We start from the raw sequence: 113378 nt of genomic DNA, 5'->3' as shown, positions 1-113378 counted from the left end.
TTGATCGCGCCTGCCGCGGCGCCGAGCTTCACCGCGTCTTCCAGCGACCGGCCTTGCGCCAGGCCGACCGCGAGCCCCGCGGTCATCGAGTCCCCGCCACCGCGGGTGTCGACCGGCGTCAGATCGGGCGACTCCACCAGGACGAACCGCCCTTCCAGACAGGCGAGTGTCTCCTCGGCCGCACGGGACACGACGACCGCCCGGGCACCACCCGACGCCAGCTCACGGCAACCGTCCGCAAGGTCGGCCAGCGAATCCGACTCCGCCAGCCCGTCCTCGACCATCTCCTCGTGGCTGACCTTGATCACCGCCGGCTCCCCCGCGAGCGCCCTGGCGAGCCGTTCCCCGGAGAGATCCACCACGACCGGCGTGCCGTGCGTGCCCAGGTCGCGGGCGAGCCGTTCGTAAGTCGAATGCGGCACCGGGACGTCGTCACCGTCCGGCCCGCTGAGTACGGCCACGTCCGCGCGCAAGGCCTGGACCAGGGTCAGCTCGTACAGATCGTCGAGTTCGTGCCGGGTCAGCGCGTCGGCGGGCATCCGCACCATCTCGTCCCGTCGGCCGTCGCGCCGGTCGTGCACGTAGGCGCCGTTGCGTGCCGCGACCTCGCGGACTTCCGCGTCGACGCCGATCAGATGCCGCAGCACCCGCCCGGTCTCCCCGCCGAGCGCGCAGCACACCACCGCCCGCGCGCCGAGGGCGTCGATCATCCGCGACTGCCACACTCCCTGCCCACCCGCGTGGACGTGGACGTCGGGAGCCCCGTCCAGTTCCTCCACCGTCACCGTCAGCTGCGGAGACGGCGCGAACACCGCCACTCGACCCTCAGTCATACCGGCCTTTTACCCGTTTTGCCGGATTCCATGCGTGGCGGCAGCGCGTATGGGCGATCGGCAAGTCCGTGAAGGCCTCCTTGAGGGACTCTGGGTCCCTCAAGGAGGCCTTCATTTGTGTACTTACGTCCGATCTGCGTGGGAGTGAGAGTCCGGTTGTCGTCGAGGGATGACGATGAAGGAATTGGGACGTTGAGTGTCCCGATTCCTTCATCGTCGCGGTGGCCGTCCTGGTCTTGAACCCTTGATCGTGCCGGTCGCGCCTCGGGGTGGACGACCGAGCGGGGAAGATCCTGGACGTTGGACGGCTGGAATCTTCCCCGCTCGCCCAAGACGGCAGCCGGCATGAGCTTCACTGCCCGCCTGCCTCACCGACGGGGTCGACCGTGGAGGATTCAGGACGCACAACGTCCCGAATCCTCCACACTCGGCCCCGGCCACGCCAGCGGGTCAGCAAATACGGGTTCACCAAGGAGGCCTTCACGGACAGGGGCGCCCTGTCAGAACCGCCGGATCGGCGCTAGGCCGACTGTTCGCGACGATAGTGGCGGGCGGCTTTCGCCCGGTTGCCACAGGTTTCCATCGAGCACCATCGCCGGGTGCCGTTCCGCGTCGTGTCGTCGAAGTACAGCGTGCACGCCGGATACGCCGAACATCGCTTGATCCGGTCCGGACGCGTGCGAAGCAGGCTCAAGTAGCCGTACGCCGCGAGCCACGCGGGCCGCCAGGCCGCGTCGTCGACCTCGATCACCTCTTCGACGCCACCCTCCCGCAGTTCCGGCTGTAGACGCCCGCGCGCCAGCACCTCGTTCAGCGCGCGCTCGGCGGCCTCACCGGGGTTTTCGAGCACTTCACGCAGGACGGAACGCGTGTGGCGCAAGGGGTCCTCCGCGCCCGGCGTATCCGGCAGGCCTCGCTCGGCCAGCCAGGCATCGACGCCCCCCGGCTCGTCGAAGGCGTCGCGCCACTCACCACGGTCGGGCCACGTGGTGTTCAGCAGATCCAGCGCGAGGGGTTCACCGGTCAGAGGACGTTGCAGCACGAGAGTCATTCTACCCTCCGTCGACCGCTTGACAGGTTAGTTCGCAGCATGCTTGAGTCTAACCGTTCAAACATACTTAGAAGGTTAGAACCGAGGAGCGCCTGTCATGTCCGAAGTCACCCGATCCGCCGGCGAGGTCTTCCACCGCACCGCGACCATCGACGGCCGGAGCGTCTTCTACCGGGAGGCCGGCGACCCCACCGCGCCGACGGTGGTCCTGCTGCACGGTTTCCCCACGTCGTCACAGATGTTCCGCACGCTGATCCCCGCGCTGGCCGACCGCTATCACGTCATCGCCCCCGACCACATCGGCTTCGGCCACTCCGACGCCCCGCCCGTAGACCGGTTCGAGTACTCGTTCGAGAACCTGACCGCGATCACCCTCGGCCTCCTCGACGCACTCGGCCTGGACCGCTTCGCCCTCTACATCCAGGATTACGGCGCGCCCATCGGGCTCCGCATCGCGAGCAGACACCCGGAGCGGGTCAGCGCGCTGCTGGTGCAGTCCGGCAACGCCTATGTCGACGGCTTCACGCCGTTCTGGGACGTCCTGTTCGCCCATGCCAAGGACCGCGAAACCCACGAGGAGGCCGTGCGCGAACTCCTGGAGCCCGCGGCGACCCGCTGGCAGTACACCCACGGCGTCCCCGCCGACCGGCTGGACCGCCTCTCCCCGGACACCTGGACCCTCGACCAGGCCCTGCTCGACCGTCCCGGGAACAAGGAGGTGCAGCTGCAGTTGTTCTGGGACTACCAGTTCAACCTCGACGTCTACCCGGCCGTCCAGGAGTACTTCCGCGAGCACCGGCCGCCGACGCTCATCGCCTGGGGCGAGCACGACGAGATCTTCGGCCCCGACGGCGCCCGTGCCTTCCTCCGCGACCTGCCTGACGCCGAGCTGCACCTCCTCGACGCCGGGCACTTCGCCCTCGAGACGCACGGCCCGGAGATCGCCGCCCTCATCCGGGACTTCCTCGGACGCGTCCTGTCCTGATCACGGCCGCCGTATCCTCTGTATGAGGCGGAGGTGCGGAATGACGGACGAGCAACTGCTCATCGAGTTCGCGCTGACCCGGATGGACAATCCCGGCCTCGACCTCGAGGAAGTGGCCACGCTGACCGTCCGGCGGCTCGGTGAGGACCGGATGCTGGACTTCGCCGGGCTCACCCTCGCGAGCCGGGGCGAGCTACGCGGAGCCGTGTTCCCCGCCGCGGTGGAACACGTGCTCCGCGTCGTCCTGACCTTGCGCGGTCCGGACGACTGAGCGTGGTGGCGACGTCAAAACGGGGCCGTTCGGCATGCGAAGGCCGTAAGCGGCTCTTCAGCCGGCGTCCAAGACAGGCTCGGCTATCGGGATGCACACCGCACGCCGGACCACCGTCTCCGCCTCGATCAGCTATCCCCTGGGTTTCGCAGGTGCTCCAGCCGCGGCTTTCCTCGCACGAGCGGGCGGCTCACCACAGCCGCTCGTTTCGGTGTTGCTCATGGTCGCGGTGATCGACGCCATCGCCTTGCTCGGCACCGCACGGGCCGCCTTCGTCACCGCGACGATCTGCTGGCTCCTGCATTCCTGGCTGGTGCTGGGGCATCCATCCGGGCGCGACGCCCTTGTGTTCGCGCTGAATTCCCTTGGCGCCACCGGTTTCGCGGCCCTGTCGAGGAACGCCAGGTGACCACGACCCTCGCCCGCCCCGAGAGCGGAACCGACCGCTCCGAACGTCACCGCCTTTCCGTCATCGGCGGGCTCGCCGCGCTGTCCTTGGACGCGATGGCGTCGGTCGCCTATGGACCCGAGGCCATCGTCATCGTGCTGGCCGTCGCCGGTGGTGCGGGGCTGGGCTTCACCGTTCCGGTCACGCTCGCGATCGCGGTCCTGCTGGGCGTGCTGACGTTGTCCTACCGTCAGGTGATCGCCGCGTTCCCCGACGGCGGCGGCGCCTACGGGGTCAGCCGGGCCTACCTCGGGCGCCGAGCCTCGCTGGTGGCGGCGGCATCGCTGATCGTCGACTACGTGCTCAACGTCGCGGTTTCGGTGGCGGCCGGGGTGGCCGCGCTGACATCGGCGTTTCCCGGGCTGCTGCCGTACACGCTGTGGTTGTGCCTCGGCGTGCTGGCGCTGGTCACCGGCGTGAACCTGCGCGGCATCGCCGAGAGCGCCCGGATGTTCGTCGTGCCCACCGTGATCTACGTCGGCGCGATCCTGACCGTGATCGCCGCCGGCCTGTTCCGTTCCGGCCCCGCCGCGGCGGTCGTCGCGCCGGACCACGCGCAGAACCTGCAGACGGTCGGCATTCTGTTGCTGCTCAAGGCCTTCGCGAACGGCTGCGCGGCGCTGACCGGAGTCGAGGCGATCGCCAACGCCGTACCGTCGTTCCGCAAGCCTCGAGTCCGGCGCGCGCAACACGCGGAGATCGCACTGGGCGGCCTTCTCGGCGTGATGCTCCTCGGGATCGCCGTGCTGATCGGGAAATTCGCCATCCATCCGGTGGACGGCGTCACCGTGCTCTCGCAGGTGACGACCGCGGCGCTGGGCGACGGCTTCGGTTTCTACCTGGTCCAGTTCTCGACCGTGGTCCTGCTCGCCTTGGCCGCGAACACGTCGTTCGGCGGGCTTCCCGTGCTGGCCCAGTTGCTCGCCAAGCACAACAAGCTGCCGCATGTGTTCGCCTTGCGCGCGGAACGCCAGGTGTACCGCTACGGCGTCGGTTTCCTCGCGATCACCGCGGCCCTGCTGCTCGTCATCACCGACGGCGACATGAACACCCTGGTCCCGCTGTTCGCGATCGGGGTGTTCGCCGGGTTCACCCTCTCCCAGGTCGGGATGGTCCGGCACTGGCGGCGGAACCGCCCATCCGGCTGGCGGGGCAAGGCCACGCTCAACGGCCTCGGCGCGCTGCTCACCGGAGCCGCGGCGATCGTGGTGACGACGACCAAATTCGGCGAAGGCGGCTGGTTGATCGTCGTCGCGCTGCCGCTGCTGGTGGCGGCCATGGAATGGGTGGAACGCGGCTACCGCCGGATCGGCGAGCGGCTCGGACTCGGCCTGACCCCCGCTCCCCCGCGACCACACCGCTCACTCGTCGTCGTCCCCGTCCACACCGTCTCCCGCCTGACCCGTGACGCGCTCGCCGCCGCATTGTCACTCGGCGACCACGTCGAGGCCGTGCACGTCATCCACCCCGAAGACGAACAGTCGGCACGGGACTTCGTCGCTGCCTGGGAGAAGTGGCACCCCGAAGTGGCACTGGTCCTACTCCACGACGAACGACGCCGTCTCGGCGAGCCGCTGGTGGAGCACCTCCGCACGGTCGGCGACCGGCACGTCTTCGTGCTGATCGCCGAGGTCGAACCGGAGCATTGGTGGCAGCGGGTCCTGCAGAACCAGCGCGGCGGCGTGCTCGCTCGCGCCCTGCGCCGCCATTCGGACGCCGTCGTCTGCCGGATGCGCTTCCGGTTGGCCGCCCGGTGAGTGTTGCCACGGAAGGAATCCGTAAAACCGGAACGACCGATCTTGCTCCTCGGACACGGCCACGGTTGGCTGGAGTCATGGGCAGAGGGCACGCGTGGGCCGTGCGCCACGACGACCGTCCACCTCATCCGGCGCCGGTCGGCGATACCTCCGATACCGGCGATTCCCCGGCCGGCCGTTGACCTTCCGGCCCCCAGGCGCGATCGAACGCGCCCACGAGTCCTTTGTGGATGGACCAATGAACGAAAGCCCCACCGTCCTGCTCACCGGAGCATCCGACGGTATCGGTTTCGAAACCGCCCGCCTGCTCCTCGCTCAAGGATGCACGGTGCTCGCCCATGCCCGCACCCGCGAGGAAAGCGGCGCATCCTACGACCGGCTGGTGAAATCCGGCGTCGACGTGCGAAGGCTTCAGCCGGTCGTCGCCGATTTCACCGATCTGCGCCAGGTCATCGACCTCGCCGTCGCCGTCGCCGTCGACGAGAGCTGTCCCCGCCTCGACGTCCTGGTCAACAACGCCGGGATCACCGGGCCGCACGGGCGGGTACTCACCAAGGACGGTCACGAACAGACCGTCCAGGTCAACTACCTCGCCCCGTACCTCCTGACCCGGCTACTCGAGGACGCGCTCGATCGCTCCGAGGTGAGCCGTGTGGTCAACGTGTCCTCCTCGCTGCACCGCGGCGGGCGGATCAACTGGAACGACCTCAACTGGAAGCGCCGCTACAACCGCGGTGCCGCCTACGCGCAGTCCAAACTCGCTCTCACCATGATGACCACCGCGCTGACCGAGTTCCGGCCGAAGGTCCGGGAAGCCGTCAGCGTGCACCCGGGCATCATCGCCACCGCGATGCTTCCCGGATACAGCTACCGCGGCCGTCCGGTCGCCGAAGGAGCCGAACCTGTCGCCCGGCTGGCGGCCCCCTGGGCCAAGGTGCTCAACGGCGGCTACTACGACGGCCGGCTGCCCTCGAAAGCCGCGGCCGCCGCCGTCGATCCCGGCGACGTTCGGAAACTGTGGTCACTCAGCGAACGCCTGACCCTCTTCGACAAGCGACGGCTCTGAACGGGGTGCCCGGGGACGCCGGTCCCCGGGCACCCCGGTACTAGGCGATCCGCGCACCGCCCTGTTCAGGCACGACATCAGTCCGCCCGGGACGATCGACGACGAACGTGGTCCGCTCCGCCAGCGAGACCGCGTGATCGGCGAACCGTTCGTAGTACCGGCTCACCAAGGCCGCGTCGACCGCTTGCGCGGTGCCGTAGGCCCAGTCCTGGTAGTCGATCACCGCGAAGAGCGTCCGGTGCAGGTCGTCCATGTCGTCGTCGACACTGATCAGCGTCCGGGCCAGTACGGCGTCACGGTTCTGGACGGCCTGCCCGGCCATCACCGCCAGCCACACCGCGATGCGGCCCATTTCGACGAACCGCGGCACGAGCACCTGCGGCACCACCCGGGCCGGGTACCTGCGCTGGACGGCCTCGGCGACATGAATCGCCAGCCGTCCCATCCGGTCGAGGTCGCCGACGGCGTGGATCGCCGCCGGCACGACCCGCGGATCGGTCGTCACCGGCGACTGCGACACCAGGATCGCGTGTGCGTCTTCCTCCGCCTCGACCTTGGCCCGTCCCAGGGTCGCGCCGTCGGCGATGACCTCGCGCGCCAGCTCGCCGTCGGCTTCGACCAACGCCGTGCCTGCCCGGTCCATCATGTCGGCGACCAGCCGCGACGTCCGCAGCAGCCGGGCGACGAGCCGGTCGAATCGTTCGTGCATGGACCCGATCCTCGTGCGACGGGAATCCCTTCTCGGTGACACGAGACCGAATTTCACGGGAACAGTACGCCGATCGCCCTGGCCTCGACCTCTTGTTGACGCCTGTCGTCAGCCGACGTGGATTCCCGGCCGCAGTGCCGGATCGCGTTCGCTGGTACGGATGATCTCGCGGACCACCGGTGCGGTGTCGCCGCGGCCGAGGATCAGATAGCGGAACAGGTGCCCGAGCGGATTGCCCTCACTCCATTCGAAATGGCACTGCGGCCGCACACCGGTGGCGTCGCGCAACGCGAGCAGGACGGCCGCGATCGCGTTCGGCGCGGCCGGGCTTTCCACCCGCAGGACACGGAAACCTTCGATCTCGACACCGCGGACCTTCAGCACGTCGCTGAACCCGGACGGGTCGATGACGTCGATCTCGAGGAACAGGACGTCGGCGGCACCCGGCACCGGGTTCAGGCCGCGCTGCTCGGCCTCCTTCGCCCGGTACTCGTCGGCGTCCCCGGCCTGGCGGCGGTTCGCGATGATGGTCAGCGCGCCGTCGTGGGCGATGGAATCGGTGACGAACCGGCGGGCGGGCTCGTCGAATTCGATGTGCTCCACCCGTAGTTCCGTGGTGCGCGTGACCCGCGAGATCAGCGACACCACGATGATCCCGAGAATGAAGAACGCGGAGATCGTGAGACCGTCGGGCTTCTCGATGACGTTCTCCACCAACGCGTAGATCAGGATCAGCGTCAGCACGGCGAACGCGATCGCGGCCTTGCGCTGCCGCTTCTTCGCCGCCGAGATCGCCACCGCGACCGACGCGGACACCATCATCGCGAGGATCCCGGTGGCGTACGCGCCGGCCTGGGCGTTGACGTCGGCGTTGAAGATGATCGTCACCAGGACGCAGATCGCGGTGTAGACCAGCACCACCGGACGGACCGCGCGAGCCCAGTCCGGCGCCATCCCGTACGCGGGCAGATAACGCGGCACGATGTTGATCAGACCGGCCATCGCCGACGCCCCGGCGAACCACAGGATCAGGATGCTGCTGATGTCGTAGGCGGTACCGACCCATTCGCCCAGCAGCTCGTGCGCGAGGTACGCCAGCGCCCGGCCGTTCGCCTCACCACCCGGTTTGAACGCGTCGGCCGGGATCAGGACCGTGGTGACGAAACTCGTCGCGATCAGGTACACCGACATGATCAGCGCGGCGGCGGTGAGCAGCTTGCGGGTGTTGCGGATCCGGTTCGCCAGTTTCTGTTCGGCGTTCTCCCCCTTGGCCGCCACCAGTGGCATCATGCTCACGCCGGTCTCGAAACCGGACAATCCGAGCACCAGCAACGGGAACGCCAGGATCGCCGGGCCGACCACACCGCCGAACCCGCCTCCCCCGGAGGTGAGCGCGTCGATCCAGCGGTCGAACGCGCCGGGTTCGGTGAACACCTCGCCGATCCCGGCGACCACGACGACGGCGTTGAGCACCAGGAAGATCGCGACCAGCGGGATCGCGACCCCGACCGCCTCGCTGAACCCGAGCAAGAACACCCCGCCCAGGATGAGCAGCAGGATCACCGTGATCAGCACCTCGTGCCCGTGCAGGAACGACGGGGTGATGGGGTTCTCCAGCGCGTGCACCGTGGCATCCGCCGACGAGAGCGTGATCGTGATGATCCACGATGTCGCGACGAAACCCAGCAGTACCAACACGAAGATCTTGCCGCGCCAGAACGGCAGCAGGTTCTCCAGCATCGCGACCGACCCCTGACCGTGCGGGCTCTCCTTCGCCACCCGCCGGTACATCGGCAACATCCCCAGCAGGGTCAGCGCGACGATCAGCAACGTCGCCAGCGGGGACAGCGCCCCCGCCGCCAGCGCCGCGATACCGGGCAAATACGACAACGTGGAGAAATAGTCCACGCCGGTGAGGCACATGACCTTCCACCACGACTGCGGTGTCGTGTGTTCCTCGTGGCTCTCCGGCCCCACCGGCTGGACCCGGTGCTCCATCAGCCACCGGCCGACCTTGCCCGTGGGCGCCACCTGCCGATCCGGACTGTCCACCCGATCCGGAACAACGTAGTCCGGCACCTCGGTCATACCCCTGTCCTCCCCGCGTACCTGCACGCCATCTCCCCCGGACGGGGCGGCCGCACACCGACGCGGACACTAACGACCCGGCGCCAAGAAACGCCGATCCGGCCGTAAAGAAAACATCAATGTCGCGCGACAGAAAGACGTGCCGTTCGCGACGAGGTGATCTCGGGTCACTTCCCGGCCGTGCCGGGCCGGCCGCCGATGGACTCCTGGTAGGCGGCGGGCTTGTGAGGACGCTCAGCTTTCGGTCGGCGCGTGTCCGGGTTCCGGTCGCCGGAAGCGTGGATGGGTCGCCAGCGCCAATGCGAGGAACGTGATCACGATGCCGGCGAACGTGGCCACCGACGGCTCTCGGCCCGGCGTGAACGCGTCGAGCACGACCGCGCCGAGCAGCTGCCCTGCAACGCCGGCCAAGCCGAACACCAGCACACCGAGATGCCGGACGGCGATCGTGGCCACCGCGATGACCCCGACGCCGATCACCCCGGCGAGGTAGAGCAGCGGCTCCGCGGGCAGGCGCACCGGTGAGCTCCAGCCGGACACGGCCCGCACGGTCAGCACGCCGGCCAGCGACGTGGCCGCGACGGCGAAGTTGACCAAAGTGGCCGGCCACGGCGATCCGGCGATCACCCCGAGCCGCCCGTTCAACGCCGACTGGACCGCGACCGCGGCACCGGCGAGCACCGGCAACACCACCACCACTGTCCCGGATCCACCCCATGCGCCGTGCCCGGCCACCGCGACCGCCACCACGCAGGCCACCGCACCCGCTGCCCGCGCCACCGTGATGCAGCGCCGCCCACCGGGCCCGATCGCGAACCGATCGACGACCAGACCACCGACAGCCGAGCCACCCACCACGGCCACGGTGAACACCGCCACCCCGACAGCGCCGACGCTGATTCCTTGCCCGGCCACGAACAACGCACCACAGACGCCGCCGGCCAGGTGCCACCACCGCAGATCGCCGTCGCGCACCGCCGCGCGCATCAGCCGCAGCCCGCGCCGTCCGGCCGGGTGCAGCGGAACAACCAGCAGTAACAGGACAAGGCCGACGACCGTGGACGCCAGCGTCGCCGCGATCCCGTCCCCTACCCGTGAACCGAGCTCTCCGTTCAACCGGGCCTGAACCGCCAACCCCACGCCGGCGGTCACCGCCCCCGCCACCGGAATCACACCACGCCCCGTCACTGGCCGAACAGTGGCAGCCCCGACTTCCGTCCGGGCGCAAAAGTCGCCAAGGCCACAGACACCGGAATTCGGCGACGCCCGCGCCCGTCTCGGATGAGTGGACGGTTCAGTGTCCTCGGGCGATCCATTCGGCCAGGTGCGGGGCTTCGGCGCCGATCGTGGTGGGGTCACCGTGTCCGGTGTGGACCTTGGTGTCCTCGGGCAAGGCGAAAAGCCGTTCCCTGATCGAGGAAATGATCGTCGGGAAGTCGGAGAACGAACGTCCCGTCGCGCCGGGTCCGCCCGAGAAGAGCGTGTCGCCGGAGAAGAGCGCCTTGGCCTCGGGAAGATGCAGGCAAACCGATCCGGGCGAGTGTCCCGGCGTGTGGATGACTTCGAGCTCCGTACCGGCGACGGCGATCCGTTCACCGTCCTCCGCGCTCCGGAAACGGACGCCGGGATGGGTCATCTCCCACAGCTCCCGATCCCCCGGATGCAGAACGGCGGGCGCGTGCAGGTGTTCGCTGAGCTGCGGAGCGACGGTGACATGGTCGTTGTGCCCGTGGGTGCAGACGACGGCGACGACGGCGCGGCCGCCCACGGCCTCGGCGATGGTCTTCTCGTCGTGCGCGGCGTCCACGATCACGACCTCGTCGTCGTCCCCGACGAGCCAGACGTTGTTGTCGACGTCCCAGCTCCCGCCGTCGAGCTCGAAGACCCCGGCGGTGACGACGCGCTCGATCCGCAGGTTCCCGCTCACAGGATCACCACCGAACGCAGCACTTCACCGGCGTGCATGGCGTGGAAGGCCTTCTCGACACCGTCGAGCGCGATCCGCTCGGTCACGAACCGCTCCAGCGGCAACCGGCCCTGGAGGTACAGGTCGATCAGCATCGGGAAGTCCCGCTCCGGCAGGCAATCGCCGTACCAGGACGACTTCAGCGAGCCACCGCGCGAGAAGAAGTCGATCAGCGGCATCTCCAGCCGCATGTCCGGGGTCGGGACTCCGACCAGGACCACGGTGCCCGCCAGGTCGCGGGCGTAGAAGGCCGCTTTCCACGTCTCCGGGCGGCCGACCGCGTCGATGACGACGTCGGCGCCGAAACCGCCGGTCAGTTCCTGGATCGCGGCGACCGTGTCGGTGGCACTCGCGTCGACGGTGTGGGTCGCGCCGAGTTCACGGGCCCACGTGAGCTTCCGCTCGTCCCGGTCGACCGCGATGATCGTGCCCGCGCCCGCCAGTCGGGCCCCCGCGATGGCGGCGTCACCGACGCCCCCGCAGCCGATGACCGCGACCGAGTCGCCACGGCCGACTGCGCCGGTGTTGACCGCCGCGCCGAGCCCGGCCATCACACCGCAGCCGAGCAGGCCCGCGACGGCCGGGTCCGCGGCGGGATCGACCTTGGTGCATTGTCCGGCGTGGACGAGTGTCTTGTCCGCGAACGCGCCGACGCCCAGGGCCGGCGTCAGTTCGGTGCCGTCGGTCAGCGTCATCTTCTGTGTCGCGTTGAAGGTGTCGAAGCAGTACTGCGGACGTCCGCGTTTGCAGGCCCGGCACTGTCCGCAGACCGCGCGCCAGTTGAGGACGACGAAATCCCCCGGCCGCACGGAATCCACGCCCTCGCCAACGCTTTCCACGGTGCCCGCGGCCTCGTGCCCCAGCAGGAACGGGAACTCGTCGTTGATGCCGCCCTCGCGGTAGGTCAGATCCGTGTGGCAGACCCCGCAGGCCGCGATCGACACGACGACCTCGCCCGGGCCGGGGTCCGGGATCACGATCTCCGTCAGCTCCACCGGAGCGTTCTCGGACCGGGCGATCACCCCGCGCACCTGCTGTGGCATTCCCTGTTTCCTCCACCGTTCGACGACACAGGCATGCGCCTGAGCGCATGCTTCACGTGAGGCTAGGCCGGAAGCAGGCGGGAGCGACCTGGCCATCGGTCCAGTGGATCCTGTCCTTTCGACCAGGCGAGCCGGCGGATAGGCTCATCCGATGCCCGACTCCGCCGACCTGACCGCACTGCGCGACGTCATCGAGGGCCCGCTGCGCGAAATCGCCGACCGGTTCTCGCGTTTCCTCGCCGACGGCTGGCCGCACCAGGCCCTGGTCATCTTCACCCGGGAGTGCACCGGGCGGCCTCGCAAGGTCACCGGCGCCCGGGAGATCACCGACAAGGTCACCATCGCCGAACTCGAAGCACTCAAGGCGAGTGTGCCCGCCGGCCATCAGCTGACCACGACGGCCGCCCTCGGCGGTACCACCCGGACGGTCTGGGCCGTGCAGGATCCGATCGGCACTCTGCTCGTCCTCGTCCCCCGGTCGAGCCGGACCCGCTTCCCGCGACCCGCTCCACTGGCCGAGGTCTTCGGCATCGTCGCGACCTCGATCCGCCAGCAGGTGACCCAGGCCAGCCCCGACTACCTCGCCGAATCCCGCGCGGCCTCCAGCGAACGCGCCAGGACGATCACCGAAATGGCCGCGGCACACGAAACCGCGCTCGTCACGATCCTCACCACCCTGCGGTCCGCCCGGCTGGACGACCACCGCGCCCGGCTCGCCGCGACCGACTCCGCCTCGGCCGCGCTGGTCGCGCTCCGATCCGCCCGGGAAACCGATCTCGCGCAATCCGAAGAGCCCGCGCACGCCGCGTTCGGCAGGCTACGGCGGGAAATCCGGCAGATGCTGCGCCATCACGACGCGGAACTGGAGTTCACGGCCCCGGCGAAGAACGGGCAGCCGGTACCGGGCGAGGTCGCCCATGCCGCCAGGGCGATGACTTGTGCGGCGGTCCTGGCCTTCACGGGCCAGCCGGATCTGACCCGCCTCCGGATCGCCTGGTCGAGCGACAGCACCGCGCTGCATCTCGATGTCCGGGACCGGGAATCCGGGAACCTCGACGTCCAGGGTCTGCGAGCGCAGCTCGACGGACGCGCGAAAACGCTGGGCGCCACCGTCGAGATCGACGCCGTCCCCGGCTGGGGCAGTCGCGTCACCATCGACCTTCCGTTCGAGCCTGCCTCGGGCCGGGTCGACGAGACTCAGCTGGCGGACCTCAATCCCCGCGAACTCGAAGTGCTCCGGCTCGTGGCACAAGGACAACGCAACAAGTCCATCGCCGCCGCGCTCGGCATCACCGAAAGCACGGTCAAATTCCACGTCGCGGGCCTCTTGAAGAAGCTGAACGTCACTTCACGCGGTGAGGCCGCGGCCTTGGCCTTGAGTGCCGGAGTCCCCGGAACTCAGCCCGCCGTACCGTAGCCACCGTCTCCGTCACGCTGGCCACGCTCTCGCTGGCCGCATGCGGTGGCAGCTCGCCGTCGGCGATCGGATCCGCCACGGTCACCGCTCCGAGGACCGCCGAAGACGACCCGAACCACCTCCTCGGCCGCCCGAACGGCTACACATCGAAGACCGCGTTCGGCGATTCCCGGGTCAAGCCGGCCGATGTCGAGTATCTCGGCGCGGATTCGGTGGAACGGGGCGGTTCGGTAGAGGTGTTCCCAGACGAGGCCGGTGCGAAAGCGCGGATGGACTTCATCCAGTCGGTAGCCAAGAATCTGCCCGCGGTCGGCGAATACGACTATCTGAAAGGTCCCGTCTTGGTGCGGGTGTCGCGATTCCTGACGCCGAATCAGGCGAAGGACTACGAGGCTGCGCTGAACGGGTGACGGGGTCGAGCATCTTCTGGTTCACACTGTGCTCTGATCGAACGGCCCGCGAAGCCACTGATCGACCTGTCGTTGGCCACGCAGCCGGACGACGACGAGATCGGGGTGGCGATTCTCGTCGATCACCTTGCGGACCCGCGCGCGCATGATCGGGTGGTAGCGCCACGCGATCTTGACGATGTGCTGCGGGTCGGTGAAGAACGTGTGCAGCGGGCCCTCGACGTTATCCCCGGCGATCTTCGAACCGCGCCCGACTCGACGTTCAAGCGTGCGAACGATGACGCGAGTCGTGGCCAAGGCACGCGGATGATCGAGCCACACCAACACGTCGAGCCGCGCCGTCATCTGCTCCCGGACCTGTTCTCCTTGCCACTCGATCGCCCAGACATCCCCGTCGAGGAACCGCAAAACGTCGGACTGCCACGTCTCCCGGACCGTCCATCCGGGACCGTGGAAGAAGGGCTCGAACTCGACATACGGCACGCCCATGCGCTCGCACAGCGTTCGCGCGAGGGTCGATTTGCCCGATCCCGCAGGACCTGCCACCGCGACCCGTCGGACCGGCCGCCGCGGAAGAGGATCGGTCGGCCCGAGAACATGCATGCGGCGATCATAGATCGACTGACCTGCCACCGGCCGGGCCAGGACATAGGGTCGGCTCATGGCGCGTCTGATCCACCTCAATGGTCTCTCACGTGTGGGAAAGTCGACCCTCGCCCGCCGCTACGCCGACGAGCATCCAGGAACGCTCGCCCTCGACCTGGATGTGCTCACGGGATTGATCGGCGGTTGGCAGGAGAACTTCTTCGGAGCCTTGGAAATCGCCCGCGGCCACGGACGGGACATGGCCGCACGGCATCTTCGCGACGGACTCGATGTGATCCTCCCGCAACTCGTGACCGTTCACGACCGCGACCCGGACCCGGCCTTCGAAGCGGTAGCCGTCGCCGCTGGAGCCACTTACGTCGAGGTCGCCCTCCTCGTCGACGACCACGAACATCTGCGACGCCTTCGCGGGAAACGTCCGGCCAACGCTGTCGAGGCACGACTCCAGATGATGCTGGAAGATCCCGATTCCGACATGGTCGACAGGATTCGCGGTCACTTCGTCGAGTACCTGGCTGAACGTCCGCGCGCGACCCGCCTCGATACGACCGGCTTCAGGGTGGACGAGTCGTACGCGCGCTTACTGAACGCACTCGACGTGACGCAGCAAAGGACCTAGTGAACGGAAGCGGCTAACATCGTCTTCCGATGAGCTATCACCTCGCGGTCTGGGAAGGACCACGCCCCGTCGACGACAACGCGGCACAAGCGGCGTTCGCGCGCCTCCGCACCGAGTACCTGGGAGGACGGCGGCGGATTCGAGCGTCCCCCTTGATCGAGCAGTACATCAGCCAGCTGCTGGCACGCTGGCCCGATCTCGGCTCGGACGCCGAGGACGACGAAGACGACATCCCTTGGTCGGACGGACCATTGATCGACAACGCCAGCGGCCCGCTGTTCTACTTCGGCGTTGTCTACAGCAAGTACGAGGAAGCCACGGAGTTCGCCGTCGACCACGCTCGGGCGCTGGGACTGGTCTGCTTCGATCCTCAGACCGGCCGGCTTGCGCCCTAACGCGCGGAACGCGAACCCGGACACTTTGTCGAACCTCACCCACCCCCGGCTCGCCGTGCACCCATCCCTTGCCGATAAAAGGGGATCGGCGTCGGCGAGCCATGCGCCGGCGCTCCGCGGCTTCGAATCAGCTCCGCAGCTTCGTCACGGTCCACAGCGCTGTTCCCGCGCGGCAGACCCGGAGCCCGACGGCCTCCGCCTGGCCGCCGCTGTTGTGCAGGCAGAGCCCGGTCGACACGTTGGTGAAGTACTTGTTCGTCGTGGACGACGTCCGCCAATCGCTGGCATTGGCCTCACAGGACCCGGCGAAAACCGATGACGTTCCCGCGGCGAGACATAGTCCGGACGCCTTGTTCTTGAACTTTCCGGGAGCGTAGTTGTTCCACTTCTGGTGATTGTTCCCATCCTGACAAACATGCGTGTACACGCTGCCCGCGGAATTGGAATCCAGGCAGCGCTGGACGCCTGCCGCGAACCTGATCCAGAACAGCGACTCGGCCTGCGTCGCCGCGGTGGCGATGCCGGGTGCCGCGGTGAACGCCAATGCCGTGGTCGCGGCGGCCGCCGCGATTCGCACGAGAATTCCCTTGCGTGTCATGATGATTCTCCTCATGGCCGACTGATACGAATTTCCGGATATCCAACGATCACCCATGAAATGGACAAATTTCGAAATCCCCACGCCCCCCGAACGGAAATCGACGTTAGCGTCTACAGGACCCGATTTCGTGGATCGATCACCGAAAGCACTCCAATGGAGGAATACGTGATCACGCGACACGTCGATTCGCCACCCGCACACTCCACGTTCAGGGCAGCACGGTCACCCATCCGGACGCCGCTGACCCCGCGTGCGTCGTCGAGCAGGCGCCTCCATGCGGCCAAAAGCGTGAACCGGGCACCAAACCAGAAGTTGGGTGTTACATTGCCTAGGCGAAGTGTCACACGGTCGGGGAGGGCGTGCTGTGGGTTTCGAGGTCGATGTCGCGGACATCAGCAGCGCGGCGGGCAAGCTCGCCGCGGGGAAGCCGCCGGCGCTCGCCCCCGGCGGCGCGCCGAACGTCGGTGCCACCCATCGGGCCGCCGGGTTCGCGGGAGACTACGACGTCTGGCTGTCGACCCGGCAGGAGGATTTGGTGGCCTCGCAGCAGCAGGTCACCAGCCTGGTCGAAGCCATCCAGGCCGCCGCGAAGAGCTACGACGGCACAGAGTCGGCCGCGCGCGACACTTTCCTGAAGGCGCTGGACAAGGGCTTCGCGGGGATCGATCGGTGAGCTCGGTCTTCGACAAGATCCGCCGGCTCCACGACCAGGTCGCCAAAGGCAGCACGACCGACCTCGACGACCGGGCGCGGGCGTGCCGGGCCACCAAGGAAGCCGTGCTGGACGCCAAATCGCTGGTCGAAGCAGTCCGCGTTCAGCTGGCCGAAGGATGGCAAGGCGGAGCCGGTGAGTCGGCGCTCGCCTCGCTCGCGGACTTCAAGAAGAACCGTGACGACCAGGCCCAGGATCTCGAAGAGTCCGCGAAGTCGTTCGAGGTGGTCCGCGACGCGCTGGCCAAGGCACAGGGCGACGCCCGCAGTCACCTCGCGGACGCCGAATCCCTGCGGCAGAAGCTGGACGGCGTCTGGAACGACCTCTCGCACGGAAAGGGCAACATCGTCTTCGCCTGGGCACAGGACAAGGCGATCAAAGCGCGGGCACTCGTCGTACTCGCCGACTTGGAGAGGGTCATCCTCGGCTACGACGCGGTCCTGCTCGCCGAAGGCCTGAAGCTGCGGAACAAAACGGGCCAGATATGGGAACTCGCGGGCTCGGGAAAGCGGAACCTCGCCGAGATCGCCGCGATCATGCTGCGTGAGATCCCGGGTTTCGCCGAGCTGGTGAAGAACGATCCGAGACTCAAGGCCGCCCTGCTGACCGGTAACTGGGAACTGCTCCTGCAGAACCGCGAGATCGCGCAGAAGATCTACGACTACCTCGGCTTCAAATACGTCGCGGACGGCGACTACTACACCACCGGCGAACACTCGGTACAGAGTTTCCTCGGCTGGCACGACTTGTACGACAAGCTCGAAAAGCTCATCGGCGCGAACCTCGACAAGACCGGCGACGACGGCGACAACATGGAGTTCACCGACCCGAAGACCGGAAAGCAATACCGGCTGGAGCTGTGGAAGGGCGGTTACGGATTCGGCGGCGCGTTCGGCGGCGAAGTCGGGTTCTACACCCGCGAACCGGGCTCCTCGGACCCGTCCGGCTACTTCAACGCCGCCCAGGGCGACGACCAGATCAAGGTGACCCAGACGATCTACGACAAGACCACCGACGAGGTCTACTTCACCAACGACGGCCAAGGCGCCGACGGCAGCGACAAGAAGCACTTCTGGAACCTGGGGATCCGCACCGACCCGAACGTCGATCCGAGCCAACTGGCCCAGCGCGCCACGATCGAGGTGCGGGACGCAGGCCTGCGCGACCAGCTCTACGACGAGATGACCCGGTGGGCCGCCGCGCACCCCGACCAGCACCTCACCGTCACCAAGACGACCGACGTCCCACCGGCCCTGAGCTACACCTGGGAAAAGTGACCCCGCTCAGGTCAAGGACTCCCGTTTGAACTCCCACGGCTCGTCGTCATCGCTTCGCCGCGGGATCTCGGTTTCCCGCAGCCCGGTGAAAACGCCGTCGACGTCGATCAGGCCGGCGACGTCGTCGGCGACGCGCCGGCTGTGGCGCTCTTCGATGTCTTCGAGCCCCTCGCGCAGGGCGGTGGTCGCGGCGTTCCTGGCCGTGGTCCGCAACGCACGGGCCAGCTGCTCCGGGTCACTCATGAACCCACTCTAGGCGGTGACCGGGCCGCGGCGTTCCAGGAAGACGGCGTCCTGCCAAGCGCCGTCGCGTCGGACGATGCGCTCGCGGATGCCGACGGTGCGATAGCCGGCACTCTGATGCAGGGCGATGGAGGCGCGGTCATCGGTGAAGACCGAGGTCTGCAGTGTCCAGAGCCCGGCCGCGTCGGCCTCCGTGACTTGCTTGTGCATCAAGGCTTTACCCACGCCGCGGCCACGGTGACTTTCAGCGACATGGACGGATGTCTCGGCGACTCCCCGATAGCACTCGTGTTCCGAAACCGGAACTGCGACCGCCCAGCCGACGACCTCGCCGCCGATCTCGGCGACCCATCGGTGGCCAAAGGTTTCGCGACTGGGAACCTCGGCTTTGAAGGTGGCGATTCCTTCACCATGGATCCGGCGGACCGAGTCCCGGTCGCCGTCGCGCAGCGCGCGGACGACGACGTCTTCCGGCAGGTTCTCCGGACAGCACGGACGCGGGGCGAGGAGGCCCATCACGGCGTCGGCGGCGTGCGGCAGCCCGCTGCAGCAGGCCTGGTTGATCGTCACGACCGTGGCCGTGCCTTCCTTGCGCAGGTGCAGGAAGCCGACCTCGGCCAGTTTTCGGACGTGGTGGGAGCACGTCGACTGGCTGGTTCCGAGGATCTCCGTGAGCGCGCCGACGGTCAGGCCACGTGGCGAGGTCGCGACCGCGTGCAGGAGTTTGACCCGCATGGGCTCGGCGAGACAGGCGAACCAGCCGGCGTAAGTCGTGGCTTCACGCTCGGGCAGGAGGACGGGCACAACCGTGGTCATGCCGCCCAGTATCGACCGGAATCGATGGTTGCGTCAATCGATCGCGGTCGATAGAGTCCCCGCATCGCTTCAATCGAGACAGATCGATGAAAGGTGCATGGGGATGAACGAGCTGCCTGTCGTGGTGATCGGCGCGGGACCGGTGGGGTTGGCGGCGGCCGCCGAGCTGGTGGAGCGGGGTTTCGAGCCACTGGTGCTGGAACGCGGCGCGGGGGCGGGCGCGGGAGTCGCCGAGTGGAATCACGTGCGGTTGTTCTCGGCCTGGTCCGAGCTCGTGGCTCCGGCGGCCGGGCGGTTGCTGGAGGACACCGGCTGGGCGCGACCCGATGATGAGGCGTATCCGACGGGCTCGGAGTGGGCCGAGCGTTATCTGCGACCCCTGGCGACGGCGCTCGGCCATCGGGTGCGGTTCGATGCCGAGGTGGTCGGTGTCGCGCGGCGAGGCCGGGATCGGGTCGTGGACGGCGGCCGCGACACGGAGCCGTTCACCGTGCATGTCCGCGCCGGGGACGGCTCGGAAGAGCGGATCGCGGCACGGGCGGTCATCGACGCTTCGGGGACCTGGTCGACGCCGAATCCCCTTGGCGGGGAAGGACTTCCCGCCATCGGCGAACGAGCGGCGGCGGACCGGATCGCCTACCGCGTACCGGATCTGGGCGACCCGGCGGTGCGGAACCGGTACGCGGGCGGACACGTGGTGGTCGCGGGGAGCGGACACTCGGCGCTGACCGCACTGGTCGCGTTGTCCGGGCTCACGAAAGACGCGCCCGGTACGCGGATCAGCTGGGTGTTGCGCCGCGGGTCGGTCGGCAACACCTTCGGCGGCGGCGATGCCGACCAGCTCCCGGCGCGGGGAGCGCTCGGCCTGCGGGCTCAGGAGGCCGTGAAGTCCGGGCTGATCGACGTCGTGACCGGATTCCGCACAGAAGCGCTCGAACGCGACGACGCGGGGAGGCTCGCGCTGATCTCCTCCGCGGGCCAGCGGATCGAGCACGTCGACGAAGTGGTGACGCTGTCCGGGTTCCGGCCGGACCTGACCTGGTTGTCGGAGCTCCGGCTGGAGCTGGACCCGACCCTGCAGGCGCCGGTCGCCCTCGCGCCGCTGATCGATCCGAACGTGCATTCCTGCGGAACCGTCTACCCGCACGGCGCGAAGGAACTCGCCCACCCGGAGAAGGACTTCTACCTGGCCGGGATGAAGAGCTACGGCCGAGCGCCGACTTTCCTCGCCATGACCGGTTACGAACAGGTCCGCAGCATCGCCGCCGAACTCGCCGGTGACCACGAAGCGGCGACGCGCATCGAATTGCACATGGCCGAAACCGGCGTATGCGGCGGCGCCGGGCTGTTCGACGAGCCTGACGACGCGGCGTCCGGTGGATGCTGCGTCACGCCGGAGACGGAGGTCCTGACACGGTCGTGACCCTCGCCCGCGCGGTTCCGATCACCCCACCGGGGCTTTCGTGGTCCAGCGTTTCCGCAGCCGGAGACTCACGTACACCAGGGCGACCAGCACCGGGACCTCGATCAGCGGTCCGACGACCCCGGCGAGCGCCTGGCCCGACGTCACGCCGAAAACGCCGATGGCGACGGCGATCGCGAGTTCGAAGTTGTTGCCCGCGGCGGTGAACGCCAGTGTCGTGGTGCGTTCGTAGGACAGCCCGGACGCCTTGCCCAGCAGATATCCGCTGGTCCACATGACGGCGAAGTAGGCAAGCAGCGGCAAGGCGATCCGGGCGACGTCGAGAGGCCGGGACGTGATGGTCTCCCCTTGCAGGGCGAACAGGATCACGATGGTGAACAACAGGCCGTACAACGCGACCGGGCCGATCTTCGGCAGGAACGTGCCCTCGTACCACTCACGGCCCTTGTTCCGCTCCCCCGCGCGGCGGGACAGATAGCCCGCGGCGAGCGGGATGCCGAGGAAAACGACGACGCTGAGCGCGATTTCCCACGGTGAGAAGTCGACGCTCGAGGTGTCCAGACCGAGCCAGCCGGGCAGCAGGTCCAGGTAGAACCAGCCGAGCACCCCGAACATCAGCACCTGGAAGACCGAGTTCACCGCGACCAGCACCGCCGCGGCCTCGCGATCACCGCAGGCGAGGTCGTTCCAGATGATCACCATCGCGATGCACCGGGCGAGACCGACGATGATCAGGCCGGTCCGGTATTCGGGAAGGTCCGGCAGCATCAGCCAGGCGAGCGCGAACATCAGCGCCGGGCCGAGAATCCAGTTCAACACCAAGGAAAGCACCATCGTGCGCCGGTCCTTGGTCACCGCGCCGAGCCGGTCGTAGCGGACCTTCGCCAGCACCGGGTACATCATCAGCAACAGCCCGAGCGCGATCGGCAGCGACACCTGCCCGATCTTCACCGCGTCCAGCACTTCCCGCAGACCGGGGATCACGCTGCCCAGCAGCAGCCCGGCACCCATCGCGACGATGATCCAAGCCGGCAGATAACGGTCCAAAAAGGACAGTTTGCGCAGGACGTCGGGCTCGTCGGCGGCAAGCGTCACGTTGGGGCCTCCTGGCTCCGGGAAGTCGTTCAGGCGTCGAGGATTTCGGCGACCAGGCCGCGGACGCGGCGGTCGATCTCGTCCCGGATCGGACGGACGGCGTCCAAGCCCTGCCCCGCCGGGTCTTCAAGGGGCCAGTCCAGGTACCGCTTTCCGGGGAACACCGGACAGGTGTCCCCACAGCCCATGGTGATCACCACGTCGGATGCCTCGACGTCCTCGGTGGACAGCTTGCTCGGCACCTCGGCGGTGATATCCAAGCCCCACTCCGCGAGCGCCGCGGCCGCGGCCGGGTTCACCATCGCGGCGGGCTCCGAACCAGCGGACCGGACAATGATCCGGCCGAGCGAGTAGTGCTGCAGCAACGCCGCGGCCATCTGTGAACGACCGGCGTTGTGCACGCAGACGAACAACACCTCGGGTGTGCGGGTCATCGGCGGAGTCCTCTCGGCGTTCGACTGGATCGAAGTCCACGAATCCAGATTCAAGGACTTGCATCGATATTTGTCAATCCACCGGGTACGCTCGCCGTCGAAGGTCACTCCGACCGAGGAGGACACATGGCGACGGAGCACGGGCGCGGCCGGAAGCCGGTGCCCATCACCCTGCTGATGGCCGAGCCCGCGGCGGTCATCGCCCAGGACGAGGCCGAGCAGGCGGCGAAGTTGTTCAAGGCCCTCTCGGATCCGATCCGGATCAGGCTGCTGTCGCTGGTCCGTCATTCACCCGGCGGCGAAGCCTGCTTCTGCGATCTCGCCGAAGAGTTCGACATGCCGCAGCCGTCACTGAGTCATCATCTCCGCGTTCTGGTCGCGGCAGGCATCCTCGATCGGGAACGACGCGGCACCTGGAGCTGGTACACCGTCCTTCCCGAGCCGCTCCGATCGCTGGAGACACTTCTGCACGCCGGTGGCCCGCTGGCCGACCGGGCCGCGCCGCTGTCGAAGACGTGACCGTCCGGCTGACGATAGGCCGCGGCACCTGACGGTTCCGCGGGCCACCACAACATGTCCACAACAGTCTCGTGTCGTGCCGCCGGTCAGGATTCCCTCTCGATCTCTTCGACGCAGGGAGGGAACTTGCGCGCATTGAGGAAGCTTTCCGCGATGGTCGCCGTAGTGGCCGCCACCATGCTGTGCCCGGCGATGGCGAACGCCGCCGTCGGGTGCGCCGAACTCAGCCGGGGCGGCAACATCGATCCAGGTCTGGCCTCGATGCCGAACGGGCCGCTGGACATCTTCCAGGTCAGCTCGTCCGGCAACGTCTTCCGCACTCAGGTGGATCCGCGCACGAACGGGGTGATCAGCGCCGAGAACCTCGGCGGGGTGTCCCGCTCCGAGCCGGGCGCCGTCTCGTGGGGCCCTGGACATTCGGCGGTATTCGTCCGTGGCGCCGACGACGCGCTGTACTTCATGCAATTCGAGAACGGGGTGTCGTCCGGCTGGCAGAACCTCGGCGGGGTCATCACCTGGAACCCGCACGCGGTTTCGGCCGGGCCCGGGCATCTCATCGTCTTCTATCGAGGCTCCAACAAACAACTGTGGTACCGCGAATACGTGAACGGCGTGTGGGGCCCGCACACCAGCCTCGGCGGCGTGCTGACGTCCAGCCCGATCGGGGTCTCCTCGCGGCCGGGCCATGTCGCGGTCGTCACCAGGGGCCAGGCGAACGACCTGTACTACCTGGAACGGGTCGGGGCCGGCTGGAGCAACTGGGTCGGGCTCGGCGGCAGGTTCGCCGTCGACCCGATCGCCGTCTCGCGGGGGCCGGGACTGGTCGACGTGTTCGTGCGGACGACCAACTCGCGAGTCGCGGGGATCAGCTACAACGGCTCGTCCTGGGGCTCGTGGTTCGACCTCGGGGCGCCACGGGGCGGCGCGGTGTCCGAACCGGGCGCGGCCGCGACGAGTTCGGGCGAACTGGTCGTGTTCGCCCGCGGTGACGAGGCTCCCGCGCAGTTCCGCCCCATCACGCGCAACTCCTCGTTCGACGGCGGGGTGACCTGGTCGGGCTGGATCATGGTCGACGCGGGCTATGGCCCTCCGTCGTCCAACAACCCCGAGGCGACCGCGAACGCGTTCGGCGGTTGGAACTTCGCCGCGACGAACTTCCCTGCCGGTGCTCGTGTCGGACCGCTACGGGTTTGCTCGTCCTCGTTGTGACCGTGAAACCGCCGCCGGGCGCAGTTCCCGGCGGCGGTTCGTGACCTCACTTCTCCCTCAGCCACTGCTCCGCTTTTCGCCAGATGGCCCGCGAATCGAGGTCGGCGGTGCGCCAGGTGGTGGCGCGGGTGGTGCCGAGGTCGCGGTACTTCCGCATGATCGCCACGTGGGCGGGCAAGCCGACGAACCCACGCAAGCCCTCGTGGTCGCGCCACACCGAAACCGATCCCAGCCGCCGGCGCAACGGTTCCACCCACAGCCATTGGCCGACCGCGCCGGGCAGCCGGGGCCACTCGCGGCTGAGCACGTAGCCCGCCCGGTAGGCACCCGGAGTGCTCCGGAAGTCGTCGAGCGTCAACGCGGTGACGCTGACCAGCACGTCTCCGGAGAAGTCCGCGGCATGGCCGGGCATCCACTTACCTCTGATCATGCTCGCTCCTCACGTCGCTTCAGTCCGAAATGGCTGCGCCACGCTTATGATACGCACATGCTTACTAATGAGTGGTCGTACCTTCGCGCTAGCGTCGCTTCATGACCCCCGCCGATGCCCGCGAAGCCCTCCTGTTCCACTCATGCACACACCCGGATGTGGACGATCCGCGCTGGCGGACGGGTTTCATCGGGTCATTGCGTCCCTTCTCCGGCTTGCGCGAGGAGAACTACCACGAAGTGATGTCGGCGTTGCGGGCTCTCGCCGAACCACTACAGGCCGACTTCGTTCCCCGCGAGGTGGTCTCGGCCGTGGTCGGAATGTGTCATTTCGCGCGAGCTTGGGGTGTCGCACCCGATGGCATGCTGGGCCAGAACGGGCTGATCAGCGCCGCGGACGCTGCCCGTCTCGACGAATGGATCTGGACCATTTCCTACGCGCTGGCCATGATCCTGGACGGCGCCGTGGCGGAGGCCTTCGACGACTACGACCGTCGCCGAACCTGAGCGGCAAGAAACTGACTTCGTCGGGCGTTGCGCCTACGCTGGCGGATCACCGGGCCACGCCAGGAGGCAGCGATGCGCAACGAAGCCATGGAACGGCTGGACGTCCTGGTGGGATCGTGGCGGACGACGCTGAGCGACGCGTGGTTCCTGGAACCGCCCGATCGAAAGGTGCCGGGTTCGGCGACGATCGAGTGGCTCGGTGAGGCGTTCGTGGTCCTTCGCTGGACGATGGACGGCGAGGACGGGCAAGCCGCGAGCGAGATGGTCCTGGTTCTCGGTCGCAGCGACACCCGCGACGCGTATACGGCTCTGTACCACGACGAACGAGGTGTGTGCCGGGTCTTCGCCATGACCTTCGACGGAACGAACTGGAGCCTGAGCCGGGAAGACCCCGACATGTTCCAACGGTTCGTCGCGGAGGTCGAGCCGGATCGGATCACGGGCCGCTGGGAGGCGTCCGAGGATCAGGGATCCACCTGGCGCAAGGATTTCGACCTCGTTTTCGAGAAGTAGGCGTCAGGTCTTCCGGACGGCGCCGGTGAAACCCGCGATGAACAGGGTCGCCGACGCCCACGCCGCCAGCTGCAGGGCCCAGCCCGCGACGGTGAGGGCCTGCCCGGTGGCGGTGCCGGTGGGGGCGCACAGCTCCCGCGCTCCCGTCTTGACCAGTGGCAGCCCGAGATCCAGCCCCACCCCTATCCGTTCCACGACAGCGCATGGCGTCGCCGGTGCGCTCGCGCGCGCGGTGTGCGCCAGGCCGCCCTGCCCGCCGAGGACGAGGGCCAGCACGACCGAACCGGCGAGGACGGTGAACAACAGCAGCAGTGCCCGCCAGGGTTGATAGCCGAAGCCGAGGGCCAGCCCGGTGAACCGGGCCCACATCCGGTCGTGCCACCGAAGCCCGCCGCGGCGGATCTGATCACGCCGTTGCGCCATCAGGATGTCCCGCACTTCGGCGTCGTGGCCCGCCGCGCGGTGGACGGCGGCCAACTGCTGATAGGGCTGGGCGGCGTAGCCGGGCGTACGGGCACGCAACAGCTCCAGCCACCGGGACAAACCGAACTGCTCCGGAAGGTCTCCGTAGGTCGTCTCGGCGATATCGATCAGAGCCCCCGACGCCTGATCCGACCGGGTCACCTCGCTGGTGTCCAACCACAGCGAGCCCTCGATCGACGCCCCGTTCAACCGGATCACGGCGGGTTCGGTGCCGGTGGCCCGGAACCCGGCGCGCAGGAACACGGCCCGGTCGACCTTCAGACCGTCGGCGTACAAGGCGGGCCCGTCCGGGTTCTCCAGCCACGCGCCATCGCAATCGAGCAAGCCGACGTGGGCGTCGACCAGTTGGACCGCGCCGGTGGCCCGGAATCCGGCGCGCAGGAACACGCCGTGATCGACGTGCAGCCGGTCGGCCTGCAGGGCGGGCCCGGACGTGTTCTCCAGCCGCGCCCCATCGCATTCCAGCACCCCGAGATGGGCCCCGCGCAACCGGACCGCACCGGCCGGAGTGCGGGCGTTCACGACCACACCCTTCATCGTCATCGCCGAAGTGGTGAACCTTTCGGCGTCCACCGGCGGATCCTGCGCGGAATGCCCGAAGCGGGACCGGTCCAGCACCAGCCCCGGCAGGCGGCCGTCGCGCAGGTCCAGGCCGTCGGGGAGAAAGCAGTCGACCAGCTCGACCCGCCTCTCGCCGGCGATGTTCGCCAGATCGAGGCGGCCGGTGATCCGCGCCCCGCGCAGCCGCAGCCCGTGTGGGTCCATTTCGACGTCCCGGCGGCCCCGGACCAGGTCACGGATCAGCGCCGCGGAGACGGTGCGGCTGCTTCCCCACGACGGCATCTCGGCCGGGTCGACCCTTCTGCCACCGGTCAGGTCGAGCACCTCGCCTTCGCGGACCGCGTCGAGCAGGCGCTGCTCCATCCCCTCGTCTGACACCCGATCATGCTGGACCGCCCACGGCACGACGGCAAGCGCGAAACTTGAGTGCGATCGGCCTGATCTGCCACTACGGTCCCGACCATGCCCGCGGATGCTTTCGTACCAGCCGGTTTCGTCCCGCCGACCGCGCTCGTCACCGACGAGTTCCGCCTCGAACCCTTGGGACCGGAACACAATTCGGCCGACCATGCCGCCTGGACGTCGAGTATCGAGCACATCCGCTCCACTCCCGGCTATCCCGACGGCGACTGGCCGCCGCGCGACGGCATGACCCTCGACGAGAACCTCGCCGACCTGCGCCGCCACGCCGAAGACTTCGCGCGACACAAAGGCTTCACGTTCACCGTCCTCAGCCCGGCCGACGGCGACGTCATCGGTTGCGTCTACCTGTATCCCACGGCCTCCGAGGACTGGGACGTCACGGTGCAGTCCTGGGTCCGGGCCGACGAAGCGGAGCTGGATGCCGTGCTCGCCGACGCCGTCGCACGCTGGCTCGTCTCGGATTGGCCGTGGGAACGGGTGGATCGCTGCGGTCGCTGAGGTGACGGCTGTACGTGAAGGTCCCCTTCCTTGCGCTAGACGCAGTGAAGGGGGCCTTCACGTACTTGGGAAGGCCTTCACGGACCTGATCGTCAACGTCCGGCGACCCGAAATCGCAGGTGAGTCGCGACCCCCGCGACAGGTTCACCCTTCGGCACCAACTCGCCGGCGCGCCCGCCGAACAGCCCGGTCCCCTGCCCCAGCAGCACCGGGGCGATGTGGAGATGGACCTCGTCGAGCAGGCCCGCGCCGAGCAGTTGCCCGGCGACGTCCGCGCCCATTACCAGGACATCCTTGTCTCCCGCGGCTTCCGTGGCCCGCCGGACCGCGGCCTCCAGTCCGTCGAAGGAGAACGTCCCGCCGTTGTCGCCGCGGAAGTCTTCCTCGATCCGGTGGGTCACCACGAAACTCGGCACGCCGGGCCACGGCGTACCGCCCCACGGACGCAGGCCGAGGTCGAAGGTGCGCCGCCCGATGACGGTGGCCCCGACGATCGCGTTCACCTCCTCGACGGCACGGGCGTCGGCTCCCTCGCCCGCCATCCACTCGTGCAGCCGTTCGCCGCCGTCCCCCATCGGCTCGTCGGCCCGCACGTTCGGCCCGGCGGTGAAACCGTCCAGCGACATCGATACGTCCAGCACCACCTTGCTCATCGCAAGGCCTCCTTCGTCTCCGTGGCGCCGCGATCCGGGCGCGTTCATCGAAGAGTCGGAGCCGGCCCGGCCATCTCGACATCGGCGATTGCGCGATCCAGCCGACGCGGTCTATGTTCCTACGTGTCCGGATAGCGTCTCAGGCTGTCCGATTATCGGACGCCTCGGCGGAATCGGCCGAAGACGAGGAGCGAAAGTGACGAACGTGCCCGCCTCGCGCGCGACGGCCGATTCGAGTGTCAGCCGGTCGGCGTTCCGGCGGGTCCTGGCGGGCAGTACCGCGGGCGCCGTGCTCGAGTGGTACGACTTCGCGCTCTACGGGATCTTGGCGGCCACCGTGCTCGGCCCGCTGTTCTTCCCCGGTGGCAACGGATTCGCCCAGTTGCTGCTCGCGCTGGCGACGCAGGGGCTCGGCTTCGTCGCCCGCCCGATCGGCGGCATCGTCTTCGGGCATCTCGGCGACCGCCTCGGGCGCAAACCCATGCTGGTGACCACTTTCCTGCTACTCGGGCTGTCGACCTCCGCGATCGGGCTGCTCCCCACCTATTCGCAGGTCGGGATCGGGGCGACGATCTCGCTCGTCGTGCTGCGGCTGATCCAGGGATTCGCCCTCGGCGGCGAGTTCGGCGCGGCGGTGCTGATGGTCAGCGAATACGGGAGTCCGAAACGGCGTGGGTTCTGGTCGGCGTGGCCGCAGGCGGGAGCGCCTCTGGGCACGGTGCTGGCCACGGCCGTGGTCGGCGGGATCGCCTTGATCCTCCCCGACAACGCCTTCGACCAGTGGGGCTGGCGAGTCGGGTTCCTGTTCGCTATCCCGCTCCTGGCCATCGGCTTCTGGATCCGGCGCCGCATCGACGAATCCCCGGTGTTCCAGGAAGCGCAGGCACGGGCCTCGGCTTCCGCGGAGACCGTCCGCGAGCGGTCGAGCATCCTCGAAACGCTCGCCCACCCCGGTCCCGTCCTGCGCGGTCTCGGCGTGCGGCTGGGCGAAAACGTGGCCTTCTACGTCTACACCGTCTTCGTGGTCGCTTACGCCACAAAGACTTTCGGCTACGACAAAGCCGACGTGCTCCTCGCCGTCGCCATCGGGTCGCTGCTGCAATTCGCGGGGATGCTCGCCGGCGGCCATTGGTCCGACCGCGTCGGGCGGCGCACCGCGATGCTGGTCCCCGCGCTCGGTCTCGCGGCCTGGGCGCCGGTCTTCTTCGCGATCGTCCAGGCCGACGCGCTGCCTCTGCTGTATCTCGGTGTCGGCGTCGGCGCCGCGCTGCACGGGCTCCTCGCCGGGCCGGAAGCGGCTTGGATCGCCGAACTCTTCCCGACGCGCCGCCGTTTCGCCGGCGCTTCCCTGGTCTTCCAAGGATCTTCGATCATCGCCGGTGCGCCGGCGCCGCTCATCGCGGTGTGGCTGGCCGAAAAGCAGGGCCCCACGGCGGTCGTGCTGTACCTCGTGGGGACGATCGCCGTCACCGTCGTCGCCCTGCTCCTCAGCGCCGAAACCCGTGGAGCCGACCTGCACTAGGCGTCGATGGGCACGAGTAACCCGAACACCCGCGTCGCGACCCGTCCCTCGGCGACCAGCGCCGGATGATCCGCCACCACCGCTTCACCGCCGGACCACGGTCGGCTGTCCAGCAGGACTTCGTTGTTCAGCAACGCGCCCTCGTTGTGCGCGACGAACAACCGGAGCCCGTGCACCTTCCGGCTGAGCTTCTCCGCGCGCAACGCTTCCAGCAACCGGTCGAGCAACGGTTCGACGGAAGGCACGTTCTCGGCGAACAGGGTGATCTGCGCACCCAGCACCAGTTCGAACGGACCGTCCGGATGGTCGTACCGCTCGCGGTCGACCTGATCGGCCGCGGCGCCGGGCGACAGCAACCCGTTGACCATCGGATGCAACGACCCGAGGCTGAACTTGTTCACCGCCTGGCCGATCGCTTCACGCCAAGTGGTGCCGAACCCGGCGAAGCTCTCGACGAGCCACGGCTCGGCCAGCGCGGGATGCGACACGGCGAAGTCGACCTGAGCCATCACCTTGCCTTCCGAGGTGGGGTGCACGACGAGTTTCGTATCGACACGAGCGTCATCGCCCAGCAGGACGCCGTGCTCGCTGAGCAAAGACTCGTATACCGCTTGTGGTGAAGGCACACCGCCGTCGCCCTCGACGACCGGTTCCAGATCCTTGAACAACACGGGTTCGCCGAGTTCCAGGTCCGCGAGCTGCGATCCGGCGTTCAGCGCCTCGTTGATCACGGCGAACGTGCTGCTGCGGAACGCGATCCGCTCGAATTCCGCACGGGTCGCGTACTGGGCACGCTCGTACGCCGCCACGAAGACCGGCTCCTGTGCGAGGAAGACCTGCCCGCGGGAGTCGCGCACGGTGTCCGGATACGTGACGTCCGGCAGCAATCGCCGGACGTAGGCCATCGGCAAAAAGACGAGCAGCCGCTCGGCCAGCCACGGCTCCACTCCCGCGCCGGTCAGCCGTTCCCAGAACACGTCGTCGCTCGGCGGTTCTTCGCCCGCGCAGAACGCGGCGATCCCGATTTCGAGCGCGCCGTCGAGCCCCCATGATGCGATCACCGCCGAAGTCTAGGGGAGGCACGCGGGACCCGGTGCACTCCAGCCCTCGACGATGGCCGCGATGATCTTGGTGGTCGCCTCCCCCGCGTCCGCGCTGACGACGTGCCCGGCACCGGGGATGACGTGTTCGGCCACGCCTTCGGCCTTCGCCCAGCGGGGCATCGCGGTCGCGATGTTGCCGGTGCGGTCGTCTTCACCACGAACGAGGGCGAGCGGAACGGGCGTGCGGTAGCCCGGATCCGGGTCGACGAGCGACACCGTGGCCCGCCAGACGTCGAGGAAGACGCGTTTGGGCATCCGCGCGAACGTCGCCTCGCATTCGGCGATCCCCGCCGGGGTCACGGCGGACGCGCGGGCCATGAGTCCCGGCAAACGCCCGGCGGGGATGAGCGCCAGTGAGGGCGCGGCGAGTTTCAGCAGAAGCCGTTCGGCGGCGGTCAGCGGGCCTTCGTTCCACGTCGAATCCACGACGATGAGGCCCGAAGCGCGGTCCGGGAAACGGCGGACGAGCGCTTGGGAGAGATTCCCGCCGAGTGAGTGTCCGATCAGGACCGGGCGTTCGAGCCCGAGGTGGTCGAGGAGCGAGTGGAGGGAGTCGAGCGCGAGAGCCGCGCTGAACCGCGTGCCCGGCAGGAGGCTCGACTCCCCATGAGCGGGTTGATCCCAGCTGATCACCCGATGACCGGCGTCGTGCAGGGCGTGCGCCTGCGCGTCGAACATCCGGTGATCCATCCCGGCGCCGTGGGTGAAGACGACGGGCCGCCGCTCCCCCGCCAGATCGCCGTACCGCAGCTCGTAGCCGTCCTTTCGGAGCACCTCGCTCATTTTCACCATGTTCTGAACATACTGTAAGTAGGTCAGGAACCGGTTTCGAGCCACTCCTGGAAGGTGGGGCCGGCCAGCTTGGCGTGCGGGCCGGGCAGGAACCCGCCCTTGGCGGCGATCTCGCCGTCGGGCACGTCCGCCGCGTCGATGCCGACGACTTTGATCCCCCGGGCGTCACCGGCGAGCCGGGCCGCCTCCGCCATGATCTCCTCGCGTGGCCCGGCGATCTCCGGAATCGGAGCTCCCGATGCGGCCGGAGCGGCCGCAAGATCGGCCAGCTCCTCGGCCACCGCGCGGCAAGCCACGAGCTGAGTGGGCACAGCCGGCACATAAGCGACGTCGTCTCGCCGCCAGTCGAGCAGCTGGAGCACGAACTCGTGGAACTGAGCCGCCCGCAGAAGACGGACCGGCAGCGGCCCGGCCGAGAGGAACTCCTCGTGCTCCTTCTTGGCGGCGAGGAAACCGGTGGTGGCGTTGTCGACGCCGATGATGGACGCCGCGGCGATCAGGCCGACTCCGGCCCGCCTGCCTTCCTCGTGCAGCTTGCGGGCCGAGGTACGGAAGAACTCCGTCGCCGCCTCCTGGTCGGAAGCGTGCCAAGAAGCGACGTCGATGATGACGTCCACCCCGGTGAGCGCCTCGGCGAGCCCTTCACCGGTGATGATGTCCACGCCGGTGGCCCGGGACATCGGGACGACTTCGTGCGCGCGTTCGGTGAGGACGTCGACGACGTGGCGTCCCAGCCGCCCGGTCGCTCCCGCCACTGCGAATTTGCTCATTTTTCAGGCCTTTCGTGAAGGTGGAAGGTCAGTCGGTGTAGTTGCGGCCGGGCGGCATCCCCGGGATCGGCTTCGCGATGAGCGCGGCGGGGGCGAAGAACCCGATGTGGGCGATGACCATGACGAGCGTCCAGAGCGCCTTGTCGTCGTAGTGCGCGGACGCCCTGGCGTACAGCTCGTCGGGAACGCGCTCCCCCGACGGACTGGCGGTGAACACGGCTTCCCCCAGCTCCAGCGCGACCCGTTCGGCATCGGTGAAGCAGGTCGCGTCGCGCCAGGTGACCACGGAGGCGATCCGCTCCTCGGATTCACCGAGCTCTCGCAGCACGCGCGTTTCACGGACGACGAAATACGTGCTGCCGAGCAGCTGCCCGGCACGCAGTTGCACCAGGCTGACCGTGGTCGCGGGAATGGTGCCGTTCTTGATGACCTTGTGCAGGCCCGCGCCGACTTCCGCCAGCTCGGGCACGAACGGGAGCGGATTGGGCATCCGCGACCGCGGACCCTTCGCCGAAGTTGTGGACATGATCGGGACTTCCTCACTCGTCTGTCGCTTGGTGACGAGCAAGAGATCCCGGCGGCAGGCCCGGTGTGACAAGTCCGCCGTGTGGCGCAGGCCACCACTCCCGGGTGTCACAAACCGGCGGCGGCCGGGATCGTAGGGACAAACACGAACGGGGGAAACCAGCGATGAGCGAACAGCACGAGACACCCGGCGTCCTGGATCCGGCGACCGAAACGTTCGTGGCCCATCGCAATCTGCTGTTCACCGTGGCCTACGAGATGCTCGGTTCGGCCACCGACGCCGAGGACGTCCTGCAGGAGACCTGGCTGCGCTGGTCTGGCGTCGAACTCGACACGGTGCTGGACCGGCGCGCGTTCCTGGTCCGGATCACGACGCGGCAGGCGCTCAAACGCCTGCGGACGCTCGGCCGCCGCAAGGAGTCCTACGTCGGGCCGTGGCTGCCCGAACCGCTGCTGACCACACCGGACGTGGCCGAGGACGTCGAATTGGCCGCGAGCGTTTCGATGGCGATGCTGCTCGTGCTGGAGACCCTCGCGCCGACCGAGCGGGCGGTCTTCGTGCTACGAGAGGTTTTCGCCGTCGACTACGACGAAATCGCCCAGGCCGTCGACAAGACTCCCGCCGCCGTGCGGCAGATCGCTCATCGGGCGCGGGCCCACGTCGCCGCGCGCAAACCGCGCGGCACCGGCTCCCCGGCCGAGCACCGGGCCGCGCTCCAGGCGTTCCAGGCCGCGGTGGAAACCGGTGATCTGCAGGGGCTGCTCGACATCCTCGCGCCGGACGTCGTCGCCCTCAGCGACGGTGGCGGGATCAAGCACGCCCTGCCGCGGCCGGTCGTCGGCGCGGACGAAGTGGCGCGGCTGCTGGCCGTCGGGTGGTGGAAACGCGGGGCGGAACGGACCGTCGAACCGGTCCAGGTCAACGGCGGACCCGGCCTGCTCATCCGGATCGGCGGCGAGATCGACGGTGTGCTGGCGGTGCGGGTCGAAAACGGCTACGTCACCGGCGCCTACCACGTCCGCAATCCCGAGAAACTCTCAAGTGTGACAAGGGAAATCGCCGTGAGCCGATGACAAAGCGTCCCTCGCCGCATCAGACGCGGCGAAGGACGCTTTCAGCCCGTCCAGGGTCACTCCCGGACGGTGGCCGGGGCACGCTGGGGTTCGTCCGGGACCGGATCGACGGGCGCGGCCGGAACCGCCGGCTTGCCGCGCCGCCTGCGGATTTCGAACCCGACGAGGATCAGCGCGAGCGTCACGGCGCTCAGCCAGAACTGCGACCGGGTCGACGGCAGCAGCGCCATCGCCAGGATCACGCCGCCCATCAGCGCGATGGTCGCGTAGCTCAGCCACGGGAACAGCCACATCTTGAGCGTGAGCTTGTCCGGATCCTCCCGCTCCAGCCGACGGCGGAGCCGCACCTGCGCGAGCGCGATAGACAGGTACACGAACAGCGCGACGGCGCCGTAGGAGTTGACCAGGAACTGGAAGATCAGGTCCGGCGAGGTGTAGGCGGCGATGACGGAGACGTATCCGATGACCGTCCCGGCCAGGATCGCGCGCCTCGGCACGCCGCTGCCGGAAAGGCGGGTGAACGCCTTCGGCGCGTCGCCGTTGCTGGTCAGCGCGAACAACATCCGCGACGAGGTGTACAGGGCCGAGTTCAGGCACGAGAGCACCGCGGTCAGGACGATCGCGTTCATGATCGTCGCCACGGCCGGGATGCCGAGCACCTCCAGCACCGCCGCGTACGGGCTGACCGCCGTCGCCGGATCGTCCCAGGACTTGATCGCGACGACGAGGAACACGGAACCGACGTAGAACAGCACCACGCGGAAGATGATCGAGCGCATGGCCTTCGCGACCGCCTTCTGCGGCTCCGCGGATTCGGCGGCGGCGATGGTGACGATCTCCGCGCCGGTGTAGAACCCGATGCACGGCACCACCGCCGCGAGTACCGCGCCGATCCCGAGTGGCGCGAACCCGCCGTGGGACACCAGGTTCGTCAGGCCGCCGTTGGCACCCGGCCAGAAACCGAACAGGTACAGGGCGCCGACGACCAGGAACACGACGATCGCGACGACCTTGATCGACGAGAACCAGTACTCGAACTCGCCGTAGGACCGCGCCGAGACCATATTGGTACCGGTGAGGATCAGCAGCAGGCCGAGACTGAGCACCCACAGTGGCACGTCGGGTACCCACAGCTGCAGGATCCGGCCGCCCGCGACGGCTTCGACCGCCACGACGATGACGAAGAAGTACCAGTACATCCAGCCGACGGCGAAGCCCGCTCGATTGCCGAGCGCCTCCCTGGCGTAGACGTAGAACGACCCGAGCGCGGGTTTGGCGATCGTCATCTCCGCGAGCATGCGCATGATGAGCACGGTGATCAGACCGGCGATGAGGAACGAGACCACCGCCGCCGGGCCCGCCGATTGGATGACCACGCCACTGCCGACGAACAGCCCGGCGCCGATGACGCCGCCGAGGGCGATCAGGTTCATATGTCGCTGTTTGAGCCCTGGTTTCAGGCCGCTGCTCTGTGCGGGACCGGACGTTGAAGTCACGTCTCCTCCTTCTCGCACGCACCGCCGGAGCGGTGGCGCTGGGAGCTCCATTGTGGTTCCGGTCACCGTAGGAACAAGTCGGGCCAGGGGCGAGTGCCAGTTACGATGTGGGAAAGGGGTCCAGATCACTCTCGGGACGAGCGTCGCCCGGCCAAGGCCAGCAGTTCCGCCGCCGGACCGGTGAGGCGCCGTCCCTCCGGCCAGACCGCGTGCAGCACCCGTCCGAAGTCGACACCGTTCACCGCGACGGGCACGAGATCGTGGTCCGCGACGTCCAGGGCGCTGATCACCGCGGGACCAGCGCCCGCCACCACGGCGCTGCGGACGGCGGAGGCGGAACCCAGTTCCAGCAACGGTTTCACCGGTCCCACGCCGGCCACGCGCAACGCGAGGTCGACGGTCTCCCTGGTTCCGGAGCCGCGTTCCCGCACCACGAGCGGCGTGGCCGCCAGCTCCGCCGGGGTCAGGGGACGGCGTTCGCGCGCCCAAGGATGGGTGCGGTCGACCACGACCACGAGATGGTCCACGGCGACCTTCCGCGACGTGAGCCCGGTGAAGGGGCCCGGTGATTCGACGAAGCCGATGTCGGCCTTGCCCTCGCGGGCAAGTCCGGCGACCCGATCCGAGTTCGTGACCTCCAGGCCGAGGTGGAGCCCGGGGTGAGCGCGGTTGAGTTCGCCGATCCAGCGTGGGACCAGATGCTCGGCCGGCGTCATGCTCGCCGCGATCCGGAGCCCGTTCTCGTGCCGGTTCCGCAGGGCTTCGGCGCCATCGAGCAGTCCGTCGAGTTCGGCGAGCACGCGCCGCGCCCAGCTCGCGATCACCCGGCCGTCCGGGGTGAGCGCGGAACCGCGACGGGTCCGGTCCACCAGCACCAGACCCAGCCTTCGTTCCACAAAGGACAGTCGTTTGCCCGCCGACGGCCGCGTCATCCCGAGTGCGACGGCGGCCTGACCGATACTGCCCAATTCGCCGACGAGGACCAGCAGGCGCAAGGAGTCCAGCTCCGGGGCTGTCATAGCCAAAGTGCATGACCTATCCGTCGTTCTCCCGGCTACCGGCGCTGTCCTTTCCGGACGACGCTCGTCGGTATGAGCACCACGTCTGCGCGGCGAACGAAGCCGCACCTCACCGGTCTGGCCGTCACCGCCCTCGGTGTGGTCGTCGCGTACCTGCTGAGCACCGCCGTTCCCGTGCTGAGCGCGCTCACGCTCGCGGTCGTGCTCGGGGTGCTCGCCGGCTCGCTGCCGGTGCTCTCGGACGGCACCCGGCAAGCGATCGCGAAGGTGACGAAGAAGCTCCTGCGTGCCGGTGTCGTCCTTCTCGGTCTGCAACTCGCGCTCCCTTCGGTGCTTTCCCTCGGCCCCGGCACGCTGCTCGCGGTGGTGCTGACGGTCGGCCTCACGTTCCTCGGCACGATCGGGCTCGGCAGGCTGATCGGTGTTCCGCGGGGACTCGCGATGCTGGTCGCGACCGGTTTCTCGATCTGTGGCGCGTCGGCGATCGCGGCGATGGAAGGGGTCGTCGAACGCGAGGACTCCGACGTCGCGACCGCGGTCGCACTGGTCACCTTCTACGGCGGCCTGGCGATCGCGGCGGTCCCGCTCATCGGCGGATGGCTGGGGATGGACGCGCTGCGGATCGGCGGCTGGGCCGGATTGGGCGTGCACGAGGTCGCCCAGGTCGTCGCGGCCGCCACCCCGGCCGGGACCGCCGCCGTCGCGGTCGCCGTGGTGGTGAAGCTGAGCCGTGTCGTCCTGCTGGCGCCGATGGTCGCCGCGGTCAGCGTGCACGAACGGCGGCGCCGCCCGTCCGCCGCCGGGAAGCGCGCCCCGCTGGTCCCGCTGTTCGTCCTCGGTTTCCTGGCGATGGTGGTGGTGCGGAGCACCGGGATCCTGCCCGGCGTGGCGCTCGACGTCGCCAAGGTCGTCTGCACGCTGCTGCTGGCCGGAGCGCTCTTCGGGCTGGGCTGCGCGGTCCGGATCGGCACGCTGGTCCGCACCGGTGGCCGGGCGCTGCTGCTCGGCCTGCTCTCCACGCTGCTCGTCGGCACCATCGCCTACGTCACCCTCGCGCTGCTCGGCTAGCTTGGACGGCGGTCAAGAGGGCGAGCGTCTCGATGTCGGACGCCGAGCAGCCGCGCGAGAGATCGTTGAGCGGCGCCGCGAGGCCCTGGAGGATCGGGCCGAGCGCGACGGCGCCGCCGAGCCGTTCGGCGATCTTGTAGCCGATGTTGCCCGCGTCCAGATTCGGGAACACGAGGACGTTCGCGCGGCCGGCGACCGCGGAACCGGGCGCCTTGGCCGCCGCGATCGACGCCACCAGCGCGGCGTCGAACTGCAGTTCACCGTCCACCGGAAGACCGGGTTCCCGCTGCCGCACCAGCGAAGTCGCCTCGCGGACGACCTCGACCCGCTGATGGTCGGCACTCCCCTGCGTGCTGAACGACAGCATGGCGACGACGGGGTCCTCCCCGGTCAGACCGCGGTGGGTCGCCGCGGCGGCGAGGGCGATGTCCGCCAGCTGCGCCGCGCCCGGCTCGGGCACCACCGCGCAGTCCGAAAAGGTCAGCCGTCGCCCGTCCGGCAGCAGCAACAGGAAGCAACTGCTCAAAGTGGACACACCCGGGGCGAGCCCCACGACCCGCAAACCCGCGCGCAGGACGTCGGCGGTCGGCCGTGTCGCCCCGGCGACGCAAGCGTCCACCTTGCCTGTTCGCAGGGCGGCGGCCGCCACGAACACCGGATCGCGCCGGGCGGCGGCGAGCTTTTCCGGGTGCCGCGCGAATCCCGCCGCCAGCGCGGCCTCGGTCCGGTCGTCGGCAAGGGTTTCCGCGACGTCCACGATCAAGTCGTCCGTGGCTCCCGCCGCGCGCAGGCGCGCCCCGTCGCCGAACAGCAACGGCCGTACGACACCTTCGTCCCGGAGCGCCAGCGCGGCCCGGACGGCGCGGTCGTCGTCGCCGTCCGGCAAGGCGACGCGGAGATTCCGGCCGCGCAAGGCCTTCCGCCATCTGTCGAGCGTCGCGTCCGGCGTGACCACGGTGGTCAAGCTCATCGAAGTACCTCCACGTACGAAGCGGGGGCCGCCGCAGGACGGCGACCCCCACCGGGTGAAAAGGGCTGGTTCAGGGCTGGACGGCCTTCTCGACGTCGTTGAGCATCGCGTCGACGCCGTGCAGCAGTTCGGTGAGCACCTCGCGGTCGGCGACCAGCGGCGGGGAGATCATCAGCATCGTCGCGCCGCGATCGTCGCCGCGGAGGATGACGCCCGTGCGCCGGAACGCCTCCGGAAGCACCTCGCGAAGTACCTTCAGCGATTCGGCCTCGGTCAGCTCCCGGCCGCTGTCACGGTCGGCCATCAGTTCGATGGCGTAGAAGAACCCGGTGCCGCGGACGTCCTTGACGCAGCGGTGCGCGGACTTGAGGGAGTTCAGCGCGGCGAACAGTTCCGGGCCCTCGGTGAGGACGTTGCCGAGCACGTTCTCGTCCCGCATCGCGGTGAGGTTCGCGACCGCGACGGCGGTGGCGACGGGATGCCCGCCCCAGGTGGCGCCGTGAGTGAAGACGCCGCCCTTCGGCGAGTCGTACAGCTCGGTGACCAGCTTCTCGCGCACGATCACCCCGCCGAGCGGCGCGTACCCCGACGTCGATCCCTTGGCGAAGGTGATCAGATCCGGCACGACGCCGGTGATCCCGTGCCCGAACCAGTGCCCGAGCCTGCCGAACGAGCAGATGACCTCGTCCGAGACGAGCAGGATGCCGTACTTGTCGCACAGGGCGCGCAAAGCGGGCCAGTACCCCTTCGGCGGGACCAGAGCGCCGCGCCCGTTCTGCACCGGCTCGGCGAACAGCGCCGCGATGGTCTCCGGCCCTTCTTCGAGGATGACCCGCTCGATCGCCGCGACACAGTCCAATTCGGACGCTGGACCGCAGTCTCCCCGCAGCCCCAACGTGTTCGGTACGTGGCGGACGCCGGGCATGAGCGGGCCGAACGGTTCCTTGATCTTCGCGAGCCCGGTCACCGAAAGGGCGCCGATGGTGGTGCCGTGATAGGCCATGTCGCGGCTGATGATCTTCGTCCGCTCGGGCTGTCCCTGGCTGCGGTGATACTGCCGGGCGAATTTGAGCGCCGTTTCGACCGCCTCCGAGCCGGAGTTGACGAAGAACGTCGTCCCGAGGTCGCCCGGCGCCAGTTCGGCCAGCAACGTGGCGGCCTCGATCGCGGGCGTATGTGCCGAGCCCCAGTTGCTCGCGTAGGCCAGGGTGCCGACCTGGTCGGCGGCGGCCGCGGCGATGTCGGCCCGCCCGTGGCCCATGTTGACGCAGAAGAGCCCGGCGAGCCCGTCGAGATGACGGCGTCCTTCGGTGTCGATCAGGTAGCTTCCCTCGCCGCGTACGAACACCGGGAAATCCGAGGCCCAGGTGTCCTTGCGGGTGAAGTGCGGGCCGAGATGCCGTCGAGCCTGCGCTCGCAGCTGGGTGACGTCCACCGGAGACCTCCTTCGAGACACGAGTCTGTGCTTTGACTTTCGCAACCCGGCTGGCACCGGCCCAGCACCAGAGCGGCGACGTTCGATGGGTCCAGTTGGTCGTGAGTGGAGACCCGCAAGTCCGTGAAGGCCTCCTTGGTGAACCCGTATTCGCTGACCCGCTGGTGTGGCCGGGGCCGAGCGGGGAGGATTCCGGCCGTCCAACGTCCAGGATCTTCCCCACTCGGTCGTCCGCCCCGGGGCGTGACCGGCACGATCAAGGTTCACGACCAGGACGGCCACCGCGACGATGAAGGAATCGGGACACTCAACGTCCCAATTCCTTCATCGTCATCCCTCGACGACAACCGGACTCTCGCTCCCACGCAGGTCGGACGTAAGTACACAACTGAAGGCCCCCTTGAGGGACCCAGAGTCCCTCAAGGAGGCCTTCACGGACGAGAGACTCGGCACCGCACTCACGTGATCGAAGGCGGATCTCGCGTGATCAGAGACGGAACTCCCCGAGTGCGGCCCCCAATCACGCGAGTCACGTCCCTGATCACGCGAGTCACGCTTTTGCACACACCGCCGCGCCTGTGTTCCCCGACGCGCGTGAAGGCCCCCTTCCCCCGGCTCAGCCGAGGAAAGGCGGCCTTCACGCGCAAAACGAGCCCTACACGTAGTCCTTGTACTTCTCCAGGAACCGCACCGGCTTCGACAGCGCGTCGCGGCGGAACGGGTCGCCCAGCTCGCGGGTGCACATGATCTCGACGACGGTGGTCTTGCCCTCGTTCATCTGCGCCTCGACGGCGCGTTGTAACGCGGGGCCGACCTCGTCGAGCTTCTCCACGACGATGCCTTCCGCGCCCATCGCCTTGGCGATGCCCGCGAAGCTCTCGCTCTCCAGCTCGCCCGCGACGAACCGGCGGTTGTAGAAGTCGACCTGGTTCTTCTTCTCCGCGCCCCACTGCCGGTTGTGGAACACCACCGCGGTGACCGGGATGTCGTGGCGGACCGCGGTCATGATCTCGCCCATGCTCATCCCCCACGCGCCGTCGCCGGCGTAGGAGATCGCGGGCCGGTCGGGGGCCGCGGCCTTGGCGCCGATGATGGTCGGCAGCGCGTATCCGCAGTTACCGAAACTCATCGGCGCGAAGAAGCTGCGCGGTTCCTCGAAGCGCAGATAGCTGTTCGCGACCGAGTTGATGTTGCCGATGTCGGTCGACACCATCACCCGCGGCGGCATGGCCTTCTCCAGTTCCCGCAACACTTCCCGCGGGTGCAGCCAGTTGCCCTCCTCGCCGTCCTGCTCCGCGATCATGTCGAGGCTGAACGGGTCGGTCTCGTGCGTCCAGGCGTCGAGCTCGGCCTCCCACGCGTCCTTCTCCGCCTTGATCTTCGCCGCGCGAGCGTCCTTTGTGGAATCACAGGCCAGCGTCCGGTCCGCCAGCCGCTTGGTCAGCGCGACCGCCGCGTCCTTGGCGTCACCGCAGATGCCGACGGTGATCTTCTTGACCAGGCCGAGCATCTTGTGGTCGGCGTCGATCTGGATGATCTTCGCGTCCTTGGGCCAGTAGTCCATGCCGTGCTGCGGCAGGGTGCCGAACGGGCCGAGCCGCGAACCGAGCGCGATCACGACGTCCGCCTGCGAGATGAGCTTCATCGCGGCCTTGGAACCCTGGTATCCCAGCGGCCCGCACCACTGCGGGTGGCTCGCCGGGAACGAGTCGTTGTGCAGGTAGCTGTTCACCACCGGCGCGCCGAGGCGTTCGGCGAGCGCCTTGCACTCTTCGACGCCGTCGGCCATCACGACGCCGCCGCCGGAGATGATCACCGGGAACTCCGCCGTGGCCAGCAGCGCGGCGGCCTCGTCGAGGCTCCGTTCGCCGCCGGGGCCGCGGTCGAGCCGGGCGGGTTCCGGGATCTCAGCCTCGATCTCGCCGTAGAAGAAGTCGCGCGGGATGTTGAGCTGCGTCGGGCCGAGTTCCGAATGGGCGCGGTCGAAGCAGCGGCCGGTGTACTCGGCCATCCGCTTCGGGTTGTTGACATGCCCCTGGTACTTGGTGAACTCCTGGAACATCGGCAGCTGGTTGGCCTCCTGGAAGCCACCGAGGCCGGTGCCCATGGTGCCCGCTTCCGGCGTCACGATGACGACCGGGCTGTGCGCCCAGTACGCGGCCGCGATCGCGGTCACGCAGTTGCTGATACCCGGGCCGTTCTGCCCGATGACGACGCCGTGCCTGCCGCTCACCCGGGCGTAGCCGTCGGCCATGTGCCCGGCGCCCTGCTCGTGCACCACCGGTACCAGCCGGATGCCCGCCGGCGCGAAGATGTCCATCGCGTCCATGAACGCCGACCCCATGATGCCGAAGATGTCGGTGACGCCGTTCGCCACGAGCGTCTCGACGAAGGCCTCGGACGGGGTCATCTTCTTCCGGCCGCTGACGACCACGCGGCCGTCACCCGTCTTCCGTTCCGTCATGTTCCGCTCCTTCGACAGGCGAGATTTACAAAAATCGGTACGTGGCGTTCCTGAAATCAGGATGCGACCGACGATAGGACGCCAACCGTCCAGCGTCAACGTCGGATTCTGGAAACCGAGACGCCGTGTGCTACTTTTCGGAACATGGAGCTGCTTCGCGAACCCGATCCGATCAACGGGGACACGCCGACCATGCGGCTGTTCTCCCTGCTCGAACTGATCGCCGCCAAGGACCAGCTGGTCTCCCTGCAGGGTCTCGTCGAGGAGACAGGCCTGCCGAAACCGACCCTGCACCGCATGCTGCAGCAGCTGGAAGGAGCCGGCTTGCTGATCCGGCAGGCCGACGGACGCCACTACGGCACCGGCCACCGGCTGCGACGGCTCGCGGAGAACCTGCTCCTCAACGCCACCCACCACGGCGCCCGGCACGCCGTCCTGCGTCACCTCGTCGACGAACTCGGCGAGAGCTGCAACGTGACCACCTTGTCCGGCAACGAGATCGTGTACCTCGACCGAGTCGAAACCCCGGAGCCGCTGCGGTTCTACCTCCGGCCGGGCTCGCGGGTGCCGATCCACTGTTCGGCCAGCGGCAAGATGATCCTCGCGCAGATGAGCCCGTCGCAGCGGCGGAAGCTGCTCGCGCACGCGCCGCTCAAGCGGTACACCGACAAGACCATCACCGACCTCGACGCGCTCGAGGCCGAGTTCACCCGCATCCGCCGGGACGGGTTCGCCCTCGACGACGAGGAGTTCCTGCCCGGCCTGGTGTGCGTCGCGGTCCTCGTGCCGGGGCGCGCCAACCTCTGCGTCGCCGTGCAGGCGCCGGTCATGCGGCTGACGCCGGACAAGGCCCTGCAGACGCTCCCTGCGCTTCAGCGCGCGGCCGAGGCGATCAGCCGCGTCGACGTCGAGGGCGGGTCCGAACCGGAAAGTGTTCCGTCGTAAGGAGTTCTCATGATCCCCGAGCTTCGGCTCCCGGTACGTGACGTCTTCGGCATCGATTCGGATCTCGTCGTCGGCGCGTTCCGCGAACGCACCGAGCACGTCCCCGAGGTCGACGAGGCGTACCGCTTCAACCCGGACGTGACGCTGGCGCTGCTCGCCGGGTTCACCCGCGACCGCCGCGTGCTGGTGCAGGGGCTGCACGGCACCGGGAAGTCGACCCATATCGAACAGGTCGCCGCGCGGCTCAATTGGCCGTGCGTGCGGGTCAACCTGGACGGTCACCTCAACCGACTCGACCTCGTCGGCCGCGACGCGGTCGTGCTGCGCGAGGGCAAGCAGGTCACCGAGTTCCAGGAGGGCATCCTCCCGTGGGCGTTGCAGCGGCCGGTCGCGCTGGTGCTCGACGAGTACGACGCGGGACGCCCGGACGTGATGTTCGTGCTGCAACGGGTCCTCGAACGCGACGGCAAGTTCACCCTCACCGATCAGAACCGGGTGCTGCGGCCGCATCCGTCGTTCCGGTTGTTCGCCACCGCCAACACGGTCGGGCTGGGCAATCTCAACGGGCTCTACCACGGCGCGCAGCGGCTGAACCACGCGCAGATCGACCGCTGGAACATCGTGGCGTCGCTGAACTACCTGCCCGCAGCCGAAGAGATCGCGATCGTGCGGGCCAGGGTGCCCGGCATCCCGGAATCCCTGGCGGCGTCCCTGGTCGCGGTGGCCGCCTTGACCCGCAAGGGTTTCCAGGCCGGTGATCTGTCCACTTTGATGTCCCCGCGCACGGTGATCACCTGGGCGGAGAACATCGAGATCTTCGGTGATCCGGCGACGGCCTTCCGGCTGTCCTTCGTGAACAAATGCGACGAAGCCGAGCTCGACCTGGTGGCGGAGTACTTCCAGCGCTGCTTCGACGACGAGCTCCACCTGCTCTCGGCATGACCGCCGGGCAGGCGGAAATCCGGCGCCGCAACCAGGTCGAGGAACTGTGCGCGGCCGCGGTCCGGGCGCTCAGCGGCGACCCGGCCCTGCATTTCCGGGCGCGGCGGCTGCATCGGGGACGCGAGCCGCTCCCCCTGCACGCGCCGCATCTGCGTCAGTCCGCCGACGACGATCTGGTGTCGTCCCGCGGGATCGCGGACGGGATGGCCTTGCGTCTCACCGTCTCGGACGCCGCGCTGCACCGTGGCCTGAGCCCGAGCGATCCGGCCGAGCGCGGGATTTTCGAGCTACTGGAACAGTTCCGCGTCGAGTCGCTCCCGCCCGCGGACATGCCGGGCATGCGACGGAACCTGCGACTGCGTCATCTGCGCTGGTCACTGGAGTTCCACCGGTCCGGGCTGACGGAGACCGCCCGCGGGCTGCTCCTGTACACCGTCGCGCAGATCTGCCGGTCGCGGATCACCGGCGAGCCGGTGGTCGAGGAGACCGAGGATCTCATCGAAGCGACCAGATTCGCGCTGGCGCCTTCGCTCGGTCACGACCTCGCCGGGCTTCGACGGCACCGGACGGACCAGAAGGCGTTCGCCGAACACGCGCTGGCGATCGCCCGGACGGCCGGCGGGCTGCTCGCCGGGACCGAGCAGGACGCCGAGAACGAGAGTGACCCCACCGACCCGCGGTTCAGCCTCGTGATCGACTTCGACAAGAGTCACGGCGAACAGATTCCCGTCGCGACCGCGGGCACCAGCCGGACGTTGGGTGAATCCGGTGCGGCGTACCGGATTCACACCACCGCGTACGACCGTGAACAACGGGTGTCGGACCTGGTGCGCCCCGCGATGCTCGCCGAACTCCGCGAGCGGCTCGACCGGCGTGTCGGCAGGCAGGGCGTCGGGCCGGGCCGGCTGGCACGCGACCTCAAGGCGGTGCTCGCCGAACCGGCGCGCGACGGCTGGGACGGCGCGCAGGAGGAAGGCCTCCTCGACGGCCGGACCCTGGCGCAGCTGATCAGTTCCCCCACGGAGCGGAGGATCTTCCGCACCGAGCGGATCGAACCGGTGGCGGACACACTCGTGACGTTCCTGATCGACTGCTCGGGTTCCATGACCGCGCACGCGGAACCCGTCGCCGCGCTGGTCGACCTCTTCGCGCGCTCGATCGAACTCGCCGGGGCGACCTGCGAAGTGCTCGGGTTCACCACCGGCGGCTGGAACGGGGGCAGGCCACGGCGGGACTGGATCCGGGCCGGACGGCCACGGCATCCCGGCAGGCTCAACGAACGACTCCACCTCGTGTTCAAGGCCGCCGAGACGCCGTGGCGCCGGGCACGGCCCGATCTCGCCGCGCTGCTGAAAGCCGATCTGTTCCGCGAAGGGATCGACGGCGAGGCGGTGGCCTGGGCCTGCGCCCGGATGCGCGCGCGACCCGAAGCACGCCGGATCCTGCTCGTCCTCTCCGACGGCAGCCCCATGGACAGCGCGACGAGCCTGGCGAACGATCCGCATTACCTGGACGAGCATCTGCGGGAAACGGTGCTGCGGGAGGAAAGCACCGTCGAGATCCGTGGGGTCGGCGTCGGTCTCGACCTCAGCCCCTTCTACCGCCGCTCGCGAGTGCTCGACACTTCGGTCACGTCCGGGTACGCGCCGTTCCGGGACGTCCTCGGATTACTGGCCCTGCGGTGAATCCTGCTGGCCTTCGTTCTGCTGCTCGCCGCCGGACTCACCGAGGTAGTCCTTCGCCTTGTCGGCGGCCGAGTCGATCTTGTCGGAGTGTTCACCGAAGCGGGATTTCGCGAAGTCGGCGGCCTTGTCGACGTGCTCCCCGCTCACCTTGTCCTTCATACCTTCGAAGTCGATACCCATGAGAACTCCTCACTTTTCGGTACGCCGTCGATCCGGCGCCTGACTTCCATCAAAGTGCATTCGCGTCGCGGGGCAACTCGGGGACGACGGGTGGGTGAGTCCGGCGCGATTTCCTTCGACCAGGTAAGGAAAATCCGCCTCGACCGGGAAGAGACGACACTCACGGTCGCTCACTCGGGTGGACTTGCCGATCTCTTCATCGGTCCATGACTGTAACGAGTTTCCTGGTCGAAGCGATTTATCCGCGCTTCGGCCACGGAGGGCGACCGAGGAGCACACTCGCTCGCGGTTGGCGCTTTTAGTCCTTTCGTGTTCGTATCCCTGGCGTCAGCCAATGCGGAGACGGCCAAAGGGAGTTCGAACTTCATGCGCAGGACAATTGCCCGAACGGTAACGGGCGTGGCGATCGTGGCCGGCCTCGTGGCCGCGTGCGGCTCCGAAGGCGAAAACGGTGCGGCTGGGTCTTCTGGCACGAATGGAACCGCTTCAAGTGCGGCGGGCGCGCCGTCCTCCGGCGCCGACGCCTCGGCCTCGTCGGGAGCGGGAACCGGAGACGCGGGCCAGGCCGGCGGCGAGGCGGCCCAGAAGGTAACCGCCGCGATCCAGCAGGCGCTGCAGCAGTCACCGATCACCTTTACCACGGAAAGTGCGGAACTGTCCGAAAAGAGCAAATCGGCCCTCGGTGAAATCGCCAAGGCCATGCAGGGCAACGACGTCAAGATCGCCATTGCCACGCACGCGGGTTACCCCGACGCGGAAAAGTCCAAGGCTCTTTCCGAAAAGCGGGCGGAAGCGATCGCCGCCGCGCTCGAAGGAGCGGGCGTGGCCAAGGACCGCGTCAAGACCGAGGCGACCGGCAACGAAAAGGCGCAGGGCGACAAGGCGTTGGACACGCAGATCACCGTCGCGCAGTGACCTTCGACGGAAGCGCGGGCGGGGGAAGCGAATCCCCCGCCCGCGCGCCGCGTCCCCGCCGTTGTCACTATCTGATCGGCCCGAGCGGTTTTCCGAATTTCGGCGACGAGCTGATCGCGGCGACCTGGCTCCGGTATCTGGCACGGACCGAGCCGGAGGCGGACGTCTGGCTCGACACCCACTCACCGGGGCCCGCGCAACTGCTGCTGAACGATCTGCACCCGCGCCTCCGATGCACGGACACCTTGTGGCGGCTGTGCGGCGAAGCGCCGTCGGACGATCCGTGGGAGGTCGCGAACTGGGTGCAGTCGGCGGTGAACGACCCCGGGCTCGCGCCACGCTGGGACGCGGGCATCGACCTGCTCGGCCGGACCGACGTGCTGCACCTGATCGGCGGCGGTTACCTCAACGCGTTGTGGCCGCGGCACATCGGGCTGCTCGCGGGCGCCGCGGCCGCCGCCCGGCGGTCGGGGGCCCGCACCGCCATGACCGGGCAGGGCCTGACGCCGTTCCCGCCCGGAGCCACCGATCTCCTCCGCTCGCTCGCCGACCGTTTCGACGTCGTCGACGTCCGCGACGATCCGTCGGCCGCACTGCTGCCCGGGGTCGTCCGCACGTGCGACGACGTCTTCCTGGAACCACCCGAGCAGAGACCCACCGCGCAGGCGCGCGAATTCGTGCTGTGCGTCCAATCCGACATCGGTGCCTTCGAGCCGTCCGTGCTGGCCGCCCAGGTGCTGGGTTTGTTGCGGGCTTGGGAAGTCCACCCGGAGCAACTCGCCGTCGTCGAAGGGATTCCCCGCGTCGACCGCGCCGTTCCGGCACTGCTGGAACACGAACTCGCCGGTGCCGAATTCCACCCGTTCCGCGACATCTGGCGCCACGGCCTGCCGCTGGCGCCCGGGCAGACCTGGATCTCCAGCCGCTACCACCTGCATCTCGTCGCCGCCGCGGCCGGCGCGAGCGGTCTCGCGTTCAGCGTGTCGCGCGGGTACTACACGACCAAGCACCGCAGCCTCATCGACCTCGGCTCGGGCTGGACGTCGTTCGACGCCGAGGAGGGCGGAACTCCGGACCGGCCGACCGGTACCGGGTTCCCGCCCCACGTCCTCAGGCGGTGCCGCGACCTGAAACGCTCGGTCGCGACGGCGGTGTACGGGAGTCAAGTGATCGAGGAGGTCCGGCCCGCGACGCGGCGCCTCGCCCTGCGCTCATGGCGCACCCGGTCAAGCTAGCCGGATCTCGCGTGACTGGACCCGGATCTCGCGTGATTCCGGGCGGATGACCCGCGAGTTCCGCCTCCAATCACGCGAGTTCCATCCTCGATCACGCGAGTTCCGTCTCTGGTCACGTGCTGAGTGACGGGACCGCCTCGGCGGCCGGGGCACTCTCGGCCGATCGCGCCACCGGCGTCCGCGCCACGTCCGGTTTCACCAGGCTCCAGGCCACCACCACGGCCAGGTTCACCCCGAGCGACACCAGACCCGCGTTGAAGCCGCCGAAAGTCGCGCCGGTGACGTACAGGGCGATCGCGGTCAACACTCCGGCGACCATCCCGGCGGCGACCGCGGCCGTTCGCACCCGGCGCACGAAGAGGATCGCGAGCCAGCCGGGGACGACCTGGGCCAGCAGGTTGTAGGTCAGGTTCAGGATCGTGAGCATCAACGTCGACGCGACGAGGGTCAGGACCGCCGCCAGCACCAGGAAGCTCGCCACCGCGACGACCGTCCACCGCCGTTGCGCCGCGGCCGGGACGTTCGGCGCGAGGTTGCGGCAGACCATGCCGCCGATGGTGAGCGCGGTCGCCGCGAGCACCAGCACACCGGAGAGCGCGGCGCCGGCGGCGACGAGTCCGAGCAGCCAGTCGGGCAGCAAACCCTTGGCGGTCACCATGAACACCGTGTTCGGGTTCTTCAGGTCCGGATGTGCGCGCACGCCGTAGTACGCGGCCAGCACCAGGAACGGGTAGATCAGCATGTACATCGGCATCCACACGGTCGAACTCTTCACCGCGCGTTCGGAGCGGGCCGGGAACACGTACGCGCCACCGAAGCCGAGATAGAACACGATGCTCTGGAACAGGATCGTCGTCATCGCGAACGTCAGTTCCGAGCCGCCCATCGTGGTCTGCGCCGCGCTGAGCACCTCGGGTCCGCTGACCTTCGCGGTACCGCCGGCGGCGATCACGACCGCCACCCCGACGAGCACGACGCCGAGCAGCATGAAGAAATCCTTGAGGATCGAGACGAACGCGGGCGACCGCACGCCGGAGACGGCGATGTAGATGAACGCCACGATGCCCGCCAGCACCACGCTTCGCACCGGATCCAGCCGCAGCCCCAGATTGCTCAGCACCACCTGGAGCCCGATGAACTGGTACTGCCCCCACGGGACCAGCGCGATCAGCATCGTCACGCAGGTGATCAGCTCGAGCCGCCTGCTGCCGAAATGCCGTCCGAACACGTCGGGCACGGTCATCGCGTCGTACCGTTTCGCCGCCCGCCACACCAGCGGGGCCAGGAAGTAGCCCAGCGAGTACGCGAGCAGGATGTACCCGAGGAACCAGATCCCGTAGCTCGCGCCGTGCGCGTAGATCCCGCTCGGGAACCCGATCATCGTCCCGATGCTGTACACCTCGCCGACCGCGAGAAAGTACACCAGCCACGCCGGGAAGGACCGGCCGCCGACGAGGAATTCCGAGATCCCGCCGCCGCGCGTGGACCGTCCGGCCCACACCGCGAGCCCGATCGAGCCCGCCATCACCACCGCCACGATCGCGATCAGCATCAGTCGTCCTCCGGGTAGTGGGCGCGGTCGAAGAAACGCCAGCTGATCCACAGGCACAGGGTGGTCAGCGGGCAGCAGCAGAACACCCAGAAGAACAGCACCGGGATGCCCAGCACCGACGCCGTCGATCCGGACAGGAGCAGAATTCCCGCCAGCAGGGCGAAAGCGGGGACGAATAGTCCTATGAGGACACTCGGCCAGCTGCGGATCATCGTCGTGCTCCCGTCGTCTCGCGCCGCCAGACGATCTCGCCGCCGCTGACGGTGGCGTCCACGGTCAGCTCGCGGATCCGGTCGGGGTCGACCGCGGTGGGATCGCCGGACAGCACCGCGAGATCGGCGAGTTTCCCGATCTCCAGGCTGCCTTTGACGTCTTCCTCGCCTGCGAGGTAGGCGGCGTCGATCGTGTAGCCGCGCAACGCGGCGTCGACGTCCACTGCCTGTTCGGGGCCGAGTACCTTGCCCTGCCTGGTGATCCGGCGAACCGCGCACCAGATCCCCTCCAGCGGCGGCACCGGTGTCACCGGGGTGTCCGAATGCAGTCCGAAATGGATTCCACGCGAGCGAGCCGAGACCAGCGGGCTGATCCGTCGCGCCCGCTCGGGCCCGAGGAAGACGTCGCGATGCCGGTCTCCCCAGTAGTAGACGTGCTTGATGAAGAACGACGCGAGGACATCGTGGGCGGCCATCCGGTCCAGCTGGTCTTCGCGCACCGTCTGGCAATGCTCGATCCGGTGCCGCCTGCCGGTCCCCCGCGGCGAGCCCAGCCGTGAGTAGCCGTCGATGATCGCGTCGATCGCCGCGTCCCCGTTGCCGTGCACGGCGACCTGCCAGCCCGCCGCGTCGAGCGCGGCGATCCGGCGGCCGAGGTCGGCGGATTCGAGCAGCATCATGCCGTGCTCGTCCGGAGCACAGGTGTAGCCCTCCGCGAGACAGCCGGTCTTGCCCTGGATCGAGCCGTCCGCGACGATCTTCACCCCCGTCATCGCGAACTTGTCGTCCGCAGAGGCTTCCGGCGGTTCCGGGTGGCCTTCGTCGAGGCCGGGCAGCAGACCGTCGAACAGGTAGCCGCGCACCCGGACCCGCAGCTTCCCGGCGCGCCTCAGCAGCGCGTACGCCTCCAGTTCCGCCGCTCCGCCGATGAGCCCGATCCCGGTGTCGTGCACGGAGGTCACGCCGTTGGCGAGATACTCCTCGTCCGCCAGGAGGAGGGCGTTGGCCAGTTCGTCCGCGCTCTGCCCGGGCAGCCGGGACGTGACGAGGAAGGCCGCCGTCTCCACGAGCACACCGGTCGGCTCCCCACGGGCGTCACGCACGATGAGCCCGCCGGGCGGGTCCGGGGTCTCGGCGGTGATCCCGACCTCGCGCAGGGCGAGCGAGTTCGCGGTGCAGAAATGACCGGAAACATGGGTCAGCACCACGGGATTGCGACCGGAGACGGGGTCGAGGTCCGCGCGGGTCGGATGACGGCCGTCCGCGAGCAACGTGTCGTCGTACCGGAAACCCCGGATCCACTCCCCCGGGCCCAGCTCCTTCGCCGCCTGCGCGACCCGGCCCCCGATGTCGGCGATGGTGTCGTTGGGCGGGCTGCCGGCGTCGACCGGCGCGGCCAGCGTCATCCCGAAGAACGCCGGATGGTTGTGGGATTCGACGAAACCGGGGATAACCGTGCGCTCGGCAAGGTCGAGCACGGTGGTCTCCGGGCCGATCAGCCGGGAGATGTCCCGTTCGGAACCCAGCGCGGTGATCCGGCCGCCGCTCGCGGCCAGCGCGCGCACCCGTCTCCCCGCCGCGTCCAGGGTGAGGACGGTGCCACCGAGCGCGACGAAATCGGCTTCTCGAACGAACTCCACCACACGGACCTCCTGGCGACGTGTCCTGGCTCACGAGCGATCCCCAGACACTGCGGCACGTCTGGCCGCCTGAACAGGTCCAGAACGGTCCGGCGCGGTGGTACCAGTTACCCGATCAGGTCGCGGCAGGCCTCACCGAGCAGACGGATGCCGGGGTCGATGTCGCGCAAGGGGACGGCCGCGAACCCGATCCGGAAATGGTTCTTCGGCGGGTCGTCCCCGACGAAGAAGATGTCGCCGGGCTCGATCAGGACGCCGTCGCGCTCGGCTCGTTCCATCAGCGCCCGGCAGTCCAGTTCGGACGGTCCGGTCATCCAGAGGCTGACCCCGCCCGGCGGATACGCCGTCTGCGTCCACGGCAGGTGTTCGGTGACCGCGGCGCAGGTCGCCTCCCATTTCCGCATCAGTTTCGTGCGGTACCGGCGGAGGGAACGGTGGTACTCGCCGCTGTCGATGAGCAACGCCAGCGCCCGCTGGAGGTGACCAGGCGGATGCCGCAGCACGTATCGCCGGATCTCCCGCAGCTCCCGCACCAGTTCGCGCGGGCCGACCAGGTATCCCAGACGCAGGCCCGGCGAGAGGAATTTGGAGAAGGTGCCGAGGTAGATCGCGTCTCCGGTGCCGTCAAGCGCCTTGAGCGCGGGTGTGGGGCTGCCGTGATACCGGAACTCGCTGTCGTAGTCGTCCTCGACGAGCACCGTGCCCGCACTCGCGGCGAGGCTGAGCAGCCGTCGGCGGCGGCCGATGCTCAACGTCGCGTTCGTCGGGTGATGGTGGCTCGGGGTGAGGTAGAGCAGGTCGACGCCGTCGAGCGTGTCCGGCGGGCGCAGGCCGCTCTGATCGACGTCGACGCCGCGCAGCCCGGCGCCGGTGCGCAGGAAGATGTGCCGGGCGTCGAGATAGCCCGGGTTCTCCATCGCCACGACGCTGTCCGGCCCGAGCAGCGCGCGGCCGAGCAGGTCGAGCCCCTGCTGCGAGCCGACGGTGATCAGGACCTCGGACGGGTCGGCCTCGATCCCCCGCGCGGTGAGCAGCTGACGGCAGATCAGATCGACCAGCATCGGATCGTCGGAGCCGACGCTGTCCTGCAGGCTCGGGAACACGTGCGGCCGGTACAGCGCGTCACGCAGGCAGCGGGTCCACGACCGCGCGGGAAAGGCGGTGACGTCCACCTGACCGGCGAGGAACGGGTACGGATAGGTGTGCCAGTCCGGGCGTTTCTCGATATGCGGCACCCCGGCGTCCGGGTACCGGCGCACCCGCGCGCTCCAGTCGATGGCCGGGCTGGTGCCGCGCTCCTGCACCGCGCAATGCGGCCGCATCTCGGCGTTGATGAACAGCCCGCTGCGCTCGCGGCTCTCCACGAACCCCTCGGCGACCAGCTCCTGGTAGGCGAGGTTGATGGTGTTGCGGGAAACGCTGAGTTCGGCGGCCAGCTCACGCGAACTCGGCAGCCGGTGCGCCGGGTCGAACGTGCCGATCGCGATGCCGTGCTCGATGGCGCGCCGCACCTGCCGGTAGAGCGGCTCGGTGGACGTCCGGTCGATTTCGATCAACGTTCGCGGCAACGGCACCTCCCTTTCGGCGACGGGCCGGGATCTGAACCTAACTCCGGATCCCGGCCCGCACCACCTAGCCGAGCACGTCGTCGAGCGAAACGGAGCCGATTCCGAGCGCCTCGCCGACCGGCGCGGACGTCAGCCTGCCGTCGACCGTGCTGACCCCGCCGCGCAGCTCCGGGCACCGCGCGACGGCGCCGGACAGACCGTGGTTCGCCAGCTCCAGCGCGTACGGCAGCGTGACGTTCGTCAACGCGTACGTCGAGGTGTGCGGGACGGCGCCGGGCATGTTGGCGACGCAGTAGAACACCGAGTTGTGCACCTGGAACGTCGGCTCGGCGTGCGTCGTCGGCCTCGTGTCCTCGAAGCAGCCACCCTGGTCGACAGAGATGTCGACGAGCACGCTGCCCGGCTTCATGCGGGAAACGAGATCGTTCGACACCAGGCTCGGCGCCTTGGCACCGGGCACGAGTACCGCGCCGATCACGAGGTCGGCTTCGAGCACGGCCTCTTCGATCGAGTACGCGTTGGCCGCGGCGGTGCGGATCCGGCCCTGGTACATCCGGTCGGCGGCACGGAGCTTGTCGACGTTCTTGTCGAACAGGACGACGTCGGCCCAGGTCCCGGCCGCGCCGGCGACCGCGTTTATCCCCGCGACACCGGCGCCGAGTACGACCACCCGCGCAGGGGCCACCCCGGAGACACCGCCGATGAGCACCCCGCGCCCGCCGTTGGCGCGCATGAGCGTCTGCGCGCCGACCTGCGGGGCCAGCCGTCCGGCGACCTCGCTCATCGGGAACAGCAGGGGCAGCGATCCGTTCGGCAGCTGCACCGTCTCGTACGCCACCGACGTCGTGCCCGCGTCCAGCAGCGCCCGCGTGCACGGCTCGCTCGCGGCGAGGTGCAGGTAGGTGAACAGCAGCTGATCGCGGCGCAGGCGGTGGTACTCCTCGGCGATCGGCTCCTTGACCTTGAGCACGAGGTCTCCGGTCGCCCAGACGTCGTCGGCGCTGTCGAGCACCTTCGCCCCGGCGGCGGCGTAGTCCTCGTCGCGCACGGAGGATCCTTCGCCCGCTCCGCGCTCGACGAACACCTCGTGCCCGGCCGAAGTGAACTCGTGCACGCCCGCGGGCGTCACCGCGACCCGGTACTCGTGGTTCTTGACTTCACGAGGGACACCGATCTTCATCTCACGCTCCCGTCTGTTCCAAAGGCAGTGACGCTGAGCGTGCGGCACGGCTGGAACGGCCAGAAGGGCCAGAACCCGCGCGTTCGACGGGTCCAGTTCGCGAGGCGGCGGTCCGTGAAGGTCTCACCACTTGCCGTCGTAGAGCATGACCTGCTCGCGGTCATAGCGTGTCGCGAAAGCCACTTTCGCGACGTCTGATGTCCCGAAAGTGGCTTTCGCGACACGCCCTTGGCGCAGACTCACAGAGCCCGGGCCGAAGGGGACTTTCCCCACATCCGACGCGACGAAAGCCACCTTCACAACACCCGACCTCCTTCGCCGCTCATAGCGCTGGGCTATGACGTCTTCGCCAAGCGACGGCTACCGCCACCCCGCGCCCGGCTCCACAATGGACTCGTGGGAACCCTGGCCATGACCTCGCTCGCGGCGGCGGCCGGGGTCGTCGCCCAGCGCCTTTCCGGGATGGGGCTTTCCCTGCTGTGCGTACCGTTCCTGGCGCTGGCCCTGGGCCCGCTCGACGCCGTCCGGCTCACCCTGCTGCTCGGCTTCCCGGTCTATCTCGCGGTCGCGATCACCCATTGGCGGGCGATCAGGTGGACGCAGGTCGCGTGGCTGACGGTGCCCGCGGTGGTGTTCACCCCGGTCGTCGCGCTCGCGGTCCGCGATGTCCCGCCACGGCCGCTGTTGCTCGCCGCGGGCGGCTGCTGTGTCCTCGCCGTCGGTGTGCTGGCGAGCGGCATCACCAGCAGACGGCTGGCGGGCAGAACGGCCGCCGTCGGCGCGGGCGTGCTGAGCGCGGCGATGAACTCCGTCGCCGGGCTTTCCGGTCCCGCCGTGGCGGTGTACGGGGCGAGCGCGGGCTGGGGCGCGGACGAGACCCGCGGGACGCTGTCGATCTATTTCTTCCTCCTCGGCCTGGTCGCGTTGCCCAGTCTCGGCTGGGTGGAGGTGCCCGTGAGCGTGCTCCTCGCGGTCGCGGTCGCCGCACTCGCGGGCGATCTGCTGGGGCGGGCGCTGAGCCGCCGGGTCGGCGAACGGTCCGTCCGCTGGTCCGTCCTGCTGCTTTCGGCGGCGGGTGGTGCGTTGACGCTGGCGCACGCGGCCTGAGCACCGCCGGTAATACGATGGCCGGTGATGACACCGCCGGACCGCCCCGAATGGCGATCGCGTGCGTGGCTGGTCGCCTCGGCGGTGCTGGTCGTGGCCGCGGTCGCGCTGCTGGCCGTCGGCGCGAACGGGCCCGGCGCGGTCGTCGTGCCGATTCTGGTCGTGGCCACGGCCATCGGCGTGACGACGTGGACGGTGGTCCGCGCGCGCAAGCGGCGCCTCGACTACGAAGCACGCCTCACCGGCTGGGCGGCCGAGCACGCCACGCAGCATGAGCGGCTCCGGATCGCCCGGGAACTCCACGACATCGTTTCCCACGGCCTCGGCGTGATCACGTTGCGAGCCAGCGCGGCACGGCGGGTTCAAGGAGAAGTCCGGGAAGCGGAGCGCGAACAGGCGCTCGTCGACATCGAGCGGACGAGCCGGGACGCGGTCACCGAACTCCGGCGCATGCTGGCCGTGCTTCGCGACCCTGACGAGCGCGGTGCGCCGTTGCGGCCCGTGCTGAACCTGTCGGATCTTCCCGCCATCGTCGAGGCCGTCCGCCCGCTGGGCCTCGAACCACGACTGGACGTCGGCGAACTCGGGGACGTTTCCCCTGGGGTACAAGCGACTGTCTGCGAAATCGTCCGCGAAGCCGTCGCGAACACCGCGCGCTACGCCGGACCGACGGTCGCCCGCGTCGAGCTACGGCGCGACGGCGACACGATCGTCGTGACCGTCGAGGACGACGGGCCGCGAAGCACCTGGTCCCCCGCCGCCGGGGCCGGCCACGGTCTGGCCGGACTTCGGGAACGTGCCGAGGTCCTCGGCGGCGAACTGCACGCGGCACCGGTCGGAACCGGATTCCGCCTCACCGCTCGACTTCCGGACGGAGCACACCGGTGACCGAACAGCCACCGATCCGGGTCCTGCTCGCCGACGACCAGCGACTGTTGCGGCACAGCCTGGCGATCATCATCGACGCCACACCGGACATGGTCGTCGTCGGACAGGCCGAGGACGGGCTCCAAGCGGTGGAAATGGCGCGGCGGCTGAGCCCGGACGTCGTGCTGATGGACATCCGCATGCCCGGCCAGGACGGGATCGTGGCCACCCAGGAGATCGGCGCCTGCCCCGGCCTGGCCGGGACCAGGATCCTCGTGCTGAGCATGTTCGAACTGGACGAGTACGTCTACGGCGCGCTCCGCGCGGGAGCGAGCGGTTTCCTGCTCAAGGACACCGAACCGGACGAGCTTCTCACCGCCGTCCGCCGGACGCACACCGGCGAGTCCCTGTTCGCGCCCGCCATCCTCACCCGGCTGATAGAGCACTACGTCACGGCGCCGCCGCACCGCAGCCCGCCCCCGCCTGCCGGGCTGACCCAGCGGGAGATCGAGATCCTCACCTTCGTCGGTCGCGGGCTGTCCAACACCGAAATCGCCGAGACGCTGATCATCTCCGTCAAGACGGTCAAGACGCATATCAGCCGGCTCCTGAGCAAGCTTGCGGCCCGCGACCGCGCTCAGCTGGTGATCACGGCGTACGACCTGGGCCTGGTGGCCCCGCGCGCGGTCAAGCGTCCCGCCGGTGGAACGTGATCGCGGAGATCCCCACCGCGACGAGCGCCCAGCCCAGCACGACGGCCGAGCCGCCGAGTGAGCGCACGTCGTGGCTCGCGGCGTCCGGCAGGTAGTCCGCGAAAGCGGCCCGGTCACGGAGAAGCGGACCCGCGATGAAGTAGTACCCGAGCAGCCCGGCCACCGCCGGGACGCTCCACCGCACGACCGTCGCGACGGCGGCGGAGAAGACCGTGGTGAGTGCGAGGTAGGCGCTCGCTCCCACCACGTCGGACCACGGTCCACCGGCCAGCGCGGTCAGGACGGCCGCCGGAACGGCCACGATCAGGAGTGCGGTCATTTTGGCCAGCTGCAAGGTGATCCGGCGGGGCATGGCGGTCAGGGTCCGGTGGATCTGACCCCCGCTGTACTCCGATGTCACCGCGACGACGCCGAGGACGAGGAACCCGGCCTGGGTGTAGCCGACGGGTGAGACGCCTTGTCGCGCGAACGCGGTCGCGAGGATCGCCGAAACCGCCAAGGTGCTTAACAGGGTGAAGTACGTGGCCGGCAGGCTGAGCAGTTTGAGGATCTCGGCCCGGATCGCCCGGCCGCCCGTCACGCGTCCCTCCCGCGGAACACCAGGAAGCCCGCAGTGAGCAGCGCCGCGACCCAGGCCGTCATCACCAGGCCACCGGTGACCGGCGAGAGCCGGACGGGCAGCTCCACCCGCTCGATGAACATCCGGAATCCGGCCAGGTCGGGGAAGAACGCGGCCAGCGGCGTGAGTTTCGTGAGCAGGTAGGTGACCGTGACCACCGACGTGTTCAGGATCAGCACGGTGAGCGGCAGGATTCCGTTGCGTGTCAACAACGTCAGGCCGGACGCGAGCAAGGCCGTCAGCACCCAGTAGAGGACGACTCCCGGCAGGCGCCCGAAATCGCTCACGCCCAGCGCTTCGACGATCGTGAGGGTGACGGCCGAGGAAACCGTCGCGAGCGCCGCGACCACGGTGATCATCGCCGCCAGCTTCGTGATCAGCAAGCGCCACCGGGACGGCACGACCGTGAGGCTCGTGGTGATCTGGCGTCCGCCACCGGCGTTCTCCCCTTCGGTGGTGTATTCGCTGCTCACCGCGACGACGCCCAGGATGATCGCGCCCACCACGCCGAACGCGAGTTCCTGGAACCCGAGGTCCACGTTGCCGTCGCGCCTGGCCGCCGCCCTCGCGTTGAGGAACGTCAGGACCGCCGGAAGCAGTACACCTATCGCGACCGCGGTCCAGACCGACGGCAGCGAGGTGAGCTTGCGCAGTTCTCCCCGATAGGCCCTCATCGCGCTGCCCCCGTGGTGAGCGCGAAGAAGGCGTCCTCCAGGCTTCGGTGCCCGCCGACGACTTCCGCGAGTGTTCCCCGCGCGACGATCCTGCCGCGGTCGATGACCACGACGTCGTCGACCGTCTCCGACAGTTCTCCCATGAGATGACTCGAAAGCAGGACGGTCCGCCCGGCCGCGGCCCGCGCACGGAGGAAACCGCGGATCCAGCGGATGCCTTCCGGATCGAGGCCGTTGACCGGTTCGTCGAGCACCAGTACCTCGGGATCGCCCAGCAGCGCCGCCGCCAGGGCCAACCGCCGCCCCATCCCCAGCGAGTAGCCGCGGACGCGTTTGCCCGCGGCGGCGGACAGTCCGACCTCCGCGAGGACCTCGTCCACCCTGCCGCGCGGGATGCCGCCCGCCGCGGCGACCCAGTTCAGATGCGCCCGGCCGGTGCGCGAGCGATGTGCTCCCGAGCCGTCGAGTACGGCGCCGACCTTGCGCAGGGGATCCCGCAGCCCGGCGAACGGAACGCCGTCGACCAGCGCGGTCCCCGACGTCGGCCGGTCCAGCCCGAGCAGGATCCGCAGGGTCGACGATTTCCCGGCACCGTTGGGCCCGAGGAAGCCGGTCACGCGGCCCGGGCGCGCTTCGAAACCGACGTCGGAAAGGATCGTCGCCGATCCTCGTCGTTTGGTGAGCCGGTCGAACTGGATCATCAGGTCTTCTTTCCGTCGAGCGTGATCACTTCGCTCGCCAGTCCATCCCGGCCGGGCATCCGCTCGCGTCGAACCGGGGACCGATCCTGCCCGGTGCCAGTCGGCCCTGGGGCCTACGTCATGACCTGAATTGCCTGGTCAGAGATCGGGATCGATTCAGGGATTCTCTGCTAGCCTCGCGGACGTCCCGCTGCTCACCGGGGGCGGCGCGACCAGGCAAGGAGTGCACATGACCGCGATCATCCGCGTCCACGGTCGTCAGATCCTCGACAGCCGGGGCAACCCGACCGTCGAGGTCGACGTCGAACTCGCGGACGGCTCGCTCGGACGGGCCGCCGTGCCGTCGGGCGCCTCCACCGGCACCAAGGAAGCCGTCGAACTGCGCGACGGCGACAAGACCCGTTTCCACGGCAAGGGTGTCCGCAAAGCCGTCGACGCCGTCAACACCGAGATCGCCGAGGCCGTCGTCGGGCTCGACGCCGAAGCCCAGGCCGACGTCGACCGCGCGCTGATCGCACTGGACGGCACCGCGAACAAGGCTCGGCTCGGCGCCAACGCCACCCTCGGCGTCTCGCTGGCCGTGGCGAAGGCCGCCGCGGCCGCCAAGCGACTTCCGTTGTACCGCTACGTCGGTGGCGTGTTCGCGCATCTGCTTCCGATGCCGATGATGAACATCATCAACGGCGGAGCGCACGCGGACAACCCGATCGACTTCCAGGAGTTCATGATCGGCCCGCTCGGCGCGGAGACCTTCGCCGACGCCGTCCGCATGGGCTCGGAGGTTTTCCACACCCTGCGCGCGTCGCTGCGCGAAGCCGGGCACGGCACCAACGTCGGCGACGAAGGCGGCTTCGCGCCGAACCTCAGCTCCGCGGACGAAGCACTCGAGTTCGTGCTGCGCGCCATCGAGCAGTCCGGCTACACCCCCGGCGAGGACATCGCCCTGCTGCTCGACCCGGCCGCGTCCGAGTTCTACACCGACGGCGTCTACGACTACACCGGCGAGGGACGCAAACGCAGCGTCGAGGAGCACGTGGCCTACCTCGCCGATCTGACGTCGCGCTACCCCATCGTGTCCATTGAGGACGGTGTCGCCCAGGACGACTTCACCGGTTGGAAGCAGCTCACCGACACCATCGGCGACCGTGTCCAGCTCGTCGGCGACGATGTCTTCTGCACCAACGTGAATCTGCTCAACGACGGTATCGAGCGAGGCATCGGGAACTCGATCCTGGTGAAGGTGAACCAGATCGGGACGCTCACCGAAACGCTCACCACGGTCGAGACCGCGCACAAGGCCGGCTACTCCGTGGTGATGTCGCACCGCTCCGGCGAGACCGAGGACACCACCATCGCCGACCTCGCCGTCGCCACCAACTGCGGTCAGATCAAGACCGGCTCGCTGTCGCGCTCCGACCGCACGGCCAAGTACAACCAGCTCATCCGCATCGAAGAGGAACTCGGCGCCGAGGCCCGCTACGCCGGTTCCACCACGCTCAGCGGCCGCCGCTGACGAACCGGCCGGGTGCCGGCTCCGCCCGGAGCGGAACCGGCACCCGCGTCGACCAGATCATCCCGAGCCCCTCCCCGAAGCCCAGATTCTCTGGACGTTCATCGCCCCCTCAGTAATGGCTGCTCCGGTAGTAGAACCCGCTTCCGGCGTCCTTGCCGGTGCCCGGATCGGACGCGTAATAGCCACACGGCACCATCGGTGGGTGGCCGAGCTTCACCTCCTCGTTGGTCCAATACCCGCACTCGCCGATATTCGGATACGGACCGTGCCAGCCACCGATGAGACCTTCCGCAGTGGACGCGCCCGGCGCTATCACGAGTGCCGCCGCACCGGCGGCGATCAGCAGACCGAACCTTCGCATGATCATGGATCTCCCCCTTGGTTTCACCATTCGCCGAAGTGGTGCGACTTCGACGGTAGTCATTCCCGCCGCCTTTCGACGGCTCGTTCGGCCTCGACGGACAAAGTCCGGACGATCACCTCGACCACCTGCGACGTAAGGTTGTCCGGCGACGGGCTGGTCGGGGCTTTCGAACGGTGCGATGATCGATCCGGATACGGATTCGAGGGGTGAAGCCATGCCGAGGCCGGAGCGGCCATTGGAAAGCGACGGCGGCGTTGTCTGCGAGTTCGCGGCGGCGCTACGGCGACTACGCCAGGAGGCGGGTACTCCGCCCTACCGACAATTGGCGACGCGCGCGCACTATTCGGCCAGCACCCTTGCGGCCGCGGCTGCCGGAAAACAACTACCGACGCTGCCGGTCACGCGTGCCTTCGCCGCCGCCTGTGGTGCCGACCCCGACGAGTGGGAACAGCGCTGGCGCGACGCCTACGTCGCGTCGTCCGCCGAATCTCCGGCGCCCACAGGCGGCGACAGGATCGAGTCCGCACGGTTCCCGCCCACCGTCCCGGCCCGGGCGGTCCGGCGCACCGAGATCCTCGCCGCGGCCGCCTGCCTCGCCGTCTTGGCCGTACTCACCACCGCCGCGTCGGACGACCGGGTCCCAGCGACCGCACCGGTTCCGTTGTCCGCTCAGCACACGGCGACCCACATCCGGGGCGACCTTCGAGTCAGCAGTACCGATGGCCGACGGGCCGCGCTCACCGAAGGCGACGGCGTGATTCGCCTGTGGGATACACAGGACATCACCGCTCCCCGCCCCGCGGCGACGATAACCACCGAGGTCCCGCCTTCCGCCCTCCGACTGGCGGACGACGGCGCCACCTTGATCGCCACGGTTCCCCACCGGCCGCTTTCCAAGCCCGCCGAGCACGAGCGCCGCTGGAACATCGCCGATCTGGACCACCCGCGTGAGATCTCCACCGGCTCGCCGGTGGCGAGCATTTAGGGCGCTTCGAGCGCGCGAGGCAGGTTCCTGCTAGCGCCTTGACCGTGTGTAGCGGCGTCTACATGCTGTGATCATGACGCGGAGGGCGGAACCCGGTCGGGTGGTCGGCGATCGCTACCGACTTTTGGCGGAGCTGGGATCCGGAGGGTTCGGGCGGGTCTGGCGGGCGCGGGACGAAACGCTGGAAGTGGACGTCGCGGTCAAGGAGATCTGGCTGCCGGACGCCGCCGCCGAAACCGAACGAACCGCGCGGCTCAAGCGCGCGACGCGCGAAGCCCGCAACGCCGCCCGGCTACGGGACCACCCGAACATCGTCGCCGTGCACGATGTGCTGGTGGAGGGCGACCTGCCCTGGATCGTGATGCGCCTTGTCGACGGCGCCTCGCTGGAAGAGCGCATCAGTGCCGATGGACGGCTGCCTGTCGACAAGGTCCGGCGGGTGGCCGCGGACTTGCTGCGGGCACTGAGCGCGGCCGAGCAGGCCGGGATAGCGCACCGGGATGTCAAGCCTGCCAACGTACTGTTCGCCGGCGACGAAGGGGCGCTGCTCACCGATTTCGGTATCGCCGTCCACCGGACCGACACCGTGCTGACCGCCACGGGAATGGTCATCGGAACCATCGAGTACACCGCTCCCGAGCGACTGAACGGCACTGGCGATCAGGGCACCACCAGCGACTTGTTCTCACTCGGCGCCACTCTGTACGCGGCCGTCGAGGGGCATTCCCCCTTCCATCGCGACACCGTCGCGGCTTCGATGGCCGCGGTCCTGTTCGAACCGGTCCCGGAGCCTGAGCACGCGGGCGAGCTCAGCACTCTGATCACCGGCCTGCTGGACAAGGACCCGGCACAACGTCTGACGACTCGCGAAGCACTCGCGCTGGCGGGCCAGCTACCGAAGCCACCGGAAAAGACCCGCCACTTCACGAAACACGAGACGATCACCGGGCCGACCCCGGGCAAGGTACCCGCTTACCACTGCGTGTGGGCCCGTGCCGCCCCAGGGAACTGGATATGCCCCGGAGTGGAAGCGCTCGCGTTCAGCCCGGACGGACGACTGTTGGCCAGCGGCGGGGGCGACAAGACCGTGCGGTTGTGGAACCCGGAGACCGGGCAGCCCATCGGCGAGCCGCTTGTCGGACACACCAAGCAGGTGCTGACAGTGGCGTTCAGCCCCGACGGCCGGCTGCTCGCCAGCGCGGGCCCGGACAAGACCATCCGGTTGTGGAATCCGGCGACCGGACAGCCGGTCGGTGAACCCCTCAAAGAACACCCGGGCAACGGGATCCACCCTGGGGTGTGCGTAGTTGCGTTCAGCCCAGACGGGCGTCTCCTCGCCACCGGCTGCACCGACAAGACCATCCGATTGTGGAACCCGGCAACCGGGCAACCGGTCGGCCGACGACTCACCGGACACACCGGCCCGGTGCTGTCGCTGGCATTCAGCCCCGACGGCCGTCTCCTCGCCAGTGGCAGCACTGACAAGAGCGTCCGATTGTGGGATCCCGAAACCGGACAACCCGTCGACCACCCCCTCATCGCCCATCTCGGTGCGGTGCAGGCCGTGGCGTTCAGGTCGGACGGGCGGCTCCTTGCCAGCGGAAGCGAAGACGCCATCGTCCGACTGTGGTGGGATCCGGCGGCAGGGCGGCCCGTCAGCCATCCCCTCAGTGGGCACACCGGTCCGGTGACGGCACTGGCCTTCGATCCCGTCGGCGGTCTGCTCGCCACCGGTGGCCAAGACAACAGCGTCCGGTTCTGGTGGGATCCGGCGACCGGCCGACCGCTCGGTGACCCGCTCACCGACCACACACGCCCCGTGACGGCGATGGCGTTCAGCCCCGACGGGAAGCTGCTCGCCACCGGCGGCCACGACAAGACCATCCGTATGTGGAGCAACGCCCCGCTCCCCTAGGTTCGCCGACTGGCGAGATACATCGTTTTAGATGTATCGTTTCCGATATAAAAGCCGGTGAGCTGTACCTGCTCGGCAAGCACCTGATGGAGCTCGCGTCCCGGGGCATGCGCGACGACGCCGATCCCAAAGTGCCGGAGATCTATCTGGTGCTGATCTCGGTGGTCGTCGAAGCGCCGGGTCTGTCGATCAGCGAGCTGACCGCGCGCACCGGTTTCGCGCAGAGCCATGTCTCCGCCGCCGTTGCCAAGCTGCGTGAGCGGGGCGCCCTGCGCACGCATCCGGATCCGGCCGACCGCCGTCGCACCCTGGTCTCCCCGGTCGACGGCCTGGTCACGGCGGTCGCGCAGCGCCAGCAGCGTGACGCCGAGCAGGTTCTCGCGGCGGCGCTCACCGAACTCGATCCGGACGAGGATTCGGCCGCGGAACGCGCGGCGCGTCTGGTCGAGGCCGCCGACGAGCTGTACCGCCTGCTCACCGCCCGCGCCCTCAAAGTGGGCGGCGACCCCGCCGCGCTGATGCCGCTGCACTCACTGGCCGAAGAGGTGACCGGCAAACCGAAGAAATAAGGGGAAGCACATGGACCACCCGTTCACGGCGACCGAACTCGAGGAGCCCGTGAGCCGCGTGCGTCTCGCGACCGGCGAAGACGCCTGGCTCGTCACCCGCTATGACGACATCCGCGCCCTGCTTACCGATCCGCGATTCCGCGTCTGGCTGCCCGGGGTTCCCGAGACCGGCGCCGACGCTCTGCTCTTCACCATGAACGGCCCCGAGCACGCGCGACTCAGGCGCATCGCGGGCAAGGCACTCACCCCACGCCGGGTGGAGTTCCTGCGGCCGCGCGTCGAAGCGATCGCGGAAGACCTGGTCGCGAAGCTGCTCGCACCGGGTCCGCCCGCGGAAGTCCTTGAGGGATATGCGATCCCGTTCGCCCTCTCGGTGCTGAACGAACTCCTCGGTGTTCCGCCGTCGGCTCGTGACGCGCTGCGAAGCTGGGCGGACGGCATGCTCGCGGTGTTCACCGCGCCGAGCTACGAGGAGATGACCGAGGCCTCCCGGAAGCTGGGTGACTACCTCACGGAACTGGTCGAGGCGAAGCACCGCGCGCCCGGCGAGGACCTCCTGACCGGCCTGTTGCAGGCCAGGGACGACGACGGCGACGCGCTGCGGCCGGACGAGGTCACCCAACTCGCCTTCGCCATCCTTCTCGGCGGATATGTCCCGCCCGCGAACGCCCTGGCCCAGATCGTGCTGCGGCTGGCGGCCGACCCCGAACTGCCCCGCGATCCCGCACCGATCGAGGAATTCCTTCGCCAGGATCAAGGTTCCGCCGCCGACCAGGGGCGGGTCGCGGTCGAAGACGCCGACGTCGGCGGGGTGCCGATCCGCGCGGGCGAGTTCGTCCTCGCCTCCCTGCAGGCGGGCAACCACGACCCCCGGCGGTTTCCCGAACCGGAGCGAGTCGATCCCCTTCGCACGCAAGGACATCTGACCTTCGGCCACGGACCGCACCACTGCCTCGGCGCGGCACTGGCCCGCCTGCAACTGCGGACCGGTGTCACCGCACTTCTGGCCGCCGCACCGGGACTGCGCCTCGCGGTACCGCTCGAAGAAGTCGCCTGGCGGCGGATGTTCCTGACGCTCCGAGGTCCGGTCGCGGTGCCGATCGACTGGTGATCACCTGTACAGCGCCGACACCTCGCGTGATCAGACGGACGACACGCGTGACTGGATGGACGCCACCCGCGCGAAGGGGTAGGGGTTCAAGTGGGGTCGTGAGTGGCAACAATCGTTCTAACCCTCTTTACCACTCACGACCCCCACGGGAACCGGACATCATGACATCAATCGGGTACATGTCCGTCGCAAGGTGTCCCTTGTGGACACATCGTGCAGGGGCCATCCCCGCGAGTCATCCTGGAACCCCGCGCGGCAGGGGTTCGATCACGCCACGACGACCCTTTCCTGAACTACTCAGACCAGCCTAATCGGGGTCGTGCAGCCGGAGCGTGTCGCGAAAGCCACTTTCGGGACATCAGACGTCCCGAAAGTGGCTTTCGCGACCTGCCCGAATCACTCACGACGGCGGCTACAACAGTTTCCGCAACGCCTCCCTCAGCGCGGAAAGAGCGGCCTCGGGCTCATCCCAGAAGATCATGTGCCCCGCATCCGGGATCTCGACGAACTCCGCCGACGGATTGCGCTCCGCCGCTTCGGCCGCACCGGCGGCGGTGACGACCGGACTCGCACCGCCGTAAAGGAAGTACGTCGGCGCGGGCACCTTCGGCCAGTCGTCGAAGAAGTCCTCGGATTCGAACCCGGCGTGCGTGGCGACGATCGCGTCGCGGGCGCACGACGACAGCCAGCGGGCGCGTAATTCCTGTTCCCGGCGCGGCCATCGCGGCCAGGATCGGGCCACTTCGTCGGCGTCGGTCCCCCGGCGGGCCTGGCCGAGTTGCCCGAGGAACGCGTCGAGAGTGGTCGGATACGGTGCCCGTCCGGGACCGCTCAGCGGCGGATCGGCCAGCACCGTGCCCCGAAGCGGGCGGGTGGTGGCGGCACGGGCCGCGATCCGCGCGCCCATCGAGTGTCCGAAAAGGATCGGATCGCGCAGCCCGAGCCCGTCCACGACAGCGTCGACGTCCGCGGCGTAGCTCGCCAGGTCGTACTCGGTGCCGTCGTCGGACAGCCCGCGACCGCGGACGTCGAGCACGAGCGGGCGCACGAGATCGGTGAGTTCCCGTGCCACGAAGTCCATCGTGACCGCGGGGCTGGTGATCCCCGGCAGCACGAGCACCGGGACGCCGTCGGCGGGACCGTAGTCGAGCACGTGCAGGCGGACCGAACCCGAAGTCACCCAGCGGCTGGTCGCCGGAACGTCGCCGAGATCCGCCAAGGCGGGTTGGCCGAGCGTGCGGCGATCCAGCTCCGCGAGATACGTCAGCGCCTCGTCGAGGCCGACGACGTCCGCGTATTTCGCTTGCAGGTCGAACAAAGCGGCATCGTGAGGCCCGGCGGCACGGTCACCACAGGCGTCCCGGACGACGAGGGTGTCGAAGCCGGACTGGACGGCGTCGACGGCGGTCGCGCGGACACATCCCGAAGTCGTCGCACCGCAAACGACGATGGTGTCCGTGCCCAGGCTCGTAAGGAGCGCGGCCAGCGACGTCCCGTGGAACGCCGACGCGCCCTTCTTCAGGATGAGATGGTCGCCCTCACGCTGTTCGAGCCGTGGATCGAGGGCGACCGCGTCGCTTCCTTCGCGGAGTGCCCGCATCCCGGGCGCTTTCCGCAGCCACGCGACGGCATCGCCGTCCGCCTCGGCCGGTGTGTAACTGATCGCGGTGTAGATCACCGGCACACCTCGTCGCCGGGCTTCGGCGACGAGGGCAGTGGTCGCGGTGACTTCGGCGGTGAGGTCCGCGCCGGACGGGAACGCGGGTTCGGTGAATCCCCGGGTCAGGTCGACAACGACCAGCGCCGGACGCGATCCGCGTGGCACGCTCGCCCCGAAACCGGCCCGGTCGTACACGCTGTCGAGACTTTCATCGACGGCCACGCTGCAACTCCTTGATCAGTTTGTCCTGGGTGCGGATCCGGCCCAGCAGCCAGCCCTGGAACAGCCCGAGCGCCGCGGCGGCCGCGATCACGCCGTAGCGTTTGACGCCCTCCGGAAGCACCATCGCGAGCCCATCGACGGCTTCCGGCGCGGGAGCGGCGCTCGTGGCCGCGACGGGCCCCGCCCGAAGCTGATCCGCGAGATTCCTCGCGAACTGATCGAGCAGCCGGGTGGAGACGGCACCGATCGCGCCCTTGCCGAATTGGGCGAGCTTGCCGCGGATCGACAGGTCGGTGCGCAACTCGATGGTGGCGCCGCCGGGCGCCTCGCGCACGGTCAGCGTCACGTCGGCTTCGGCGTCGCCGTTGCCGTGGGCGTCCGCTCCCCTGGCCAGCAACCGCAGGCTGCGATCGGCCTCGGTGACGTCGGTGAACCGCACGGTGCCCGAGTAGGCGGCGGTGATCGGGCCGACCTTGACCTTGACGCGGCCGAGATAGGCGTCGTCCTGCCGTCCGTCGAGGGTCGCGCCTGGCAGGCAGCCCGCCACCCGTTCGACGTCGTTGATCAAGGCGAAGACCTCGTCGGGTCCCGCCGGTACGGACAGCTGGTTCTCCAGGATCACGCTGTCGCCTCCTTCTCCTTGGCGTGGCATCGACGGGTCGCGGTCGCCTCGATCGCGTCCACGATCGTCTGATAACCGGTGCAGCGGCACAGATTCGCCGAGACGGCCTCGCGGATCTCCTCGCGCCCGGCGTCGGGCCGCTGGGCCAGAAATCCTTCGGCCAGCATGAGGAATCCGGGGGTGCAGAAGCCGCACTGCAGGCCGTGGTGCTCGCTGAAAGACCGCTGCAGATCGGAAAGTTCGCCGTCGCGCCCCAGTGATTCGACCGTGCGGATCTCGGCCGACTCCGCCTGCACGGCGAACATCAGGCACGCCCGCACCGGTTCGCCGTCGACGAGGACGGTGCACGCGCCGCACACGCCGTGCTCGCAGCCGACATGGGTACCGGTCAGCCCGAGGTCGTGCCGCAGCACGTCGAGCAGGGTCTTGCGCGGCTCGACGAGGGCCTCGTGCGTCTCGCCGTTGACGTTCAGGTCGATCAGGTGCCGGTCGCTCATGATGGAACGCTCATTTCCTTGTGGACCCCCGCGTCGAGCGCGGCGAGCACGGTCTGCGGATGCACCGGGGTCACGTCGAGTTCGACTCCCGTGTGGCGCAACGCGTCGTTGATCGCGTTCAGCACCGCGGCGGGCGCGCCGATGGTGCCGCCCTCTCCCGCCCCCTTCGCGCCGTTTTCCGTGAAAGCGCAAGGGGTTTCGAGATGGGTGACGGTGATGTCGGGGATCTCCGTCGCGGTCGGGACCAGGTAGTCGATGAAGCTCGCTGCCGACGGTTCCCCGTTGCCCGCATAGGTGATCTCCTCGAACAACGCGCCGGCGATACCCTGCGCGATCCCGCCGCGGCACTGGCCGTCGACGACCTGCGGGTGGATCACCACCCCGCAGTCCTCGACGCACGCGTAGCGCAGGATCTTGATCTGGCCGGTGCCCGGATCGGCTTCGACGACCACGGCGTGCGTGGCGTTCGAGAAGGTGCCGTCACCGGGAACGTCGAAGCTCGCCGTGGCCGTCAGCGTCGGCTCGACGTCCTTGGGCAGCAGGTGACTGCGCAGGTACGCCACGTCGGCGATCTCCTCGAACGACGCGCGGCGCTGCGGATCGTCGATCTGGACGACGCCGCCGTCACCGTCGAGGCGGACGTTGTCCGGACTCGTCTCGAGCAGATGCGCGGCGATCTTGCACAGCAGTTCGCCGAGTTTCCCGGCAGCGAGAGAAACCGCCGAGCCGCCGATCGTCACCGACCGGGAAGCGAACGTCCCCCAGCCGTAGGCGATGCGCTCGGTGTCGCCCTGACGCAGTTTGACCTGGTCGAGGTGCAGCCCGAGCCGGTCGGCCACGATCTGCGCCAGCGTCGTCTCGTGCGACTGGCCGTGGTTCATGGTGCCGCTGGTGACCACGACGGAGCCGGTGGTGTCCATCCGGATCTCGGAGATGTCGAAACCGGGGACCACGGCCATCTTCCGTTTGGCGAAGGCGCCCGAGCCGTATCCGGTCCGCTCGGAGAAACAGCAGTAGCCGATGCCGATGTGCCTGCCCTCGGCGGCGGCGCGCTCCCGGATCTCGTACCAGCCCTCGTCCCGGATCGCCGCCTCGGCGAGTTCGAGCGATTCGCGGTAGGTGCCGGGGTCGTAGGTGATGGCGTTGACCCCGGTGTACGGGAACTGCGTGATCACGTTGCGCCGCCGGATCTCGACCGGATCGAGGCCGAGTTCCCGCGCCGCGCGTTCCATGATCCGTTCGATCGCCATCACGTACTGCGGACGGCTGACCCCGCGATACGGCGCCGTCGGTGCCTTGTTGCTCGCGATGGCGCGGGCACGGACGCGGTATTCGGGCACCTGGTACACGCTCGGCATCTCGGCCGACGCCATCAGTGGCTCGATCCCCGCCGTGAACGGGTAGCAGGAGTAGGCACCCATGTCGCAGACGACGTCGACGTCCAGCGCGGTGATCCGCCCGTCCTCGTCGAACGCCGCAAGCGTGCGGTAACGCTGTTCCCTGGCAAGGAATCCGGCCGTGAGCGCCTCGCGCCGGTCTTCGATCCACTTCACCGGCCGATTCAGCCGCCGGGCCGCCGCCGCGACCGCGATCTCCTCACGGCCGACGACGCATTTCTGGCCGAAGCCGCCGCCCATGTCCGGGACGGTGACCCGCACGGTGCGTTCGGGGACCCGCAGCGAGCGGGCCATCGCCGTGCGCACCTGATGCGGCACCTGGGTGCACATCTGGACGAGCAACTGGTCGTCGTGGTCGTCCCAGGACGCCACGACTCCCCGTGTTTCGAGCGGGAGCGCGTTCTGCCGCCCGCTCTTCGTGACGACCTCGACCACGCGGCCGCCGCCTGCGCGGGCCGCCTCGAACGCCGCGTCGACACCGGGCGTGTCGAACATCGACACGTCGACGAGCACGTTGCCCGGCGCCTCGTCGTGCACGAGTGGAGCGCCCTCGGCGAACGCCGACTCCTCCGAAACGATCGCCCCGAGCGGCTCGTAGTCCACCACCGCGGCCTCGACACCATCTTCGGCGCTGTACGGATCGCGGGCGACGACCAGCGCCACCGGCTCTCCGGTGAACCGCACCTTCTCCCTGGCCAGAATCGGCATCGCGGTCGGCGAGAACTCCTCCAGCGGACGGTCGAGCAAGGCGACGATGTCCCCGAGCCCCAGATCTTCCGCCGTATACGCGGCGACGACTCCTTCGACCGCCAAGGTGGCCGACAGGTCGATCCCGGCCAACTTGCCGTGCGCGACCGTCGAACGGACGAAGGCCGCGTGCAGCATTCCCGGCAGTTGGATGTCGTCGACGAACCGGCCGCGGCCGGTGAGCAGGCGAGGATCCTCACGCCGGGGCACGGACGCGCCGACCCAGCGGCCTTGGCGTCCGTCGAACCGTGCGGTCATCGCGTTCCTCCTTTCTCCCACGCCTCGTGCAGCGCCTGGGTGACGAGCGTGCGCGCCAGCCGGCGGCGGTAAGCCGCGCTGCCCGCCGCGTCGTCGGGCGGATCGATCGCCGCCGCGGCAGCCGCCCCGCAGGCGGCGAACAGCTCCGGGCCGGGAACGCCGCCGTCGAGCAGCGCTTCGGCCTCGGGCACCCGGACGGGCGCGGGGGCGACGCCGCCGAGCACGACGCGGCCCCCGCGCTCCGCGTCGATGCTCACAGCGGCGTCGACGATCGCGAAATCGCCGTGACGGCGGGCGAATTCGGTCAGCGCGGCCCGGGGCGACGGCCTCGTGAAGCGCACCGCGGTCACGACCTCGTCCGGTTCGACGGCGGTGGTGTAGAAGCCGTGGAACATCTCCGCGGCCGGGATCTCCCTGGGGCCGCGCGGGCCCTCGGCGACGACGACCGCGTCGAGCAGCAGGGCCAGCAGGCACCATTCCGCGGTCGCGTCGCCGTGGACGACGCTGCCCGCCACCGTGCCGCGGGACCGGATCGGCAGATGCCCCACCCACCGCATCGCGCGGGAAAGCACGTCGAAATCCGGTCCCAGCTCGGCGAGCTCGACCGCCCGATGGGTGACCAGCGCGCCGATGGTGAGGCTGGAACCGGTGCGACGGAAGGAGTTCAGCGCCGGGTCCCGGCGCAACGGTCCCAGATCCACCAGCGCCGTGGGGCGGGCGAGCCGGAAGTTCATCATCGGCATCAGGCTCTGACCACCGGCGATGAGCTTCGGATCCTCACCCGCCGCGGCGAGCTCGCCGAGCAGGCCGACGGCGTCGGTGACGTCGTGGGCCCGGTGGTACCGGAACGCGGCGGGCTTCACAGAGCCGTCCTGGTCTCGGCGGGTGCCTCGACCGGGTCGACGATCCGGTCGAGTTCGCGGCCGCGGGTCTCCGGCGCGCCCACCTTCATGAACACGACCGCGGCCACCACGAGCACACCCAGCACGGTGAAGGTGAGCGGCAGCCCGAGCACCGGCCACAGCACGCTTCCGAACAGCAGCGGTGCGAAACCAGTGATCGCCCGGCTCGACGACGACGCCCAGCCGAACCCCGAGGCCCGCAATTCCGTCGGGTAGAGCTCGGAGACGTAGGCGTACATCACCGGGATGACCACCAGCGCGAACAGGCCGAACGCGCCGATCGCCACCACCGCCGCGGCAGGCGTGTCGAGCAGCAGGGAGAACACGACGAGCGACAGTGCGGTGAGCGGACCGGCGACCATGATGATCCGCTTGCGGCCGACCTTGTCGACCAGGAGCACGGCCACCGCGACACCGACGATGCCGGTCGCGTTCATGAGCGCGGTCGACGCGAAGGCGGCGATCTCGCCGAATCCCTGCGCCCGCAGGATGGACGGCATCCAGCTCAGCGCGGCGTAGTAGACCAGCATGACGCTGATGAACAGCGACCACGCCACCGCCGTGATCCGCGGGTTGAACGCCCACACCCGGCGCAGCTGATCGAACGCGGCCGCGACCGCGCCGCCGCGGGTGTCCTCGACCACCGCGGGCGGGACCGAGTACGGCTCCGGTGTCGCTCCCGTGCGGCGCACGAGGTCGTCGATCACGGCCCGCGCCTCCGCCTCACGGCCCTTGCGCACCAGGTACAGCGGCGATTCCGGGACGCCACGCCGCACCCAGAACAGCAGCAGCGCGGGCAGGATCATCAAGACCAGCATCCAGCGCCAGTTCCCTTGGACCGGGAGCAGCAGCGTCGCGGTGACGGCGGCCAGTGTGGTCCCGATCGGCCACCAGCCGTCCATCGCGGACAAGACCCGGCCGCGATGTTTGCGCGGGGAGAACTCGCTGACGATCGCGTAGTCGACCGGGATACAGCCGCCCAGTCCGATCCCCGCCAGGAAACGCAGCGCCAGGAACGTCTCCACGTTCGGCGCGAGCGCGCCCAGCACGGAGAACAGCGCGAACAGCAGCAACGTGACACTGAACGCCCGTTTACGGCCGATCCGGTCCGCGATCGTGCCCCAGACGACCGCGCCGACGGCCATGCCGATCAGGTTCGCGGTGGCCACCAGGCCCTTCCCACCGGCGGACAAGCCGAATTCCGTCCCGACGAGCGGGGTGAGGAATCCGTTCAGCGCGACGTCCCAGGCATCGAACATGTAGCCCAGCCCGCCGATGAGGAAGATCTTTCCCTGCACGCTCCAACGCCAGGGCAGGTCCTGGACGATCTGATCACCAGTACGCATGAACCACTCCGATGCGATTGCCGGCCAGCGCGCCTCAGCGGGCGAACTGGTAGTGGATGGACTCGGTGTCGGGGTCGGTGAGCGGGCTGCCGTTCCACAGCCAGTCGTAGGACACGTCGGATTCGCCGTCGAAGCGCCGTAGCTTCTCGTCCCGTTCGCGCTGTTCGGGACCGTCGGGCAGGTGGTAGAAGTCCATGTTCTGCAGCGAGGCGTCCTGGACCATGCCCGCGTGCTTGGCGCGCCGGTCCACGTAGCGGACCAGGGCACCGTCGATCCCGTCGCGCGTGACGCGGCCCAGCTCTTCGGCCAGCACCGCGGCGTCTTCCATCGCCTGGGACGCGCCTTGTGCCTGGTACGGCAGCATCGCGTGGCAGGCGTCGCCGAGCAGGGCGACCCGGCCGTCGACCCAGACCGGGTCACGGCGACGGCGGTACATCGCCCACACCGAGACGTCCTCGTCCTTCGCCTTCGCCAGCATCGTCGGAACCCGATCGTCCCAGTCGTGGTACTCCGCGGCGAGTTCGGCGGCGGTCGCCGGACCACTCCAGTCCTTCTCCACCGTTTCGGTGCACGGCACGATCGCGACCACGTTGAGGTACTCCCCGCCGCGGATCATGTAGTGCACCAGGTGTTTGTTGGGGCCGTACCAGATCGTGGAGTGGTAGCGGTCGGACAGGAAGCGCGTGGCGGGATCCTGCGCGATCAGGTCGCCGGAGATCAGCGCCCGGTACGCCATCTCGCCGGAGAACGCGAGGGTGTCGTCGAAGCCGGCGAGATCGCGCACCGAAGACCGGATGCCGTCCGCCCCGATCACGAGGTCGCCGGTGAACCGGCGTCCGTCGGCGGCGATCACGGCGGGCCGGTCCGGCACCGTCCGGTCGAGGTCGACCACCCGCGCGCCGGTCGCCACCCGCACCACCGGACCGATCCCGTCGGGATCCAGGCAGGCGTCGAGCAGCACTCCGTGCAGGTCGGCGCGGTGGTAGTGCCAGTAGGGCGCGCCGTACTGGTCGGTCACCCGCCCGCCGAGCTCCAGCTGGGCGATGATGCTGCCGTCGGCCCAGCGACGGCGCACCTGGTCCTGCGGCTCGGTCCGCACCTGCTCCAGCCGGGCGCGCAGCCCGAGGCCGATGAGGATCCGGCTGGCGTTCGGCGCGGTCTGGATCCCCGCGCCGATCTCGCCCAGTGCCGGGGCGGCCTCGACCACGGTGACGCGCAACCCCCGCTGCCGCAGGGACAACGCGGCGCAGAGCCCACCGAGCCCGCCACCGACGACAACGACCTCAAACGACTGACTCGCGGCCATGCCCGCCTCCCGTCTTCGTCAACGCTTCCGCGCCACTGAGCAACCTCCCGGCGCCGGGCACCGTGGGGTCGACGCCGAGTTCCGTCAGGATCCGGAACGTCGTGGCCGTCGCCGCCGACAGGACCGGGATCCCGATCTCGTCCTCCACCGGCTGGATCGCGGGCAGCGACGGCATCTGCACACAGGCGGACAGCACCAGGGTGTCCACATCGGACAGATTCAGCTTGCGATGGTGCTCGCGCAGCCCGGCGGGATCCAGCCGGGCCACGGCGAGGTTGTCCGGCACTTCCAGCGAAAGGGCGTCGGCGACCTCGAATCCGGCGTCCTCGATGTAGTCCGCCACCGCCTTGGTCAGCGGCTTCATGTACGGCGTGATGATCGCGACCTTGCGGGCGCCGAGCGCTTCGAGCCCGGACAGCAGCGCACCGGCACTGGAGACGACCGGCGCGTCGCAACCCTCTTCACGCAGCACGCGCGTGATGTCGTCTTCGGCGGTGCAGTGGTAGCCGGGACCCTGGGCCATGATCGCCACGAGACACGCGGTTGCGACGACATCGGGCTTGGCGTCGGCGAGTTCGGCCGCCGCCCGTCCGGCCTGGGCGTTCATCGCCCGCAGCTGTTCGGGTTCGACGTGCCGCATCCTGGCCCGCGCGGAATGGAAGACGAACCGGTCCCCCGGCTCGGCCTCCTCCCTGGCACGCAGCATCCGCGGCAGCTCGGTCTCCATCGTGAGGTTCGAGCTGGGGACGATCATCCCGATGTGGTGGTCGGTCATCGGCGGGCCGCCGGACGCATCTCGGCGACGGTCAGCTCGCCGTTGTCGACGATCAGTTCGTCGTCCAGGTAAAGGGAATTGCCGCGCATGGGGATGTCGAAGTGGCAAGGCGTGTCGTTCGGGCCGCCGAGCTCGTTGTTGGGGCCGATGGAGAACATGACGTTGCCGTAGAAACTCCGCAGCTCCATGCCCATCCCGCCGGGGAACTGGGTCAGGCCGTGCCAGTGCGCGCGCTCGTCGAGGCCCCAGCCCACATGGCTCATGCCGTAGCCGCGGGGATCGTCGAAACTCTCGATGTAGGAACGCAGCAGATCCGCGTCGAGCCCGGACGATCCGGCTCCGCCGCGGATGTCCCGGATGAAGCCCTGCTCGATGGTGATCTCGACCGGGGTCTGTACGTAGCTGTTGAACGGCAACAGAACGTCGCCCGGTGACAGCACGATCTTCCCGTCGACGCCGTCGTCGGCACCGCCGGTGAACACGAACGCCGCCGGCCAGTGGTCCCAGCGGCCGGGCGTGTCGGTGTAGCCGTATTCGGACAGCGTCGGGTACACGCCGAGCTGATACGTGACATCGGTACCCGCCGGGCTGGTGATCCGCATCGTGCCTGCCTTGGCCAGGAGTTCCGCGCCGATCTCCACGCGCTCGCGCAGTTCCTTCGTCGGCATGAGCCTGGCCAGCAGCTCGGGCGGTTCGACGGCGGTGAGGATCCGGGTGCCCGCGTCCTGGATGGCGAACTGTTCCTTGCTGAACAACAGGAACGTGCAGTCGACCACCATGTCGACGCTCTTGAGCGCCTCCACCGCCAACGGGATGTTCCCGAGCCCCGAGTCGCCCACCGCCCACGCGCCCGCCGCGCTGACCGGCGAGGGCAGCCGCATGTGGTAGGCCGAAGCGCCGAGCTGCTGCGCGGCCCACAAGAAGGCGTCGGCGTACTCCGCCCGCTCACCGCCGCGGGTCAGCACCACCACGGTCTCGCCCTCGTGCACCCCCGAGAACGTCAGCTGGCGCAAACAGATGTCGTTGAACAGGTTCCGGTCCATCGCCGACCACCTCCATATTGATCCGAGCACGTACTATCCGGGTACGCAAGACCGGGCTTCATACGAACACGTACTATCCGGATACGCAAGAGGTGACGGCGGACAGATCTCGGCGGCCTTCCCGTGAGCGACCGTCCGGACACGTAGGATCACCGCGGGGGCCCGGGCAGCGGGTTGGAGCCGACAAGGAGTAGCGATGGGTGAAGCGGCGCGTACGGGCAGGCTCAAGGGCGACACGCCGGCCGTCACTCCCGCGCCACCCTCCGACCTGCTGGCGGCCCCCGGCTACGGCGCCCGGCGGCTGTACCAGGCCTACCTCGCCGCGTGGAACCGTCACGTGGACCCGGTACTGACCGGCCCGCAGTTCGCGGTCCTGTCCGCGGTCCGCGCCTACCCCGGAAGCGACCAGAGTTCGCTGGCCGGCGCGGTCGCCCTCGACACCTCGACGATGGCCGACCTGTGCCGCAGGCTGGAGCGGCGAGGGCTCATCCGCCGCGTCGAATCCCCGCACGACGCGCGGCGCAAACTGCTTTCGCTCACCGACGAGGGCAAGTCGGTCCTGAGCCAGGTCAACCGCCGCGCCCGGCGGCTGGACAAGGCGCTCCTCGACGGCGACGACGACATCGACATGGCCGCGCTGCTCAACGCCCTCGGCGCGCGCTGGGAGCGGATCGCCGAGGTCGACAAGCTGCGCTGACCGCGGCCGCCGCTTGCGTGCCGAGCCGTTGCCTCGCTGCGCCCAATGTGGCATTGGGGACGCCCACCGTCTCCAATGCCACATTGGGCGCACACCAACGCCGCATCAGACGCAGCGAAAGCCCCTTTCGGTCCAGCCGTAGAGCACGCCACTTTGCCCCATCTTTCGAAATTGAGGGGTTTGGCCGTCCACAAGGGACACTTTCCGAGGGTGAATGCCCGATTTGACCGCTTTGAGCTCGGGGTGTGAGTGATTTTTTTTTGGGGGGGGCGGACGGGTCGGCCGTGGGGTGAAGGCTCCCTTCGCCGCGTCTGATGCGATGAAGGGAGCCTTCACCCCCGGTCACTCATCCGCATCGCCAGTCCGGACTCACGCCGCAGAGCTCACTTGCCTTACTTCGAGTACTGGTCGTAGTGCAGCACCGCGTCGAGCGGAAGACGTTCCCGCCAGCCATGCCGTTCCAGATCGGGCACCGTCGGCAGATCGCGCACCGGGCCGACGCACAGCCACGCCACCGGGCGCACGTGTTCGGGCAACGCCACCAGTTCGCGCAAGTACTCTTCGCGGTAGAAGCTGACCCAGCCGACGCCGAGCCCTTCGGCGGTCGCCGCCAGCCAGAGGTTCTGGATGGCCAGGCACACCGAGTACAGACCGGCGTCGGCGATCGCGTGCCGCCCCAGGACATCCGGCGCACCGCGCGACGGGTCGTAGCCGACCACGATGCCCGCGGAAGACGCCACGATCCCTTCGATCTTGATCGGCGCGAAGACACGGGCCCTCTCGGCATCCAGCCCGCCTTCGAACACTTCGCGTTCGGCGAGCACGTGTTCACGGAACTTCTTGCGAAGGTCCATATCGGACACGACGACGAAATCCCATGGCTGGGAGAGGCCGACGCTCGGTGCCGCGTGCGCCGCGCTCAGTACGCGACGCAGTACCTCCGCCGGAATCGGCTCTCCGGTGAACTCACCCCTCGTGTCCCGGCGGCGGAAGATGGTCTCGTACAACGAACGGTCGTCTGCGTCACGCTTCATGAGCCCGATCGTGCCTGACCGGCTCCCGCGGGGATCGAGCGGTCGATCTCCCCACCGGACGTCCACCTCGTACCCACCCGCCGCCCACCGGTGCGCCGCACGGTGTTGTTCAGGCCGGTCACCCCCGGCCTGGATCACAACATCAAGGGAGACAACACATGTCCGAATACGACATCGTCCGCTACTGGAAGGACGAGGGCTACCGGGCCGCGGTCGGCGGCAACATCCTGCCCGCGAACCCGGCCGGGATCGTCGAGCTCACCGACGAGGCGCTCGACTCGCTCGTCGCCGGTGCGGGCGCCGAGATGGTGCTGGGCTCGTGCCTGTTCGTCAGCTGCTTCAACCAGCCGAAGCCGGACGCCGAACAGGCCTGATCGAGAACCGGCCTCGGGCGGCGTACGGGCCGGAGCATCGAACCCCGTACGCCGCCCGAGGCCGACCGACTTCCGGGGAGGACGTCATGGCCGAGTCGATCGACCAACGGGAGCAGCCGCCGATCTTCCGGGCCCAGGCGGTGGCCCACCACCGGCGGGGCCGGGACGAGAAGGGCGAACCACCCGAACTCCCGGCTCCGGCCCTGCGACGGCTGTGGGTCCTGCTCGCCGCGTTGGCCGCGGCCCTGCTGACCGGCGCCGCGACGGTACCCGTCACGGTGTACCGGCAAGGCGACGCGATCGCGGTGACCGGCGTCGAGGAGCCGGTCGTGCTCGTGGTCGTGCTGCCGATGTCCGGCGCGGCAGAGCCGGCGGAGAACGCGGAGGTCGTGCTCCGGGAAGGCACCGTGCGCGGGCGGGTGGTCGAGCGGTTCAGCGGACTTTCCCGTGCCGGCCTCACGGCCCGGTTCGGGATACCGGCGGCCGATGACCTGCCGGAGCCCGCGGTCGCGGCCGTGGTGCGGCTCGACGGCGGGACCGTCCGGCCCGGCGGCCGTTATCCCGCCTGGATCGAGGTGGGCACCGCCCCGTTGCTCGCACGGCTCACCGGGCGAACCGATGAGTGAACCGAAACGGCGCCGGCTCCGCCGCCGGGTACCGGTCGTCCGGCAGTTGACCACCACGGAGTGCGGGGCCGCCTGCCTCGCCATGATGCTCGGCTTCTTCGGCCGGTCCACCCGGGTTTCCGAATGCCGCGAGCTGTTCGGCGTGACACGGGACGGGATCACCGCGCGGTCGCTGGTGCGGGCCGCGCGGGCCTTCGGGCTGAGCGTCAAGGCATTCTCCGTCGAGCTCACCGGATTCGCCCGGCTCGATCTGCCGGTGGTCGCGCATTGGTCGTTCAACCATTTCGTCGTGGTCGAGAAGCGGCGGAGGAACGGCTACCTGATCATCGATCCCGCGAGCGGCAGACGTCTGATCGACGACGCCGAGTTCGCCCGCGAGTTCACCGGGGTGGCGCTGGCGATGACGCCGGGGCCGTCGTTCTCCCGGCGCCGTCGTGACCGGTCCGCGGTTTCGGTGTACCTGCGGCAGGTGCTGCGGCTGCCGGGCTGGCGGCCCCTGCTCGCCCAGGTTTTGGTGGTGTCACTGGTCGTCCAGCTGCTGGTCCTCGCGATCCCCGCGGTGACCAAGGTGCTCGTCGACCATGTGATCCCCCTGCACGTCACCGATGTGCTGCAGGTCGTCGTCGCCGGGATCGTGCTCGTGGTGGTGACCGACCTCGTCGCGGGATACCTGCGGGCGTCCATCCTGATCCACCTGCAAAGCCGGTTCGACACCCGGATCATGCTCGGGCTCTTCGGCCATCTGCTGAGTCTCCCCTACGGTTTCTTCGCGCAGCGGACCAGCGGCGACCTCCTGCTCCGGTTGAGCAGTTCGGGGATGATCAGGGAAATGCTCACCAGTCAGACCCTGTCGGTCCTGCTCGACGGCGGCTTCGTGCTGGTCTTCCTGGCGGTGCTCTTCACCGCGAGCCCGCTGTTCGGCTCGCTGGCGCTGGCGATCGGCGCCGTCCAGGTGCTCACGCTGCTGCTCGCCGCGCGGCCGTTGCGTGAGCTGACCCAGCGATATCTGGTCGCGCAGGCCGATTCGCAGAGTTTCGGCGTCCAGGTGATCAGGGGTATCGGCTCGCTCAAGGCCTCCGGCTCCGAGGGCCAGATCCTCGACTACTGGTCCTCGCTCTTCCTCGAAGAACTGCGAGCCTCGCTTCGCCGGAACCGGCTCACGGCGGTCGTGAACACCGTGCTGCACGCGTTGCGGACCTTCGCTCCCTTGGTGCTGCTCAGTGTCGGGGCGGTGAGCGTGCTCGACGGCTCGATGCGCTTGGGCACCATGCTGGCGTTGAACGGCGTCGCCGTCGCCTTCCTGTCCCCACTGGCGTCCTTGGTGACGACGGGGCAACAGCTCCACCTGGCCGGCGTGCACTTCCGCCGGATCGTCGACGTGATCGAAGCGACGCCCGAACCCGACGACGCGCCCGTCTCGGACACGGCGTTGACGGGCAGGCTGGAGTTGTCCGGGGTTTCGTTCTCCTACGACCCGCACGGGCCACGGGTGCTGGAAGACCTGTCGTTCGCCGTCGAACCGGGACAGAAGGTCGCGCTGGTGGGCCGGACCGGTGCCAGCAAGAGCACCTTGGCGATGCTGATGCTCGGGCTGTACCGGCCCACCAGTGGCGTGGTCCGCTACGACGGACGTTCGCTGGAGGAGCTCAACCTGCGGCAGGTGCGCAGCCAGTTCGGGGTCGTACTGCAGGAACCGTTCCTGTTCAACGGTTCCATCAAGGCGAACATCTCGCTCAACGATCCGGGGATGAGCCTGGAACGTGTCGTCGAAGCGGCCTCGCTCGCCGGGATCCGGGACGACATCGAACGGATGCCGATGCGGTACGACACGCTGCTCGGCGAGGGTGGCGGTGGGCTTTCCGGCGGGCAGCGGCAGCGGCTGGCACTGGCCCGCGCGCTGGCCACCTCGCCGGCGTTCCTGTTGCTGGACGAGGCGACCAGCCATCTGGACCTGGCGACCGAAGCCCTCGTCGACGCCAACCTGAGCGCGTTGCCGTGCACGCGGATCGTCATCGCGCACCGCCTCAGCACGGTGCGGAACGCCGATCTGATCCTGGTGCTGGAGCACGGGCGGATCGTCGAACGCGGGCGGCACGAGGAACTGCTGGAACTCGGCGGGCGCTACGCGGATCTCGTCCGCACTCAGCTCGCGCCCACGGCTTGAGCCTCGGAGAGCAGGCCGAGGCTCCGGACGGCCGCTTCGCCGCGGGTCACCGGGGCCACGAGAAACTCGTCGGCCCCGGTCGCGTCCGCCAGTTCCGCCAGCCCCTCGGCAGCGGTGGCGGGCGCGCCGGCGATCACGGTCAGGGGAAGACGACGGGCCCTGCCGAGATGCGGGTGCGCCGCGGCCGCTTCGGGCGACCGCAGCAGCAACGGCGGCACGCCCGCCAGCATCTCCAGCATCCGGAGGCGGTGCGGATCGGCCAGCCAGTCCGCCTCGTCGTCGGTGTCCGCGACGAGCACGTTGACCGAGACGAGGACGTACGGCGCGGTCAACCCGGCCGAGGGGACGAAGGAGTCGCGGTACACCCGCAGCGGCTCGAACGAACCCCCGGACGTGCGGAGGTGGTACGCGAACGCGAACGGGACACCGAGTTCGCCCGCCAGCCGCGCCCCCCGCTCCCCCGAGCCGAGCAGCACGACACCGGGCATGCTGGTCGGCACCGGAGTCGCCGCGAAGTGGTCCCAAATCCCTTCGCGGGATCGCGGATCGCCGAGCAGGCCGAGCACGTCCCGCACCTGGCGGGGGAAATCGGCGTCGTCCGGTCGCCGTAACGCGGCCGCCGTGGCCGGGTCGGTGCCCGGCGCGCGGCCGATGCCCAGGTCGATCCGGCCGGGGTGCAACGCTTCGAGCATGGCGAACTGTTCGGCGACGACGAGCGGTGAGTGGTTGGGCAGCATCACGCCACCCGAACCGACCCTGATCCGCCGGGTGACGGCGGCGAGATGGGCGATCAGCACCGGCGGCGAGGTGGCCGCGACACTGCGCATGTTGTGGTGTTCGGCCACCCAGAAACGCCGGTAGCCGAACTCGTCGGCGCACCGCGCGAGAGCGGTGGTCTCGGCCAGCACGCCGGCACTGGTGGACTCGGTGCCGAGGACGGCGAGATCGAGTACGGACAACGGGATCGTCATGACGGTGGCTCCAGGGTGAGGATCGACGGCACCCGCGCGGGGTCCGCGGCTCGCAGCAGGCCGTGGCCGATGCCGGCGAGCCCGGTCAGCAGGCCGGGTGTCTCGGCGTGATTCGGGACGCCGCACAGCCAGCCGGTGGTTTCGATGTCCTTCAGCACGGCGGCCCTCCGCTCCCCCGCCGTGGCGTGCCCGGCGGCCGTCAGCAGTTCGAGGGCGCCGAGATCGCCGTGGCACAGCGAATGGTTCGCGCCCGTGCCCGCGGCGGCCGTGGTGTCCGCGGCCTGGGCGATCTCGACCCTGGTCTCGGGTCCGCGCAACGCGACGGGCAACGCCAGCCGTCCCAGGCCGATCCCGACCGCGCCGTGACACCACGCGGTCATGGGCGCTCGTCCGCCGTCCTCACGCAGATCCGGCCAGTTCCCGGAAGCGGGGTGGTACAAGGCGCGTTCGTACGCAAGGGCCGCGGACGCGGCGTCGGCGAACCGGACGTCGCCGGTCGTCTCGGCGACGACGGCCAAGGCCCAGCCGATCCCGGCGGAGCCGTGCGCGAAGCCGGTGAGCGGCCGGGGCCCGAGCGGGGTCACCCAGCCCAGGGTCCGCCTGGCGTCGTCCGCCTGCGCGGTCGCCAGCAGATGGTCGCCGCAGTGCCGCATGATCGCGAGCAGCCCGGGGTCCGGCCGATGCCGATACAACCCGCCGAGCACACCCGCCAGACCGGCGGAGCCACCGAGCACGTCCAGCTGGTCGTCTTCGTCGATCGATCCGTCCAGCCGCAAGGCCAGCTCGACGGCTTCGTCGAGCAGATCCGGCCGTCGCCAGAGGACGCCGAGGTGGGTGAGCAGGTGGATCGTGCCGCCCCAACCCGAGTACGCCCCGACCTGCCGGGACGGCAGCTCCGGGCGGCCGAGCCGGAACCGCACCGACGCGAGCGCTCCTTCCGCCAGCCTGGTGTGGCGGTCTTGGCCGGTGACGTCGCCGAGATACGCGAGGAACAGCGCGATCCCGGAGAGTCCGCCGTACAGATCCGCCCCGAGCGGGGTCAGATCCCAATACCGTTCTTGGAAGGCGGTCAGCCCGAGCCAGGAAACACCGTGGTCGTGCCGGATCGCGAGCTTCTCCAGCCGGTCGCCGACGGCCTGGGCGGCCGCCCGGTGATTCCCGGTCTCCCTGGGACGCGGGCGGCCGCCGTGCGGTGGCCGGACCGGCCCGGTGGCGGGATCCCCGACGCTCAGCGCACTGAGCGAGCCTCGGATGATCCAGCTCTGCCATTCGAGGTCCGCCTCGGAGAGCCTCGCGATCCGCGCCCTGACCCGGTCGAGTCCGGAACGATCGAGCAGGCCCGGAATCCGCCCTCCCTCGCTGTCGTAGACGTCGCGCGACGACGGCCGGGTCACGAACATCGGGACGTCACCGCGCCACAGATCCGCCCGTTCGGCCGCGATCACCGCGCCCGGGAGGCCGGAGTGTTCGGCGGACACCCAGAGTTTGTCGAAGAACCGGTCGCGGTCCAGGCCGTCCCGCAGCAGATCGGGATGAGTGCTTTCGCGCAGCAGCAGGCTGTAGACATGGGTCGGGCGCAGGATCACCCGGATCTCGTCGACGGCGAACCGGTCCAGCCTCCCGCCCGCGGTCACCAACGCGCCGCGTTCGGCGGCGAGCGCGCGATAGACGTCGCGGAATCCGCCGAGCAGATCCTCGACGTGGTCGAGCACCGAGATTTCGGCTCCACGCAACGTCGGGCGGTTGTGCCCGCCGCCGACCTTCATCCGCTTGCGCTCGACGTGCATCTCGTCGGTCCCCGCGGCCGCCCAGTACGGCGAAGCGCGAGGCGTCAGCTGATCTTCTCGATTGCCGAGACCGGAGATGTCGACACCGGGTGCCCCGTCGTGTCCCCATGCGCGTTGCGGCAGCAGGCCGACCCGCAGTACCGAGTCCAGCGCCACCTGCTTGGCGGCGTCCTCGGGCTCCGCCGTGACCAGCCGCGAAAGATCCGGCTGGAACAGCGATTCGAGGTCGACCACCACCGGCTGCCCGCCCGCGGCGATGAGGTTCTCGTGGTGCAGATCCGTGCCGCCCAGCGCGTACATCAGGGCCAGCTGCCCGCCGAGGCGCCGGTAGAACATCGCCACCTCACGCTCGTGGAGGCAGGGCCTCTGCTCGACGAACTCGGTCCAGCCGTACTCGCCCCGGTCGAGTACCGCGAAGGTGGGCAGATCCAGCCCGGCGACCCTGGCGTTCAGCCAGTCGACCAGCTGGTGGAAATGCCGGTCGATCGCCAGTGACTTCGGCTTGTAGACCAGCCGGTGCCCGCCGGTGAACGAGGCGATGAGCACCGCCCGCCCGCCTCGGTGCCGATCGCCGACGTGGCCCTCCACCCGGCTCAAGAGCCCCGGCTCGGCCGACGGGAAGAGCAATTCCTTGAGCAGAGACCAATCCGCGGTGAGCCTGCGCAGGAATTCGAGCAGTACCGCGGTCCGTCGTTCGACATGTTCGCTGAGGAGCCTGCCGAGCACCGGGTACTCGGTGAACAGCGCGTCGATCGTGGCCGGTTCACGCAGGTCCCGGAGGAACGCGCGATAACGGTCTGCCGGGCTCTCGCCGTCCAAGTCTCCGCCCAGCCGGGCGACGTTGAGTTCGAGGACCGACGTCCGCTCGACGAGGGCGGCGACACCGAGTTCGACATTGGTACGCACCAGATGGGCGGCGCTGCCCGGATCCACCGGACCACCCTCCGCGGACAGCCGGGTCAGCTCTGCCGTGACCTGTACTCGGGCCTTGCGCAGCAACGGTTCCGCGAGCACCACGAAGCCGCGCGGTTCCGTGTCGTCGCGGTGACTCTCGTCGGCGTACACCCCCAGATCCGCCAGCCACGACGGACTCGGGGAGCGATCGCGCAGGGCGGACTCGTCTTCGCCGAGCAACGCTTCCAGTCCCGCTTCGGTGATCCCGTCCAGTTCCAGCCGACGGCCGAACCAGTCTCCCCGGTCGAACGGCCGCTGCTCCCGCCAGCGGACGAGCCTGCGCCGCGCCTGCTCGCCGCCGTTCCCGGCGCCGTCCACCGGCAGCCTCTCGGCGAGGGAAAGCGCGCGATACCAAGAGGAATCGTCGAGTCTCACCGGTCAGTCTCCGTTCTTCTCGGTGGTTGCGGTGACCACGCTGAGGCCAGGCGGTCGGCATCGGGTGTGCGGCCGGTCGGCACCGGGTGTGCGGACACGGCCGGGCAGGACGCGCAGTGCGGCGGGCGACCGGTCGTCCGGCAGACAGACGGCGTAATCGCGCAGCAGGTCGTGCATCGCGTACCGGCCGGGGGCGACGACGTCGAGCATGTTCGCCGCGGTGAGCTGGGAGAGGGCGCGCCGCGCCGCGCGGAGTCCGAGCCCGGCGATCGCGACGGTCTTCCCGACGTCGAGCTCCGTCCCGGCTCGCCCGGCCGCCCGGAACACCCGGGCCGCGTCGAACGGAAGCCGTCGATAGGACCAGGAAAGACCTTCGCGCACCGACGCGTACGGATCACCCGCCACCTCAAGAAATTCGAGCCGGTCCTCCGGTTCGGCGAGGGCGCCGACGAGTTCGCGCAGCGCGGTGTCCGGCTCGGCGGTGGCGACTTCCGCGGCGATCCGGAGCGCCAGCGGAAGCCGGGCGCACAGTTCGGCCAACGCGGACACCGAACGCGGATCCGCGTCGGCCCGGTCGCCGATCAGGACGCGCAGGAGTGCGATCGCGTCGGTGAGTGGCAGACGGCCGACGCCGACGCGGCGCGCACCGTGCAGGGCGACCAGGCCGGCCAGCGAGTCCCTGCTCGTCGTCACCACCGTGCACGACGGGGTGCCCGGCAGCAGCGGCCGGACCTGCCCGGCCCAACCCGCGTTGTCCAGCACGAGGAGGAGACGACGGCCGGCGACCTCGGTACGGAAGCGGGCGGCCTGGTCGTCGAGACCGACGGGGATCTCCCGTTCGCTCAACCCCAGTGCGCCGAGGAACCCGGACAGCGCGGCTCCCGGCGGCACCGGGCGGCCGGGGCCGTGGCCGCCGAGGTCCACGTACAGCTGCCCGTCCGGAAAGCGTTCCCGGGCGAGGTGGGCCCAGCGGAGGGCCAACGCGGTCTTGCCGACGCCGGCGGTCCCCGAAACCACGGCCGTCCCCGCGGCGGCGGTGACCCGGCCGAGTTCGGAGAGTTCGGCTTCGCGCCCCTGGAAATCGCGGATCTCGGCGGGCAGCTGAGCGGGTACCGGCGCGCGGGTGATCGCCGGAGGATCCTTTTTCGGTGCCGGAGCCGGTCCGGCGAGGACGAGACGATGCGCCCGCCGAAGACTCGAGCTCGGTTCGACACCGAGCTCCGTCACCAGCGCACGCCGGATCCGTTGGTACACCGCGAGAGCGTCGGCCTGCCGGTCGCAGCCGTGCAGTGCCAGCATCAGCTGCGCCCACAACCTTTCCCGCAAAGGATGTCTGCGCACCAAGGGTTGCAGCTCGGTGACGAGTTCCGGGGTGGCGCCCCTCCGCAGTTCGGCGTCGACCCGGTCTTCGAGCAGGGCGAGCCGTAGTTCCTCGAGGCGGGCCGCCTCCGCACGGCAGGTCTCCCCTTCGAGGCCGTCGAGAGCCGGCCCGCGCCAGCAGGACAACGCCTCGCGCAACAGGGCCGCCGCCCGGCTCGCGTCCGTTTTCGCGATCCCCGCCAGCTCCTCGACCCGGTCCAGATCGCGTTCACCGGGCCGGACCTGCAGCAGGTATCCCGGCGCCCTGGTCAACAGCCGCTCGTCGCGCCCGACCCCCAGTGTCCGGCGCAGCATGGCGACGCAGCCCTTCAACAGACCGCGGGCGGACGAGGGCGCACCGGCGCCCCACAGCTCGTCGATCAACCGGTCGGCCGACACGACCGAGTTGGCGTTGAGCAGGAGGAGCGCGAGCAAGGTCCGCTGCTGTGGTCCCCCGAGGGGCAGCCGCGCGCCGTCGTCCCAGACCTCCAATGGCCCCAGAATCCTGAATATCATCCCGTTCTCAGCTCGTTCCCCGTGTCCCCCGCCGGGTTACCCGCCAACCGGATACCGGCTCTTTCCGTTCCTTTCCCTTGCGATAAAAGGAATTCTTACCGACCGACTATTGGAAAATGTTGTGATTGTGTTGTGGCGACCGAAATACCGGCTCTACCATTCTTCCGGGCGGGAGGATTGTGAGGGGATCACGTGGATTTCCGGTTACTGGGGCCGGTCCGGCTGCAGGTGCGCGGGCAGAACGTCGCCATCGGCGAGCCGCGCAGGCAGGCCGTGCTCGCCGTGCTGTTGCTCGAAGCGGGCCGAACCGTCGGCGTCGATCTGCTGATAGACCGGGTCTGGGGAGAGTCACCGCCCGGACAGGTGCGCCGTTCCCTGCAGGCGCACATCACGCGGATCCGGCGCGCGCTGGAACAGGCCGATCCCGGTGGCGCGCGGGTGGCCAGGGATCCCGGTGGCTACCGCCTCGTCGCCCGGCCCGAACAGGTCGACGTCTTCCGGTTCCGGCGCCTGCTCCGCGAGCACCCGACCGACGTCAGCAGGCTGAGCGCGGCACTCGAACTCTGGGAGGGCGAACCACTGGCCGGGCTGCGCGGCGATTGGGCCGAACGCACCCGCCGCACGCTCCGTCAGGAGTACACGGCGGCGATCGTCGCGTGGGCCGACGCCAAGATCCGTGACGGCGACGCGGCGGCGACGCTCACCCGCCTGACCGAACTCACCGACGAGAATCCGTTGCAGGAGCCCGCCGCGGCGGCGTTGATGCGGGCGCTGTACGCCGTGGGCCGCGGCGCCGACGCGCTCACCCACTACGAACGGATTCTTCGCGCACTGCGTGAAGAACTGGGCGCGGATCCCGGGCCGGAACTCGCCGCCGTGCACGAGGCCGTACTCCGTCATGACCTGCCGACGGCGAGCGCGGCGCCTGCTCCCGTGCCCGCCCAGCTGCCCGCCGACGTCGCGTCGTTCACCGGCCGGGCCGACGTGCTGGCCGAGCTGGACCGGTTCCTCGCCGACGGCACCGGCGAAGAACCGGTCCTCGTCTGCCTCACCGGTACGGCCGGGGCGGGCAAGACCGCGACCGCCGTGCACTGGGGCCACCGGGTGCGGGACCGCTTTCCCGACGGACAGCTGTACCTGGATCTGTGCGGCTACGCCCCCGGCGAGCCGATGCCCTCGTCCGACGCGCTGGCCGCCCTCCTGTCCGCGCTGCTGCCCGAAGGCACGCGGATGCCGCCGGGGCAGGCGGAACGCGCCGCCCGGTTCCGCACCGAGGTGGCGAGCAGGCGGATGCTCGTCCTGCTGGACAACGCGGCGACGCTCGAACAGATCCGGCCGCTGCTCCCCGGCACGCACACCTGCGCCGTGGTGGTCACCAGCCGCGACTCACTCGCCGGGCTGGTCGCGCTCCACGGCGCCCACCGGGTCGACGTCGACCGGTTGTCCGAGGCCGACGCGGCCGACCTGCTCCGGCGGCTGATCGGCACCCGGGTCGACACCGAACCCGAGGCCACCGCCGAACTGGCCGAACGATGTGTCCGGCTGCCGCTCACCCTGCGCCTGGCGGCCGAACTCGCCGTGTCCCGGCCCGCCACCCCGCTGTCCCGGCTGGTCGGCGAACTGCGGGCCGCCCAGCAGACGTTGAAGCTGCTCAGTTCCGGCGGTGATCAGCGGGCCGCGGTGCGGGCGGTGTTCTCGTGGTCGCTGCGACAGCTCAGCGAAGACACGATCCGCGCCTTCGCCCTCCTCGGCAGGCATCCGGCGCCTGTGTTCGACTCGTACGCCCTGGCCGCGTTGACCGGCCACTCCTTCGACGAGGCCCGGGCCGTGCTGGACGCCCTCGTCCGCGCGCATCTGGTCCACCCCACCGGTGACGACCGCTATGGGATGCACGACCTGCTGAAGGCGTACGCCGCGGAGATCGAGAGCGACGAGCCCGCGGCGCTGGACCGGGTCTACGGCTACTACCTCGCCACCATCGCGGCGGCGATGGATCGCCTCTACCCCGCCGAAGCGAACCGACGGCCCTCGGTCGCCTCGCCGGAGTGCGCGATGCCCGCGCTCGACGACGCCGACAGCGCCCGGGACTGGCTGGACGCCGAACTGCCGACCGTCCAGGCGCTGGCCACGGCCGGGAGACCCGAACACGCCGTGACACTGTCCGCGCTGCTGTTCCGCTACCTCGACGGACATCACGAGACGGCGGCGCTGGCCGTCCACGGGCACGCCATCAAGGCCGCCCGCGCCATCGGTGACCGCGCCGCCGAAGCGGACGCGCTGGTCGCCGCCGGCGGCCTCCACATGCAAGCGGGCAGAGCCGTGTCGGCCGCCGCGGACATGTGGGCGGCGTACGCCTTGTTCGGCGAGGCCGGGAATCCGCTCGGCCAGGCACGCGCACTGGGAAACGTCGGAATGATCGAGGAAAGCGCCGGATACTACCGGCAGGCCGCCGATTACTACACCCGCGCGCTGGCCCTGTTCCACCGTCTCGGCGACCTGACCGGTCAGGCTCATCAGCTCACCCGGCTGGGCACCGTCGAAGCCCGGATCGACCGCCGGGAAGAGGGATACGAGCACCTTCGGCAGGCGATGGCCCTGCATCAGGAGGCGGGCCACCGTTTCGGCGAGGCCTGGGTGAAGATCGGCCTGGGGGAACTCGCCGCGAACGAAGGCGGGCTCGCCGATTCCTGCCGCCTGCACGCCGAAGCCGCGGCCTTGTTCGGCAGGCTCGGCCATCGGGGCAGCGAGGCGTGGGCCATCGACGGGCTCGGACGGGCCGAAGCGCTGGACGGCCGTCCGGTCGACGCGGCCGCCCACCACCGTCAGGCGCTCGACCTGTTCCGGCGGCACGGTGGCCGCGACGGCGAATCCTGGGCACTCAACGGACTCGGCGAAGCCTGCCTGGCCTGCGGCTACCCGGACACGGCCGGTGCGAACCACGCCGAGGCCCTGGACGTGGCGACGCGGTACGGCTGCCACGAGCAGGTCGCGCGCGCCCACCGGGGGCTCGCACGGGTCGCCTCGGATCCGGAAACCGTCCGCGACCACTACGAACGCGCGATCGCCCGCTACGCCGAGCTGGGCCTTCCCGCCGCGGAGTGCACCAGGACGGAACTCGCGGAGCTTTCCTTGTCCTGTTGAAGGGTGGGCACGAAGTCAAACGTGCCGCCTTCGTGGGCTAAAGGGTCCCTTCGCCGCATCTGATGCGACGAAGGGAGCCTTCAGCCCGGTCGAAACCGCTCCCGGCCGACGATCAGGGGACTTCGTAGAACTTGTCGTAGTGGCCCGGCGCGTAATAGAACTTGCCCTTGTCGTCCATGACGATGCGATCCGGCTTCGGCCGCTGGTTCTCCGGCAACGGTTTCCCGTTGAAGTCGGTGTACTGGTCGGCGTCCCGGATAGGTTTGTTGTCGTACCGCGGCGTCGGGTGGACGTCGAATTCGTAGTACTTGCCGTCGTACGGTTTCGTCGGCTTCCCGTCCGGGCCGAACGGCTGATCGGCGTGGTTCTTGCCGTCGCTCGTCTTGCCGTTGTGCGGCAACCGGCCCTCGTTCCCGAGCTTGCCGCCCGCCTGGCCGTGGTTCCCGTAGATCCTGCCGCCCCAGGTCGAACCGGGACCGGGGGTCGGCTTGTTCCCCAAGCCCAGCGAGTTGAGCTTGTTGTCGTCCACGCCGTTGTGCCAGGCGCCGAACTGGCCGCTGTCCTTGTGGTCGCGGATCCACTGTTTCATCTTGATCGCCGCGTCCTTCTGCGCCTGGGTCAGCTCGTCGAACTTCCCGAGGTTCGGGGAAAGCCCGGGCGGCTGCTCGGGTTGCGGTTTGGAATTCTTCCCCTTGCCACCGCCCCCGCCGCGCGTTCCGCTGTACTCGCCGCCGCCCGGTTTCGGGCCGCGGGGTTTCCCCGCCGGGCCGGTCTTGCCCGTGTCGATCTTGCGGAGCGCCTTCTCCGCCTCGGCGAAGATGTTCTTCGCCTTCTTCATCAACGGCGCGAGCGCGCTCATCGCCTTGACCAGTTTGGTGACGACGGTGGCGATCTTCGAGGCGGTCTTCGCGATGGCGGCGGTGACCTGGGGCAGCACCCAGGTCATGCCGAGGCCGAGCGTCGCCAGCACCTGCAGAGCCCAGCTGATCAGCCTGCCGATCAGTTCGGCGATGGTGTCGCGGACCAGGGTGCGGACCGCGGTGACCACCTCCCCGCCGATCTTGGTGCCGGACGCCGCGCCGCCTGCGGCCTGCTGGCAGGCGCCGATCAGCGCCGCGACGTCCGCTCCCCGCGTGCGATAGGCGTCGCCCGCGGCACCGGCCCAGTTCGCGGTTTCGGCGACGACCATCGCGTCCAGGTCGGCACTGATCGAGCCGAGTTCGACGGCCACGTTCTGCCAGGTTTCGGCGTGCGCGGCGATCTCGTCCGGTGCTCCGGCGAGGGCATCGAGCGCCTCCTTCAGCGGTCCGACGTGCTCCATCAGCCAGCCGACCCCGGCGGCGAGGATGGTGCCGAACGGATCGAGGGCGGCGGACACCGCGTCCATGGCGGTGCCGACCGCGCCGACGGCGACGGACGCCCAGTCACCGCTTTCGATGGACGCCTTGAGCTCGGTCGCGGATTCGAGCAAGGGAACGCCGGACACCGCGGTGGTGGAATCCTTCGGTGTGGCCACGAGCGGGTTGGTCATCGCTGCGCCTTCTCCTTCGGCGTCGCCGGGATCGCTGCCTCGTACTGCTTGAACATCTCGACACCGGCGGTGTCCTGCTCGGTGTAGGACCGTTCGGCCGTGCGCAGGTTCGCGGCGGTCGCCTTCACGCCGTCGATCGCGGCCTTGATCGAGTCGATCGTCTTCTCCTCCGCCGGATTGATGAACGGCGGGACGAACGCGCAGATCAGACCGTAGGCCTCGTCCGACATGGCCGCGGTGTTCGCCGCCGACAGCACGGTGCCCAACCGCTCGGCGATCCCGTCGACAGTGGCCGCGTGCTTGCCGATTTCGGCCGGTACGACCTGAAAACTCATCTGCCATCCCTTCGAGGGGCCGGAGCGTCAACGCGGACACGATGCCAGCCGCCCGCCGCCCGTGTCCGCGCTCTGTGCGGACAGACAACGTTCCTTGCCCTAAAGGGCACGATCCACTGTGGACACACGTTGTCCGTCGGCGAGGAACGGCGTCAGCAGGCGGAGCAATTCGCCAGGCTTGTCCAGCGGGATGATGTGGCCGCAGTCCGGCAGCAGATGGGCGGTGAGGTCGTCGGTGACGGGACGCAGTTGCCGTTCCAGCGCACGGCCGACGGGATGCGCGCCGATCGCCATCGTGGGCACGGCGAGACGGCGCGTCGCGACCGCCTCACCGATCTGGCGCGCGCTGACCGGCATGGCGCGATAGTGGGAAAAGGCGCAGCGCAGGGCTTCCCCACCGGTGTAGGCGTCGACGAAGGCGTCGCGGATCTCCGGCGCCACACCACGCCCGAGGGTGCCCGAGGCGAGAAACCAGTCGATGTACTCCGCCTCGTGTCCGATAAGGACGGTTTCGCCCAGCCCGGGAACGGCGTGGAAGCCGAACCACCACGGCGGGCCACCGGCGAGGAAGTCCTCGGCGCCGGGCAGCGAGCCCAGCAGCGACTCCATCAGGACGAGCCGCCGCACCAGCTCCGGCCGCCGCAGGGCGAGCAGGAAGGCGACCGGCGTGCCGGCGTCGATGGCGACCACCGCCGCGCTGGGTTCGCCGAGCGCGTCGAGAAGGCTCTCGACGTCCGAGGCCAGCGTGCTCGCGTCGTAGCCTTCGGCGGCTCGGGTGCTGTCGCCGAACCCGCGCAGATCCGGGGCGATGACCCGGTGGTGCTCGGAGAGCGGGCCGATGATCTCGCTCCAGAGCCGCCAGGTGTGCGGGAAGCCGTGCAGCAGGAGAACCGCGGGCCCGCTGCCCGCGACGGCCACGTTGACCCGGATGCCGTTGACGGTGATCCGCCGTGATGAGGGCACGTCGCCTCCGTTGTGGTTACCATTGGTTACCAGAAAACCGTAGGTAACTTCAGCGATGCCGCCAAGACGGCACTTTCGACACAGGTGGTGAGCTCCAGGTGACCCCACGGCGCGGTGATCTCTTCGACCCCGAATGCCCCACTCGCCGTCTGCTGGACCGCATCGGGACGAAATGGACGTCGATGGCGGTCAAGGTCCTCGCGGAGGCGGCTCCGCACGAGGTGCGGTTCGCCGAGCTGCGGCGCCGGATCCCCGGGGTGTCCCAGAAGATGCTGTCGGTGACCTTGCACAGCCTGGTCCGCGACGGCCTCGTCGTCCGCCGGGTGGAGCCCACCGTGCCGCCCCGGGTGCACTACGGGCTGACCGACCTCGGTTTGTCACTGGACGTCCCGCTGGCGGCGCTCCGGGACTGGGCCGAAGAGCACATGTCACGGATCGACGAGGCGAACGCGGTCAGCGACGCCGCGGGCGACACCTCGGCTCAGAGCGGCTCCAGGTAGGAACGGCCGGACCAGTCGTCGTCCTCATCGTCGTCGCGAGTCCGCCGGGGAGGGGCGGGCGTGCCTTGCGCCGGCGCGGCCAGCTCTTCCAGCTCGGCGACTTCGTCGTCGACGTCCAAAGTGGCCAGTTCGCCGATCTGTCGTTCGAGGGAGGACCCGGCTTCGGCGGCGAGACGTCGCCGTTCCTCGGCGGGCAACGCGTCGACGAGCTTCCACCAGCCCTGCGCGTCCTGGACGAATTCGTCCAGGAGCGGACCGTGGGCCAGCAGTTCGTGCGGCCGTCGTCGCCCGGTGAGCACCTCGCCGGCGAAATCCCCGGCGGCGCCGCCGGTCGCCGCCAGCAACCGCAGCACCGTCTGCCGCGCCCGCTCCCCCTGCTCGGAATCGAACGGACCGTGTCCCGTCACAACAACACCCGCTTGCCCTTGGCGGGACATTCGGCGTCCCGGTGCTCGTAGTCCTCCGGCCACTGCGGCGGTTCACCCATCGCGATGGTGGCTTCCAGCAGTTCGTCGAGGGTCTTCTGCCCCGCGAACGAATGCGCCAGCCCGAGCGCGGCGCTGATCAGCGTCTGGATGGCACCGACGACCTCGTCGAAGGACAGGATCAGGTGGATGATGTCCCGTATCTCGCGGTCCTCCACGATTTTCGCGATCTTGCCGCCACGACCGATCTCGTCCAGCACCTCGCTGATCACGTCCACCACCCGGAGCCCTCTTTCCAGCCCGAGTTTCCTGCCCTTGGTGAGGATCATCAGCACGATGTCGATCGTCGAGCTGTAGCCGTGCCGGATCTCCTGCATCAGGTGGTACGCGAGCTTCGCCAGCGCCTGGATCGCGCGGCACGCGCCGCGGAAGTACTGCGCGAGCTGAAGCACACAGGCCCGGTAGGCGGCCAGCCAGTTCTTCGCCCGATCGGCGGCCTCCCCCGCCCACACCTCCTGGATCCCGAACCGGCCCTGGTCGATGTTCGCCGCGATGTTCTCCAGTCCCGTCGCGGCGTCGTTGTAGAGCACCGCCTGCTCCTGCAGCACGGTCCAATCGCCGACGAGCAGGTCCGCGATCATGGTGATGAAGTCCTTGTCGGACCCGGTGAGGATCTTGATCACCTCGGCGACGTCGCCCAGCGACCCGCCGAGATCGAGCAGTTCCTGGCGCTCCTGCTCGGCCTTCACCGGCCACCAGGCCGGGTCGGTGACCGCCTCCGGATCGGGTCCGCCGTAGCCCACCGGGACGGCGTCGCGGAACGACGCCGCCCCCACCGGGTCACGCACCTCGTCCGCCGGGACCCGCGCGGCGTCCGGCTCCGGGTTGAGCCGGTCCAGCAACTCCGCCGCCCGCGCGTCCACCACGCCGTACCAATGCGCCACGCAGCGCAGTTCGTGGCCGCCGCTCGCGGCGAGATCGGCCGCGAACCTCGACTGGCTCAATGCCGTGCGCTGCCATAGGTCCAGTTTCGGCCAGGCCGCGGCGAGGAAACCCTCACCGCGTTCGGTGTCGAACCCCGCCCCGGCGCCGAGCAGCCGGTCGAACCACTGGCGATAGCTGTCGGCACCCGCGCCCGCCCGCAGGACCAGATCGCCGAGCGCGCGCACCGCGGCCGTCTCGACCGAGAACCCCTGCCCCATTCGTCCCCCTCGTACCCCGGAAGCATCCCCTTCGACACCTCTGAAGTTTGACAGATTGCCACGAAATGTCACATCACTGGAATGGAGTACCACCGACGCGCTGCGGAACGGGCCCTGGTGCGACACTGGCCCCTCGACGCGGGCGAAGGGAGACGGCACTGTCTCGGGAAACGGCTCGGATCTGGTTGCCCGAGCGGCGCCGAAGCGGCTTGAGCCTCGCGTTCGCGCTGCTCGTCGCCGCGCTGGCGATCGCGTTCGGCGACGACGTGCTTTCACTCGCCTCGGTGGACGGCGGCGTCCTGGTTCTTCTCGCCTACCTCGTCGGCTATCTCGTCGTGACGGTGGCCGCGTTCGGCGCGGCGACCTCGGAGCAGATCCAGGACTGGGCGTGCCGGGAGAGCCGCGGCACGTTCGTGCAGCGCTACGTCTTCGGGACGGCGCCAGGGCCGGGAGTGTCGATCTTCATCGCCGCGGCCGCGCTCGCGGTGGCGGTCGTGTGGATGCCCGGTCTGGGCGGCGAGAGCCTGCCCGCGGGCATGCGTGTGGGAGTGGCGGTGGCCCTGGTCGTCGTCGCGTGGATCTGTGTCCTCGTGTCCTTCGCTATCGCCTACCACGCGGACAACGTGGTCGAAGAGGGCAAGGCGATGCGGTTCCCCGACGACGGAATCGCCGAGTGGTCCGACTACATCTACTTCGCGGTGTCCGTGATGACGACGTTCGGCACGACCGACGTGGACGTCGTCTCCCGCGAGATGCGCAGGACGGTGACGACGCACGCGATCATCGCCTTCGTGTTCAACACCGTCACCGTGGCGGCGGTCGTATCCGCCTTGAACAGCGGCTGAAATCCGGGCTCAGCCGAGCCGGAGCAGGATCGGGCTGCCGGTGACGGTGACATCGGCACCGGGCTCGACCGGTGTCCCGGTCCCGTCGAGCCCTTCGACCGACGTGGTGCCCGGCGCCGACGGGATCCGTTCGGAACGGTCGATGGTCCACCAGATCAGGAAGTTCCGGCCGCCCTGGTCGAAGCGGCATTGCCAAAGATGGTCGGGCAGCCCGGCTTCGCGCCCTTGCCCGCAGGAATGGATTCGGCTGCCCTTCAACCACTCGTTCAGGCGTTCCACGTGTCGCGCCGCCTTCGTGTGCGGACCGCCGACGGGTTGCAGCACGATCGGGATCTTCGCGCTGCCCCAGTTGTAGAAGTACATCCGGCGGTATTGCGCGTACAGCCCGGAGAGGAAGAACCGGGCCGCGTGCTGCGCTCCCCGATCGGCGTCCACGGGTTGCTGCCTGTTCACGTCGTAGGCCGAACCGGTGCTCCACAGCCGGACGCCGGCGCCGGCCTCCTGCAGTGCCTTCTCGATCTCCCGAGCCAACGGCAGCATCGTCTCCGGCGGGTCGGAGTCGTTGCGGGGAGCCAGTTTCACCGCGGCGGCGGCGCAATGGTCGTAGCCGCCGAGCCGGGCGAACTGTCGCAGCTTCTCGAACGCCGAAGGATCCCAGAGCTCGCCCATGGACGGGCACACCACGGTGGCGGCCGGGTCGGCGGACTTGATCGCCCGGCTCGCCAGCCGCGTCATCTCCACCAATTCGGCCATCGAGCCGGAGAAGAAATCCTGATGATTGGCCAGATCCCACAGCTCGTAGGCGTCGATCCGGCCCCGGTACTGCTCGGCGACGGCGCGTACGAACCGTTCCCAGTCCGCGAGGTCGTCGGGCGGGCCGGTGCGGGAGTCGTCGGTGTAGACGGACTTCGGGCTGTTCGGGCTCGCCCAGGACGGGGTGCCGCCGAAGGTCAGCGTCACCGGGAGCCCGGCCCCTCGAGCGCCGGTCACGAGCCGTTCGAGCGTCTTCCAGTCGTAACTGCCGCGCGCGGGCTCCAGGTTCTGCCACCGGGTGCGGGTGTTCCACAACCGGACCGACCCGACGCCGAACGACGGCATCTGCCCGGTGTTGGAGTTCGCCGTCACCCCGACGAACTCCGGCTCGATCGCGCGGGGCGCGTTCGTCCACATCGACGCCTGGACGGCGGGGGTCGTGTCGAGCACCGGCCGGTCCGGCGGATACGCCATGGCACCTCCGGCGAGCAGGACGACCCCGAGGACCGCGGCCAGCGCGACCTTGGTGAGCGGCCGCCTCCGCTCGGGCACGACCACCTCGGCGTCCGGGATGTCGGTGTCCGGGCCGGGGGTGTCCCGGACCGTGGCGTCGCCCAGGTCCGCGCGCTCCCACGCCCGGTACAGCTTCGCGAGTTCCTCCCGGCTCGCGCCGCAGGTCGTCGCGATCGCCTCGATCGGCGCGAACGTCGCGGGAACGTTCCGGCCCGTGCAGTAGCGATGCACGGTCGACCGGCTCGAATGCACCTTGCGTCCGAGCTGTTCGTAGCTCAGCCCGCTCCGCTGTTTGTGCTCGGTGAGAAGTGCCGCCAACCTGGCAGCCGCCTCGCTCACCATCCCGCTGAGCCCCCTCCGCTCCACGTGCCAGACCGGTTCTCAGTGTCCCATCGCCGGCCTTTCGCCGCGCGAATTCGGAAGATCACGTCTCCCGCCCCGGCGTCGCCGCAGGTCAGCGGCCAGGTTCCATCCCAGCCTCCCATTCCGCACGGTTTCGCTTGCCACGATGCGCCGCGGCGGAGAGCGTGGACCCGGCAGCAGATCCGGCCATGGGGAGGAATCGGAAATGGAACCGCACAGGACGACGGCGTCCGGAGGGAAGTCGCGACTGCGGCTGGGCGCACTGGCGGGCGCGCTGCTGATGGCGGTGGCGACCGGAGTTCCGGCCGCCGCCGCGTCCGCGCCGTCGAAGCTCACCACCCGGGCGACCTTCAACACCCCGGGCGGCGACCAGATCGTCGAACACCTCGAAAAGCTGATCCGGGGCGCGCCGGAGAACTCGACGATCAGGACCGCGCAATACCTTCTGCGGGACGCGCCGATCACGGACGCGCTCGGGGACGCCGCGGAACGCGGGGTGCACGTCCAGGTCCTGGTCAACGGGAAGGCGACGGACCATCCGAACTACAAGGAGATGAAGAACCGGCTCGAAAAGACCGGCGACAAGAACTCGTGGGCGAAGCACTGCAAGAGCGGCCGAGGCTGCAACGGCGGCAACGCGATGCACAACAAGTTCTTCCTGTTCGACCGGACGCTGGACGCGGCCGCGGTGGTCGCGACCGGCTCGGCCAACTTCAGCGAGAACACGACGGGCGGCAAGGGCGGCTGGAACAGCTACTACACCGACGTCGGCAACGCCGGTCTGTTCGCCAGGTACAACGACTATTTCGCCGACTTGCGCAGGGTCGCGGACGGGGCCACGGCGAACCCCGACTACTACGAAGCCAACCCGCCCGTCGTCACCGGTGACACCAAGAGCTACTTCTATCCGAGGCTCAAGGACGCGGGCAACGACACCGTCGAGAACTCCTTGAAGGAGGTCGGCTGCTCGAAGGAGAAGAGCAAGATCCGCATCGGGGTCTGGTCACTCACCCGGATGAAGATCATCGAACGGCTGCGCATCCTGGCCGCCCAGGGTTGCTCGGTGGACATCGTCGCCTTGCGGATGACCGAGGGCTCGTGCGAGGCGCTGATGAAGGGGAAGCCGGATCGAGTGCGCCTTCGCGGGTTCAAAGCCGGGAACGAGGCCGGTATCCACGAGAAGAACATGATGATCGAGGGCGACTACCTGAAGCCGGGCACCAAGGTCGTCTTCACCGGAAGCCAGAACTTCAACAACCCGTCGTTGCACGAGAACGACGAGAACGTCGTCCGGGTGTTGAACAACAAGGCGATCTACCAGAGCTTCGTGACGAACTTCGAGCAGGTGGCCGACGCCACCGACCAGGAGATCAAGTCGTCAGGGGACTGCGTGAAGATGGTGCCGCCCAACGATCCCGCCCCGACCGAGGGGTGACGACCGCGCTGGCGCCGCTCTTGCTCGCTGAAGTACATGAAGGCCCCCTTCCTTGCGCTAGACGCGGTGAAGGGGGCCTTCATGTACTTGGCAACGCGACGTCAGGAGCGCCAGGTGTCGTTCAGCGCCAGCGTGCAGCCACTCGAAGCGCTACCGACGCGATTGGCACCAGATTCCCAGGTGACGACGCCACCCTCCTTGCGAATGTACTTGTACTGGAACGCCGCCCCCTTCGGCAGCGCGACCTTCCCCGTCCACAAAGGATAGTTCGCTGACGAAAGCGGCACGGCCTTCGCCGGGTTCCACGCACCGAGTTCGGCACGGTCGCCGACGACGAAGATGTTCTGGCCCCATGAGGTCGTGGCGTTCACCGTGAACTGCGCCGAAACGCCGGAGCACGACGCGCTGTACCGCTGCTTCACCACGGACGGCGTCTCGACCGGGGCACCGGCGTCGATCGAGTGCGCCAGCCGGACGAACTGCGCCATCGACCACGCCAGCGGTGTCGCCGCACCGGTGCCTTCGCCGAAGGTGAAGCCCGCGGCGCTCGGCCGGTCCCAAACCTGTTCCGGGATCAGGAAACCGGCGTTCGCCGAGGCCGCCATGGTGGCCAGATGCGTCGTCGCCGAGCGGCCGTTGGCCAGTTCGTATTCGCCGCGTTCACCGGTGAGCAGCGGCCACAGCCGTCCGACGCCCGCGCCGGTGTAGGGACCTCCGGACGCCGTCTCGCCGTAGCCGTCGTGGTTGTACCGGTACCACATCGGGCCGTTCGGGGTGTCGACCTTCAGCGTGGAGTCCACTTCGGACAGTGAAGCGGCGACGTCGGGATCGGCCGCCGGTTTCACGCCGAGGCGGACGAGGTCCAGGAAGCCCGCGTCGATGATGGCGCGCTCGTCGTGGTTCCCGCCGCCGTTCTGCAGGAAGACGTTCTGGCCGTCGTTGGGATTGCCGTTTCCGTCGATCCGGTGGAAGTACCGGCCGTCACCGAGCGGGCCGGAAGTGGTGAACGTCCATGCACTGACCTGCGTCTGCCACTGGTCGGCGAGCTGGCGATAACGCGCGGCGCTCGTGGTGTCCCCGTTGCGTTCGGCGATGTCGGCGGCGCAGATCAGGCCGGCGATCTCCGCGGCGATGGTGGACGGCGAGTAGCCGCCGTTCTCCTCCCAGCGTTCCTGCGGCGTGGAGGGGCCGCGTGCGACGAGGAAGTCCGCGGACTTCTTCACCTTCGCCCACATCCCCGCGTCGAACCGGCCCAGCTGCCACGCGAGCACGATCGGGAAGGCGACCTCGTCCATCTGCAGGCTGGTCCAGCAGTTGGTGCCGTCGAGCCGGGTGTTCTGCGGGAAGGAGCCGTCCGCGCGCTGCTGCACGGTGAACAGGTAGTCGACCGACCGGTTGGCCGCCGCCGAGTCGCCCGCCGCGATCTGCGCGGTCGAGACCTGGTAGAGGTCACGAGACCAGACGGCGTGGTACCCGCAATCCCCCGTGCCGTTCGCGTCCTTCGCCTCACCCCACGGATTGGTGAGCGACGCGACGTTCGCTCCCGGATAGGTCTTGTCCTCGTGGGCTTTGAGGGTCATCAGCGCGACGTTGTACTGCGTGGTCAGCCCGGCGCCCGAGATCGACCGGGGTACCGCGGCCAGCGAGGAGAGATAGCCGTTCCAGCCGGACCGGTACGCGGTGTCCGCCGCCGCGAAGCCGCCCGCGAGCGAGGCCGACGCGTTCGCCGACGCGGCACCCCGATCGCTTCCGAAACCGACCGCGAGCGTGAAGGTCGTGTCGGTCCCCACGGGAATCTGCCCCAGCTGCACGAGGTTCCCCGGCGTCGAGGCCGAGTCGTATTGCGCGCCGAGAACGTGGTCACCGCTCAGGTCGACATAGCCGTCGCTCGCGGTCCCGCTGTAGCCGCTGGTCGCCTTGACGAAACCGGTGGAGGCGGCCAACGCGCTGGACACCGGCCCGTCCGAAGCGACCAGCTGCCCGCCGGAACTGGCGCCCGTGTCCCCCATGCCGCTGTTGTTCAGGGACGGGTTGTACAGCGCGTACAACTGCAGCGGACCGCCGCTGAGTACCTCGAACCTGGTCTGGATCAGCACGGTGGACCGGGCCGGGTCGGCGGTGTGGGTCTTGGTGATGCGATACCGGCCGTTGGTGGCGGTGTTGATCTGCCGGTAGCTCAGCGAACGCGGATCGGTGAGCACGAGCTGTTTGGTGGTGTGATCGCGTTCCAGCTGGGTGAACCCGGCGCCGTCCGACACCACGTACTGCAGGTCCTGGACGTTGGCGGTGTCCACGGTCGGGTAATAGATCTCGTGGTTGATGCCCTGGCCGAGGGTGAACCACACCTTCGACGCGGCCCCGGCGGCGGTACCGAAACCTTCCTTGCCCCCGGTCGTCCAGGCCGCCCCGGTACCCGGCGCCCCTGGTGCGTCCGCCAAGGGCGCGGCGCTCGCCGGCGTGGCGGCCAGGAGTGCCGGCACGGTCAACAGCGCGACCATCGCGCGACGCCGCTTCGGTGACTTCATGAGGGTCCTTCCCACAGGCTTCATCGACGGCAGGATTTGTTGTTAGCGGCAACTTATTACCTGAACCGCCGCGCCCGGCAGGGCCGATCGGAGTAACCCGGACCAGTTACGCCGGTGGTCCGGTGAATCGGCTGGGATCACTGGGCGGACCATCGAGAATCAGGTCGGCGGCGCGAGCGAGGACCTGAACACGGGTCTGTCCCGGGTGGTCAGCGGCGAGAAAGTGGTTGCCGATGGCCGCGCAGAACGCGAGCAGCGCCCGGGCTTCGACCTCGTCGGGATCGTCGCAGAACGTCGCGATCCCGTCGCGGGCCAGTTGCATCCGCCGGTTGTCCACGCGCCGCAGACGTTCGGCCACGGCTTCGTCACGACGAGCCCAGTCACGCACGGCCAGGTCGATGGGCAGCAGCCGGCCACCGGAGAAGGTGAGCCGACCGGCCAGCCGGACCTTGTCCCGCGCGTCGCACCCCTCCTGCTCGACACGAGCGAGGACCTCGTCGACGCTTTCGTACTCCCAGGCGTCCAGCATCGCCTCCAGCAGCGCCGCGCGGTCGGCGAAGTAGCCGTAGAACCCGCCCTTGGTCACGCCGAGCGCCTTGGCGAGCGCCTCGACGCGCACCGCGTCCACCCCGCCTTCCGCCAGTGCCCGCAGACCTTCTTCGACCCACTTCTCCCGCGGTGTGCGCAATGCGCCCATGCCGTGGCCCACCTCACCCTCTCCACTGGTTGTACGCCACCGTATAACCGGTCTAGCCTGACGTTATACGCAACCGTATAACACAACCTGGGGAGTGGACATGATCAAATGGGCGGGTTGGCTCATCACTTTGTTCGGCACGGCCCACACCTTGGGCGCCCTCACGGTGATGAAGGCCGCCGGCCACGCCGGCACCTGGTTCAGCGGAGCCCTGTGGCGAGACGATCTCGCCGCCATGAGCCCCGCGAACAGCGCCTTCTGGCTCAGCGCGGCCAGTTTCGGCGTGCCGCTCGTCCTGGTCGGCCTGACCGTGCTCTGGCTGGAGCGTCGCGGCATCACCCCTCCCCTGTTCCTCGCCTGGGCGCTGGGGATCTGGACCCTGCTGATCGCCGCGGTCCTCCTGTTCACGCCCTGGCCGATCCTTCTGATCGCGACCGCGCTGCTGCTGGCCGGGATCCTGCGCAGCGAACCGGCCCCGCCGCGGGATGCGACGGGGCCGGTTCAGGGAGTGCGCGGGATCAGCCGACCGGACGCGGCTTGAGGTTCACCTCCACCGTGTTGCCGGGGCCGGAGGTGACGGCGGTGATGATGTCGTTGAGGAACCCACAGCCCTGCAGCGGCGGCAGGGTGTAGGAGCCGGTGAGCTTGCCACCGGCCAGCGGGTCGAAGCCCGCCTTCGACTGCAGCGGGATCTGAGCAGGCGTCTTCGTCTGGCACTTCGCGCTCGCCGAGACCGGGAAGCCGAAGACGCTGATCCGCGGCAACTTGACCGTCACCGCCGAGGTCGACTTGAGCACACCGCCGGCCAGCGTGCCGGTGGTCTTGCCCGCCGACGCGAACTCGATCTTCGCGTTGACCGGGACGAAGCCCCAGAGCGTGAGATTCGCGCTCGTCGGGTTCAGCGTCAGGTCGGCCTCGAAGGTCCCGTTCGCCAGGTTGATCGCGGCGTTGATGCCACCGCGCAGGTCGATCGGGCCGGAGAGCTTCTTCAGCTGTGTCTTGCCGGTCAGGTCGTAGCTGTACTTGACGACCGGGGACGTGCTCGGCTTGGTCTTCGCCGTGACCGGCGCGCTGGCGGCCGACTTGTTGCCCGCGGCGTCCTTGGCGACGACGGTGAAGGTGTACTCCGTGTCGGCCGTGAGACCGTCCACAGTGGCCGAAGTGCCCGTGACCGACTTGACGACCTCGGTGCCCTTCAAGACGTCGTAGCCGGTCACGCCGACGTTGTCCGTCGCCGCGTCCCACGCGAGGCTCACGCTGGTCTGCGTGGTCCCGGTGGACAGCGGGTTGCCCGGCACGCCGGGAGCCACCGTGTCGGGCGCGGCCTGCGTCCGGACGGTGACGGCGGCGCTGGGGGTCGACGCGTTGCCCGCGGCGTCCTTGGCGACGACGGTGAACGAGTACTCCGTGTCGGCCGTGAGACCGTCCACAGTGGCCGAAGTCCCTGCCACCGACTTCACCAGCGTGGCGCCGTTGAAGACGTCATAGCCGGTCACGCCGACGTTGTCCGTCGCCGCGTTCCATTCGAGGTTCACGCTGGTCTGCGTGGTCCCGGTGGAACGCGGGTTGCCCGGCGCGGCGGGAGCCTGCGTGTCCGGCGCGGCCTGCGTCCGCGCCGTGGCGGCGGCGCTGGGAGCCGACACGTTGCCCGCGGCATCCTTCGCCACCACGGTGAACGAGTACTCCGTGTCCGGCGCGAGACCGTCCACAGTGGCCGAAGTCCCCGTCACCGACTTCACCAGCGTGCCGCCGTTGAAGACGTCATAGCCGACCACACCGACGTTGTCGCTCGACGCGGTCCAGGACAGCGCGACGCTGGACTGGGTGACGTCGGTCGTGGCGAGACCAGCCGGAACGCTGGGCGCTTCGGTGTCCGGAGCGGTGGCGGTCCGGGCGGTCACCGGCGCGCTGGGCTCCGACTTGTTCCCGGCCGCGTCCTTGGCCACCACGGTGAAGGTGTATTCGGTGTCGGCGGCGAGACCGTCGACGGTGGCGCTGGTTTCGGTCACCGACTTCACCAGGGTGGCGCCGTTGTAGACGTCGTAACCGGTGACGCCGACGTTGTCACTCGACGCGTCCCACGCCAGGCCGACGCTGGAGGCCGAGGTACCGGTCGAGCGCGGGTTGCCCGGCGCACCCGGAGCCTGCGTGTCGGGCGCCGCCTGCGTCCGCGCCGTGACAGCGGCACTCGCCGCCGACGGGTTGCCCGCGGCGTCCTTGGCCACCACGGTGAACGAGTACTCCGTGTCGGCCGTCAGACCGTCGATCGTGGCCTGCGGTTCGGTGACCGACTTGACGACCTCGGAACCCTTCAAGACGTCGTAGCCGGTGACACCGACGTTGTCGCTCGAAGCGTCCCAGGCCAGCGTCACACTGGTTTGGGTGGTTCCGGTCGAGTGCACGTTCGCGGGCGTCGTCGGCGCCTGCGTGTCCGGAGCCTTCGCGGTCCGGGCGGTCGCGGGCGCCGTGGCGGGCGAGACGTTGCCGGCCGCGTCCTTCGCCTTGACGGTGAAGGAATACTCCGTGTCCGGGGTGAGACCGTCGACCGTGGCCGAAGTGCCGGTCACGGACTTGACGAGATTCGCGCCCGAGTAGACGTCGTAGCCGGTCACGGCGACGTTGTCGGTGGCGGCGCCCCAGGACAACGCGACACTGTTCTGGGTGACGTCACCGACCGTCACTGCGCCGGGAGCCGACGGCGCGGTCGTGTCCGCCGCCGCGGTGACGGTGAAGGTGTGCAGCACGTTGGCCTGGCCGCTCGCGGGGGTGCAGTCCGCGACGAACGTGCCGAGGCCGGTCTCCGCGCCGGAGGCGGTCAGCGGCGTCATGGTCAGCACCAGGTCGTGCACCGACAGCGTGGCCGTCCCCGGCTGGTCGAACCGCAGCGACGGCGCGGAACCGGTCGCGTTGATCACCAGGTCGTTGCCCTTGGGCGGGATGGGTTGCTGCGGAACCGCGGTCGGCACGCCGACGGCGAGATGCCCCTGCGGGCTCGAGACCAGCGAGGTGGCCAGCGCGGATCCCTTGATGGTCTCGGCGCCGACGAGCCGGAGCCCTTCGGTCGCGGTCGAGCCCGCGTTGGAGACCGCCGTGATGTCTATCTTGGGGGTGAACTGGCCCACCGGGATCGAGTTCGGCAGCGTGGCGTTGATGTCGACCGTGACGTCCTGGTTGCCGATCAACGGGAACGGGCAGCTGTAGACCTGCTTCAGCGGCGGGTGGTTCCCCGAGCCGACAACGGCTTCCGGGGTGACCGGCGAACCGGTCACCGTGTAGGTCTGCAGGACGGTCTCGGCCCCCGCCGCCAGCGTGCAGTCCGAAGTGAAGGTGCCGAGACCGGTTTCGGTGCCGTCGGCCTTGAGCGGGGTCATCACCAGCTGCAGGTTGTTCACGGCGAGCGTCGCGGTGCCGGGCTGATCGAACCTCAGCGCGGGCGCGCTGCCCGTGGCGTTCACGACGAGGTCGTTGCCCGCCGCCGGGATGGGCTGCTTCGGCACGTCGGAATCGACCTTCACCGTCATCGTGCCCTGGCTGCCGGGCATCGTCACGGTGGAAGTCGCCTTCGCGGTGCCCTTGATGGACTCGGCACCGACGAGACGAAGACCTTCCGTCGCCGTCTTGCCCGCGTTGGACACGGCGGTGATCTCGATGGCGGGAGTCAGTTTCCCGGTCTCGATCGTCGAAGGTTGCGTGGTCTTGATGGTGACCGAGACGTTCTGATCACCGATCAACGGGAACGGGCACGAGTAATTCTGCGTGAGCTCACCCGGAGCCGCGGCACTGGTGCCCGAGCCGATCGTGAGACCCAGTGTCACCAAGGCCGCCGTGCTCACGACGGCGATGCCCCCGGCCAGTCTTCGACTACGTCTTCTGTGTTTCACAGGTCCCTCTCCAACACATAGACCACACCCGCCGAAACCATCGGACAAACGATTAATGGCCGCTTTCGCGGGCCCTTCCCAGCGGGCGCGTGTGCACATTTACGGGTATGCCACAGGGAATTAACACACCCGCGAGGCTCGACAGGCAAGGAAAATCACAGAGCCCGCGCGACCATTCTTCGTCTTTGTCATACGCGGCCGATTCGCCGTTCGCGAATCTGTCAGCCGCGCCCCCAAAACGTCCGCCGCCACCCCCGCGAGGGTGGTTACTGGCCAACAGGGCCGCGATCGGGTCGGCCTACTTGCCGCGCCAGGGCGGGACCCAGCCGAGGCGTTTGCAGACCGTGTCGAAGTCGGCGTCGGTCAGGCTCCGGCGATCCGAGAGATTCGCCGACCGCGGCCCGAGGATCTGCATCCGGTCGACCGCGGTACCCGGGTCGCCGATGTCCTTGCGGACCTCGATCAGGAAGTCCGCGTAGAGGCGGAACTGGATGTCCGGCGGTGCCCCGGCCGGAAGTCCCTGCATGAGGCGGGAGTACGCCTTGACGATGCCGTCCGAGCCGTACACGTTCACCCAGGTGTCGAAGCGGCGTTTGTGCTTCAGTTCCTCTTCCGTGGGCAGGTCGTCGGTGGTGAACATCCGTTCCAGCATGTCGACGACGGGTTCGCACATCGCGCGTTTCTGCTCGGAGATCCGTTCGCGGACCTGGTCGGCGCTCTGCACCCGCGCCTCGAGGCGGCGCGCGGCCAGCGCGAAGATCCCGGCGACCACCGCCGCGGAGATCGAGGCGACGGCTGCGATCACGGCGACGACGATGGAAGACATGCGATCGATCCAACCACGATCGGCCGCCCGGCGAGTGTCACTCAGCGATCGCGGCCAAGACGCGGCGCGCGTTCACCGCTTCCTCGTCGACGCGGTCCCGCGTCCGCGCGCGAGTGATCAAAGCCTTCCACAGCGCCCACCCACGGCCACGCTCCCATTCGGAATCGTCGACCGGAAGCCGCTCGCGGAACGCTCGCCTGCCGTCGGCGGTCAGCGACGTCCAGGCGATCGCCAAGTCGCAGGACGGATCGCCGACGCCACAGGTGCCGAAATCGATGACGGCCGCCAGTCCCCCGCCGTCGAGCAGGAGATTCCCCGGCGCGAAGTCGCCGTGGAACCAGCGATCCGTTCCGTCCCAAGGGCTGTCCAGCGCGGTCTTCCAGATCTCGCGCGCTGCGCCGGTGTCGATGTCGCCGTCCAACGCCGCGAGCGCGCGCTCGGTCTGCGCGTCGTAGGTGCGCAGGGTGGCGCCCCGGAACCAGTTGTGCTTGCCGGGTTGCGGGCCGCCCGTGGTGTCGATGGCCCGCAGCGCCGCCAGGAAACCGGCGAGGTCGAGGGCGAACCGGACCGGGTCGGAGATCCGAGCGGCGCTCGCGGGTTCACCGTCGAGCCATCGGTAGACCGACCACTCGAAGGGGTAGCCCGCGCCAGGACGTCCTTTCGCCAGCGGAACCGGGACGGGCACCGGCAACCGGGGAGCGAGCAACGGGAGCCAGCGCTGCTCCTTGTCCACCGCCAAGGCGTACTCGGCGGCGCTCGGCAGCCGTGCCACCATGTCGTCGCCGATCCGGAAAGTCCTGTTGTCCCACCCGGATTCGGCCACCGGGCGGACCGGGAGACCGGCCCACTCCGGGAACTGCTCGCCCAGCAGCGCGCGCACCTGCGGCGCGTCCACGGTGATGCGCCGTGGCATCGGGCCCAGGTCCGGCGTAGTGCTCTTCGGTCGCGGGGAATCCACATTCCGAGTCTCGTCGTGCCGTCCAGTGGATATTCGGCGGACGTCATGCCGAGTGGGGAGGATTCGGGACGTTGGACGTCCCGAATCCTCCCCACTCGCAACCGATACCTGCTCCTCCAGCCCTAGCCGAGGGTCCAGTACACCGCGTGCGACTTCCCGGCCGCGTTCGAAGCGGTGCCGACGACGCGGCCGTTGTCCGTGATCCGGTAACCCTGGCTGCGGGTGCCGCCGGGCAGCGTGCCGAGCTGCCTGCGTTCCCCGTCCCGGAACCAGACCGTCGCCTGGCTCCGGAAAGTGCCCGCCACGGTGCCCTGCGAGTCGACCGCTTCGGCGTCGGCGCCGAGGCCGTCGTCGGGCAGTGCGATGACGTCGCCGTCGAGATCCCAAAGCACGGCCGATCGGCGCGGCGGGTTGAGATAGCCGCTGCCGACCACGTAACCGGTGGGGCCGATCCCGTAGATCCACACCGAATACGGGCTGGGCCAGTCCAGGGGATGGATCACGCCGTCCCGATCCCATTTCGCCGGGATCGGTGGCCCGCTGCTGGTCTCGCGCAAGGCGCCGGCGGCCACTCCGCCCTTGTTGATCCGGCTCGCGCCGCTGCTCACCCCTTGCGGCGCCAGCTCGGTGATCGGCCCGCCGTTCACCCACCGCGCGGCCTGGTTCGCCGCGGAGCGGACGGCGCTGCCGATGACGATGGTGCCGTCGCCGGAGATACCGTCGGCCATGCTCCAGGTCTCACCGGGCAACGTGCCGAGGTCGGTGGCCGTGCCATCGGGATCCCAGCGGAACCCGTGATACTGCTCGGCAGGCGTCAGCCAGGCCCCGACGACGACGCCGGTGTCGCTGATCGCCCAGGCGGTGGCGTTGTGATGACCGGGCGGAAGCTGCAGCAAGGTCGCCTGCCCCGTGGCGTCCCAGCGTGCGGGTACGGCGGTGGTCGCGGTCAGCACGTACCCCGCGGACACCCCGAAGTCGTTGATGTCGCGCACCTGCCCCTCGGTGCCTCCCGGCGTGGGCAGCGCCATGATCTGGCCGGTGGCGTCCCAACGAACCGGATGGCTGCGCTTCGGGGTCGGGCCCGCGAGCGACAGCCCCACCATCTCCCCCGCCTCGTTGACCGCGAGGACCGTGCTCTCGTCGTCCCCCGGCAGCGTGCCGAGATCCACCGGCCCCGTCGTGGTGGCCCGCGCGGTCCCCGTCACCGCGCCGGTGACCACGGCGAGAGCCGCCACCAGTGTGAACATCCGTCTTCGCGCGACAGGCACACTATTCCTCTTCACGATGACTCCCCAATCCCGATCAGTGGTGTGGATGTGCGGACCCCGGAGCGACACTAATGCACTCACTTCACGAATCGCGCACGTTCCACACGAACAGCCGACCGGGACCGTCGGGCAGCGGAAACTCTTGACAGCAGCCGAATTTGGCAGTCGCGCGCGCCGGTATCCGAAAACCCGGCACATTCTTGACACAAGAAACGCGGACTATCCGGAAAATGCCGTCGGGAAAGACAATCGGGCGGCGGCATTAGTACGTTCGGCCGTATCCGGCGGCCGGCGCGTCAGGTGTTCGCGCCGAGCCGGTCCGCCCGGACGAGATCGGCCAGGAGCGCGGCCTGTTCCCGGTGGTATGCCTCGACGTTCGCCAGTTTGACGTCCTCGTAGCCACGAACCAGATCGGGCAGCTCGGCCAAGGCCAGCAGCCTTCCGCGATCGGCGTCCTCGGTGCCGAAAGCGGTGAGGATCGTCTCCCGGTACTGCCCGACGAGCTCCCGCTCCACCTTCCGGACGTGTGCCTTGCCGAACGGGTCCCAGCGGGTGCCGCGCAGTTTCCGCGCGGCGCGCAGCGCGACGAACACCGGGCGGAACTTCGGGCCCAGCGCGATCTTCCGCTTCATGCCCATCGCGCGCAGGAAGGGCGGGTGGAGGCGGTAGGCGTACCGGCTCCCGACGCCGAACTCCTCCTCGATCCCGGCGAGTACCGCGGGATCGAGCGACAGCCGCGCGACCTCGTACTCGTCCTTGTAGGCCATCAGTTTGTGCAGATTCCGCGCCACCGCTTCGGTGATGGCGGTCGAATCCCCTTCCAGGACCCGGACACGCTCGACGAACTCGGCGTACTCCCTCGCGTAGCGCACGTTCTGGTACCGGACGAGTTCGGGGACGCGGATGTCCAGCAGCCGCGCGAGTTCCGAACCCGGCTCGGCGTGCACGAGCGCGCGGGCGCGCAGGGCGGCCGCCGACGGGGTGGGGCTCGCGGCGACGGCGGCCGGGGCGACCACGGCGTGCAGCGCGTCGGGATCGGCGACGAGTTGCCTGCCACGCCGGAACGCCTGGAGGTTGCCCGCGACGGCGACCCCGTTCAGTTCGATCGCGCGTTCCAGGCTGGCCGCGTCCAGCGGGATGGCGCCGGTCTGGTGCGCCGCGCCGAGCTGGAGGATGTTGGCGAACTGGTCGTCGTCGAACAGGATTTCCGCCAGTTCCCGCGCGTCGAGCGCCACCGTCCGCGCCGCGTTGTCCGAGATCGCCCCGCGCACGGCGGCGGCATCGGGGAAGGACACCGTGGTGTCGACGACCATCCGGCCGGTCGGCACCTCGGTCGTGGAGACGACGGCCGTGGTCCGGCCGGAGTCCGCCACCGTCAGATGCGCCGGATCAGCGCCGACGAGGACATCGCAGGCCAGGTAGAGGTCGCATTCCCCGGCCGCGAGTTTCGGGGCCTGCGGCGTCGGCTCGGCGGTGATCTTCAGATCCGAGACGACGGCGCCGCCCTTCTGCGCGAGCCCGGTCTGGTCCAGTGTCCGGACCTGCTTGCCTTCGAGCACGGCGGCCGTGGCGAGGATCTGCGCGACGGTGACCACGCCGGTCCCGCCGACCCCGGTGATGCGCACGGTGAAGTCGGTGCCGGAGGTCTCGGGCTCGGGCAGTTCGGCCGCGGTGATCTCCCCGGCCTTGCGCCGGTGTTTGCGGCCGGTGGGCACCACCGTCATGAACGAGGGGCAGTCGCCGGCCAGGCAGGAGTAGTCCACGTTGCACGAGGACTGGTGGATCGTGGTCTTGCGGCCGAATTCGGTGCTGACCGGCTGCACGGACAGGCAGTTCGACTTCTCGCCGCAGTCGCCGCAGCCCTCGCACACCCGCTCGTTGATCACGACCTTGGCGGCCGGGGTCTCCAGTTTGCCGCGACGGCGTTTGCGGCGTTTCTCGGCGGCGCATTCCTGGTCGTGGATGAGGACCGTCACCCCGGGAACCCGGGCCAGTTCCTCTTGCGTGCTCAGCAGTTCGTCACGGTGCCGGACCTCGACACCGTCCGGCATCCGGACGCCGCGGAGCCGCTTCGGCTCGTCGCTGGTGATGACCACCTTCGCGACGCCTTCGACGAGGAGCAGCGACGCCAGCCGTTCCACCGACAGGCCACCGACGGCGTCCTGCCCGCCGGTCATCGCGACCGTCGCGTTGTAGAGGATCTTGTAGGTGATGTTCACCCCGGCGGCCACCGCCGCCCGGACCGCGAGGCTGCCGGAGTGGGTGAACGTGCCGTCACCGATGTTCTGCACGAAATGCGAGGCGTCGACGAACGGCTCCATTCCGAGCCACTGCGCGCCCTCGCCGCCCATCTGGGTCAGGCCGACGACGTCACCGACCTGTTCCGGCTCCATGAACAACGCCATGGCGTGGCAGCCGATGCCGCCGCCGACCACCGTGCCCTCGGGCACCTTGGTCGAGGAGTTGTGCGGGCAGCCGGAACAGAAGTACGGCGTCCTGGTCAGCAACGGCACGGAAATGCGCTCGCGGCGGCGCTGTCGCCGCCACGCGGTCACGGACGGGATCTCGTGGTGCTCGCTCAGCCGGGTGGCCAGCACCCTCGCGATGGCGTCCGGGTCGAGCTCGCCGAGTTCGGTGCACAACGTGCGGCCGTCCGGGCCGGTCTTGCCGTACACGGTGGGCGCGCCGGCGGTGCCGTACAAGACTTCCTTGATCGCCGATTCGACGAAGGAGCGCTTCTCCTCCACCACGACGATCTCGTCGAGCCCATCGGCGAAGCGGCGGACGATCGACGGTTCGAGCGGGTGGATGACACCGAGCTTGAGGATCCGGATCCCGTGGCGGGACAACGCGTCGGCGTCCAGGCCGAGCAACCTCAGCGCCTGCATCAAGTCCAAATAGGACTTTCCGGCGGTGACGATGCCGACGCGATCCGCCGGTCCTTCCTGGACGATCCGGTTGATCCCGCTCGCGCGCACGTACTCGACGGCCAGCGGCAGGCGTTCGGTGTACAGGCTGCGTTCGAGCGCCATCAACGTGGTGCCGAGCAGCCGGGTGCTGGGCATGTGCCGGTACGCGGGCAGCGCCAGCTCGGGCGCCGTCCAGCTCGGCCGGACATGCGCGGTGCTCGCGGCGTCGGCCACGTTCGCCACGAGTTTCATCGACGACCACAGTCCGCTCGCCCTGGACAGCTCCACGGCGTGCAGCCCGAAGTCCAGCACGTCCTGGGAGTCGGACGGGAAGAACACCGGCATGGCCAGGTCGGCCAGCGCGAGCTCGGAGGCGCACGGCACCGACGAGGATTTGGCGTTCGGATCGTCGCCGACCAGCGCCACCGCGCCGCCCGCCGGGTCGGTCCCCGCGAGGTTGGCGTGCCGCAGGGCGTCGGTCGCCCGGTCGAGGCCGGGTGCCTTGCCGTACCAGAACCCGGTGACCCCGCCGCGCGACGAGCCGACCGACGCGGTGAGCTGGCTGCCCATGACCGCGGTCGCGGCGAGCTCCTCGTTCAGGCCGGGACGGTGCACGACGTCGTGCTTTTCGAGCAGGTGGGAGCGGCGGCCGAGTTCGAGGTCGTAGCCGGCCAGCGGCGATCCCTCGTAGCCGGAGACGAACACGGCGGGGGACGCCCCGGCGGCGCGATCGTGCCGCACCCGGTCGAACAGCATCCGGACCAGGGCCTGGACACCGCTGAGGTAGACGGTGCCGTCCTCCCGCAGATACCGGTCCTCCAACGTGAACTGCTCCACCAGACCTGCCTCCTTCGGCACCCCCGCGTGACGTCACGACAGGAGACCCGACCGCGCGGGCCATCGCAACAGGCGGCAGTCTATTGGCACGCTGCACGCAAAAAATCCGGCCCATCTTCTCCGCTGGCCGATATCCGTTGCGTCTGCGTACCATCCTGGCTCATGGCGGACCAGCTCATCGACGAGACCGATCGCGAGATCCTCGAACTGCTGCGGGAGGACGCTCGGCGCACCCTTGGCGACATCGGAGCCCGCGTCACGCTGTCCACCGCGGCGGTCAAACGCCGGATCGACCGTATGCAGGAGAACGGCGTCATCGTCGGCTACACCGTCCAGATCGACCACGCCA

Annotated in this window: 103 protein-coding genes and 2 pseudogenes (2 of these 105 cut by a window edge); 44 read left to right on the top strand and 61 right to left on the bottom strand. The window is 69.1% G+C overall.

Features of this window, described 5'->3' with window-relative positions; genetic code table 11:
* Both AJAP_RS15960 and AJAP_RS15955 read right to left on the bottom strand, forming a co-directional pair.
* Positions 1-833 carry the 5' portion of a 1-phosphofructokinase family hexose kinase gene (locus AJAP_RS15960; protein WP_038512322.1) on the bottom strand. 91 nt of this gene lie to the left of the window's left edge, so only the first 833 of its 924 coding nucleotides appear in the window; the start codon lies at positions 831-833; its stop codon lies off the left edge, out of view.
* 520 nt (positions 834-1353) lie between these two features.
* Entirely contained in the window at positions 1354-1884 is a 531-nt protein-coding gene (locus AJAP_RS15955) for a CGNR zinc finger domain-containing protein (RefSeq protein WP_038512319.1), read from the bottom strand.
* A gap of 97 nt (positions 1885-1981) precedes the next feature.
* Here AJAP_RS15955 and AJAP_RS15950 point away from each other — a divergent pair, with 97 nt between their 5' ends.
* From AJAP_RS15950 to AJAP_RS15930, 5 genes are all read left to right on the top strand, one after another.
* Positions 1982-2869 (top strand): alpha/beta fold hydrolase, encoded by an 888-nt coding sequence (locus tag AJAP_RS15950; RefSeq protein WP_038512316.1) that lies wholly within the window; start codon positions 1982-1984, stop codon positions 2867-2869.
* Between the two features lie 40 nt (positions 2870-2909).
* The gene (locus AJAP_RS15945) at positions 2910-3140 is read left to right on the top strand and encodes a hypothetical protein (RefSeq protein WP_038512313.1); all 231 of its coding nucleotides are present in this window, start codon (positions 2910-2912) and stop codon (positions 3138-3140) included.
* Between the two features lie 91 nt (positions 3141-3231).
* The gene (locus tag AJAP_RS43630; RefSeq protein WP_073843964.1) at positions 3232-3549 is read left to right on the top strand and encodes a hypothetical protein; all 318 of its coding nucleotides are present in this window, start codon (positions 3232-3234) and stop codon (positions 3547-3549) included.
* A complete protein-coding gene (locus AJAP_RS15935; RefSeq protein ID WP_038512307.1) occupies positions 3546-5345 on the top strand; it encodes an APC family permease in 1800 nt (599 codons plus the stop codon). The genes AJAP_RS43630 and AJAP_RS15935 overlap by 4 nt, the downstream gene beginning before the upstream one ends.
* Positions 5346-5583: 238 nt before the next feature.
* Entirely contained in the window at positions 5584-6411 is an 828-nt protein-coding gene (locus AJAP_RS15930) for an SDR family NAD(P)-dependent oxidoreductase (protein WP_038512304.1), read from the top strand.
* Positions 6412-6451: 40 nt separating this feature from the next.
* Here the strand turns inward: AJAP_RS15930 and AJAP_RS15925 are convergent, their stop codons facing one another.
* The 5 genes from AJAP_RS15925 to AJAP_RS15905 form a co-directional block, all read right to left on the bottom strand.
* The gene (locus AJAP_RS15925) at positions 6452-7120 is read right to left on the bottom strand and encodes a phosphate signaling complex PhoU family protein (RefSeq protein ID WP_038512301.1); all 669 of its coding nucleotides are present in this window, start codon (positions 7118-7120) and stop codon (positions 6452-6454) included.
* A 108-nt stretch (positions 7121-7228) separates the two neighbouring features.
* Positions 7229-9208 (bottom strand): APC family permease, encoded by a 1980-nt coding sequence (locus AJAP_RS15920; RefSeq protein ID WP_038512298.1) that lies wholly within the window; start codon positions 9206-9208, stop codon positions 7229-7231.
* Positions 9209-9442: 234 nt separating this feature from the next.
* Entirely contained in the window at positions 9443-10396 is a 954-nt protein-coding gene (locus tag AJAP_RS15915) for a DMT family transporter (RefSeq protein ID WP_038512295.1), read from the bottom strand.
* Between the two features lie 106 nt (positions 10397-10502).
* Positions 10503-11135, bottom strand: a complete 633-nt coding sequence (locus tag AJAP_RS15910; RefSeq protein WP_038512292.1) for an MBL fold metallo-hydrolase — start codon at positions 11133-11135, stop codon at positions 10503-10505.
* Positions 11132-12217 (bottom strand): S-(hydroxymethyl)mycothiol dehydrogenase, encoded by a 1086-nt coding sequence (locus AJAP_RS15905; RefSeq protein WP_038512290.1) that lies wholly within the window; start codon positions 12215-12217, stop codon positions 11132-11134. The genes AJAP_RS15910 and AJAP_RS15905 overlap by 4 nt, the downstream gene beginning before the upstream one ends.
* Positions 12218-12368: 151 nt before the next feature.
* Here AJAP_RS15905 and AJAP_RS15900 point away from each other — a divergent pair, with 151 nt between their 5' ends.
* Together AJAP_RS15900 and AJAP_RS44615 are read left to right on the top strand one after the other, a co-directional pair.
* The gene (locus AJAP_RS15900) at positions 12369-13634 is read left to right on the top strand and encodes a helix-turn-helix transcriptional regulator (RefSeq protein ID WP_038512287.1); all 1266 of its coding nucleotides are present in this window, start codon (positions 12369-12371) and stop codon (positions 13632-13634) included.
* A 212-nt stretch (positions 13635-13846) separates the two neighbouring features.
* On the top strand, positions 13847-14044 hold the full coding sequence (locus AJAP_RS44615; RefSeq protein WP_051972466.1) for a hypothetical protein: 198 nt from the start codon (positions 13847-13849) through the stop codon (positions 14042-14044).
* Positions 14045-14065: 21 nt separating this feature from the next.
* Here AJAP_RS44615 and AJAP_RS15890 read toward each other — a convergent pair whose 3' ends face one another.
* Positions 14066-14707 (bottom strand): P-loop NTPase family protein, encoded by a 642-nt coding sequence (locus AJAP_RS15890; RefSeq protein WP_228694954.1) that lies wholly within the window; start codon positions 14705-14707, stop codon positions 14066-14068.
* Between AJAP_RS15890 and AJAP_RS15885 the strand changes: the two genes are divergently transcribed.
* The gene (locus AJAP_RS15885; RefSeq protein WP_051972465.1) at positions 14706-15269 is read left to right on the top strand and encodes an AAA family ATPase; all 564 of its coding nucleotides are present in this window, start codon (positions 14706-14708) and stop codon (positions 15267-15269) included. The genes AJAP_RS15890 and AJAP_RS15885 overlap by 2 nt on opposite strands.
* Positions 15270-15298: 29 nt before the next feature.
* Positions 15299-15664 (top strand): hypothetical protein, encoded by a 366-nt coding sequence (locus AJAP_RS15880; RefSeq protein WP_038512276.1) that lies wholly within the window; start codon positions 15299-15301, stop codon positions 15662-15664.
* Positions 15665-15791: 127 nt separating this feature from the next.
* Here AJAP_RS15880 and AJAP_RS44085 read toward each other — a convergent pair whose 3' ends face one another.
* Complete coding sequence (locus AJAP_RS44085; RefSeq protein ID WP_038512273.1) at positions 15792-16262, bottom strand: RICIN domain-containing protein; 471 nt, start codon at positions 16260-16262, stop codon at positions 15792-15794.
* 367 nt (positions 16263-16629) lie between these two features.
* Between AJAP_RS44085 and AJAP_RS44080 the strand changes: the two genes are divergently transcribed.
* On the top strand, positions 16630-16938 hold the full coding sequence (locus tag AJAP_RS44080; RefSeq protein WP_038512270.1) for a hypothetical protein: 309 nt from the start codon (positions 16630-16632) through the stop codon (positions 16936-16938).
* Positions 16935-18254, top strand: a complete 1320-nt coding sequence (locus AJAP_RS44075) for a DUF4474 domain-containing protein (RefSeq protein WP_038512267.1) — start codon at positions 16935-16937, stop codon at positions 18252-18254. The genes AJAP_RS44080 and AJAP_RS44075 overlap by 4 nt, the downstream gene beginning before the upstream one ends.
* Before the next feature lie 6 nt (positions 18255-18260).
* Here the strand turns inward: AJAP_RS44075 and AJAP_RS15860 are convergent, their stop codons facing one another.
* On the bottom strand, positions 18261-18497 hold the full coding sequence (locus AJAP_RS15860; RefSeq protein WP_038512265.1) for a hypothetical protein: 237 nt from the start codon (positions 18495-18497) through the stop codon (positions 18261-18263).
* A gap of 9 nt (positions 18498-18506) precedes the next feature.
* Positions 18507-19313 (bottom strand): helix-turn-helix domain-containing GNAT family N-acetyltransferase, encoded by an 807-nt coding sequence (locus AJAP_RS15855; RefSeq protein WP_038512263.1) that lies wholly within the window; start codon positions 19311-19313, stop codon positions 18507-18509.
* A 103-nt stretch (positions 19314-19416) separates the two neighbouring features.
* Between AJAP_RS15855 and AJAP_RS15850 the strand changes: the two genes are divergently transcribed.
* Positions 19417-20736, top strand: coding sequence for an NAD(P)-binding domain-containing protein (locus AJAP_RS15850; protein WP_038523139.1), 1320 nt, complete (start codon positions 19417-19419; stop codon positions 20734-20736).
* A gap of 21 nt (positions 20737-20757) precedes the next feature.
* Here the strand turns inward: AJAP_RS15850 and arsB are convergent, their stop codons facing one another.
* Together arsB and AJAP_RS15840 are read right to left on the bottom strand one after the other, a co-directional pair.
* On the bottom strand, positions 20758-21831 hold the full coding sequence (gene arsB, locus AJAP_RS15845) for an ACR3 family arsenite efflux transporter (RefSeq protein WP_038512261.1): 1074 nt from the start codon (positions 21829-21831) through the stop codon (positions 20758-20760).
* A 29-nt stretch (positions 21832-21860) separates the two neighbouring features.
* Positions 21861-22265, bottom strand: a complete 405-nt coding sequence (locus AJAP_RS15840) for an arsenate-mycothiol transferase ArsC (RefSeq protein ID WP_038523136.1) — start codon at positions 22263-22265, stop codon at positions 21861-21863.
* A gap of 126 nt (positions 22266-22391) precedes the next feature.
* On the opposite strand from AJAP_RS15840, the gene AJAP_RS15835 reads away from it, so the two are divergent.
* Entirely contained in the window at positions 22392-22784 is a 393-nt protein-coding gene (locus tag AJAP_RS15835; RefSeq protein WP_174492024.1) for an ArsR/SmtB family transcription factor, read from the top strand.
* 126 nt (positions 22785-22910) lie between these two features.
* Positions 22911-23993, top strand: a complete 1083-nt coding sequence (locus tag AJAP_RS42480; RefSeq protein ID WP_148311512.1) for a hypothetical protein — start codon at positions 22911-22913, stop codon at positions 23991-23993.
* 46 nt (positions 23994-24039) lie between these two features.
* On the opposite strand, the gene AJAP_RS15825 is transcribed toward AJAP_RS42480, so the two are convergent.
* Entirely contained in the window at positions 24040-24423 is a 384-nt protein-coding gene (locus tag AJAP_RS15825) for a hypothetical protein (RefSeq protein WP_038512259.1), read from the bottom strand.
* Positions 24424-24524: 101 nt separating this feature from the next.
* Between AJAP_RS15825 and AJAP_RS15820 the strand changes: the two genes are divergently transcribed.
* Entirely contained in the window at positions 24525-24929 is a 405-nt protein-coding gene (locus tag AJAP_RS15820; RefSeq protein WP_038512257.1) for a hypothetical protein, read from the top strand.
* A gap of 72 nt (positions 24930-25001) precedes the next feature.
* Positions 25002-25442 carry a hypothetical protein gene (locus AJAP_RS42475; protein WP_051972463.1) on the top strand — a complete coding sequence of 147 codons (441 nt, stop codon included), beginning with the start codon at positions 25002-25004 and terminating at the stop codon, positions 25440-25442.
* A gap of 3 nt (positions 25443-25445) precedes the next feature.
* On the opposite strand, the gene AJAP_RS15810 is transcribed toward AJAP_RS42475, so the two are convergent.
* Positions 25446-26864, bottom strand: coding sequence for a hypothetical protein (locus AJAP_RS15810; protein ID WP_148311511.1), 1419 nt, complete (start codon positions 26862-26864; stop codon positions 25446-25448).
* An 84-nt stretch (positions 26865-26948) separates the two neighbouring features.
* On the opposite strand from AJAP_RS15810, the gene AJAP_RS15805 reads away from it, so the two are divergent.
* The gene (locus AJAP_RS15805; protein WP_038512254.1) at positions 26949-27407 is read left to right on the top strand and encodes a GNAT family N-acetyltransferase; all 459 of its coding nucleotides are present in this window, start codon (positions 26949-26951) and stop codon (positions 27405-27407) included.
* A 92-nt stretch (positions 27408-27499) separates the two neighbouring features.
* On the opposite strand, the gene AJAP_RS15800 is transcribed toward AJAP_RS15805, so the two are convergent.
* Entirely contained in the window at positions 27500-28060 is a 561-nt protein-coding gene (locus AJAP_RS15800) for a dihydrofolate reductase family protein (protein WP_038512252.1), read from the bottom strand.
* Positions 28061-28256: 196 nt separating this feature from the next.
* Between AJAP_RS15800 and AJAP_RS15795 the strand changes: the two genes are divergently transcribed.
* On the top strand, positions 28257-29582 hold the full coding sequence (locus AJAP_RS15795) for an MFS transporter (RefSeq protein ID WP_084098173.1): 1326 nt from the start codon (positions 28257-28259) through the stop codon (positions 29580-29582).
* Here the strand turns inward: AJAP_RS15795 and AJAP_RS15790 are convergent.
* Genes AJAP_RS15790 through AJAP_RS15775 form a run of 4 tightly spaced genes read right to left on the bottom strand, consistent with a single transcriptional unit; the run spans position 29579 to position 32773 of the window.
* Complete coding sequence (locus tag AJAP_RS15790; RefSeq protein ID WP_038512250.1) at positions 29579-30643, bottom strand: DUF6348 family protein; 1065 nt, start codon at positions 30641-30643, stop codon at positions 29579-29581. The genes AJAP_RS15795 and AJAP_RS15790 overlap by 4 nt on opposite strands.
* Before the next feature lie 9 nt (positions 30644-30652).
* Positions 30653-31477 (bottom strand): alpha/beta fold hydrolase, encoded by an 825-nt coding sequence (locus AJAP_RS15785; protein WP_038512248.1) that lies wholly within the window; start codon positions 31475-31477, stop codon positions 30653-30655.
* A gap of 23 nt (positions 31478-31500) precedes the next feature.
* Positions 31501-32247: an SDR family oxidoreductase gene (locus tag AJAP_RS15780; protein WP_038512245.1), complete on the bottom strand. Its 747-nt coding sequence runs from the start codon at positions 32245-32247 to the stop codon at positions 31501-31503.
* 28 nt (positions 32248-32275) lie between these two features.
* A complete protein-coding gene (locus tag AJAP_RS15775; protein ID WP_038512243.1) occupies positions 32276-32773 on the bottom strand; it encodes a carboxymuconolactone decarboxylase family protein in 498 nt (165 codons plus the stop codon).
* Between the two features lie 164 nt (positions 32774-32937).
* Between AJAP_RS15775 and AJAP_RS15770 the strand changes: the two genes are divergently transcribed.
* A complete protein-coding gene (locus AJAP_RS15770) occupies positions 32938-33846 on the top strand; it encodes an RNA polymerase sigma-70 factor (RefSeq protein ID WP_038512242.1) in 909 nt (302 codons plus the stop codon).
* A gap of 56 nt (positions 33847-33902) precedes the next feature.
* Here AJAP_RS15770 and AJAP_RS15765 read toward each other — a convergent pair whose 3' ends face one another.
* Positions 33903-35279 (bottom strand): amino acid permease, encoded by a 1377-nt coding sequence (locus tag AJAP_RS15765; RefSeq protein ID WP_038512240.1) that lies wholly within the window; start codon positions 35277-35279, stop codon positions 33903-33905.
* A 188-nt stretch (positions 35280-35467) separates the two neighbouring features.
* Positions 35468-36361 carry a LysR family transcriptional regulator gene (locus AJAP_RS15760; RefSeq protein WP_038512238.1) on the bottom strand — a complete coding sequence of 298 codons (894 nt, stop codon included), beginning with the start codon at positions 36359-36361 and terminating at the stop codon, positions 35468-35470.
* A gap of 72 nt (positions 36362-36433) precedes the next feature.
* Here AJAP_RS15760 and AJAP_RS15755 point away from each other — a divergent pair, with 72 nt between their 5' ends.
* A complete protein-coding gene (locus AJAP_RS15755; protein WP_038512236.1) occupies positions 36434-37429 on the top strand; it encodes a YeiH family protein in 996 nt (331 codons plus the stop codon).
* Here AJAP_RS15755 and AJAP_RS15750 read toward each other — a convergent pair.
* From AJAP_RS15750 to xsc, 3 genes are all read right to left on the bottom strand, one after another.
* On the bottom strand, positions 37407-38399 hold the full coding sequence (locus AJAP_RS15750; protein ID WP_038512235.1) for a phosphotransacetylase: 993 nt from the start codon (positions 38397-38399) through the stop codon (positions 37407-37409). The two genes, AJAP_RS15755 and AJAP_RS15750, sit on opposite strands and share 23 nt — an antisense overlap.
* A gap of 70 nt (positions 38400-38469) precedes the next feature.
* Positions 38470-39834, bottom strand: a complete 1365-nt coding sequence (locus AJAP_RS15745) for an aspartate aminotransferase family protein (RefSeq protein WP_038512233.1) — start codon at positions 39832-39834, stop codon at positions 38470-38472.
* A 655-nt stretch (positions 39835-40489) separates the two neighbouring features.
* A complete protein-coding gene (xsc, locus tag AJAP_RS15740; RefSeq protein ID WP_038512231.1) occupies positions 40490-42298 on the bottom strand; it encodes a sulfoacetaldehyde acetyltransferase in 1809 nt (602 codons plus the stop codon).
* 144 nt (positions 42299-42442) lie between these two features.
* Here xsc and AJAP_RS15735 point away from each other — a divergent pair, with 144 nt between their 5' ends.
* Genes AJAP_RS15735 through AJAP_RS15725 form a run of 3 tightly spaced genes read left to right on the top strand, consistent with a single transcriptional unit; the run spans position 42443 to position 45870 of the window.
* Positions 42443-43243, top strand: coding sequence for an IclR family transcriptional regulator (locus tag AJAP_RS15735; RefSeq protein ID WP_038512229.1), 801 nt, complete (start codon positions 42443-42445; stop codon positions 43241-43243).
* 9 nt (positions 43244-43252) lie between these two features.
* A complete protein-coding gene (locus AJAP_RS15730; protein WP_038512227.1) occupies positions 43253-44185 on the top strand; it encodes an AAA family ATPase in 933 nt (310 codons plus the stop codon).
* Positions 44182-45870 (top strand): cobaltochelatase CobT-related protein, encoded by a 1689-nt coding sequence (locus tag AJAP_RS15725; RefSeq protein WP_038512225.1) that lies wholly within the window; start codon positions 44182-44184, stop codon positions 45868-45870. The genes AJAP_RS15730 and AJAP_RS15725 overlap by 4 nt, the downstream gene beginning before the upstream one ends.
* Here AJAP_RS15725 and AJAP_RS15720 read toward each other — a convergent pair.
* On the bottom strand, positions 45853-46050 hold the full coding sequence (locus tag AJAP_RS15720) for an antitoxin (RefSeq protein WP_037339279.1): 198 nt from the start codon (positions 46048-46050) through the stop codon (positions 45853-45855). The genes AJAP_RS15725 and AJAP_RS15720 overlap by 18 nt on opposite strands.
* A 399-nt stretch (positions 46051-46449) precedes the next feature.
* Between AJAP_RS15720 and AJAP_RS15715 the strand changes: the two genes are divergently transcribed.
* Complete coding sequence (locus tag AJAP_RS15715; protein WP_084098171.1) at positions 46450-46965, top strand: OmpA family protein; 516 nt, start codon at positions 46450-46452, stop codon at positions 46963-46965.
* Positions 46962-48200 carry a polysaccharide pyruvyl transferase family protein gene (locus tag AJAP_RS15710; protein WP_051972462.1) on the top strand — a complete coding sequence of 413 codons (1239 nt, stop codon included), beginning with the start codon at positions 46962-46964 and terminating at the stop codon, positions 48198-48200. The genes AJAP_RS15715 and AJAP_RS15710 overlap by 4 nt, the downstream gene beginning before the upstream one ends.
* Before the next feature lie 112 nt (positions 48201-48312).
* On the opposite strand, the gene AJAP_RS15705 is transcribed toward AJAP_RS15710, so the two are convergent.
* The 5 genes from AJAP_RS15705 to ald all read right to left on the bottom strand — a co-directional run bounded on the left by AJAP_RS15705 (position 48313) and on the right by ald (position 54352).
* The gene (locus AJAP_RS15705) at positions 48313-49752 is read right to left on the bottom strand and encodes a sodium:solute symporter family protein (RefSeq protein ID WP_038512221.1); all 1440 of its coding nucleotides are present in this window, start codon (positions 49750-49752) and stop codon (positions 48313-48315) included.
* Complete coding sequence (locus AJAP_RS15700; protein ID WP_037339284.1) at positions 49752-49964, bottom strand: DUF3311 domain-containing protein; 213 nt, start codon at positions 49962-49964, stop codon at positions 49752-49754. Before AJAP_RS15700 ends, AJAP_RS15705 begins: the two co-directional genes overlap by 1 nt.
* On the bottom strand, positions 49961-51607 hold the full coding sequence (locus AJAP_RS15695; protein ID WP_038512219.1) for an amidohydrolase: 1647 nt from the start codon (positions 51605-51607) through the stop codon (positions 49961-49963). The genes AJAP_RS15700 and AJAP_RS15695 overlap by 4 nt, the downstream gene beginning before the upstream one ends.
* 104 nt (positions 51608-51711) lie before the next feature.
* The gene (pdxR, locus tag AJAP_RS15690; RefSeq protein WP_038523120.1) at positions 51712-53172 is read right to left on the bottom strand and encodes a MocR-like pyridoxine biosynthesis transcription factor PdxR; all 1461 of its coding nucleotides are present in this window, start codon (positions 53170-53172) and stop codon (positions 51712-51714) included.
* Positions 53173-53236: 64 nt separating this feature from the next.
* Positions 53237-54352: an alanine dehydrogenase gene (ald, locus tag AJAP_RS15685; protein WP_038512217.1), complete on the bottom strand. Its 1116-nt coding sequence runs from the start codon at positions 54350-54352 to the stop codon at positions 53237-53239.
* 396 nt (positions 54353-54748) lie between these two features.
* Between ald and AJAP_RS15680 the strand changes: the two genes are divergently transcribed.
* From AJAP_RS15680 to AJAP_RS15670, 3 genes are read left to right on the top strand one after another with little or no spacing between them, the layout of a single operon-like run.
* Complete coding sequence (locus tag AJAP_RS15680; protein ID WP_228694953.1) at positions 54749-55459, top strand: sulfite exporter TauE/SafE family protein; 711 nt, start codon at positions 54749-54751, stop codon at positions 55457-55459.
* Between the two features lie 27 nt (positions 55460-55486).
* On the top strand, positions 55487-56347 hold the full coding sequence (locus AJAP_RS15675; RefSeq protein WP_038512212.1) for a sensor histidine kinase: 861 nt from the start codon (positions 55487-55489) through the stop codon (positions 56345-56347).
* On the top strand, positions 56344-57039 hold the full coding sequence (locus AJAP_RS15670) for a response regulator (RefSeq protein ID WP_038512209.1): 696 nt from the start codon (positions 56344-56346) through the stop codon (positions 57037-57039). Before AJAP_RS15675 ends, AJAP_RS15670 begins: the two co-directional genes overlap by 4 nt.
* On the opposite strand, the gene AJAP_RS15665 is transcribed toward AJAP_RS15670, so the two are convergent.
* Genes AJAP_RS15665 through AJAP_RS15655 form a run of 3 tightly spaced genes read right to left on the bottom strand, consistent with a single transcriptional unit; the run spans position 57014 to position 59033 of the window.
* Complete coding sequence (locus AJAP_RS15665; RefSeq protein WP_038512206.1) at positions 57014-57619, bottom strand: ABC transporter permease; 606 nt, start codon at positions 57617-57619, stop codon at positions 57014-57016. The genes AJAP_RS15670 and AJAP_RS15665 overlap by 26 nt on opposite strands.
* The gene (locus AJAP_RS15660) at positions 57616-58332 is read right to left on the bottom strand and encodes an ABC transporter permease (RefSeq protein WP_038512203.1); all 717 of its coding nucleotides are present in this window, start codon (positions 58330-58332) and stop codon (positions 57616-57618) included. The genes AJAP_RS15665 and AJAP_RS15660 overlap by 4 nt, the downstream gene beginning before the upstream one ends.
* Complete coding sequence (locus AJAP_RS15655) at positions 58329-59033, bottom strand: ABC transporter ATP-binding protein (protein ID WP_038512200.1); 705 nt, start codon at positions 59031-59033, stop codon at positions 58329-58331. Before AJAP_RS15655 ends, AJAP_RS15660 begins: the two co-directional genes overlap by 4 nt.
* A 229-nt stretch (positions 59034-59262) precedes the next feature.
* Between AJAP_RS15655 and eno the strand changes: the two genes are divergently transcribed.
* Positions 59263-60546 (top strand): phosphopyruvate hydratase, encoded by a 1284-nt coding sequence (eno, locus tag AJAP_RS15650; protein ID WP_038512197.1) that lies wholly within the window; start codon positions 59263-59265, stop codon positions 60544-60546.
* 109 nt (positions 60547-60655) lie between these two features.
* On the opposite strand, the gene AJAP_RS15645 is transcribed toward eno, so the two are convergent.
* Complete coding sequence (locus AJAP_RS15645) at positions 60656-60913, bottom strand: hypothetical protein (RefSeq protein WP_038512194.1); 258 nt, start codon at positions 60911-60913, stop codon at positions 60656-60658.
* A 211-nt stretch (positions 60914-61124) separates the two neighbouring features.
* On the opposite strand from AJAP_RS15645, the gene AJAP_RS42470 reads away from it, so the two are divergent.
* The 4 genes from AJAP_RS42470 (at position 61125) to AJAP_RS15625 (ending at position 65490) form a co-directional block, all read left to right on the top strand.
* Positions 61125-61895 carry a helix-turn-helix domain-containing protein gene (locus AJAP_RS42470; RefSeq protein WP_148311510.1) on the top strand — a complete coding sequence of 257 codons (771 nt, stop codon included), beginning with the start codon at positions 61125-61127 and terminating at the stop codon, positions 61893-61895.
* Positions 61896-61968: 73 nt separating this feature from the next.
* Positions 61969-63810, top strand: a complete 1842-nt coding sequence (locus AJAP_RS15635; protein ID WP_148311509.1) for a WD40 repeat domain-containing serine/threonine protein kinase — start codon at positions 61969-61971, stop codon at positions 63808-63810.
* A gap of 86 nt (positions 63811-63896) precedes the next feature.
* The gene (locus AJAP_RS15630; RefSeq protein WP_228694952.1) at positions 63897-64379 is read left to right on the top strand and encodes a MarR family winged helix-turn-helix transcriptional regulator; all 483 of its coding nucleotides are present in this window, start codon (positions 63897-63899) and stop codon (positions 64377-64379) included.
* A gap of 10 nt (positions 64380-64389) precedes the next feature.
* Positions 64390-65490, top strand: a complete 1101-nt coding sequence (locus AJAP_RS15625; RefSeq protein WP_038512188.1) for a cytochrome P450 — start codon at positions 64390-64392, stop codon at positions 65488-65490.
* 412 nt (positions 65491-65902) lie between these two features.
* On the opposite strand, the gene AJAP_RS45235 is transcribed toward AJAP_RS15625, so the two are convergent.
* The 9 genes from AJAP_RS45235 to AJAP_RS15580 are packed head-to-tail and all read right to left on the bottom strand — an operon-like array spanning position 65903 to position 76265.
* A complete protein-coding gene (locus AJAP_RS45235; RefSeq protein WP_084098165.1) occupies positions 65903-67372 on the bottom strand; it encodes an isochorismatase family protein in 1470 nt (489 codons plus the stop codon).
* On the bottom strand, positions 67359-67994 hold the full coding sequence (locus tag AJAP_RS15615; RefSeq protein WP_038512185.1) for an SRPBCC family protein: 636 nt from the start codon (positions 67992-67994) through the stop codon (positions 67359-67361). The genes AJAP_RS45235 and AJAP_RS15615 overlap by 14 nt, the downstream gene beginning before the upstream one ends.
* Positions 67991-68491, bottom strand: a complete 501-nt coding sequence (locus tag AJAP_RS15610) for a (2Fe-2S)-binding protein (RefSeq protein WP_038512183.1) — start codon at positions 68489-68491, stop codon at positions 67991-67993. The genes AJAP_RS15615 and AJAP_RS15610 overlap by 4 nt, the downstream gene beginning before the upstream one ends.
* Complete coding sequence (locus AJAP_RS15605; protein ID WP_038512180.1) at positions 68488-70893, bottom strand: xanthine dehydrogenase family protein molybdopterin-binding subunit; 2406 nt, start codon at positions 70891-70893, stop codon at positions 68488-68490. The genes AJAP_RS15610 and AJAP_RS15605 overlap by 4 nt, the downstream gene beginning before the upstream one ends.
* A complete protein-coding gene (locus tag AJAP_RS15600) occupies positions 70890-71756 on the bottom strand; it encodes an FAD binding domain-containing protein (RefSeq protein ID WP_038512177.1) in 867 nt (288 codons plus the stop codon). The genes AJAP_RS15605 and AJAP_RS15600 overlap by 4 nt, the downstream gene beginning before the upstream one ends.
* Complete coding sequence (locus AJAP_RS15595; RefSeq protein ID WP_038512174.1) at positions 71753-73141, bottom strand: MFS transporter; 1389 nt, start codon at positions 73139-73141, stop codon at positions 71753-71755. Before AJAP_RS15595 ends, AJAP_RS15600 begins: the two co-directional genes overlap by 4 nt.
* A 34-nt stretch (positions 73142-73175) precedes the next feature.
* Positions 73176-74447: an FAD-dependent monooxygenase gene (locus AJAP_RS15590; RefSeq protein WP_038512171.1), complete on the bottom strand. Its 1272-nt coding sequence runs from the start codon at positions 74445-74447 to the stop codon at positions 73176-73178.
* Positions 74425-75222 carry a maleate cis-trans isomerase family protein gene (locus AJAP_RS15585; RefSeq protein ID WP_038512168.1) on the bottom strand — a complete coding sequence of 266 codons (798 nt, stop codon included), beginning with the start codon at positions 75220-75222 and terminating at the stop codon, positions 74425-74427. The genes AJAP_RS15590 and AJAP_RS15585 overlap by 23 nt, the downstream gene beginning before the upstream one ends.
* Positions 75219-76265: a M29 family metallopeptidase gene (locus AJAP_RS15580; protein WP_038512165.1), complete on the bottom strand. Its 1047-nt coding sequence runs from the start codon at positions 76263-76265 to the stop codon at positions 75219-75221. The genes AJAP_RS15585 and AJAP_RS15580 overlap by 4 nt, the downstream gene beginning before the upstream one ends.
* 196 nt (positions 76266-76461) lie before the next feature.
* Between AJAP_RS15580 and AJAP_RS15575 the strand changes: the two genes are divergently transcribed.
* Positions 76462-76962 carry a MarR family winged helix-turn-helix transcriptional regulator gene (locus tag AJAP_RS15575; RefSeq protein ID WP_038512162.1) on the top strand — a complete coding sequence of 167 codons (501 nt, stop codon included), beginning with the start codon at positions 76462-76464 and terminating at the stop codon, positions 76960-76962.
* A 392-nt stretch (positions 76963-77354) separates the two neighbouring features.
* On the opposite strand, the gene bluB is transcribed toward AJAP_RS15575, so the two are convergent.
* On the bottom strand, positions 77355-77996 hold the full coding sequence (bluB, locus tag AJAP_RS15570) for a 5,6-dimethylbenzimidazole synthase (RefSeq protein WP_038512159.1): 642 nt from the start codon (positions 77994-77996) through the stop codon (positions 77355-77357).
* Positions 77997-78154: 158 nt separating this feature from the next.
* On the opposite strand from bluB, the gene AJAP_RS42465 reads away from it, so the two are divergent.
* The 4 genes and pseudogenes from AJAP_RS42465 to AJAP_RS45330 all read left to right on the top strand — a co-directional run.
* Complete coding sequence (locus AJAP_RS42465) at positions 78155-78370, top strand: mersacidin/lichenicidin family type 2 lantibiotic (RefSeq protein ID WP_051972459.1); 216 nt, start codon at positions 78155-78157, stop codon at positions 78368-78370.
* Positions 78371-78456: 86 nt separating this feature from the next.
* Positions 78457-78996: a hypothetical protein gene (locus tag AJAP_RS43625; protein WP_038512156.1), complete on the top strand. Its 540-nt coding sequence runs from the start codon at positions 78457-78459 to the stop codon at positions 78994-78996.
* A pseudogene (locus tag AJAP_RS45335) lies at positions 78989-80293 on the top strand (cysteine peptidase family C39 domain-containing protein); the annotation flags it as partial. The gene AJAP_RS43625 and the pseudogene AJAP_RS45335, both read left to right, overlap by 8 nt.
* A 24-nt stretch (positions 80294-80317) precedes the next feature.
* A pseudogene (locus AJAP_RS45330) lies at positions 80318-80948 on the top strand (ATP-binding cassette domain-containing protein); the annotation flags it as partial.
* Positions 80949-81138: 190 nt separating this feature from the next.
* On the opposite strand, the gene AJAP_RS15550 reads toward AJAP_RS45330, so the two are convergent.
* Genes AJAP_RS15550 through AJAP_RS15540 form a run of 3 tightly spaced genes read right to left on the bottom strand, consistent with a single transcriptional unit; the run spans position 81139 to position 87098 of the window.
* On the bottom strand, positions 81139-82131 hold the full coding sequence (locus AJAP_RS15550) for an LLM class flavin-dependent oxidoreductase (RefSeq protein WP_038512148.1): 993 nt from the start codon (positions 82129-82131) through the stop codon (positions 81139-81141).
* A complete protein-coding gene (locus tag AJAP_RS15545; protein WP_038512146.1) occupies positions 82128-85247 on the bottom strand; it encodes a type 2 lanthipeptide synthetase LanM family protein in 3120 nt (1039 codons plus the stop codon). The genes AJAP_RS15550 and AJAP_RS15545 overlap by 4 nt, the downstream gene beginning before the upstream one ends.
* A 3-nt stretch (positions 85248-85250) precedes the next feature.
* Positions 85251-87098 (bottom strand): AfsR/SARP family transcriptional regulator, encoded by a 1848-nt coding sequence (locus tag AJAP_RS15540; RefSeq protein WP_051972458.1) that lies wholly within the window; start codon positions 87096-87098, stop codon positions 85251-85253.
* A gap of 216 nt (positions 87099-87314) precedes the next feature.
* Here AJAP_RS15540 and AJAP_RS15535 point away from each other — a divergent pair, with 216 nt between their 5' ends.
* On the top strand, positions 87315-90263 hold the full coding sequence (locus tag AJAP_RS15535) for an AfsR/SARP family transcriptional regulator (RefSeq protein ID WP_038512144.1): 2949 nt from the start codon (positions 87315-87317) through the stop codon (positions 90261-90263).
* Positions 90264-90375: 112 nt separating this feature from the next.
* Here AJAP_RS15535 and AJAP_RS45230 read toward each other — a convergent pair whose 3' ends face one another.
* From AJAP_RS45230 to AJAP_RS15520, 3 genes are all read right to left on the bottom strand, one after another.
* Positions 90376-91794, bottom strand: coding sequence for a WXG100 family type VII secretion target (locus tag AJAP_RS45230; protein ID WP_038512141.1), 1419 nt, complete (start codon positions 91792-91794; stop codon positions 90376-90378).
* Positions 91791-92129 (bottom strand): type VII secretion target, encoded by a 339-nt coding sequence (locus tag AJAP_RS15525; RefSeq protein WP_038512139.1) that lies wholly within the window; start codon positions 92127-92129, stop codon positions 91791-91793. The genes AJAP_RS45230 and AJAP_RS15525 overlap by 4 nt, the downstream gene beginning before the upstream one ends.
* A gap of 99 nt (positions 92130-92228) precedes the next feature.
* Positions 92229-93092, bottom strand: a complete 864-nt coding sequence (locus AJAP_RS15520) for an alpha/beta fold hydrolase (protein WP_038512136.1) — start codon at positions 93090-93092, stop codon at positions 92229-92231.
* A 98-nt stretch (positions 93093-93190) separates the two neighbouring features.
* Here AJAP_RS15520 and AJAP_RS15515 point away from each other — a divergent pair, with 98 nt between their 5' ends.
* Positions 93191-93592, top strand: coding sequence for a winged helix-turn-helix transcriptional regulator (locus tag AJAP_RS15515; protein WP_038512134.1), 402 nt, complete (start codon positions 93191-93193; stop codon positions 93590-93592).
* Here the strand turns inward: AJAP_RS15515 and AJAP_RS15510 are convergent.
* Both AJAP_RS15510 and AJAP_RS15505 read right to left on the bottom strand, forming a co-directional pair.
* A complete protein-coding gene (locus AJAP_RS15510; protein ID WP_228694951.1) occupies positions 93574-93999 on the bottom strand; it encodes a hypothetical protein in 426 nt (141 codons plus the stop codon). The genes AJAP_RS15515 and AJAP_RS15510 overlap by 19 nt on opposite strands.
* On the bottom strand, positions 93996-95219 hold the full coding sequence (locus AJAP_RS15505; protein WP_038512131.1) for a hypothetical protein: 1224 nt from the start codon (positions 95217-95219) through the stop codon (positions 93996-93998). The genes AJAP_RS15510 and AJAP_RS15505 overlap by 4 nt, the downstream gene beginning before the upstream one ends.
* A gap of 209 nt (positions 95220-95428) precedes the next feature.
* On the opposite strand from AJAP_RS15505, the gene AJAP_RS15500 reads away from it, so the two are divergent.
* On the top strand, positions 95429-96064 hold the full coding sequence (locus AJAP_RS15500) for a DUF1345 domain-containing protein (protein WP_051972457.1): 636 nt from the start codon (positions 95429-95431) through the stop codon (positions 96062-96064).
* A 9-nt stretch (positions 96065-96073) separates the two neighbouring features.
* Here the strand turns inward: AJAP_RS15500 and AJAP_RS15495 are convergent, their stop codons facing one another.
* Positions 96074-97672, bottom strand: a complete 1599-nt coding sequence (locus AJAP_RS15495; RefSeq protein WP_051972456.1) for a helix-turn-helix domain-containing protein — start codon at positions 97670-97672, stop codon at positions 96074-96076.
* 226 nt (positions 97673-97898) lie between these two features.
* Between AJAP_RS15495 and AJAP_RS15490 the strand changes: the two genes are divergently transcribed.
* On the top strand, positions 97899-99128 hold the full coding sequence (locus AJAP_RS15490) for a phospholipase D-like domain-containing protein (RefSeq protein WP_038512128.1): 1230 nt from the start codon (positions 97899-97901) through the stop codon (positions 99126-99128).
* 101 nt (positions 99129-99229) lie between these two features.
* On the opposite strand, the gene AJAP_RS15485 is transcribed toward AJAP_RS15490, so the two are convergent.
* The gene (locus tag AJAP_RS15485; RefSeq protein WP_038512125.1) at positions 99230-101653 is read right to left on the bottom strand and encodes a glucan 1,4-alpha-glucosidase; all 2424 of its coding nucleotides are present in this window, start codon (positions 101651-101653) and stop codon (positions 99230-99232) included.
* 106 nt (positions 101654-101759) lie between these two features.
* On the bottom strand, positions 101760-102350 hold the full coding sequence (locus AJAP_RS15480; protein ID WP_038512122.1) for a TetR/AcrR family transcriptional regulator: 591 nt from the start codon (positions 102348-102350) through the stop codon (positions 101760-101762).
* Between the two features lie 100 nt (positions 102351-102450).
* On the opposite strand from AJAP_RS15480, the gene AJAP_RS15475 reads away from it, so the two are divergent.
* A complete protein-coding gene (locus tag AJAP_RS15475) occupies positions 102451-102891 on the top strand; it encodes a DUF6463 family protein (RefSeq protein WP_038512117.1) in 441 nt (146 codons plus the stop codon).
* On the opposite strand, the gene AJAP_RS15470 is transcribed toward AJAP_RS15475, so the two are convergent.
* From AJAP_RS15470 to AJAP_RS15450, 5 genes are all read right to left on the bottom strand, one after another.
* On the bottom strand, positions 102869-106183 hold the full coding sequence (locus tag AJAP_RS15470) for a fibronectin type III domain-containing protein (RefSeq protein WP_228694950.1): 3315 nt from the start codon (positions 106181-106183) through the stop codon (positions 102869-102871). The two genes, AJAP_RS15475 and AJAP_RS15470, sit on opposite strands and share 23 nt — an antisense overlap.
* Before the next feature lie 346 nt (positions 106184-106529).
* On the bottom strand, positions 106530-107057 hold the full coding sequence (locus AJAP_RS15465; protein ID WP_038512115.1) for a hypothetical protein: 528 nt from the start codon (positions 107055-107057) through the stop codon (positions 106530-106532).
* A 37-nt stretch (positions 107058-107094) separates the two neighbouring features.
* Positions 107095-107970 (bottom strand): aminoglycoside phosphotransferase family protein, encoded by an 876-nt coding sequence (locus AJAP_RS15460; protein ID WP_051972455.1) that lies wholly within the window; start codon positions 107968-107970, stop codon positions 107095-107097.
* A gap of 167 nt (positions 107971-108137) precedes the next feature.
* A complete protein-coding gene (locus AJAP_RS15455) occupies positions 108138-109262 on the bottom strand; it encodes a hypothetical protein (RefSeq protein ID WP_038512109.1) in 1125 nt (374 codons plus the stop codon).
* 317 nt (positions 109263-109579) lie between these two features.
* On the bottom strand, positions 109580-113029 hold the full coding sequence (locus tag AJAP_RS15450) for an indolepyruvate ferredoxin oxidoreductase family protein (protein ID WP_038512107.1): 3450 nt from the start codon (positions 113027-113029) through the stop codon (positions 109580-109582).
* Between the two features lie 162 nt (positions 113030-113191).
* On the opposite strand from AJAP_RS15450, the gene AJAP_RS15445 reads away from it, so the two are divergent.
* Positions 113192-113378: the 5' end (the start) of an Lrp/AsnC family transcriptional regulator gene (locus tag AJAP_RS15445; protein ID WP_038512105.1), read on the top strand. It continues 278 nt past the right edge of the window; the window shows 187 of its 465 coding nt (coding positions 1-187); it begins with the start codon at positions 113192-113194; its stop codon lies beyond the right edge, outside the window.

This window comes from Amycolatopsis japonica (genome assembly GCF_000732925.1).
Lineage (GTDB): Bacteria > Actinomycetota > Actinomycetes > Mycobacteriales > Pseudonocardiaceae > Amycolatopsis > Amycolatopsis japonica.
This window is presented reverse-complemented; position numbering and strand designations above follow the sequence as displayed.

Coding starts and splice junctions, on each gene's coding strand:
- AJAP_RS15575 (WP_038512162.1), top strand. CDS start 76,462: ATGGGTGAAGCGGCGCGTACGGGCAGGCTCAAGGGCGACACGCCGGCC.
- ald (WP_038512217.1), bottom strand. CDS start 54,352: ATGAAGATCGGTGTCCCTCGTGAAGTCAAGAACCACGAGTACCGGGTC.
- AJAP_RS15785 (WP_038512248.1), bottom strand. CDS start 31,477: ATGGTGAAAATGAGCGAGGTGCTCCGAAAGGACGGCTACGAGCTGCGG.
- AJAP_RS15905 (WP_038512290.1), bottom strand. CDS start 12,217: ATGCCACAGCAGGTGCGCGGGGTGATCGCCCGGTCCGAGAACGCTCCG.
- AJAP_RS15760 (WP_038512238.1), bottom strand. CDS start 36,361: ATGACAGCCCCGGAGCTGGACTCCTTGCGCCTGCTGGTCCTCGTCGGC.
- AJAP_RS15735 (WP_038512229.1), top strand. CDS start 42,443: ATGGAGCTGCTTCGCGAACCCGATCCGATCAACGGGGACACGCCGACC.
- AJAP_RS15820 (WP_038512257.1), top strand. CDS start 24,525: ATGACCCCCGCCGATGCCCGCGAAGCCCTCCTGTTCCACTCATGCACA.
- AJAP_RS15480 (WP_038512122.1), bottom strand. CDS start 102,350: ATGGGCGCATTGCGCACACCGCGGGAGAAGTGGGTCGAAGAAGGTCTG.
- bluB (WP_038512159.1), bottom strand. CDS start 77,996: ATGAAGCGTGACGCAGACGACCGTTCGTTGTACGAGACCATCTTCCGC.
- AJAP_RS15630 (WP_228694952.1), top strand. CDS start 63,897: ATGGAGCTCGCGTCCCGGGGCATGCGCGACGACGCCGATCCCAAAGTG.
- AJAP_RS43630 (WP_073843964.1), top strand. CDS start 3,232: ATGCACACCGCACGCCGGACCACCGTCTCCGCCTCGATCAGCTATCCC.
- AJAP_RS15825 (WP_038512259.1), bottom strand. CDS start 24,423: ATGATCAGAGGTAAGTGGATGCCCGGCCATGCCGCGGACTTCTCCGGA.
- AJAP_RS15495 (WP_051972456.1), bottom strand. CDS start 97,672: ATGGTGAGCGAGGCGGCTGCCAGGTTGGCGGCACTTCTCACCGAGCAC.
- AJAP_RS15580 (WP_038512165.1), bottom strand. CDS start 76,265: ATGGACCGGAACCTGTTCAACGACATCTGTTTGCGCCAGCTGACGTTC.
- AJAP_RS15700 (WP_037339284.1), bottom strand. CDS start 49,964: ATGATCCGCAGCTGGCCGAGTGTCCTCATAGGACTATTCGTCCCCGCT.
- AJAP_RS15775 (WP_038512243.1), bottom strand. CDS start 32,773: ATGTCCACAACTTCGGCGAAGGGTCCGCGGTCGCGGATGCCCAATCCG.
- AJAP_RS15465 (WP_038512115.1), bottom strand. CDS start 107,057: ATGTCTTCCATCGTCGTCGCCGTGATCGCAGCCGTCGCCTCGATCTCC.
- AJAP_RS15595 (WP_038512174.1), bottom strand. CDS start 73,141: ATGCGTACTGGTGATCAGATCGTCCAGGACCTGCCCTGGCGTTGGAGC.
- AJAP_RS43625 (WP_038512156.1), top strand. CDS start 78,457: ATGGCCGAGTCGATCGACCAACGGGAGCAGCCGCCGATCTTCCGGGCC.
- AJAP_RS15720 (WP_037339279.1), bottom strand. CDS start 46,050: ATGGGTATCGACTTCGAAGGTATGAAGGACAAGGTGAGCGGGGAGCAC.
- AJAP_RS15485 (WP_038512125.1), bottom strand. CDS start 101,653: ATGAAGTCACCGAAGCGGCGTCGCGCGATGGTCGCGCTGTTGACCGTG.
- AJAP_RS15675 (WP_038512212.1), top strand. CDS start 55,487: ATGACACCGCCGGACCGCCCCGAATGGCGATCGCGTGCGTGGCTGGTC.
- AJAP_RS15765 (WP_038512240.1), bottom strand. CDS start 35,279: ATGAACCTGATCGCCCTCGGCGGCGTCATCGGCGCCGGGCTGTTCGTC.
- AJAP_RS15755 (WP_038512236.1), top strand. CDS start 36,434: ATGAGCACCACGTCTGCGCGGCGAACGAAGCCGCACCTCACCGGTCTG.
- AJAP_RS15850 (WP_038523139.1), top strand. CDS start 19,417: ATGAACGAGCTGCCTGTCGTGGTGATCGGCGCGGGACCGGTGGGGTTG.
- AJAP_RS15950 (WP_038512316.1), top strand. CDS start 1,982: ATGTCCGAAGTCACCCGATCCGCCGGCGAGGTCTTCCACCGCACCGCG.
- AJAP_RS15635 (WP_148311509.1), top strand. CDS start 61,969: ATGACGCGGAGGGCGGAACCCGGTCGGGTGGTCGGCGATCGCTACCGA.
- AJAP_RS15945 (WP_038512313.1), top strand. CDS start 2,910: ATGACGGACGAGCAACTGCTCATCGAGTTCGCGCTGACCCGGATGGAC.
- AJAP_RS44085 (WP_038512273.1), bottom strand. CDS start 16,262: ATGACACGCAAGGGAATTCTCGTGCGAATCGCGGCGGCCGCCGCGACC.
- AJAP_RS15840 (WP_038523136.1), bottom strand. CDS start 22,265: ATGACCCGCACACCCGAGGTGTTGTTCGTCTGCGTGCACAACGCCGGT.
- AJAP_RS42465 (WP_051972459.1), top strand. CDS start 78,155: ATGTCCGAATACGACATCGTCCGCTACTGGAAGGACGAGGGCTACCGG.
- xsc (WP_038512231.1), bottom strand. CDS start 42,298: ATGACGGAACGGAAGACGGGTGACGGCCGCGTGGTCGTCAGCGGCCGG.
- AJAP_RS15625 (WP_038512188.1), top strand. CDS start 64,390: ATGGACCACCCGTTCACGGCGACCGAACTCGAGGAGCCCGTGAGCCGC.
- AJAP_RS15585 (WP_038512168.1), bottom strand. CDS start 75,222: ATGACCGACCACCACATCGGGATGATCGTCCCCAGCTCGAACCTCACG.
- eno (WP_038512197.1), top strand. CDS start 59,263: ATGACCGCGATCATCCGCGTCCACGGTCGTCAGATCCTCGACAGCCGG.
- AJAP_RS15550 (WP_038512148.1), bottom strand. CDS start 82,131: ATGACGATCCCGTTGTCCGTACTCGATCTCGCCGTCCTCGGCACCGAG.
- AJAP_RS15770 (WP_038512242.1), top strand. CDS start 32,938: ATGAGCGAACAGCACGAGACACCCGGCGTCCTGGATCCGGCGACCGAA.
- AJAP_RS15730 (WP_038512227.1), top strand. CDS start 43,253: ATGATCCCCGAGCTTCGGCTCCCGGTACGTGACGTCTTCGGCATCGAT.
- AJAP_RS15780 (WP_038512245.1), bottom strand. CDS start 32,247: ATGAGCAAATTCGCAGTGGCGGGAGCGACCGGGCGGCTGGGACGCCAC.
- AJAP_RS15505 (WP_038512131.1), bottom strand. CDS start 95,219: ATGGGGCAGGGGTTCTCGGTCGAGACGGCCGCGGTGCGCGCGCTCGGC.
- AJAP_RS15525 (WP_038512139.1), bottom strand. CDS start 92,129: ATGAGTTTTCAGGTCGTACCGGCCGAAATCGGCAAGCACGCGGCCACT.
- AJAP_RS15880 (WP_038512276.1), top strand. CDS start 15,299: ATGAGCTATCACCTCGCGGTCTGGGAAGGACCACGCCCCGTCGACGAC.
- AJAP_RS15660 (WP_038512203.1), bottom strand. CDS start 58,332: ATGAGGGCCTATCGGGGAGAACTGCGCAAGCTCACCTCGCTGCCGTCG.
- AJAP_RS15645 (WP_038512194.1), bottom strand. CDS start 60,913: ATGATCATGCGAAGGTTCGGTCTGCTGATCGCCGCCGGTGCGGCGGCA.
- AJAP_RS15655 (WP_038512200.1), bottom strand. CDS start 59,033: ATGATCCAGTTCGACCGGCTCACCAAACGACGAGGATCGGCGACGATC.
- AJAP_RS15460 (WP_051972455.1), bottom strand. CDS start 107,970: ATGCCACGGCGCATCACCGTGGACGCGCCGCAGGTGCGCGCGCTGCTG.
- AJAP_RS15920 (WP_038512298.1), bottom strand. CDS start 9,208: ATGACCGAGGTGCCGGACTACGTTGTTCCGGATCGGGTGGACAGTCCG.
- AJAP_RS15725 (WP_038512225.1), top strand. CDS start 44,182: ATGACCGCCGGGCAGGCGGAAATCCGGCGCCGCAACCAGGTCGAGGAA.
- AJAP_RS42475 (WP_051972463.1), top strand. CDS start 25,002: ATGCGCAACGAAGCCATGGAACGGCTGGACGTCCTGGTGGGATCGTGG.
- AJAP_RS42470 (WP_148311510.1), top strand. CDS start 61,125: ATGCCGAGGCCGGAGCGGCCATTGGAAAGCGACGGCGGCGTTGTCTGC.
- AJAP_RS15705 (WP_038512221.1), bottom strand. CDS start 49,752: ATGCTGATCGCGATCGTGGCGGTGGTGATGGCGGGCTCGATCGGGCTC.
- AJAP_RS15805 (WP_038512254.1), top strand. CDS start 26,949: ATGCCCGCGGATGCTTTCGTACCAGCCGGTTTCGTCCCGCCGACCGCG.
- AJAP_RS15455 (WP_038512109.1), bottom strand. CDS start 109,262: ATGTTCACACTGGTGGCGGCTCTCGCCGTGGTCACCGGCGCGGTGACG.
- AJAP_RS15855 (WP_038512263.1), bottom strand. CDS start 19,313: ATGACCACGGTTGTGCCCGTCCTCCTGCCCGAGCGTGAAGCCACGACT.
- AJAP_RS15605 (WP_038512180.1), bottom strand. CDS start 70,893: ATGACCGCACGGTTCGACGGACGCCAAGGCCGCTGGGTCGGCGCGTCC.
- AJAP_RS15610 (WP_038512183.1), bottom strand. CDS start 68,491: ATGAGCGACCGGCACCTGATCGACCTGAACGTCAACGGCGAGACGCAC.
- AJAP_RS15900 (WP_038512287.1), top strand. CDS start 12,369: ATGCCCGACTCCGCCGACCTGACCGCACTGCGCGACGTCATCGAGGGC.
- AJAP_RS15860 (WP_038512265.1), bottom strand. CDS start 18,497: ATGAGTGACCCGGAGCAGCTGGCCCGTGCGTTGCGGACCACGGCCAGG.
- AJAP_RS15490 (WP_038512128.1), top strand. CDS start 97,899: ATGGAACCGCACAGGACGACGGCGTCCGGAGGGAAGTCGCGACTGCGG.
- AJAP_RS15890 (WP_228694954.1), bottom strand. CDS start 14,707: ATGAGCCGACCCTATGTCCTGGCCCGGCCGGTGGCAGGTCAGTCGATC.
- AJAP_RS45230 (WP_038512141.1), bottom strand. CDS start 91,794: ATGACCAACCCGCTCGTGGCCACACCGAAGGATTCCACCACCGCGGTG.
- AJAP_RS15885 (WP_051972465.1), top strand. CDS start 14,706: ATGGCGCGTCTGATCCACCTCAATGGTCTCTCACGTGTGGGAAAGTCG.
- AJAP_RS15925 (WP_038512301.1), bottom strand. CDS start 7,120: ATGCACGAACGATTCGACCGGCTCGTCGCCCGGCTGCTGCGGACGTCG.
- AJAP_RS15750 (WP_038512235.1), bottom strand. CDS start 38,399: ATGAGCTTGACCACCGTGGTCACGCCGGACGCGACGCTCGACAGATGG.
- AJAP_RS15835 (WP_174492024.1), top strand. CDS start 22,392: ATGGCGACGGAGCACGGGCGCGGCCGGAAGCCGGTGCCCATCACCCTG.
- AJAP_RS15800 (WP_038512252.1), bottom strand. CDS start 28,060: ATGAGCAAGGTGGTGCTGGACGTATCGATGTCGCTGGACGGTTTCACC.
- AJAP_RS15930 (WP_038512304.1), top strand. CDS start 5,584: ATGAACGAAAGCCCCACCGTCCTGCTCACCGGAGCATCCGACGGTATC.
- AJAP_RS15590 (WP_038512171.1), bottom strand. CDS start 74,447: ATGGCCGCGAGTCAGTCGTTTGAGGTCGTTGTCGTCGGTGGCGGGCTC.
- AJAP_RS15955 (WP_038512319.1), bottom strand. CDS start 1,884: ATGACTCTCGTGCTGCAACGTCCTCTGACCGGTGAACCCCTCGCGCTG.
- AJAP_RS15475 (WP_038512117.1), top strand. CDS start 102,451: ATGATCAAATGGGCGGGTTGGCTCATCACTTTGTTCGGCACGGCCCAC.